This window comes from Ottowia sp. (genome assembly GCF_035444425.1).
Taxonomy (GTDB): Bacteria; Pseudomonadota; Gammaproteobacteria; order Burkholderiales; family Burkholderiaceae_C; genus Ottowia.
Genome location: NZ_DAOMOQ010000012.1, coordinates 1 through 81,104, shown reverse-complemented (window position 1 = coordinate 81,104; position 81,104 = coordinate 1). Strand labels below are relative to the sequence as shown.

83 protein-coding genes are annotated in these 81,104 nt (G+C 69.4%); 42 read left to right on the top strand and 41 right to left on the bottom strand.

The genetic code is table 11. From position 1 onward, the window contains the following. Window positions 1–1,159, bottom strand: a 1,159-nt coding sequence (locus tag PK606_RS07075) for a GNAT family N-acetyltransferase (protein ID WP_324562161.1), incomplete at its 3' end; no start/stop codon positions are given. A gap of 5 nt (window positions 1,160–1,164) precedes the next feature. Here PK606_RS07075 and PK606_RS07070 point away from each other — a divergent pair. Both PK606_RS07070 and PK606_RS07065 read left to right on the top strand, forming a co-directional pair. After that, the gene (locus tag PK606_RS07070; protein ID WP_324562159.1) at window positions 1,165–2,829 is read left to right on the top strand and encodes an NAD+ synthase; all 1,665 of its coding nucleotides are present in this window, start codon (window positions 1,165–1,167) and stop codon (window positions 2,827–2,829) included. 19 nt (window positions 2,830–2,848) lie between these two features. Then, on the top strand, window positions 2,849–3,187 hold the full coding sequence (locus PK606_RS07065; protein ID WP_324562157.1) for a P-II family nitrogen regulator: 339 nt from the start codon (window positions 2,849–2,851) through the stop codon (window positions 3,185–3,187). A 161-nt stretch (window positions 3,188–3,348) separates the two neighbouring features. On the opposite strand, the gene PK606_RS07060 is transcribed toward PK606_RS07065, so the two are convergent. From PK606_RS07060 to PK606_RS07045, 4 genes are all read right to left on the bottom strand, one after another. Then, complete coding sequence (locus tag PK606_RS07060) at window positions 3,349–4,350, bottom strand: glycerophosphodiester phosphodiesterase (protein ID WP_324562156.1); 1,002 nt, start codon at window positions 4,348–4,350, stop codon at window positions 3,349–3,351. Window positions 4,351–4,358: 8 nt separating this feature from the next. Beyond that, window positions 4,359–4,493, bottom strand: coding sequence for a DUF3149 domain-containing protein (locus PK606_RS07055; RefSeq protein ID WP_324562154.1), 135 nt, complete (start codon window positions 4,491–4,493; stop codon window positions 4,359–4,361). Window positions 4,494–4,616: 123 nt separating this feature from the next. Further along, window positions 4,617–5,327, bottom strand: coding sequence for a DUF502 domain-containing protein (locus PK606_RS07050; protein WP_324562152.1), 711 nt, complete (start codon window positions 5,325–5,327; stop codon window positions 4,617–4,619). A gap of 7 nt (window positions 5,328–5,334) precedes the next feature. Beyond that, window positions 5,335–5,973 (bottom strand): hypothetical protein, encoded by a 639-nt coding sequence (locus PK606_RS07045; protein ID WP_324562149.1) that lies wholly within the window; start codon window positions 5,971–5,973, stop codon window positions 5,335–5,337. 124 nt (window positions 5,974–6,097) lie between these two features. Between PK606_RS07045 and PK606_RS07040 the strand changes: the two genes are divergently transcribed. Together PK606_RS07040 and PK606_RS07035 are read left to right on the top strand one after the other, a co-directional pair. Continuing rightward, window positions 6,098–6,835, top strand: a complete 738-nt coding sequence (locus tag PK606_RS07040; RefSeq protein WP_324562147.1) for a 2OG-Fe dioxygenase family protein — start codon at window positions 6,098–6,100, stop codon at window positions 6,833–6,835. 111 nt (window positions 6,836–6,946) lie between these two features. Next, window positions 6,947–7,396, top strand: coding sequence for a universal stress protein (locus tag PK606_RS07035; protein WP_324562145.1), 450 nt, complete (start codon window positions 6,947–6,949; stop codon window positions 7,394–7,396). 23 nt (window positions 7,397–7,419) lie between these two features. Here PK606_RS07035 and PK606_RS07030 read toward each other — a convergent pair whose 3' ends face one another. After that, window positions 7,420–7,806 carry an ArsR/SmtB family transcription factor gene (locus tag PK606_RS07030; RefSeq protein WP_324562141.1) on the bottom strand — a complete coding sequence of 129 codons (387 nt, stop codon included), beginning with the start codon at window positions 7,804–7,806 and terminating at the stop codon, window positions 7,420–7,422. A gap of 108 nt (window positions 7,807–7,914) precedes the next feature. Between PK606_RS07030 and PK606_RS07025 the strand changes: the two genes are divergently transcribed. The 10 genes from PK606_RS07025 (at window position 7,915) to PK606_RS06980 (ending at window position 18,381) form a co-directional block, all read left to right on the top strand. Next, window positions 7,915–9,006 carry an efflux RND transporter periplasmic adaptor subunit gene (locus PK606_RS07025; RefSeq protein WP_324562139.1) on the top strand — a complete coding sequence of 364 codons (1,092 nt, stop codon included), beginning with the start codon at window positions 7,915–7,917 and terminating at the stop codon, window positions 9,004–9,006. 13 nt (window positions 9,007–9,019) lie between these two features. Beyond that, a complete protein-coding gene (locus tag PK606_RS07020; RefSeq protein ID WP_324562137.1) occupies window positions 9,020–12,316 on the top strand; it encodes an efflux RND transporter permease subunit in 3,297 nt (1,098 codons plus the stop codon). 15 nt (window positions 12,317–12,331) lie between these two features. Beyond that, complete coding sequence (locus tag PK606_RS07015; protein ID WP_324562134.1) at window positions 12,332–12,541, top strand: YgaP family membrane protein; 210 nt, start codon at window positions 12,332–12,334, stop codon at window positions 12,539–12,541. Window positions 12,542–12,685: 144 nt separating this feature from the next. Then, entirely contained in the window at window positions 12,686–13,042 is a 357-nt protein-coding gene (locus PK606_RS07010; RefSeq protein WP_324562132.1) for a carboxymuconolactone decarboxylase family protein, read from the top strand. Then, complete coding sequence (locus tag PK606_RS07005; protein WP_324562129.1) at window positions 13,039–14,493, top strand: TolC family protein; 1,455 nt, start codon at window positions 13,039–13,041, stop codon at window positions 14,491–14,493. Before PK606_RS07010 ends, PK606_RS07005 begins: the two co-directional genes overlap by 4 nt. After that, on the top strand, window positions 14,490–15,635 hold the full coding sequence (locus tag PK606_RS07000) for an NAD(P)/FAD-dependent oxidoreductase (RefSeq protein ID WP_324562128.1): 1,146 nt from the start codon (window positions 14,490–14,492) through the stop codon (window positions 15,633–15,635). The genes PK606_RS07005 and PK606_RS07000 overlap by 4 nt, the downstream gene beginning before the upstream one ends. Continuing rightward, a complete protein-coding gene (locus tag PK606_RS06995; protein WP_324562125.1) occupies window positions 15,632–16,396 on the top strand; it encodes a class I SAM-dependent methyltransferase in 765 nt (254 codons plus the stop codon). Before PK606_RS07000 ends, PK606_RS06995 begins: the two co-directional genes overlap by 4 nt. Next, window positions 16,393–17,748 (top strand): NAD(P)/FAD-dependent oxidoreductase, encoded by a 1,356-nt coding sequence (locus tag PK606_RS06990; protein WP_324562123.1) that lies wholly within the window; start codon window positions 16,393–16,395, stop codon window positions 17,746–17,748. The genes PK606_RS06995 and PK606_RS06990 overlap by 4 nt, the downstream gene beginning before the upstream one ends. A 31-nt stretch (window positions 17,749–17,779) precedes the next feature. Continuing rightward, window positions 17,780–18,127, top strand: a complete 348-nt coding sequence (locus PK606_RS06985) for a hypothetical protein (protein WP_324562120.1) — start codon at window positions 17,780–17,782, stop codon at window positions 18,125–18,127. Window positions 18,128–18,177: 50 nt separating this feature from the next. Beyond that, on the top strand, window positions 18,178–18,381 hold the full coding sequence (locus PK606_RS06980; protein WP_324562118.1) for a YgaP family membrane protein: 204 nt from the start codon (window positions 18,178–18,180) through the stop codon (window positions 18,379–18,381). 55 nt (window positions 18,382–18,436) lie between these two features. Here PK606_RS06980 and PK606_RS06975 read toward each other — a convergent pair whose 3' ends face one another. The 8 genes from PK606_RS06975 to bktB form a co-directional block, all read right to left on the bottom strand. Further along, window positions 18,437–19,921, bottom strand: coding sequence for an efflux transporter outer membrane subunit (locus tag PK606_RS06975; RefSeq protein WP_324562116.1), 1,485 nt, complete (start codon window positions 19,919–19,921; stop codon window positions 18,437–18,439). A 47-nt stretch (window positions 19,922–19,968) separates the two neighbouring features. Beyond that, on the bottom strand, window positions 19,969–20,826 hold the full coding sequence (locus PK606_RS06970) for an LOG family protein (RefSeq protein ID WP_324562113.1): 858 nt from the start codon (window positions 20,824–20,826) through the stop codon (window positions 19,969–19,971). Between the two features lie 112 nt (window positions 20,827–20,938). Then, complete coding sequence (locus PK606_RS06965; RefSeq protein WP_324562110.1) at window positions 20,939–21,649, bottom strand: ABC transporter ATP-binding protein; 711 nt, start codon at window positions 21,647–21,649, stop codon at window positions 20,939–20,941. Between the two features lies 1 nt (window position 21,650). Then, window positions 21,651–22,853, bottom strand: a complete 1,203-nt coding sequence (locus PK606_RS06960) for an ABC transporter permease (protein ID WP_324562108.1) — start codon at window positions 22,851–22,853, stop codon at window positions 21,651–21,653. Then, window positions 22,850–24,001, bottom strand: coding sequence for an efflux RND transporter periplasmic adaptor subunit (locus tag PK606_RS06955; protein WP_324562106.1), 1,152 nt, complete (start codon window positions 23,999–24,001; stop codon window positions 22,850–22,852). Before PK606_RS06955 ends, PK606_RS06960 begins: the two co-directional genes overlap by 4 nt. Then, a complete protein-coding gene (locus PK606_RS06950; protein WP_324562104.1) occupies window positions 23,998–24,606 on the bottom strand; it encodes a TetR/AcrR family transcriptional regulator in 609 nt (202 codons plus the stop codon). Before PK606_RS06950 ends, PK606_RS06955 begins: the two co-directional genes overlap by 4 nt. A gap of 225 nt (window positions 24,607–24,831) precedes the next feature. After that, window positions 24,832–25,794 (bottom strand): Bug family tripartite tricarboxylate transporter substrate binding protein, encoded by a 963-nt coding sequence (locus PK606_RS06945; RefSeq protein WP_324562102.1) that lies wholly within the window; start codon window positions 25,792–25,794, stop codon window positions 24,832–24,834. Between the two features lie 181 nt (window positions 25,795–25,975). Further along, on the bottom strand, window positions 25,976–27,160 hold the full coding sequence (bktB, locus tag PK606_RS06940) for a beta-ketothiolase BktB (protein ID WP_324562101.1): 1,185 nt from the start codon (window positions 27,158–27,160) through the stop codon (window positions 25,976–25,978). Between the two features lie 185 nt (window positions 27,161–27,345). Here bktB and ppk2 point away from each other — a divergent pair, with 185 nt between their 5' ends. Then, the gene (gene ppk2 / locus PK606_RS06935) at window positions 27,346–28,251 is read left to right on the top strand and encodes a polyphosphate kinase 2 (protein ID WP_324562099.1); all 906 of its coding nucleotides are present in this window, start codon (window positions 27,346–27,348) and stop codon (window positions 28,249–28,251) included. A 261-nt stretch (window positions 28,252–28,512) separates the two neighbouring features. Here the strand turns inward: ppk2 and PK606_RS06930 are convergent, their stop codons facing one another. The 7 genes from PK606_RS06930 to PK606_RS06900 form a co-directional block, all read right to left on the bottom strand. Beyond that, window positions 28,513–29,286 carry an SDR family NAD(P)-dependent oxidoreductase gene (locus PK606_RS06930; protein ID WP_324562097.1) on the bottom strand — a complete coding sequence of 258 codons (774 nt, stop codon included), beginning with the start codon at window positions 29,284–29,286 and terminating at the stop codon, window positions 28,513–28,515. Window positions 29,287–29,394: 108 nt separating this feature from the next. Beyond that, on the bottom strand, window positions 29,395–29,979 hold the full coding sequence (locus PK606_RS06925) for a BPSL1445 family SYLF domain-containing lipoprotein (protein ID WP_324562095.1): 585 nt from the start codon (window positions 29,977–29,979) through the stop codon (window positions 29,395–29,397). A gap of 147 nt (window positions 29,980–30,126) precedes the next feature. Beyond that, entirely contained in the window at window positions 30,127–30,786 is a 660-nt protein-coding gene (locus PK606_RS06920; RefSeq protein ID WP_502920797.1) for an RluA family pseudouridine synthase, read from the bottom strand. Between the two features lie 49 nt (window positions 30,787–30,835). After that, window positions 30,836–32,131, bottom strand: coding sequence for a c-type cytochrome (locus PK606_RS06915; protein WP_324562169.1), 1,296 nt, complete (start codon window positions 32,129–32,131; stop codon window positions 30,836–30,838). Window positions 32,132–32,133: 2 nt separating this feature from the next. Beyond that, window positions 32,134–32,877: a c-type cytochrome gene (locus PK606_RS06910; RefSeq protein WP_324562091.1), complete on the bottom strand. Its 744-nt coding sequence runs from the start codon at window positions 32,875–32,877 to the stop codon at window positions 32,134–32,136. Window positions 32,878–33,074: 197 nt separating this feature from the next. Beyond that, a complete protein-coding gene (locus PK606_RS15935; protein ID WP_502920796.1) occupies window positions 33,075–33,419 on the bottom strand; it encodes an OmpA family protein in 345 nt (114 codons plus the stop codon). A 236-nt stretch (window positions 33,420–33,655) separates the two neighbouring features. Next, window positions 33,656–34,174, bottom strand: a complete 519-nt coding sequence (locus PK606_RS06900; protein WP_324562087.1) for a FecR family protein — start codon at window positions 34,172–34,174, stop codon at window positions 33,656–33,658. Between the two features lie 192 nt (window positions 34,175–34,366). Between PK606_RS06900 and PK606_RS06895 the strand changes: the two genes are divergently transcribed. Both PK606_RS06895 and PK606_RS06890 read left to right on the top strand, forming a co-directional pair. Next, window positions 34,367–35,410, top strand: coding sequence for a tRNA-dihydrouridine synthase (locus PK606_RS06895; RefSeq protein WP_324562085.1), 1,044 nt, complete (start codon window positions 34,367–34,369; stop codon window positions 35,408–35,410). Window positions 35,411–35,447: 37 nt separating this feature from the next. Then, the gene (locus PK606_RS06890; RefSeq protein ID WP_324562167.1) at window positions 35,448–36,419 is read left to right on the top strand and encodes a DUF808 domain-containing protein; all 972 of its coding nucleotides are present in this window, start codon (window positions 35,448–35,450) and stop codon (window positions 36,417–36,419) included. A gap of 102 nt (window positions 36,420–36,521) precedes the next feature. Here the strand turns inward: PK606_RS06890 and PK606_RS06885 are convergent, their stop codons facing one another. Together PK606_RS06885 and PK606_RS06880 are read right to left on the bottom strand one after the other, a co-directional pair. After that, complete coding sequence (locus PK606_RS06885; RefSeq protein ID WP_324562083.1) at window positions 36,522–38,075, bottom strand: acyl-CoA synthetase; 1,554 nt, start codon at window positions 38,073–38,075, stop codon at window positions 36,522–36,524. Between the two features lie 30 nt (window positions 38,076–38,105). Then, complete coding sequence (locus PK606_RS06880) at window positions 38,106–38,996, bottom strand: NUDIX hydrolase (protein ID WP_324562081.1); 891 nt, start codon at window positions 38,994–38,996, stop codon at window positions 38,106–38,108. A 116-nt stretch (window positions 38,997–39,112) separates the two neighbouring features. On the opposite strand from PK606_RS06880, the gene PK606_RS06875 reads away from it, so the two are divergent. The 3 genes from PK606_RS06875 (at window position 39,113) to PK606_RS06865 (ending at window position 42,355) form a co-directional block, all read left to right on the top strand. Then, a complete protein-coding gene (locus PK606_RS06875; RefSeq protein ID WP_324562079.1) occupies window positions 39,113–40,024 on the top strand; it encodes an SDR family NAD(P)-dependent oxidoreductase in 912 nt (303 codons plus the stop codon). 103 nt (window positions 40,025–40,127) lie between these two features. Further along, window positions 40,128–41,690, top strand: coding sequence for a glutamate--cysteine ligase (gshA, locus tag PK606_RS06870; protein ID WP_324562078.1), 1,563 nt, complete (start codon window positions 40,128–40,130; stop codon window positions 41,688–41,690). Further along, complete coding sequence (locus PK606_RS06865; RefSeq protein WP_324562076.1) at window positions 41,687–42,355, top strand: GDSL-type esterase/lipase family protein; 669 nt, start codon at window positions 41,687–41,689, stop codon at window positions 42,353–42,355. Before gshA ends, PK606_RS06865 begins: the two co-directional genes overlap by 4 nt. A 25-nt stretch (window positions 42,356–42,380) precedes the next feature. Here PK606_RS06865 and PK606_RS06860 read toward each other — a convergent pair whose 3' ends face one another. Next, window positions 42,381–43,289 carry a LysR family transcriptional regulator gene (locus tag PK606_RS06860; protein ID WP_324562074.1) on the bottom strand — a complete coding sequence of 303 codons (909 nt, stop codon included), beginning with the start codon at window positions 43,287–43,289 and terminating at the stop codon, window positions 42,381–42,383. Window positions 43,290–43,421: 132 nt separating this feature from the next. Here PK606_RS06860 and gcl point away from each other — a divergent pair, with 132 nt between their 5' ends. The 5 genes from gcl to pyk all read left to right on the top strand — a co-directional run bounded on the left by gcl (window position 43,422) and on the right by pyk (window position 49,901). Continuing rightward, entirely contained in the window at window positions 43,422–45,218 is a 1,797-nt protein-coding gene (gcl, locus tag PK606_RS06855; protein WP_324562072.1) for a glyoxylate carboligase, read from the top strand. Window positions 45,219–45,252: 34 nt separating this feature from the next. Then, the gene (gene hyi / locus PK606_RS06850; RefSeq protein ID WP_324562070.1) at window positions 45,253–46,032 is read left to right on the top strand and encodes a hydroxypyruvate isomerase; all 780 of its coding nucleotides are present in this window, start codon (window positions 45,253–45,255) and stop codon (window positions 46,030–46,032) included. An 86-nt stretch (window positions 46,033–46,118) separates the two neighbouring features. Then, window positions 46,119–47,024: a 2-hydroxy-3-oxopropionate reductase gene (locus PK606_RS06845; RefSeq protein WP_324562068.1), complete on the top strand. Its 906-nt coding sequence runs from the start codon at window positions 46,119–46,121 to the stop codon at window positions 47,022–47,024. A 30-nt stretch (window positions 47,025–47,054) separates the two neighbouring features. Further along, window positions 47,055–48,359, top strand: a complete 1,305-nt coding sequence (locus PK606_RS06840) for a glycerate kinase type-2 family protein (RefSeq protein WP_324562066.1) — start codon at window positions 47,055–47,057, stop codon at window positions 48,357–48,359. Window positions 48,360–48,479: 120 nt separating this feature from the next. Further along, window positions 48,480–49,901, top strand: coding sequence for a pyruvate kinase (pyk, locus tag PK606_RS06835; protein WP_324562064.1), 1,422 nt, complete (start codon window positions 48,480–48,482; stop codon window positions 49,899–49,901). Window positions 49,902–49,945: 44 nt separating this feature from the next. Here pyk and PK606_RS06830 read toward each other — a convergent pair whose 3' ends face one another. Then, window positions 49,946–50,986 carry a serine/threonine protein kinase gene (locus PK606_RS06830; RefSeq protein ID WP_324562062.1) on the bottom strand — a complete coding sequence of 347 codons (1,041 nt, stop codon included), beginning with the start codon at window positions 50,984–50,986 and terminating at the stop codon, window positions 49,946–49,948. Between the two features lie 149 nt (window positions 50,987–51,135). On the opposite strand from PK606_RS06830, the gene rph reads away from it, so the two are divergent. From rph to PK606_RS06810, 4 genes are all read left to right on the top strand, one after another. Then, a complete protein-coding gene (gene rph / locus PK606_RS06825; protein WP_324562060.1) occupies window positions 51,136–51,873 on the top strand; it encodes a ribonuclease PH in 738 nt (245 codons plus the stop codon). A 23-nt stretch (window positions 51,874–51,896) separates the two neighbouring features. After that, window positions 51,897–52,535, top strand: a complete 639-nt coding sequence (rdgB, locus tag PK606_RS06820; protein ID WP_324562058.1) for an RdgB/HAM1 family non-canonical purine NTP pyrophosphatase — start codon at window positions 51,897–51,899, stop codon at window positions 52,533–52,535. Continuing rightward, window positions 52,532–53,731 carry a radical SAM family heme chaperone HemW gene (gene hemW, locus PK606_RS06815; RefSeq protein WP_324562056.1) on the top strand — a complete coding sequence of 400 codons (1,200 nt, stop codon included), beginning with the start codon at window positions 52,532–52,534 and terminating at the stop codon, window positions 53,729–53,731. Before rdgB ends, hemW begins: the two co-directional genes overlap by 4 nt. A gap of 170 nt (window positions 53,732–53,901) precedes the next feature. Continuing rightward, window positions 53,902–54,111, top strand: a complete 210-nt coding sequence (locus PK606_RS06810) for a CsbD family protein (protein WP_324562053.1) — start codon at window positions 53,902–53,904, stop codon at window positions 54,109–54,111. A gap of 82 nt (window positions 54,112–54,193) precedes the next feature. On the opposite strand, the gene PK606_RS06805 is transcribed toward PK606_RS06810, so the two are convergent. The 6 genes from PK606_RS06805 to PK606_RS06780 all read right to left on the bottom strand — a co-directional run bounded on the left by PK606_RS06805 (window position 54,194) and on the right by PK606_RS06780 (window position 57,574). Continuing rightward, window positions 54,194–54,796: an LOG family protein gene (locus tag PK606_RS06805; RefSeq protein WP_324562051.1), complete on the bottom strand. Its 603-nt coding sequence runs from the start codon at window positions 54,794–54,796 to the stop codon at window positions 54,194–54,196. Beyond that, on the bottom strand, window positions 54,793–55,200 hold the full coding sequence (locus PK606_RS06800) for a diacylglycerol kinase (protein WP_324562049.1): 408 nt from the start codon (window positions 55,198–55,200) through the stop codon (window positions 54,793–54,795). Before PK606_RS06800 ends, PK606_RS06805 begins: the two co-directional genes overlap by 4 nt. Window positions 55,201–55,256: 56 nt before the next feature. Beyond that, window positions 55,257–55,760: an RDD family protein gene (locus tag PK606_RS06795; protein ID WP_324562165.1), complete on the bottom strand. Its 504-nt coding sequence runs from the start codon at window positions 55,758–55,760 to the stop codon at window positions 55,257–55,259. A 126-nt stretch (window positions 55,761–55,886) separates the two neighbouring features. Next, window positions 55,887–56,519, bottom strand: a complete 633-nt coding sequence (locus tag PK606_RS06790) for a DUF3106 domain-containing protein (protein WP_324562047.1) — start codon at window positions 56,517–56,519, stop codon at window positions 55,887–55,889. A gap of 27 nt (window positions 56,520–56,546) precedes the next feature. After that, entirely contained in the window at window positions 56,547–57,011 is a 465-nt protein-coding gene (locus PK606_RS06785) for a DUF3619 family protein (RefSeq protein ID WP_324562044.1), read from the bottom strand. Continuing rightward, on the bottom strand, window positions 57,008–57,574 hold the full coding sequence (locus PK606_RS06780) for an RNA polymerase sigma factor (protein ID WP_324562042.1): 567 nt from the start codon (window positions 57,572–57,574) through the stop codon (window positions 57,008–57,010). Before PK606_RS06780 ends, PK606_RS06785 begins: the two co-directional genes overlap by 4 nt. A 296-nt stretch (window positions 57,575–57,870) precedes the next feature. Here PK606_RS06780 and PK606_RS06775 point away from each other — a divergent pair, with 296 nt between their 5' ends. From PK606_RS06775 to PK606_RS06750, 6 genes are all read left to right on the top strand, one after another. Further along, the gene (locus tag PK606_RS06775; RefSeq protein WP_324562040.1) at window positions 57,871–59,646 is read left to right on the top strand and encodes an acetolactate synthase 3 catalytic subunit; all 1,776 of its coding nucleotides are present in this window, start codon (window positions 57,871–57,873) and stop codon (window positions 59,644–59,646) included. Window positions 59,647–59,765: 119 nt separating this feature from the next. Beyond that, window positions 59,766–60,257, top strand: a complete 492-nt coding sequence (ilvN, locus tag PK606_RS06770; protein WP_324562038.1) for an acetolactate synthase small subunit — start codon at window positions 59,766–59,768, stop codon at window positions 60,255–60,257. A gap of 146 nt (window positions 60,258–60,403) precedes the next feature. Continuing rightward, a complete protein-coding gene (gene ilvC / locus PK606_RS06765) occupies window positions 60,404–61,420 on the top strand; it encodes a ketol-acid reductoisomerase (RefSeq protein WP_324562036.1) in 1,017 nt (338 codons plus the stop codon). A 176-nt stretch (window positions 61,421–61,596) separates the two neighbouring features. Then, window positions 61,597–62,457, top strand: coding sequence for a CDP-diacylglycerol--serine O-phosphatidyltransferase (gene pssA / locus PK606_RS06760; RefSeq protein WP_324562033.1), 861 nt, complete (start codon window positions 61,597–61,599; stop codon window positions 62,455–62,457). A gap of 238 nt (window positions 62,458–62,695) precedes the next feature. Further along, entirely contained in the window at window positions 62,696–64,234 is a 1,539-nt protein-coding gene (locus tag PK606_RS06755; protein ID WP_324562030.1) for a 2-isopropylmalate synthase, read from the top strand. Between the two features lie 157 nt (window positions 64,235–64,391). After that, window positions 64,392–65,603: a serine hydrolase gene (locus tag PK606_RS06750; protein WP_502920795.1), complete on the top strand. Its 1,212-nt coding sequence runs from the start codon at window positions 64,392–64,394 to the stop codon at window positions 65,601–65,603. 47 nt (window positions 65,604–65,650) lie between these two features. Here the strand turns inward: PK606_RS06750 and PK606_RS06745 are convergent, their stop codons facing one another. The 5 genes from PK606_RS06745 to PK606_RS06725 all read right to left on the bottom strand — a co-directional run bounded on the left by PK606_RS06745 (window position 65,651) and on the right by PK606_RS06725 (window position 70,070). Continuing rightward, window positions 65,651–66,490 (bottom strand): LytR/AlgR family response regulator transcription factor, encoded by an 840-nt coding sequence (locus PK606_RS06745; RefSeq protein WP_324562025.1) that lies wholly within the window; start codon window positions 66,488–66,490, stop codon window positions 65,651–65,653. A gap of 7 nt (window positions 66,491–66,497) precedes the next feature. Then, window positions 66,498–67,016: a retropepsin-like aspartic protease family protein gene (locus PK606_RS06740; protein WP_324562023.1), complete on the bottom strand. Its 519-nt coding sequence runs from the start codon at window positions 67,014–67,016 to the stop codon at window positions 66,498–66,500. A 59-nt stretch (window positions 67,017–67,075) separates the two neighbouring features. Next, a complete protein-coding gene (locus tag PK606_RS06735) occupies window positions 67,076–68,644 on the bottom strand; it encodes a phytoene desaturase family protein (RefSeq protein ID WP_324562021.1) in 1,569 nt (522 codons plus the stop codon). After that, entirely contained in the window at window positions 68,641–69,708 is a 1,068-nt protein-coding gene (locus PK606_RS06730) for a sensor histidine kinase (RefSeq protein ID WP_324562019.1), read from the bottom strand. The genes PK606_RS06735 and PK606_RS06730 overlap by 4 nt, the downstream gene beginning before the upstream one ends. A gap of 74 nt (window positions 69,709–69,782) precedes the next feature. Then, on the bottom strand, window positions 69,783–70,070 hold the full coding sequence (locus PK606_RS06725) for a 2TM domain-containing protein (RefSeq protein WP_324562017.1): 288 nt from the start codon (window positions 70,068–70,070) through the stop codon (window positions 69,783–69,785). Window positions 70,071–70,223: 153 nt separating this feature from the next. Here PK606_RS06725 and PK606_RS06720 point away from each other — a divergent pair, with 153 nt between their 5' ends. Next, complete coding sequence (locus PK606_RS06720) at window positions 70,224–70,958, top strand: ankyrin repeat domain-containing protein (protein ID WP_324562015.1); 735 nt, start codon at window positions 70,224–70,226, stop codon at window positions 70,956–70,958. A 104-nt stretch (window positions 70,959–71,062) separates the two neighbouring features. Here the strand turns inward: PK606_RS06720 and PK606_RS06715 are convergent, their stop codons facing one another. From PK606_RS06715 to PK606_RS06700, 4 genes are read right to left on the bottom strand one after another with little or no spacing between them, the layout of a single operon-like run. Further along, window positions 71,063–71,845 carry an IclR family transcriptional regulator gene (locus tag PK606_RS06715; RefSeq protein WP_324562014.1) on the bottom strand — a complete coding sequence of 261 codons (783 nt, stop codon included), beginning with the start codon at window positions 71,843–71,845 and terminating at the stop codon, window positions 71,063–71,065. 29 nt (window positions 71,846–71,874) lie between these two features. After that, a complete protein-coding gene (locus PK606_RS06710) occupies window positions 71,875–72,633 on the bottom strand; it encodes an arginyltransferase (RefSeq protein WP_324562012.1) in 759 nt (252 codons plus the stop codon). Next, a complete protein-coding gene (aat, locus tag PK606_RS06705) occupies window positions 72,630–73,391 on the bottom strand; it encodes a leucyl/phenylalanyl-tRNA--protein transferase (protein ID WP_324562009.1) in 762 nt (253 codons plus the stop codon). Before aat ends, PK606_RS06710 begins: the two co-directional genes overlap by 4 nt. 15 nt (window positions 73,392–73,406) lie before the next feature. Continuing rightward, window positions 73,407–73,955: an NUDIX hydrolase gene (locus PK606_RS06700; RefSeq protein WP_324562007.1), complete on the bottom strand. Its 549-nt coding sequence runs from the start codon at window positions 73,953–73,955 to the stop codon at window positions 73,407–73,409. Window positions 73,956–74,295: 340 nt separating this feature from the next. On the opposite strand from PK606_RS06700, the gene PK606_RS06695 reads away from it, so the two are divergent. Next, complete coding sequence (locus tag PK606_RS06695; protein ID WP_324562004.1) at window positions 74,296–74,952, top strand: YiaD family glycine zipper/OmpA-like lipoprotein; 657 nt, start codon at window positions 74,296–74,298, stop codon at window positions 74,950–74,952. Window positions 74,953–74,997: 45 nt separating this feature from the next. Here the strand turns inward: PK606_RS06695 and PK606_RS06690 are convergent, their stop codons facing one another. Then, window positions 74,998–75,303, bottom strand: a complete 306-nt coding sequence (locus PK606_RS06690; protein ID WP_324562002.1) for an antibiotic biosynthesis monooxygenase family protein — start codon at window positions 75,301–75,303, stop codon at window positions 74,998–75,000. Window positions 75,304–75,335: 32 nt separating this feature from the next. On the opposite strand from PK606_RS06690, the gene maiA reads away from it, so the two are divergent. The 5 genes from maiA to phbB all read left to right on the top strand — a co-directional run bounded on the left by maiA (window position 75,336) and on the right by phbB (window position 80,872). Beyond that, window positions 75,336–75,974 (top strand): maleylacetoacetate isomerase, encoded by a 639-nt coding sequence (gene maiA, locus PK606_RS06685; protein ID WP_324562000.1) that lies wholly within the window; start codon window positions 75,336–75,338, stop codon window positions 75,972–75,974. Then, window positions 75,974–76,753, top strand: coding sequence for a peptidoglycan editing factor PgeF (pgeF, locus tag PK606_RS06680; protein ID WP_324561998.1), 780 nt, complete (start codon window positions 75,974–75,976; stop codon window positions 76,751–76,753). The genes maiA and pgeF overlap by 1 nt, the downstream gene beginning before the upstream one ends. A gap of 245 nt (window positions 76,754–76,998) precedes the next feature. Beyond that, the gene (gene phaC / locus PK606_RS06675; protein ID WP_502920794.1) at window positions 76,999–78,684 is read left to right on the top strand and encodes a class I poly(R)-hydroxyalkanoic acid synthase; all 1,686 of its coding nucleotides are present in this window, start codon (window positions 76,999–77,001) and stop codon (window positions 78,682–78,684) included. Between the two features lie 105 nt (window positions 78,685–78,789). Beyond that, window positions 78,790–79,971, top strand: coding sequence for an acetyl-CoA C-acetyltransferase (locus PK606_RS06670; RefSeq protein WP_324561996.1), 1,182 nt, complete (start codon window positions 78,790–78,792; stop codon window positions 79,969–79,971). A gap of 163 nt (window positions 79,972–80,134) precedes the next feature. After that, complete coding sequence (gene phbB / locus PK606_RS06665) at window positions 80,135–80,872, top strand: acetoacetyl-CoA reductase (RefSeq protein WP_324561994.1); 738 nt, start codon at window positions 80,135–80,137, stop codon at window positions 80,870–80,872. Window positions 80,873–81,104 lie beyond the last annotated feature (232 nt).

Here is an 81,104-nt window from a genome sequence, read left to right as displayed (position 1 = left end):
CGATCGGCTGGTAGTAGCAGGCCTCGAAATGCAGGCTGTCGACGCGCGCCAGCGCGCCCCAGTAGCGGCCATAGGCGACTGCGCCTGAGCCGTCCGGCAGCGGCTCGCCGACGGCGATCAGGCTGGCGGCGACCGGCTGGCCTCCGTGCTCGGCGATGAACAGCACCCAGTCCTGCGCCATGTGTCGCGCCATGGCACCGAAAAACGGCGGCTTGAGGTAGGGTGCGTTGCCGTGCTCGAGGTAGGTGCGTTCGTAGCAGCGGTAGAAGAACGCCCAGTCCTCGGGCGCGATGTCGGCTCCGCGCGCCCAGCGGAAGCGCACGCCGGCATCGCGCACCTTGCGCCGCTCCTGGCGGATCTTCTTGCGCTTGTCCTGCGTCAGCGAGCTGAGGAAGTCGTCGAAGTCCGTGAACGCCGTGCTGCTGGTCGGGGGCGCGTCGCCCGCCGCCGGGCCGTCCCAAGGCGGGCGGGTCCCCTCGGGGGGCAGCGCACCACGCGCAGCGGGGGAGCGTGGGGGTGCATTGCCCGCCGCCGGGCCGTCCCAAGGCGGGCGGGCCCCCTCGGGGGGCAGCGCACCACGCGCAGCAGGGGAGCGTGGGGGCGCATGATTCTTCCAGTGGAACTGAACCTGGTGGCGCCGCATCAGGCCGGCCGCATCGCAGGTGGCGAGGTCGTCGTCGTCGCCGTACAGCACATGCAGCGAGGACAACCGCTGTTCGTCGCACCAGTCGATCACGCTGCGCAGAAGCGCCTGGCGTGCCGCCGCATCGCGCGCCAGCAGGCGCGCGCCCGGCACCGGCGTGAACGGCACCGCGAGCAGCGCCTTGGGGTAGTAGGCGAGGCCGTGCTCGGCGTAGGCGTTGGCCCAGGCCCAGTCGAACACGTATTCACCGTAGGAGTGGCTTTTCAGGTACAGCGGGCAGGCAGCGGCAAGTTCGTCGCCATCCCATAGCAGCTGGAAGCGCGGGCTCCAGCCGGTGGCCGGCACGGCGCTGCCGCTCTCATGCAGTGCCGCCAGGTACTCGTGCCGCATGAAGGGCGTCGGCGCGCGCTGGCGCGCCAGCAGTGCGTTCCAGGCCGCGGCCTCGACGGCCAACGGCGAATCAACGCATTGCGCGTGCAGGCGGTTACCATGCTTGCCGGTATCGCTCACCAACATGTCCAATGACTCTCAAGATCGCTGTCGCGCAGTTCAACTTCGTCGTCGGCGACATGCCGGGCAACGCGCGCAAGATCATCGGCGCCGCCCGCACCGCGTACGCCGGGGGCGCGCGCCTGCTGCTGACGCCCGAGCTGTCGATCTGCGCGTACATCTGTGAAGACCTGTTCCTGCGTCCGTCCTTCATCGCCGCCTGCGATGATGCCGTGAAAACCGTCGCCCATGAAACAGCGGGGTTGGCCGGCATGGCGATCGTGGTCGGGCACCCCGTGGGACGAGGCGAGCGTGGCCGGAGCGTGTCGGTGAGCCAGCGCACCAATTCGGCCAGCGTGATCCGTGACGGCCGCGTGATCGAGAACTACGCCAAGCGCCTGCTGCCCAACTACCAGGTGTTCGACGAGCGGCGCTATTTCACCCCGGGACAGGGCACCTGCGTGTTCCAGGTGGAGGGCGTCAGCGTCGGCCTGCTGATCTGCGAGGACGCCTGGTTCGAGGAGCCGGCGCAGCTGGCCAAGGACGCCGGCGCCGAACTGCTGGCGGTGATCAACGCGTCGCCGTTCCACGTCGGCAAGGGCTACGAGCGCGAGGCCATGATGATCGAGCGCGTCAAGGCGGTCGGGCTGCCGCTGGTCTACGCGCACCTGGTCGGTGGCCAGGACGAGGTGGTGTTCGAGGGCCAGTCGTTCGCCGTCGATGCCGACGCGAAATTGGCAGGGCGCGCGCCGAGCTTCGTCGAGCAGCTGTTCTTCGTCGAGGCCCGGCGTACCGGTGACGCCATCGCGCTGCATGCCGAGACTGCGCCAGCGCGCGACAACGACGCCGACCTATGGGATGCGCTGGTGCTGGGCCTGCGCGACTACGCCGGCAAGAATGGCTTCAAGACCGTGGCGCTGGGCCTGTCGGGCGGCATCGATTCGGCGCTGGTGCTGGCGCTGGCCGTCGACGCGCTCGGCGCCGACAAGGTGCACGCCGTGATGATGCCCAGCCCCTACACGGCCGGCATCAGCGTCGAGGACGCGCGCGAGATGGCGCGGCGCACGGGCGTGCACTACGACGAGATCACGATCCGGCCTGAGTTCGAGAGCTTCAAGGCGTCGCTGAAGCCGCTGTTCGCGGGCAAGCCCGAGGACAGCACCGAGGAGAACATCCAGGCGCGCATCCGCGGCATCATGCTGATGGCGCTGTCGAACAAGCACGGCCACCTGGTGCTGGCCTGCGGCAACAAGAGCGAGTACGCGGTCGGCTACAGCACGCTGTATGGCGACATGTGCGGCGGCTTCGCGCCGATCAAGGACGTGCTCAAGACCCGGGTGTTCGAACTGGCGCGCTGGCGCAACGCGCACGACCCCTATGGCACGGTGGCCAACCCGATTCCCGAGCGCATCATCACGCGCCCGCCGAGCGCCGAACTGCGCGCCGGCCAGACCGACCAGGACAGCCTGCCGCCCTACGCGGTGCTCGACGCCATCATCGAGCGCTACGTGGAAAATGACGCCGGCGTGGCTGATCTGGTGGCCGCGGGGTTCCGGCCCGAGGACGTGGAACTCGTCACGCGCCTGATCAAGATCAACGAGTACAAGCGCCGCCAGTCGGCCGAGGGCACGCGCGTCAGCCATCGCGGATTTGGCAAGGACTGGCGTTATCCTATGACCAACCGATTCCGGGCCTGAACACTCCGAGGAGCAATGCATGAAACAGATCACCGCCGTCATCAAACCCTTCAAGCTGGAGGAGGTGCGTGAGGGCCTGGCCGAGGTCGGCGTGACCGGCCTGACGGTGACCGAGGTCAAGGGCTTCGGCCGCCAGAAGGGTCACACCGAGCTGTACCGTGGTGCCGAGTACGTGGTCGACTTCCTGCCCAAGGTGAAGATCGAGGTGGTGGTGCCCGATGGTGACGTCGAGCGTTGCGTCGATGCCATCATCAAGTCGGCGCGCACCGGCAAGATCGGCGACGGCAAGATCTTCGTTTCGCCGGTCGAGCGCGTGGTGCGTATCCGCACCGGCGAGGAGGGCGACGCGGCGGTATAAGAAGGGCATCCCCCTGAGAGAAGGGCATCCCCCTGAGGCGCTGACGCGCCTTCCCCCTTCTCTCGCTGCGCTGTGCTTCGCGGGAAGGGGGACAACGCCAGCGGCCGGCGCAGGTCCGTCCGCGGCGTTCACTGGCCTGGCCTGCTCCGCGGCCTTTTGGTTTAGTGCCCCGACGCCTTGACCGGCGACGGTAGATCGATGCCGCTGGCCTGCATGACGGCGCGTGCACGGTCCGGGTAGTCGGTGATGAGCCCGTCGACGCGCCAGCCGATCAGCCGGCGCATGTCGGCCGCCTCGTTCACGGTCCAGGGAATCACGCGCAGGCCCAGTTGCTGCGCCTGCCGCACGGCGGCTTCGTCGAGGCTGGCGTGGTTGGGTGACCAGATGGCGCCGCCGGCAGCCTTCACCATGTGCGGCACCGAGGCGTGATCCTCGCGCTGCAGGCCGGCCGTCCATGCCGGAGCCGCGGTGTTGTCGGCGTTGCGTGACTTGATCGTCAGGTAGGCGGTCGGGATCGCGGGCGCCTGCTGCTGTGCCAGTTGCAGCGTGCGCCAGTCGAAGCTTTGGAGCGTCACGCGCCGCTCCATGCCGGCCTGGCGCACGACGGCCAGGATGGCGTTGATGAATTCCTGCGGCGCAGCCGTGTCCTGCGGCCGATCGGGGTTGAGCTTGGTCTCGATGTTGAAGCGCAGCTGCCCGGCGCCCAGCACCCGGACGCGCTCGAACAGCTGTGCCAGCGTCGGCAGGCGTTCGCCGTCGCGCGCCTGCTGCTGCGGGAAGCTGCGGGCCGTGGCGCTGCCGGCGCGGGCGCGCCCCAGGTCGTAGGCCTGCAACTCGGCCAGCGTGAGCCGGCGGATCAGCGGTGTCGGTGCCGCCAGCCATTCGCCGCTGGCGTCGCGCGTCATGTCGGGTGGCAGGAACGGGTCGTGCACGATCACCGGCACGCCGTCGGCGCTGAGGGCGATGTCGAGTTCCAGCGTGTCGACGCCGATCGCCAGCGCGCGTTCGAAGCCGGTCAGCGTGTTCTCCGGCGCCAGGCCGCGCGCGCCGCGGTGGCCTTGCAGATCGAACGCCGATGCCAGGCCCGCCCAGGTCAGCAGCAGGGCACCGAACATGCTGCGCACGGCTGGCGCCATGCTCATGGCGCCGCCGCGCCCGTGCATGCCGCCGCTTATTCCTGCGGCGGCTGCGCCGACTTGCGGATGAAGAAACTGACGAACCAGATCGCCATCAGGATCATGAAGATGATGCCGGCGATGCTCATCAGGCCGTAGTCGGTGCCGAACAGGTCTTGCCAGAGCTTCATGGTGCAGGTCCTTCCTGGTTAATGTCCATGCAAGCAGTATGGCTTAACTCGGAGGCAGTTTCTTGATCCGGCTCAAGAATGCCTTGCAGGGCCGCGATTGCCATGGAGCGGCCGTGGGGCGATTCAGACACTGCGCGGCGCGCTATCGGCCGGCTTGGCCTTGTCGCCCAGGTACTGGCCGGCGGTGACGCCCATCGAGACGTAGATGCTGGTCACGCCCTCGATGCCGACATCGGCCGGCACCACCCAGTGCGCCGGCACGAACAGCAGGCCGCCGCCCACCGGCACCGGTGCGGTCGGCAGCAGCACGCCGTGGAAGGCTTGGCCGCCCAGCAGCACCGGTTCGTGCGTGGTCAGCAGGCCCAGCACCACGGTGGTGGCGGCTTCAGCACCCTCAGCCGGCGGGCCGCCGAAATACAGCCACACCGGACTCATCGACTTCAGGCCGTCCTCGCGCGGCTTGCTGACCAGGCCGACCAGGCGCTGCATCACGTCGTACACGGTGCGCACCACCGGGATGCGCTGCATCAGCGCCTGCAGCGCGCGATCCAGCCCGCGCTGCAGGCCGGTTTCGACCAGCAGGCCGAAGCCGTACACCACGGCGACGATCACCAGCAGGCCCAGCAGGTAGCCGGTCAGCACCGATTCGGCCGCCACGCCCAGGCCGATGCCGGTCAGCAGGCTGCCCAGCATGCTGCTCGGGCCGAGCCAGCCGGCCGCCAGCTTCCAGGCCCAGGCCAGCAGCACGATGGTCGCCGCCAGCGGCAGCAGCGCCAGCAGGCCGGTCAGCAGGGGGCGCAGGGGCTGGAAGCGCTTCGGCTTCTTGGTGCTCATCTGGGGCTCATTGTGCCGCGTCGTGTGGCTGGCGGATGTAGATCCGGTCCGACCAGGTGGCCAGCCAGTGCGGCCGGAACGCCACGCAGATCGCTGCCATCATGCCGGTCAGCACGGCGTCGCCCCAGGCCATCAGCCAGCGTGCCACCATGGCCAGGTCCGGGTCGATCGCCGCCGCCAGGTTGTGCCCCAGCCGCTGCGCCAGCGCGCCGCTGATGAACATGCAGACCACGGTGCCGAGGAAGGCGCGGCCCAGGATGTAGACGAACAGGTGCTTCCAGACCCAGCGGCGCAGCGCCATGCCGAGCAGGAACGACAGCGTGACCGGCACCACGCCCAGCCACAGCGCCATGTCGGCCTGCTGCTGCCAGCCGACGGAGGCGATCAGCCCGGCCAGCACGGCGATCAGGCACAGCACCGGAATCGCCAGCGGCCAGCCCAGCGCCAGGCCGATCAGGCAGGCGCCCGACAGCTGCAGCTGCACCGGCATGCGGTGCAGCCAGGGCAGGGCCCAGAGCCAGGGTGTGATGACCAGCGCCGCCAGCAGGGGCGAGATCAGGCCGCTGTTGCCCAGCAGGCGCCAGGGCCGGAAGCTCAGCGCGACAGCGAGCGTGCCGGCGACGGTGACGGGGGCGAGCAGTTCCATGCGGTGCAGTGCGGGCGCGACGAGGCACCGACGGCGCGATTGTCGCCAACATCGATGCCGGCGTCGCCGGTGCGTGATCGGCGCCGCCGCTATGCTCGGATTTTCTACGCCGTTTTTCGCCACCATGTTCTCGCCGCCCCTGGCTCGCGCCGACCAGTTGCTGCCCCTGCTGCAAACCCAGGGCTTCGCCGTGCTGGATGCCGCCACGGTGCGCGCGCTGGCGGGTGTCGATGCCGCTGCGCTTGCCGAACTGGCGCGCGACTGGAACGACCTGCCACCGGACGGGTACCTGAAGGACGGCGGTCGCTACCGTTTCCGGCGCCACGCGTCCTTCATCGCCGAAGCCGGCGTGCTGCGTGCCGTGCCGCATCGGGCGCACTGGCAGCCGCTGGACTACAACGCGCTGCATGGCGGCATGGAGCGCTGGTTCGAGCCGGTGGCGCCAGCGACCACCACGCGGCCCGACTGGCTGGCGCTGCTGCGCTGGCTGGCCGGCGTGGCCGAGGCGCTGAAGAGCGAGCAGCCCTGGTACGGCGAGGCGCACCAGTTCCGCATCGACACCGCGGGCGGCATCGGGCGGCCGACGCCCGAGGGCGCGCACCGCGATGGCGTCGACCTGGTGGCGGTGTTCTTGGTCGGGCGCCATGCCATCAAGGGCGGCGAAACGCGGGTGTTCGAGATCGACGGCCCGCGGGGCCAGCGCTTCACGCTGCGCGAACCCTGGTCGGTGCTGCTGATGGACGACACGCGCGTGATCCATGAATCGACGCCGATCCAGCCCGCCGAGGTCGATGGCCACGGTCACCGCGACACCCTGGTGGTGACCCTGCGTGCCGGCGGTTTTCTCGATCCTGACGGCTGAGCCGGCGCGGATGCGCGTGCTGGATTCGGTCGGCTCCTGCGTGCTGCTGGCTGCGGCAGGTCGGCCAGTGCACAATCGACCGTGACAACCCGCAAGGAAGGAGCGCTACCCATGTTCAAGCACATTCTGGTTCCCGTCGATGGCTCGCCGACCTCGTTGGCGGCGATCGAGAAGGCGGCTGGCCTGGCCCGCGCCTTCGGCAGCAAGATCACGGCGATCTACGTGATCGACCCCTACCCGTTCACCGGCGTCGGCGCCGATTTCGCCTACGGGCAGGACCAGTACCTGGCGGCGGCCAAGGCCGAGGCCGCCGCGGCCATCGATGCCGCCAGCCAACGCCTGCACCACGAAGGCATCGAGTCGGAAACCCGCGTGGTCGAGTCGCACACGGTCTGGCGTGGGGTGCTGGAGGCTGCCGAGACGATCGGCGCCGACCTGATCGTGATCGGCTCGCACGGCCGCCGTGGGCTGGAAAAACTGGTGCTGGGCAGCGTGGCGCAAAGCGTGCTGTCGCACACCAAGATCACCACGCTGGTGGTGCGGGCCCCCGAAGCGGGCTGAAAGCCGGTCCGGCTCGCCCGCCCTTAGCGGCGGGCGCTGCTGCGCGCACCGCCTGAGCCGGCCGGCGCGCTGCCGCCGAAGGCGGCGCGCTCGTCGGCGATCTGCTCCAGTCGCTTGGCGATGCTGCCGCAGACCAGGTCGCACAATTCATTCACCGCCGGATCGGCAATCCGGTAGAGCGCGCTGTTGCCCTGGGTCGCGCGCGCCACCAGGCCGTGCCGCGCCATCTGCGCCAGGTGCCGCGAGACGTTGGCGACACTGGAATCGACCCGCTCGGCGATGTCGCCGACGCTCAACTCCCCGGTGCCCAGCACGTTCAGGATGCGCAACCGCGTCGGTTCCGACAAGGTGCGGAAATACTGCGCGACATGATCCAGCGCGGCAGGGGGCAGGTGGGTCAGCGAGTTCAAGAACGAACACTCCGGTACGGTGGGGCCTGCCGCCAGTCTAACGGGCATCGGCAAATTTGTTGTAGTTACGCTATTGCGTATTTGCATGATTGCGCAAATAATAGTGTAATGGATCAGGAAATCAAGTCCTTCGTGACGACTTCACATTCGGGCTGCGGTGTGCGCCGGTCCGTCGGCGCCGGTCTGGGCCTGCTGCTGGCGACGCTGGCCCTGAGCGCGCCCGTGCGAGTGGCGGAATTGCCGGTGATCGCGGTGCAGCCCGGCCAGGCTGCGCGCGTCGCCAGCTACGACGGCCAGGTCGAGGCCTTGCGCCAGGCCGTGATCGCGGCCCAGGTGCCGGGTGCGGTGCTGGAGCTCAACGTGCGCGCCGGCGACACGGTGCGCGCCGGCCAGGTGCTGCTGCGCATCGACGCCCGCGCCGCCGAGCAGAGCGCCGCCGCCAGCAGCGCGCAGGTGGCCGCGGCCCGCGCCGCGCTCGACGTCGCCGCCACCGAGCTGGCGCGCAAGCGCGCGCTGGCCCAGAAGAGCTACATCAGCCAGGGCGCGCTGGAGCAGGCCGAGAGCCAGTACCGCGCCGCCCAGGCGCAGCTCAATGCGCAGGCAGCGCAGGCCGGCGCGGCGCGCACGCAGACGGGCTTTCACGTCGTCAGGGCGCCGTTCGACGGCGTGGTGTCGCAGCTCACGGTGGAGCGCGGCGACATGGCGATGCCGGGCCGGCCGCTGCTGACCGTGTACGACCCGGCCGAGCTGCGCGTGGCCGCCCATGTGCCGGCCAGCGCGCTCAAAGGCGGCACCGGCGGCGCGCAGGTGCTGCTGTCGGGTGTGGCCGCAGCGATCACGCCGGCGCGGGTGCAGGTGCTGCCGACGGTGGATCCGCAGTCGCTGACGCAGCAGGTGCGCGCCGAGCTGCCGGCCGGCACCACGGCGGCGCCGGGCCAGTTCGCACGCCTGCAGCTGGTGGCGCCCACGGTCGACGCGGGGCAGGGCAGGCGCCTGTTCATTCCGGCGGCGGCGGTGGTGCGGCGTGCCGAGGTGACAGCCGCCTACGTGCTGGGCGCCGACCAGCGGCCGCAGCTGCGCCAGCTGCGCCTGGGGCCGGTGCAGGGCGAGCAGGTCGAGGTGCTGTCGGGGCTGGACGCGGGCGAGCAGCTGATCACCGATCCGCAGGCCGCCACGCGCGCCGTGGCGGGGAGCCATTGAGCCGATGCGGGACATGCAGGACCACAGCCTGAACCCGTCGCCGCGCATGGGTATCTCGGGCCGCATCGCGGCCTACTTCCAGGGCGCGCAGATCACGCCGCTGCTGGCGCTGGTGGCCTTCCTGCTCGGCCTGTTCGCCGTGCTGGTGACGCCGCGCGAGGAGGAGCCGCAGATCGACGTCACCATGGCCAACGTGATCGTGCCGTTCCCCGGCGCCAGCGCGAAGGACGTGGAGGCCATGGTAGCCACGCCGGCCGAGCAGGTGTTGTCGCAGATGACGGGCGTGGAACACGTGATGAGCGTGTCGCGTCCGGGCGTGGCGGTGGTCACGGTGCAGTTCAAAGTCGGCGTGCCGCGCCAGGCGGCGGTGGTGCGCCTGTACGACACCGTGGGCGCCAATGCCGACTGGCTGCCCCAGGGCCTGGGCGTGCTGCAGCCCATCATCAAGCCCAAGGGCGTGGACGACGTGCCCATCGTCGCGCTGACGCTGCACAGCACGCGCGAGGGCACCAGTGCGTTCGACCTCGAGCGCGTGGCGCGCAGCGTCGAGGCCGAGATCAAGCGCGTGCCCGGCACGCGCGAGGTGAAGACCGTGGGCGGCCCCGGCCGCGCGGTGATGGTCGAGGTCGATCCCACGCGCCTGGCCGCCGTCGGCCTGACGCTGCACGAAGTGCGCGGCGCGCTGCAGTCGGCCAACATGGGCCTGCCGGTGGGCGACGTGTTGCAGGGCAACCAGGCCATCGCCATCGAAACGGGTCCCTACCTGCACAGCGCGCAGGACGTGGCCGAGCTGGTGCTGGCCAGCCGCGGCGGCAAGCCGGTGTACCTGCGCGAAGTGGCCAGCGTGCGCGAAGGCGCGCCGCCGGCCGAGCGCTATGTGTGGCACGGCGAGGTGCAGCGCGATGAAGGCACAGCGCGCGTGACCGAGCACGCCGCCGTCACGCTGGCCGTCACCAAAAAGCCGGGCGAGAACGCCATCGACGTGGCCAACGCCGTGATGCAGCGCGTGGATGAGTTGCACAACACCGTGATCCCCGCCGACGTGCAGGTCAGTACCACGCGCAACTACGGCGAGACGGCCAACGACAAGGCCACCACGCTGATCAAGAAGCTGCTGTTCGCCACTTTCGCGGTGGTGGCGCTGGTGTTCTTCGCGCTGGGCCGGCGCGAGGCGGCCATCGTCGGCACGGCGGTGATCCTGACGCTGACGGTGACGCTGTTCGCGTCGTGGGCCTGGGGCTTCACGCTCAACCGCGTGTCGCTGTTCGCGCTGATCTTCTCCATCGGCATCCTGGTGGACGACGCCATCGTGGTGGTGGAGAACATCCACCGCCACCAGCAACTGTTCCCCGGCAAGACACTGCGCGAGATCATTCCAGGCGCTGTGGACGAAGTGGGCGGCCCCACCATCCTGGCCACCTTCACCGTCATCGCGGCGCTGTTGCCCATGGCTTTCGTCAGCGGGCTGATGGGGCCTTACATGAGCCCCATCCCCATCAACGCCAGCATGGGCATGCTGCTGTCGCTGGCAATCGCTTTCGTCGTCACGCCCTGGCTGGCGCGGCTGTGGATGAAGGCGACGCACCAGAATGACGATGGCAAGGCCGCCGGGCATGGACTGGCAGGCAAGCTGGCGCCACTGTTCGAGCGCATCTTCCGCCCGCTGCTCGACGAGGAGCGCGGTGGCCGCAACCGCGGCCTGCTGGGGCTGGTGGTGGCCGGGCTCATCGTGGTGTCCGTCGCGCTGCCCGTGGTTGGGTTGGTGGTGCTGAAGATGCTGCCGTTCGACAACAAGAGCGAGTTCCAGGTCATCGTGGACATGCCGGCGGGCACACCAGTGGAGAAGAATGCTGCGGTTCTGAGAGCGCTGGGCGCGCATCTGGCCACCGTGCCCGAGGTGCTGCACTACCAGGCCTACGCCGGCACCGCCTCGCCCATCAACTTCAACGGCCTGGTGCGGCAGTACGACCTGCGCGCCGGCGGCGAGGTGGGCGACATCCAGGTCAACCTGGTCGACAAGGCGCACCGCAAGGACCAGAGCCATCTGATCGCCATGCGCGTGCGCCCGGCGCTGCACGAGATCGGCCAGCGCTTCGGCGCCAACGTGAAGGTGGTCGAGGTGCCGCCCGGCCCGCCGGTGCTGGCACCCATCGTGGCTGAGGTCTACGGCCCGGACGAAGCCGGGCGGCGCCAGGTCGCCAAGGCCGTGCGTGCGGTGTTCGAGGCCACGCCGGGCGTGGTCGACGTCGACGATTCCACCATCACATCAGCGCCCAAGACGCTGCTGCTGGTCGACCGCAGCAAGGCCGCGCAACTCGGCGTGACGCAGCAGGCGATCGCCAGCACGCTGCGCATGGGTCTGTCGGGCGACGCCGCCACCTATCTGCACGACGCCAGCCGCTACGCCGTGCCGGCGCTGATCCAGCTGCCGGCCGAACTGCACGGCAGCGTCGATACGCTGCAGCAGCTCACGGTGCGCAGCAGCACAGGCGCGGCGGTGCCGATCCGCGAGCTGGTGACGGTGAGCGACACGCTGCGCGAGCAGCCGATCTACCGCAAGGATCTGCTGCCCGTGGTGTTCGTCGTCGGCGACATGGCCGGCACCAGGAAGGGCGACATGGACAGCCCGCTCTACGGCATGTTCCAGATGCGCAGCAAGCTGGCCGAGCTGAAGGGCCCCGATGGCGGCCCAATCGACGAGTACTTCATCACGCAGCCGTCCAACCCCTACGCCGGCTACGCGCTCAAGTGGGACGGCGAGTGGCAGATCACCTACGAGACCTTCCGCGACATGGGCGCGGCCTACGCCGTGGGCCTGATCCTGATCTACCTGCTGGTGGTGGCGCATTTCGGCTCGTACCTCACGCCGCTGATCATCATGGCGCCGATCCCGCTCACCGTGATCGGCGTCATGCCGGGGCACGCGCTGCTGGGCGCGCAGTTCACCGCCACCAGCATGATCGGCATGATCGCGCTGGCCGGCATCATCGTGCGCAACTCGATCCTGCTGGTCGACTTCATCCACCTGCAGGAGGCCGAGGGCGTGCCGTTCAAGCGCGCCATCGTGCAGAGCGCCATCACGCGCGCCCAGCCGATTGCGCTGACGGCGCTGGCGGCCATGATCGGCGCCCTGTTCATCCTCGACGACCCGATCTTCAACGGTCTGGCGATCGCGCTGATCTTCGGCATCCTGGTGTCCACCGTGCTGACGCTGGTGGTCATCCCCATCCTCTACTACATCGCATACCGCCGCGCGCATGAATCCCGTCAGGCGCCGGCGATCACCCCGGTTGCACAGGCAGCCACTTGAAAAGGAGCAATCAGCATGACCTCATGGCAAATCACCCGCATGATCGGCGGCACCTTCATCCTGCTGTCGCTGGCGCTCGGCGTGCCCGGCAGCCCGATCTTCCATTCGATGAACTGGCTCTGGTTCACCGCCTTCGTCGGCGCCAACTTCCTTCAGAGCGGCTTCAGCAAGTGGTGCCTGATGGAGAACATCATGCGCAAGCTGGGCTTCCGCGCCGGTAACTGAGCCACAGCGGTCGCGACCGGGCTTGGCTAGAAGCCCCAATCGACGGGCCTGGGCGCGATGCCCGGCGTCTGATGCGCTGGTGCGGCGAACGGGCCAGGCGTTCGTTTTCTTCCCGTGCGTTCGATCAAGAGAGAGAAAGACATCGTGAGCAAGAGCTACAAGAACATCATCGCCGACACCGGCAGCAACACTGCCAAGCTGCGCAAGGGCATTCCCGAGGTCATGCAGGGCTTCAATGCCATGGCGCAGGCGGCCGGCAAGGCCGGCGTGCTGGACGAGAAGACCAAGGAGCTGATCGCCATGGCGTTGTCGGTGGCGGCGCGCTGCGACCCCTGCATCGGCTACCACGCCAAGGCGCTGGTCAAGTTCGGCGCCACCCGTGCCGAGGTCGAGGAGATGCTCGGCATGTGCGTCTACATGGGCGGCGGCCCTTCGCTGATGTATGCCGCCGCGGCGATTGCCGCCTACGAGGAATTCGGCGGCGAGCAGGCACCGGCATGAGGCTGCGCAGTCTGGCCCTGGCCTGCGCCATTTCGGCGGCGCTGCTGCCGGCGGACGCTTGGGCGCAGGACCTGCTCGGCGTTTGGCGCGCGGCGTCGCAGCACGACCGCAAGCTGGCGGTGGCGCGCGCCGAGCACGGAGCCAGCCAGACGCTGCGCGAGCAGGCCGACGCGCTGTGGCGCCCGAACGTGGGGCTCAGCCTGGCGGCCGGCCTCGGCACCCAGGAAACCGCGATGCGCGGCGCCCGCTTCTCCGCGCCCGGCATGGGTGAGATCGACGAGGCGCGCTTTGCCACCTCGGTCAACGCCGGCCTGTCCACGCGCGTCGGCATCGTGGCGCAGCAGCCGTTGGTGAACGCCGCGCGCGATGCACAGCAGGCACAGCTGCGGCTGGGCGCCGACATGGGCGAGACCGCCTGGCGCGGCGCCCAGACCGAGTTGATGCTGCGCACCGCCGAGCGCTACTTCGCGCTGGCGCTGGCCGAGGAGCGGGTGCGCGTGATCGAGCGCCAGGCGCGCGCCGTCGGCAGCGCCCGCACCGAGGCGCACGATCGCTTCCAGCTCGGCGCCTCGCCCGTCACCGACACCCACGAGGCCGACGCCGCGCTGGCTGGCGTGCGGGCGCAGCAGTCCGCGGCCGAGCTGGATGCCGGTATCCAGCGCCAGGCGCTGGCCGACAGCAGCGGCCTGGCGCAACCCAGTGCGCAGCTGCCGGCGCGCCCGCTGGCGGCCGCCGACACGCTGCCGTCCTGGTTGCTGGCCGCCGAGGCCGACAACCCGCGCCTGCGCATGCTGGCGCAAGCCGTCGACGTGGCGCGGCAGAAGCTGCGCGAGCGCGGCGCCGCCGGCAGCGCCACCGTCGACCTGATCGCGCAGGCCGGGCACGAGCGCATCGCCGGCAGCGGCGACTTCGGCTCGGCGCGCAACCGCCAGCTCAACGGCATGGTCGGGGTGCAGGTAAACATCCCGCTCTACACCGGCGGCATGCGGCAGGCGCAGGAGCGCGAGGCTGCCGAGCGTCTGAACAAGGCGCAGGCCGAACTCGAGGCCGCGCGTGAGGAAGTTACGCAACAGGTGCGCGCCGCCTGGCAGGGGCTGGAGGCGGGCAGCGCCCGCATCGTGGCGCTGCAGCAAGGCCTGGTGGCGAGCGCGGCGCGGCTGGACGCCACACGGGTCGGCCGCGAGGTCGGCGACCGCACCACGCTCGACCTACTGAACGCCGAGAACGACCACGCGCAGGCGACGCTGGCGCTGGCCCAGGCGCGCAGTGACCAGGTGCTGACGCGGCTGCGTCTGGCGGCGCTGGCGGACCGGCTGGATGAGGACCTGCTGATGCAGGTCAACGCCACGCTGGCAGCGCCGGCGGCGCCGACCGTGTCTGCCGCGCAGGGCTCGCAAGCCGCGTCGGCGGCGCCAGGTGCGCCGCGCCAGCAGAAGGCGGATCGCCAATGAACACACCGGGCTCGTCCGCGCGGATCGTCGTGCTGGGCGCCGGCTTCGGCGCGCTGTCCAGCGTGCGCCTGCTGCGCCGGCACGGCTGCACCGCACCGATCACGCTGCTGGCGCCGCGCCCCGAACTGCACTACCTGCCGGGCACGATCTGGATTCCGAGCGGCCTGCGCTCGCGCGCCGACCTGGTGGTGCCGCTGGAGCCCTTCTTCGAGCGCATGAAGGTGCAGTTCCGTGCCGCCAGCGTGACCGGCCTGTCGGCCGACGGGCGCACCGTGCACTCCAGCGCTGGTGACATCGCCAACGATGCGCTGGTGATCGCCAGCGGCGGCCGCTTCATCAAGAAGCTGCCGGGCATCGAGCACGCCATCACGCCGTGCGAGGGCATCGACGCCGCCGAACGCATCCGCGACCGCCTGCGCGCCATCGAGAGCGGCACCATCGCGGTCGGCTTCGGCGCCAACCCCAACGAGCCTTCGGCCGTGCGCGGCGGACCGATGTTCGAGTTCCTGTTCGGCATCGACCGCCAGCTGCGGCGCGAAGGCCGGCGCGAGCGCTTCAAGCTGGTGTTCTTCAACGGCTCGCGCGAGCCCGGTGCACGCCTGGGCGCCAAGGCGGTGGCGCGCCTGCTCGAGCGCATGCGCCGGCAAGGCATCGAAACCCGGCTGGGCCACAAGCCGCTGCGTTTCGAGGCCAACAAGGTGGTCACCGAAGGCGGCGAGTTCGCGGTCGACCTGATCCTGTTCATGCCCGGGCTGACGGGACCCGCCTGGCTGGAGCAGTCCAGCCTGCCGCGCTCGCCGGGCGGCCTGATCCAGGCTGACGCGCAGTGCCGCGTGGCCGGGTTCGAGCGCGTCTACGTGGTCGGCGACAGCGGCAGCTTCCCCGGCCCCGACTGGATGCCCAAGCAGGCGCACATGGCGGACCTGCAGGCCGAGGCGGCGGCGCGCAACCTGCTGGCCGAGCTGGCCGGCGCGACGCCCGTGCACGGCTTCAAGGTCGAGCTGATGTGCATCATCGACGCGCTGGACGAGGGCACGCTGGTGTTCCGCAATCCGCAGCGGCAGCTGGTGCTGCCGCCCATGCGCGCCATGCACTGGACCAAGCGCGCCTTCGAGCAGCGCTACCTGAGGCAATACCGATGAGCGCGGCGACCGGCACTACCTCGACCCGGTTGCGAAGCCAGCGCGTCGAACGCGACGAACTCGTGATCCTGAACGAACTGGTGCCGCTGGGCCGCCAGCAGGTGATCGAACTCGGCTGCGGTGGCGCGCGGTTGCTGCGTGATCTGCTGCGGCGCTTTCCCGACGCGCAGGCGACCGGGCTCGAGGTCGATGCCGTGCAGCACGCCAAGAACCTGGCGGCACCGGCCGAGCGGCTGCGCTTCATTGCCGCCGGCGCCGAGGCGATCCCGCTGCCGGATGAAGCCTTCGACCTGGCGCTGATGCTGAAGTCGCTGCACCACGTCCCGATGGCGCGGATGGACCGCGCGCTGGCCGAGATCCGACGCGTGCTCAAGCCCGGCGCGCACCTGTACGTGTCGGAGCCGGTGTACGCCGGTGCGCTGAACGAGATCACGCGCCTGTTCAACGACGAGGGCGAGGTGCGCGCTGCGGCGCAGGCGGCGCTGGATCGCGCGCTCGCCGTCGACGGCTGGGAGCGCGTCGCCGAGCTGCACTTCGAGGTGCCGGTGCACTACGCCGACTTCGCCGATTTCGAGCGCCGCATGCTGGACGTGACGTACGCCGAGCGCCACCTCGGCGGCGATCTGCGCCAGCGCGTGCGCGTGCGTTTCGAAGCCCATGTGGGTCCCGGGGGCGCCCACTTCACCCGCCCCATGTTCGTCCGCCTGTTGCGCAGGTCGGGCGGTTCGCTTTCAACGTCAAGCCAAAGGAGAGAGACATGACCAATCGAACCGATCCGGCGCGGGCCACGCGCCCGTCACGCCGTGATCTGCTGCGCACGCTGGGCGCGGCGCCGCTGGCCGTCGGCGCGCTGCAGGCGGCGCCCGCCGCGCGTGCGCAAGGGCAGGCCGCGTCGTCCAGCAAGGCGCGCATCGTGATCGCCGGCAGCGGCCTCGGCGGCATCGCCGTGGCCAGCCGGCTGCGCGCGCTGCTGCCCGAGGCGAAGATCACCATCGTCGACGCCAAGCAGGAACACAACTACCAGCCCGGCTACACCCTGGTCGCCACCGGCGTGTGGCCGATCGAGAAGGTGCGCAACCGCAATGCCGAGTTCCAGCCAGCCGGCATCGAGTGGGTGCAGGAGATGGTGGCCTCGTTCGACCCCGCCGGCAACAGCGTGACGACCACCGGCGGCCAGAAGATCGACTACGACTACCTGGTCGTGGCCACCGGCCTGCAACTCGATTACGCCCAGATCGAGGGCATGGACGTGAAGGCGATCGGCCAGAACGGCCTGGGCAGCGTGTACTTCAGCCCCGAGGCGGCGCTGGCGACCTGGCAGGCCATGGACGCCTTCCGCGCCAAGGGCGGCCAGGCGGTGATGACGCTGCCGACCGGCGCGCTCAAGTGCGCCGGCGCGCCGCTGAAGATGACCTTCATGGTCGCCGACCGCCTGCGCCAGGCCGGCACCATGGGCCAATCGAAGGTGGATTTCTACACCGGCCTGCCGGCAGACACCGTGTTCGGCGTCAAGGTCGTCAACGACAACGTGCTGGCACGCTGGAAGGACCTGGGCATCAACACCCACTACCTGCAGAAGCTGGTGGCGGTCGACCTGGGCGCGCGCAAGGCCGTGTTCGCCTCGCCTGAGGGCGAGCGCACGACGGTGGATTACGACTTCCTGCACGTGGTGCCGCCGATGCGCGCGCCCGACGTGGTGAAGAACAGCGAGCTGTCGGCCAAGGAAGGCCCGATGGCCGGCGGCGGCTGGCTCGAGGTCGACAAGGACACGCTGCAGCACAAGCGCTTTGCGAACGTGTTCGGCGTCGGCGACATCAACGGCACGCCGCGCGGCAAAACCGCTGCCACGGTGAAGAAGAGCGCGCCGCTGGTGGCGCACAACCTGGCGCGCGTGGTCGCCGGCCAGACGCCTGACCAGAAGTTCGACGGCTACACCTCGTGCCCGCTGATCGTGCGCGAGGGCTCGGCGATGCTGATCGAGTTCGACTACGACGGCAAGCTGACACCCTCGCTGCCGATGATCGAGCCGCTGCAGGAGAGCTTCATGGCCTGGTTCATGAAGTACCGGCTGCTCAAGCCCGCCTATATCGGCGTGCTCAAGGGCCTGGTCTGATCAACGCGGCACTGGACAAGGAGACACCAACATGTATGAAATCTGGTTGATGCTGGTTATCGTGTACGAAATCGCGCTGTCGATCTGGCCCTGGCTGCTGGCGCTGGCGGTGCTGTGGCTGCTGCTGCTGATGCTGGCCCGCGGTGGGCGCGCCGGCGGCTGGAGCACCTGCCTGCCGAAGGCGATCACGCTTGGCGTGCTGGTCGGCGTGGTCATCTTCTTCGTCACGCCGATCTGGAATAAGTCCGGCCTGGGCGAGATGAAGTACTGGGTCGACTGGGCCAACCTGCTGGGCATCGCGGTCGCCTGGGCGGTGGCGGGCACGCTGTTCGCCTGGCCGCTGCTGACCTGGATCAGCAAATCGCGTCAGACTGCCTGAGCCGGACACCTGTTGTTCAATCTGCAACTCGCAACCCAAGGAGCCATGTCATGAAAATCAACGTTGGCGGCATCGACCGCATCCTGCGCATCGTGGTCGGCCTGGTGCTGATCGCCCTGGCCGCCACCGGCACCGTCGGCTGGTGGGGCTGGCTGGGCGTGATCCCGCTGGCCACCGGCCTGTTCCGCGTCTGCCCGGCCTATTCGCTGCTGGGCATGAACACCTGCCCGCTGCACGGCAAGAGCGAGTCCTGATCGAGGCGGCAACCGGCCGCCACCGCGCGGCCGGAGCCGTGGCCGGTACGCCGCGCTAGGACGATCGCGCCGCCGTGCCAGCCTGGCCGCCCCCGAGCGCCTGCAGCAGCGCGGCGCTGTCGGTGAGCCGCTGCGCGCGCGCGGCGATCAGTTCGCTGCGGTTGCTCTCGGCCTGCTGCCGGGCGACCAGCAGCTGCACGTAGCTGGCGGCGCCCAGCGCGTGCTGGCGCTGCACCGAGGCCAGCGAGGTCTGCGCTGCCGCGTCCGCCGTCGCCAGCGCGGCCAGCGCCTGTGCGTCGTGGTCGAGCGCACGCAGGCTGTCGGCCACCTCCTGCAGCGCACCGAGCACCACCACCTGGTAGTTGGCCGCTGCGGCATCGAAGGCGGCCAGCGCGGCGCGCTTTTCCGCCGGCAGGCCGGGGTTGAACAGCGGCTGCGTCAGCTGCCCGACCAGTGCCCACACCGCCGAACCCCCGCCGAACAAGGCCCCCGCGCTGAGCGCCTGCGATCCCAGGCTGGCGCTCAGCGTGAGCTGCGGGTACAGCCTGGCGACCGCCACTCCGTACTCCGCATTGGCCGCGTGCACCAGCGCCTCGGCGGCCAGGATGTCGGGGCGCTGGCGCACCAGTTCGGACGGCAGCGTGAGCGGCAGTTCGGTCGGCAGCCGGAACTTGTCGAGCGTGAAGGCTGGTGCGCGGGCCACGCCCGGTGGCTGGCCGGCCAGCACCGCCAGCAGGTGCTCGCTTTGCTCCATCTGCTTGCGCAGTGTGGGCAGGCGCGCGCGCGTCTGCTCCAGCTGCGCCTGCAGCGCCGGCACCTCGACCGGCGCGAGCTGACCCAGGCGCACGCGCTGCCGGGTCAGGGCGAGCTGCTCGTCCTGCGCCTTGACCAGCGATTCGACCGCCTCAATCTGGCCCGCCAGCCGAGCGCGCGTGATGGCGGCGCTGGTGATGCGGGCCGCCAGGCTCAGCTGCGCGCCGGCCAGTTCGTGCGCGCGGTACTCGGTGCGCGCCGCCAGGGTCTCCAGCGCGCGCCGGTTGGCGCCTGCCAGGTCGAGCCGGTAGCTGATGCCGATGCCGGCGTTGTAGAGGCTGTACTCGCGCGCATCGCCGGGTAGCCCCTGCGCGCTCGGCGTGACGCGCTGGCGCCCGGCGCCGGCGCTGGCTTCGATCTGCGAGTACAGAGTCGAGCCGGCGCGTGCCGAGTGCAGCTCCTCGGCCTGGCGCAGTGTGGCCCGCGCCGCCGCCAGGTTCGGGCTGGCGGCCAGGGCCTGGGCGATCCAGTCATCGAGTTCGGCCGAGCCGAGCGCACGCCACCACTGCCGATCGACCACAGCGCCGGGCTGGAAATGCTGCGCCTGACCCAGCAGGCCCTCGGCCGCCACGGTCTGCGCGGGCAGGGCGGTGCTGGTGTAGGCCGACACGTCCGGCGCTGCCGGGCGCCTGAAGTCGGGGCCCGCGGTGCAGGCCGCGAGCGAAGCGATGGCCAGCACCGACAGCAAGCCTCTGGCGCGGATGGCGGTGTGCCGGGTCTTGTTCATGATGGCTCCTTTGCCTGGGCGGGAAAGCCGCGATGCCCTGGTCATGCTCAGCGCGGCAGTTGCTCGGCCATGTGCGCCGCATGGAAGCGCTCGAGCGCCGCGATCACTTCCTCGGCCTCGTCGACGATGGAAAACAGGTCCAGGTCGGCGGGCGCGATGTAGCCCTCGTCGACCAGATGCTCGAAGTCGATCAGGCGGCGCCAGAACGCGCGCCCGACCAGCACCACCGGGATCGCCGGCATCTTGCCGGTCTGGATCAGGGTCAGCACCTCGAACAGCTCGTCCAGCGTGCCGTAGCCGCCCGGAAACGCCACCAGTCCGCGCGCGCGCCGCAGGAAGTGCATCTTGCGGATGGCGAAGTAGTGGAAGCGGAACGCCAGTTCGGGGCTGATGTAGGAGTTCGGCCCCTGTTCCTGTGGCAGCGTGATGTTGAGCCCGACCGAGCGCGCGCCGGCCTCGAAGGCACCCCGGTTGGCCGCTTCCATGATGCCGGGCCCGCCGCCGGTGACGACGACGAACTCGCGCCGCTGCTGCTGCTGGAAGCGCGCCGAGATCAGGTGTGCGAAGCGGCGTGCCTGTTCGTAGTGCTGTGCCTGCCGCACGCGGGCGCGTGCCAGGTGCGCGGCCTGGGCGGCGGCGGGCGTGTCGCCGGCATGCTGTTCCAGTGCGGTCAGCCGAGCGCGTGCGGTCTCGGTGTCGCTGACCCGGGCGCTGCCGAATACCACCACGGTCGAATGCACGCCTTCCTGGTCCAGCACGCGCTCGGGCTTGAGCAGTTCGAGCTGCAGGCGCAGCGGCCGCAGTCCGTCCTGGTTCAGCAACTCGGTGTCTTCATAGGCCAGGCGGTAGGCGGGCGATTCGTGGATGCGCCGCAGGCGTTCGGCCGGATCGGGAGACGGTCTCATGGTCTGCCTGCTCCTGGCTTGATCGGCGTGCGCCATGCGCGCAGGCTTTCCAAGCCGCGTGCTGTATCGGGGTTTCTGTGGGGACGCTTCGCCTGGCTCTCCATGTGCCGCCTCAGTCGAACGTGCGCCCTTCGCCGGCTTCCTCGTGCGTGACGCCGTCGCGGATGTGGTAGATGCGCTTGAAGGTCGGGATGATCTTCTCGTCGTGGGTGACGACGATGATGGCGGTCTCGAAGCGCCGCGCCATGTCGTTGAGAATGCGGATCACCGCCATGGCGCGCTCGGAATCGAGCGGGGCGGTGGGCTCGTCGGCCAGGATCACCGGCGGGCGGTTCACCAGGCCGCGCGCGATCGCCACGCGCTGCTGCTCGCCGCCCGAGAGCTGCGAGGGCATGGCCTTGGCGCGGTGCTGCACGTCGAGCGCGGTCAGCAGCTCGAGCGCGCGCTGGCGCGACTCGGCATTCGACGCCCCGGCCAGCATCGGCAGCAGCGCGACGTTGTCGGTGACGTCGAGGAACGGGATCAGGTAGGGTGCCTGGAACACGAAGCCGATCTTGTCGCGCCGCAGCGCACGCAGGTCGTGGACCTTCCAGCCGCCGTCGTAGATCACCGTGTCGCCCAGCACCATGCGGCCGCCGGACGGGTCGATCACCGCGCCCAGGCACTTGAGCAGGGTGCTCTTGCCCGAACCCGACGGCCCGATCAGCCCCACCACCTCGCCCGGCGCGACCTGCATGTTGACGTTCTTGAGCGCGTCGACCGCGGTGTCGCCGCTGCCGTAGCGCTTGCACAGGCCTTCGATGCGGATGCCTTTCTGGTCCATCTCAACCACCTATGGCTTCGGCCGGATCGACCTTCAGCGCCATGCGGATCGCCACCAGGCTGGCCAGCACGCAGATCGTCAGCACGGCAAAGAAGCCGATCACGGTGTCGCCCGGCACCAGCAGCACGTACTTGGGGAACACCGGTGCCGCGAAAGTGGCGCTGATCTTGCCGACCACGAAGCCGATCACGCCCAGCACCAGCGCCTGCTGCAGGATCATCCAGGCGATGGTGCGGTTGCGCGTGCCAATCAGCTTGAGCACCGCGATCTCGCGGATCTTGTCCATGGTCAGCGTGTAGATGATGAAGGCCACGATAGCGGCGCTGACCACCGACAGGATCGCTAGGAACATGCCGATCTGGCGTGCCGAGGTGGCGATCAGCTTGCCGACCAGGATCTCCTCCATCTGCGCGCGGTCGTACACCGTCATGCGCTTCCAGCGCCGGATCGGATCGGCCACCTCCTGCGGCGTGACGCCCGGCCGCAGTCGCACCAGCACCGCGTTGACCTGGCTGTTGCTGGTCTGCGAGGCGACCACGGCGTCGAGCAGGCCCGGCACGCCGGGGCGGTTGAAGGCCGGGTTGGTCTCGGTGCGGCGGCGCTGCATCAGGATGGCGTCGTTGTCCTTGAGGAACTGCGCTTCCTGCGCGTCCTTGAGCGGGATGAACACCATCGGGTCGCCGCTGGACGACACCATGCGGCGCGTCAGCCCGACCACGGTGTACTGGTTGCGCCGGATGCGCAGCACGTCGCCGAGCTGGAAGCCGCTGGCCAGATCCGCCACCGCCTCGTAGTGGCCGCGCGTGATCTGGCGTCCGCCGACCAGCTGCGGCGGCCAGCCGGGATCGCCGGGCTGGCCGGCCGTGATGCCGACCACCATGGCGCGCACGTCGCGCTGCCCGCGCCCGACCTGCATGGTCAGGTAGGTGACGTTGGCGGTCTGCGCCACGCCGGGCATGGTGCGGATGCTGCGCCACAGGTCGTCCGGCACGCCGGAAGATTCGGCGTAGGGGCCCAGCGTGCCCTGCTGCACCACCCACAGGTCGGCGCCGCTGTTGTCGAGCAGCACCTTGCCGTCCTCCACCATGCCGCGGTAGAGCCCGGCCATGGTCAGCGTGACGCCGATCAGCAGGCCGAGCCCGAAGCCGGTGAAGATGAACTTGCCCCAGGCGTGCAGGATGTCACGCCCGGCCAGGCTGATCATGGCGCCACCCCGGCGATGCGCTCGACCACCTGGATGCGGCTGCGTGCGCTGAGCGCCTTCTCGCTGTGGACCACGACGCGATCATCCGCCGCCAGGCCCTGCGTCACCTGCACGTTGCCGTCGAGGTCGGCGCGCCCGAGCTTGACGGGGGCGAAGGCGAGTTCGCCATCGGCCAGCTTCCAGACGCCGCGCTGGCCTTCGAAGGTGCGGATGGCGGCGTTCGGAATCGTCGGCGCGTCGGGCAGGGCCGGCAGCAGCACCGTCACCTCGGCCAGCTCGCCCACCGGCGGCAGCGGCGTCGGCGTGCTGTCGAACACGATCTTGGCCAGCATCTCCTCGGTCACGGCGTCGGCCAGCGGCTCGATGCGCAGCACCTGCGCCGGCAGCGCCTGGCCGCGGCGCGAGCGCATCAGCACCTGGGCCGGCAGGCCATTGGTCAGTCCTTCGGCGCTGATCTGGTCGAAACGGGTGTCGATCCACAGGCTGGCCGGGTCGATCACCTCCACCACCGCCTGACCGGCCACCACCGTGGTGCCGGGATCGGCGTGGCGCAGCACCACCAGGCCGGCCACCGGCGTGCGCAGACCGAGGTTGCTGCGCTGTGCGCGCAGTGCCTGCGACTCGGCGCGCAGGCGGCCGACGTCTTCGCGCGCCGCCGCCAGTGCGGCGTCGGCGACGGCCAGTTCCTGCTGCTTGGTCACCAGCGTCTCCTCGCTGCTGCCCTGCACCGCGAACAGCTGCTGGTAGCGCTGCGCCTGGGTGCGCGCATAGGCCTGCTTGGCCTCGGCCTGCCGCAGCGCCGCCTCGGCGCCCTTGATGCCGGCCTGCTGGGCGCGCAGGCGCTCGTCCAGGTCGACCGGATCCATCTCGCCCAGCAGCTGCCCGGCGGCGACGCTGTCGCCCACGCTCACGTCCAGGCGCTTGAGCCGGCCGGCGAAGGTCGGGCCGATCTTGTAGGTGAAGCGCGCCTGCACCGTGCCGATGCCCGACAGCGCCGGCGCCAGCGCGCGTGTCTGCACGGTGGTCGTCGTCACCGCCACCGGCGCCAGCGGACCGGAGCGCAGCACGGTGTAGACGAACAGCAGTGCCAGCGGAATGATGACGGCGATCAGCGCCAGGGTGCGGCCTTGCAGACGGGGCCGCTTCATCGCACGCTCCGGATGCCGCGCAGGTAGATCGCGAACACGGCGGCGGCGTCGCGCCGCAGGTGGCGCACGCTGCCGGCCAGCAGCGACTGCATGACCAGGCCCTGGACGGTGCCGACGAACAGCGTCGCGGCGGCCTGCGTGTCGAGTCCGGTATCCAGCTCGTCCAGCGCCTGACCGGCCGCGAGCAGGCGCTGCAGGCGCTCGCGGTAGTGCTCGACCAGGGTCTGCACCATGCGGCGGGGCAGGGTCTCGGTGGGGCGCTGCAGCTCGCTGAACAGCATGCGCGGCACGCCCGGGTGCTGGGCGATGAAATCGATGTGCGTCATGAACACCGCCTCCAGCGCGGCAACCGGCGAGGCGGCGTCGTGGATCGCGGCATCGATGCGCGCCAGCAGGCGCTCCGACGCCCAGGACATGACCGCCTGCAGGATCGCGTCCTTGCTCGGGAAGTGGCGGAACAGCGCGCCCTGCGTCAGGCCCATGCGCTGCGCGATGGCGGCGGTGGTGATGTCGCTCGGGTTCTGCTCGGCCGCCAAGGCGACCACCGCCTCGACGGTGGCGGCGCGCCGCTCCTCGGCGGGCAGGTGCTTGGGAAGCTGGTTCATCGGATGGGGTCGTGAGATAGTAATTGATTACTATCTTATCCGAGAGTCCGATGCCGGTGAAAAACCTTGCTGGAATCCGTGGTTATTTCCGGCCGGCCGGTCGGCTGCTCGATCGGCCGACAAGCCGCCGGGCAGGTCGGTGGCGGCCGCGGCGGCGGCGCGCGCCAGCCGTCGGCCGCACGCGCTCCGCAGAGGGGCCAGGCGCGTCAGCGCCTCAGGCGCGGATCACTCGATCCGGATGCCGGCGTCGCGCACGATCTTTTCCATGCCCTGGTAGTCGCGCTGCAGTTGCTTGGCAAAGGCTTCGGCGCTCATGGCCTGCGGTTCGGCGCCCTGGTCCTGGATGGCTTTCTGCAACTGGGGCGTGGCCAGCAGCTTGTTCACGGCGCCGTTCATCTGTGCCACGATCGGCGCCGGCGTGCCGGCCGGCATCAGCAGGCCGTACCAGGTGCTCATGTCGAAGCCCGGAAAGCCGCTTTCGGCCACCGTCGGCACCTCGGGCAGCGAGCTGCTGCGCTTGGCGGAGGTGACGGCCAGCGGACGCAGCTTGCCGGCCTTGACCTGGGCCATCGCCGAGGGCACCGAGGACACCAGCAGGTCGACGTTGCCGGCCAGCGCATCCATCAGCGCCGGGTTGGAGCCCTTGTAGGGTATGTGGCGCAGTTCGATGCCGGCGGCCTTCTCGAACTGGTCGCCCGCCAGGTGGATGGTGGTGCCGTTGCCGGGCGAGCCGTAGGTGATGGTGTCGGGGGCGGCCTTGGCGGCGGTCACCACGTCGGCCAGCGTCTGGTACTTGGAGTTGGCACTGGTGGCGATGATCACCGGCGACCAGGCCACGTGGGCCACGGCGACGAAGTCCTTGACCGGGTTCCAGGGCAGGCTCTTATACAGCCAGGGGCCGACCACCAGGTTGTCCTTCTGGCCCATCACCATGTCGTAGCCGTCGGGCTTGCCCTTGGCCGCCTCGGTGATGCCCAGGGTGCCGCCGGCGCCGGCCTTGTTCTCGGGCACGACGGTCCACTTGTTGGCCTCGGTGATTTCCTTGGCCACCAGTCGGCCCAGGATGTCGGTGCCGCCGCCGGGTGGGAACGGGATCACCATGCGGATCGGCTTGTCGGGGTAGGTCTGCGCCTGGGCGGCGCCGGCGATCAGGCCGATCGCCAGCAGGGGAGCGAGCTTGGAGAACATCGGGATCTGCTTCCTGTACGAAATCGTTGTTGGGGGCACGCATGGTAGCGCGCTGTTCGGAAACGGGGTGCGGACGTGAAACGGCCACACTGCGCGCGGAAAAATGAAAGCGCCCGCTTCCGCAAGGAAACAGGCGCTCTTGACTGCCGGAGGGCCGCGCGATGCGCAACCCGGGCCTGGCTTACATGCGCTCGAACACCGCCGCGATGCCCTGGCCGCCGCCGATGCACATGGTGACCAGCGCGTACTTGCCGCTGATGCGCTTGAGCTCGTACAGCGCTTTCACCGTGATCAGTGCGCCGGTGGCGCCGATCGGGTGGCCGAGCGAGATGCCCGAACCGTTCGGGTTGACCTTGGCCGGGTCGGCACCCAGGCCCTTGGTGACGGCGCAGGCCTGGGCGGCGAAGGCCTCGTTGGCCTCGATCACGTCCATCTGGTCGATCGTCATACCGAGCTTCTTCAGGAGCTGCTGCGTTGCCGGCACCGGGCCGATGCCCATGGTCTTGGGCTCGACGCCGGCGTGAGCGTAGCCGACCAGGCGCGCCAGCGGCTGGGCGCCGCGCGCCTTGGCGGCGCCGGCTTCCATCAGCAGCACGGCGGCAGCCGCGTCGTTGATACCCGATGCGTTGGCGGCGGTGACGGTGCCGTTCTCCTTCACGAACACCGGCTTCATCTTCTGGAAGTCCTCCAGCTTGGCGCCGGTGCGGAAGTGCTCGTCCTTGTCGAAGGTGACGTCGCCCTTGCGGCCCTTGCTCACCACCGGGACGATTTGCCCGTTGAAGCGGCCCTCGTTCCAGGCCACCTCGGCGCGGCGGTGGCTCTCCAGCGCCAGCGCGTCCTGCTCCTCACGCGTGATGCCGTGCTCGGCCGCCACGTTCTCGGCCGTCACGCCCATGTGGATGGTGTGGAAGGGATCGTGCAGCGCGCCGACCATCATGTCGACCATCTTGGTGTCGCCGATGCGGGCGCCCCAGCGCGTGGCCAGCGCGGCGTAGGGCGCGCGGCTCATGTTCTCGGCGCCGCCGCCGATGGCGACGTCGTAGTCGCCCAGCAGGATGCCCTGACTGGCGCTGACGATGGCCTGCAGGCCGGAGCCGCACAGGCGGTTGACGTTCATGGCCGGCGTTTCCTTGGGGCAGCCGCCGTTGATGGCCGCCATGCGGCTCAGGTACATGTCGCGCGGCTCGGTGTTGACGACGTGGCCGAAGACGACGTGGCCGACGTCCTTGCCCTCGACGCTGGCCCGCGCCAGCGCCTCCTTGACCACCAGGGCGGCCAGATCGACGGTGGGGGTGTCCTTCAGGCTGCCACCAAAGGTACCTACGGCGGTGCGCACACCGCTGACGACGACGACTTCGCGAGCCATGATTCGAGTCTCCTGCTTGTGGGAATGATCCGGGTTGAAAGCCGACAGTATGACGCCTTCCGCCGACACGCCGCTGACAGTGTCTTGCCGCGGCGCCCTCCGCAGTACCCTTGTATGACAGTCATCAAAGTGTCATACGGCATGCGTAAGGTGCGTGCCGGCGCCCGACCGCCTGGAGAACCCCCGTGAGTAAAGAAGAACTGATCAAGCGCCTGCGCAGCGACCTGCTGGACGGCTACGACGAAGAGCTGGAGATGGAGCTGGAAGACCGCAACATCGATGCGGTGTCCGGCCTGCTGACCGATTCGCCGCAGTACAAGTCGGCGCGGCAGCGCTACTTCCGCGAGCTGTTCCGGCTGCAGGGTGAACTGGTCAAGCTGCAGGACTGGGTTGCCACCACCAAGCGCAAGGTGGTGATCATCTTCGAGGGGCGCGACGCGGCCGGCAAGGGCGGTGTCATCAAGCGCATCACCCAGCGCCTGAACCCGCGCGTGTGCCGCGTGGTGGCGCTGCCGGCGCCCAACGACCGCGAGAAGACGCAGTGGTACTTCCAGCGCTACGTGCCGCATCTGCCGGCCGGCGGCGAGCTGGTGCTGTTCGACCGCAGCTGGTACAACCGCGCCGGCGTCGAGCGCGTGATGGGTTTCTGCACCGAGACCGAGCTGGAGGAGTTCTTCCGCACCGTGCCCGAGTTCGAGAAGATGCTGGTGCATTCGGGCATCGTGCTGATCAAGTACTGGTTCTCGATCTCAGACGAGGAGCAGAACTTGCGCTTCCTGGGTCGCATCCACGACCCGCTGAAGCAGTGGAAGCTCAGCCCCATGGACCTGGAGAGCCGCCGCCGCTGGGAGGACTACACCAAGGCCAAGGAAGAGATGCTGCAGCGCACCCACATCGCCGAGGCGCCCTGGTGGGTGGTACCTGCCGACGACAAGAAGAAGGCGCGCCTGAACTGCATCACCCACCTGCTGTCACAACTGCCCTACCAGGAGATCGAGCGCCCCGAGGTCGTTCTGCCGCCGCGCGTGCGCCATGAGGACTACGTGCGGCACCCGGTGCCGCAGAGCATGATCGTGCCGCAGGAATACTGACGGCGCATCCCCCTGAGCGGCTGGAGCCGCTTCCCCAGAATTCGGAACATCCCCCTGTGCCGCTGACGCGGCTTCCCCCTTCTTGCTGCGCGAAGGGGGACACAGCCAGTGCCCGGCGCAGGTCCGGGCACGGCTGTCGCTGGACTGGCCTGCTCTGCGGCCATTTGGTGGCACGCTGATGGGTCCGGTGAGTCTTAAGTCCGGTCTTGACGCGGCGACCGGAGACGTGCGCGGCAGGGCAGTGGCGGAATTCGCGGGCGATCAGGCGGCTTGCCGCACGTCGGCCACCGGCTCGGCGCCGAAGTCGGGGCGGGCCAGGAAGGCCAGCACGCGGCGCGCGGCATCTTCGGGTGAAGTCAGGTGACCGCCCTGCTTGAGCTGCTCGAAGTTGGCGCGGTCGGGGAACGCCTGGGCGTCGGCGCCGCGCAGTTGTACCTGCATGTCGGTGTCGATCACGCCGGGCGCCAGCGAGCACACGCGGGCGCCGTTGGCGAGCGGCGCCTCGTCCAGCGCGACGCAGCGGGTGAAATGGTCCATGCCGGCCTTGGCGGCGCAGTAGGCCGCCTGCGAGGCCATGGCGCGGCGGCCGAGGCCGGAGGAGATGTTCAGCACCTTGCGCGCGCCTGGCCAGTCGCGCGTGGCGCGCAGGAAGGCCGCGGTCAGCAGCATCGGCGCCTCCAGTCCGACGCGCAGCGCGTGCGCCAGATCGGCGGGGTCGGCGTCGCGCAATGGCACGATGGCCGGGATCACGCCGGCGTTGTTGATCAGCGTGGCGCTGGCGAACGCCTGCGCAGCATGACTGGCCAGCCAGCCGTGCAGGCGCTGGCTGGCGGCTGGTGCGTCGGCTAGGTCGATCGGCCATTGCTCGAGTACGACCTGGGCGCCGGCTGCCTGGCTGGCGAGGTCCGGATTCGCGCGGCGTGACAGGGTCAGCAGCACGTGGCCGGGTTGCAGCAGTTGCCGCGCCATGGCCAGGCCCATGCCGCGCGAGGCGCCGGTGAGGATGAACAGGTGGGGAGCAGGGTTGTTGGGCATGGACGCAATTTAGCCGAAGCATGAAAAAAAGCGCCGCGATGGCGGCGCTTGGCAGCATCCACCTGCCGATGCATGACGCGCCGGCAGGCGGGGTTGCTGGAGTGGAACTCAGATGCTGATGCGCGTGACCTTGGCCGCACCGACCGCGGCGCCAGCCTCGAGGCCGACGTTGGTCAGGATGAACGAGGCCACCGGCTGCTGCAGGGTCTGGGTATCGACCGAGCCGTTGGCGCCGACCTTGCCGACCGCCACGGTGGCGTCGGCGCCGGCGGTCCAGCCGTTCGATGCCTTGAACTTGTTCAGCGCGTCACGCGTGTTGAAGACGTAGATCACCGCCTTGGACTGGCCACCGGCCTGGAAGCCGATCGAGCCGCTGGTGGTGCTGTAGTAGCCGCTGGTGCGGCCGGCCTCGCGCAGCGCGCCCTTGCCATGGTCGACGCCGACCACGAAGCTGCCGCCGACCACCGCCGGGAACACCAGCACGCCGGCCGAACGCTGCACCATCTCGCGCGTGCCCGGTACGGTGGTGTACAGGCGCGCCAGCGTGGCGTCGACGTCGCGCTCCATGGCGGCGCGCGCGGTCGGGCCGGAGGCTTCCGAGCCCTGCGGCGTGGTGGTGCAGGCGACCATGCCGATGCTGCCGAGACCGATGGCGACCGCCAAGCCGATGCTGCGAAGATTGAACTTGTTCATGGATGCTCCTCTCGTCGGGTGAATCGATGGGTGATGCCGAGACTGTAGCCGTGGGTCCCGGGACGCCGCGTAGGACAGCAACCCGCCGGCTTGTCGAGCGGCCGGCACAGGCGCTGTGCGGCGTCCGGCTTCAGTGGCCGCAGTCCCTCAGAACGGCGCCGGGCTGGACAGCGCCAGCGTGCGTCCGTCGGCCGGATGCGCCAGCCGCAGCGCGCAGGCGTGCAGCATGAGGCGCGCGGTGCCGTCCGGCGGGCCGTACAGGGCGTCGCCGACGATCGGGTGGCCGATCGCCTGCAGGTGCACCCGCAGCTGGTGCGAACGGCCGGTGACGGGCTCCAGCTCGACGCGCGTGATGTCGCGCGCGGCGTCGTGGCCGAGTACGCGCCAGCGCGTCAGGCTGGGCTTGCCGCTGGCGTGGTCGACCTTGCTGCGCGGGCGGTTCGGCCAATCAACGATCAGCGGCAGTTCGATGTGGTGCCAGCCGTCGTCGCCAGCAGGCGCGCTCAGGCGCCCATGCACCAGCGCCTGGTAGCGCTTGTGCACGCGCCGCTCGCCGAAGGCGATGCTCAGCGCGCGCTGCATGGCGGCGCCACGCGCCAGCAGCATCAGGCCGCTGGTGGCCTGGTCGAGCCGGTGCACCACCAGGGCGTCGGGCCAGTGGCGCTGGGCGCGCGTGAGCAGGCAGTCGGCCTTGTCGGCGCCGCGCCCCGGCACCGCCAGCAGGCCGGCCGGCTTGACCAGGGCCAGCAGCTGTTCGTCGGCGTACAGGCAGTCGGTGGGGGCGAGGTGCGGATCGGTGTCTAGCACGCTTGCCAGCGGGACTTCAGCCACGATGACGCAGCGGCGGGGCTGCCACTCAGGACGGCAGCGCGACCGCCATGGCGGCGCGCATGGTGTGCACGTCCAGCGGCGACACTTCCGGCGCATGGTTGCCCCAGTTGGTGCGGATGTAGCTCAGCACAGCGGCGATTTCGGCGTCGCTCAGCAGCTGGGTGAAGGGCGGCATGCCATACGGCCTCGGATGACCGGCGGTGGCGGGGCCGAAGCCGCCGTACATCAGCATTTGCACCAGGTTCTCGGTGCGTGCCAGGGTCACCGCGCGGTTGCCGGCCAGCGCAGGGTAGGCATTGGGCTGGCCCTCGCCCTGGTCGCCGTGGCAGCTTGCGCAACGGTCCTGGTACAGCTGTTGGCCTGCCAGCACCAGGCGGCCAGCAGCGGCCGGCGCGGGCATCGCGGATTCGGCCGGCGGCGGCACCTGCTGTGGCAGCGATTGCAGGTAGCTGGCCATGGCGCGCAGGTCGGCGTCGCTGAAGTACTGCGTGCCGTGCAGCACCACCTCGGCCATCGGGCCGCTGGTGCTGCCGCGCTCGGCCTGGCCGGTCTTGAGCAGGCGCACGATGTCCTCGAGCGGCCAGTCGGCGACGCCGGCCTCGCGTGCGGAATGCAGCGAGGGTGCATACCAGCCCTGCGGCTTCATCAGGCCGCCGCCGAAGCTGTTCCAGTCGGCGCCGCCCCAGCGGTCGCGGCCGGCATGGCAGGCCGAGCAGTGCGCGACCGCGTGTACCAGGTAGGCGCCGCGGTTCCAGTCGGCGCCACGCGCCGGCTCGGGCTCGAAGTCGCCGGGCCGGAAGTACAGCGCGCGCCATCCGGCCAGCGACAGCTGCATGCTGTAGGGCCAGCGCAGCTGGTGTGCCGGCACCTCCTGGCGCGACGGCGGCAGGCTGTGGAAATAGCTGAACAAGGCATCGCTGTCCTCGCGCGTCAGCAAGGTGGTGTGGGTGTAGGGAAAGGCTGGGTAGAGCAGGCGGCCGTCGGCCGAGCGGCCGTGGTGCAGGGCGCGCCAGAAGGCGGTCGCGCTCCAGTGCCCGATGCCGTGCTCGGGATCGGGCGTCAGGTTGCTCGAGTACAGGGTACCGAAGCTGGTGGCGATCGGCAGCCCGCCGCCGCCGGCGTCGCCACCGCGCGCGGTGTGGCAGGCCAGGCAGTTGCCGGTGCGCGCCAGGTAGGCGCCGCGCGCGATCAGGGCGGTGCGGTCGCCAGCGGGCGCCGCCTGGTCGTGGATGTCGACGCCGTCGTTGTAGTTGAGATGCCAGAGCGCCGCAGCACCGGCCAGCAGCAGGGCCAGCAGCGCGAGCGCGCCGACTCGCAGCATCCTCACGGCCGCGTCCCGGGCAGTGGCGCGCTGCCGCACTTCAAGTCGGGCGCGTCCGGCGCCAGTGACGGCTTGTGCGCCGCGGGCCGCGCATCGGCGGGCACCGGCTGCGTGGCGAGCCAGCTGACGACGGCATGCACGTCGCGGTCCGACAGGCGCTGCACCACCTCGGCCATGCAGTCCGGCGCGTGGGCGCGGCGCTGTCCGGTGCGCCAGCCGCCGAGTTGCGCGATCAGGTAGTCGGACGGCATGCCTAGCAGGCCCGGCACCTCGGGCAGCGTGCCGGTCAGCTGCTCGCCATGGCACTGCACGCAGGCCGGCAGGCGCGTGCCCGGGTTGCCGTGCAGGATCAGCTCGCGACCGTGCGCCAGCAGCTCGGCGGACGGTGTGCCAGGCAGCGGCGCGGGCGGCGGGTAGGGCACCTCGAGCGCGGCGAAGTACTGCGCGATCTCCATCAGGTAGCGGTCGCTCAGCATGTCGACCATGCGCGTCATCAGGCCATAGTGGCGCCGTCCGTCGCGGAAATTGAGCAGCTGGTTGTAGAGGTAGCCGGCCGGCTTGCCGGCCAGGCGCGGGTAGTAGCCGTCGGGTCCGGCGCGGCCCTGTTCGCCGTGGCAGAAGGTGCAGGCCTTGGTGCGCTCGGCGATGCTGTCCTCGAACGCCGGCGCCGCGCTCGCCGCGGCGGCAAGCCAGGCGCAGGCCAGCAGCAGGATCTTCAGCAGGAATGGAAGACGGCGACGGGGCATGCAGGCCGGTACTGGGCGCGTTCGGTCCGCCGAACTCAGAAGGTGTGAATGAATCCGCCGTGTTCGAGCGGATCGTCAAAACGGCGCCAATCGAGGCGCAAAGCGCGGGCGTAGCTCGTGCTACGGCGAGCATTTGCAACGATGAGTGGTGCCGTTTTGGCGGTACGAGCGGGCATGGCGGGTTTGTTCACACCTTCTCAGTACACCACGATCTCGACGCGCCGGTTGCGCGGCTCGGCGACTTCGTCGGCAGTCGGCACCAGCGGGTCGCGTTCGCCGTGACCCGACGCAACCACGCGCGCCGCATCGAAGCCGCGCTGGATCAGCAACTCGCGGATCGCCTCGGCACGCTGCAGCGACAGGCTGTCGTTGGCCTCCAGCTTGCCGACCCGGTCGGTGTGGCCGATCACCGCGATCTCGCCGCCGGGCCGCGCCGTGGCGTCGTCCAGCACCTGGCTCAGCTGGCTCATCGACTTGTGCGTCAGCTGCGCGCCACCGGTCTCGAAGTGCAGCGTGAAGCGTTGCGCGGCGGGTGGTTGCACCGCCAGCAGCTCGCCGTAGCGACGCTTGACCTGGGCCGCGTCGAGTTGCTCGGTGCTGACACTGCCGGCACGTACCGCGGCCGCGTCGTAGGGCTTCGACAGCACCGCACTGGACGCTGCCGTGCTGACTTCCACCGAACCGGTATGGCCGCCCTGCTGCGGCAGCAGGACCACGCGCGTTGCCGGTGCGCAGCCGGCGACCAGCACTGCCCAGCCCAGCAGCCAGGCGGCCGGTTTCACGATCGCTGCTCCACGATGAAATCGGTGCCGCGCACGCCGATCACCGTGGTTGGTGTCGTGATCTTGACCTGCTCGGGCTTGAGCTTGGCGATCAGGCCGGTCACCACGCGCAGCGAGCCGCGCATCAGCGAGATCAGCACGCTGCCGTCGTGCGTCGTGCTGTCGAAACGGAATTCCGTCAGGTCGACGGCGCTGTCGGGCCCGATCGACAGCACGGTGCCGTCGCGCAGCGTGATGGCGGCGGCGCTGCCGGGGCCGGTGGTGACGCGGTCGGACGTGTGCAGCGCGGCACCGACGATGGCGGCGCTGCTGACCTTGCCCCGCATCACGGTGACGTCCCCCTGCACCGTCTTGAAGGTGCCCTCGCGCTGATCCGCCATGGTGGCGGATGGAGGCACGGTGCTGGCTGACGATGCGGACGGCACCGTGGCGGGTTCCTGCGCGAACGCCAGCGTGCAGCACAGCAGCGCGCCTGCGCCGGCAGCCTGGATCAGACGGACGAATCGGATCGACATCTCATGGTTCCTCTTTGGGCGCACCGCAGCATGCAGCATGCCGGCGGCCGCCATGGGATCGTACAACAGCGGCGGGGCAACGGCTGTAAGACACGGGCGTCCCATGGCTGTCGCCGCCGCCCGCCGCTGCGGCGACAATCGCCGGCACCGCGCCTGGCGCATTCCCACGCATTTCCGGCCACCCGCATCCCGATGTCGCTGCGCATTGTCCTGGCACCCATGGAAGGCCTGCTCGACCACGGCCTGCGCGCCATCCTGACGCGCGTCGGCGGCGTCGACCGCTGCGTGTCGGAATTCATCCGCATCACCGATCGCCTGCTGCCGGCGCGCAGCTTCATCCGCGTGGTGCCCGAGCTGCTGAGCGACAGCCGCACGGCGGCCGGCGTGCCGGTGCGGCCGCAGCTGCTGGGCAGCGACCCCGTGTGCCTGGCCGAGAACGCGGCCCGCCTGGCCGAGCTGCGGCCGGCCGGCATCGATCTCAACTTCGGCTGCCCGGCCAGGACCGTCAACCGGCACCGCGGCGGTGCCGTGCTGCTGGACGAACCGGAGCTGATCCATGCCATCGTCACCGCCGTGCGCCGCGCCGTGCCGGCGCACATCGCCGTGTCGGCGAAGATGCGGCTGGGTTATGACGACGACACCCGCATGCTCGACTGCGCCCGTGCCATCGCCGCGGCCGGCGCCAGCGAACTCGCGGTGCACGCGCGCACCAAGGCGCACGGCTACCGGCCGCCGGCCTACTGGGAGTCGATCGCCCTGATACGCCAGCAGTTGCCGCTACCGGTGATCGCCAATGGCGAGATCTGGAGCGTGCAGGACGCCGCGCGCTGCCGCGAAGTCACCGGCTGCGACGCGCTGATGCTGGGGCGCGGCATGGTGCGCCGACCGGGCCTGGCGCTGGCCATCGCCGATGCGGCCAGGGCCGCCGCCCAGGGACCGCACGAGCCGGTGGCGTCCTACAGCGACGCTGCCATCGCCGCCTTACCATGGCGGCGCGTCGTGCCGCTGCTGACGGATTTCTGGACCGATGTGACGGCCCGCGTGGAGCGGCGTCACCGCGCGGGGCGGCTCAAGCAATGGTTGAATTACCTGCGCGCGGCCTATCCGGAGGCGCAGCAGGCCTTCGATGTGCTGCGCGCCGTCAACGATCCGCAGGCGGTCGGCACTTGGGTGCAGCGCACCCAGGCGCAGTATGCGCGGCTCGATTTGCCGGTGACGGCGCGCGCTGCAGCCTGAATCCATCGCACCACAACATCCACCTGACAGGGAAATCATCTTGGCCTCCAGCCTGCTCCTGCTGCTCGACGACATCGCCACCGTGCTCGACGACATCTCGGTCATGAGCAAGGTGGCCGCGCGCAAGAGCGCGGCCATGGCGGACGACGTCGCCGTGCTGACCAAGGTGTCGGCGCAGAAGACCGCCGGCGTGCTCGGCGATGATCTGGCGCTGAACGCGCAGCAGGTCACCGGCGTCAGTGCCAACCGCGAGATCCCGGTGGTGCGGGCGGTCGCCAAGGGTTCGCTGGTCAACAAGGCGATCCTGGTGCCGGCAGCGCTGGCCATCAGCGCCTTTGCGCCCTGGGCGGTGACGCCGCTGCTGATGGTGGGGGGCGCGTTCCTGGCCTACGAAGGCTTCGAGAAGGTGGCGCACAAGTTCCTGCACCCGAAGGAGGCGGATACCCACGAGGCCGAGCTCGAGGTCGCGCTGGCCAACCCCCAGGTGGACCTGGCACAGATGGAGAAGGACAAGGTCAAGGGCGCGGTACGCACGGACTTCATCCTCTCGGCCGAGATCATCGCCATCACCCTGGGCACGGTGGCGGGGCAGGACTTCTGGACCCAGCTGGCGGTGCTGGTCGGTATCGCGCTGATCATGACCGTGGGCGTCTACGGCCTGGTGGGCGGCATCGTCAAGCTTGATGACCTGGGCCTGTGGCTGAGCCGCAAGGCCAGCGACGCCGCGCAGGCGATCGGCCGCGGCATCCTGTGGCTGGCGCCGTGGCTGATGAAGTTCCTGTCGGTGGCGGGCACGGCGGCCATGTTCCTGGTCGGCGGCGGCATCATCGCGCACGGCATCGGGCCGCTGCACCACCTGATCCAGGAGTGGAAGGCCGCAGCCGGCGGCATCGGCTGGCTGGTGGAAATGCTGGCCAATGGCGGCGTCGGCATCGTGGTCGGCGCCATCGTGGTGGCGGTGGTGGTTGCGATCGGCAAGCTGCGCGGTCAGCCGGCAGCGGCGCACTGAGCGGCTGGACGCGGCGCTGCTATGCAGGCTGGCCAGCGTGGTGCGTTAGGCGCGCATCGGCATCGGCGTAGGTAGCGCGCGCACCGGACCTGCCCGGCGAGTTCACTCCACCGCCACGGTCTTGCGCAGCTCGCGCTTGAGCAGCTTGCCGCTGGGATTCTTGGGCAGGCTGTCCAGGAACACCACCCGCTTCGGGCTCTTGAAGGCCGCCATGTGGGCGTTGCAGTGCGCGATGACCTGACCGGCCGTCAACTCCTGACCCTGCTTGACGACGATGACCGCCGTCACCGCCTCGACCCATTTCGGATCGGGCAGGCCGATCACGGCGACCTCGCTGACCTGCGGCAGGCGGTAGATCATCTCCTCGACCTCGCGGCTGGCGACGTTCTCGCCCCCAGACTTGATCATGTCCTTCTTGCGGTCGACCACGCTGATGTAGCCCTCCTCGTCGATGGTGCCCAGATCGCCCGAATGGAACCAGTCGCCCTCGAACGCGGCCTTCGTCCGGTCGTCGTCGTGGAAATAGCCCTGCATCAGGTGCGGCGAGCGGTGCACGATCTCGCCGACCTCGCCCACGGCGACGTCCTGCATCCGGTCATCGACCACGCGGGTCTCGACGTTGATGACCGCGCGGCCGGCCGAACCGGGCTTGCGCAGCTGGTCCTCGGGGCCCAGCAGGGTGGCTAGCGGCGCGATCTCGGTCTGGCCGTACAGGTTCCACAGCCGCACCCCGGGCAGGCGGCGGGCGATTTCCTTCAGTACCTCCACCGGCATGCTGGAAGCGCCGTAATAGCCCTTGGCGAGCTTCGACAGATCGGTCTGGTCGAACAGCGGCGAGCGCAGCAGCCCGATCCACACCGTCGGCGGCGCGAAGAAGCTGGTGATGCCATGCGCCTGCATCATCGCCAGCAGGTTTTCCGGCGTGGGCCTGGCCGTGATGTGGTTCTCGCTGCCGATGTAGATCGCCGGACCGAAGAACACGTCGAGCTGCGCGCAGTGATACAGCGGCAGCGCGTGCAGCGCGACGTCGGCTTCAGCGACTTCGGCGTTGATGCAGCAGCTGACGTACTGCCACAGCACGGCGTCGTGCGTCAGCATCGCGCCCTTGGGCGAGCTTTCGGTGCCGCTGGTGTAGACGATCTGCAGCAGGTCGGTGCTTTGCAGCGGGGTGTCGGGCAGCGCGTCGGTGCAGGCCGCCAGTTCGTGGAAGCTGGCCATGCCGTCCACCGGCTCGCTCGGGTCTTCGCTCGGCAGCCAGATTAAGTCCTGCACCTGCGTGTCCAGCGCCGCCGCGGCGCGCGCCAGTTCCGCCAGGCCGCTGTCGGTGGCCAGCGTCTTCGCGCCCGCGTGGCGCAGGATGTAGGCCACCTCGTCGGCTTTCAGCATGAAGTTGATCGGCACCAGCACGGCGCCGAGGCGCGCCAGCGCAAAGCGGATGGCGGCGAAGCCGTGCGAGTTGCGCGCCAGCACCGCCACCTTGTCGCCATGCCGTATGCCGCGCTGCGCCAGCCCGGCGGCAAGCCGTGAGACCAGCGCATCGAACTCGGCGTAGGTCCAGCGGGTGTCGCCGCAGTGCACGGCCAGCTTGTTCGGCAGGCGGGCGGCGGTGCGGCGCAGCAGATCGGCCAGGGTCTGGCGGCGAACGATGGGGTGCATGGTCACTCCTGGGGCGGCGCGGGCCGGCTGTCAGTCGAGAAAGGCGCCGAAGCCCTGCGGCGGCTCGAAGCGCTTGTTGCGCCAGACCACGCGCGTGGGCACCGGCTCGGGCAGCGCGCGCTCGCGCAGCGGGTGGTCGGCGTCGCCCGGATAGCACAGCACGCGCATGTCGCCGATCTCGAAGGTCTCGGGTTCGATCAGCGGCGGCCGCCGCCCGCGCGCGGCCTGCATGGCGCTGGCCACGCTGGCGTGCTGCAGCAGGTGCAGCAGGCTCACGATCTGCGGCGGCGCCATGTCGATCTCGTAGGCGCGGTACTGCGTGAGCGCCGCATGCGGGGTCAGCCAGCGTGCCTCGGTGACCTCGTAGTCGTCCTGGCGCACCTCCTGCAGCTTCGGCACGGCGGCGAGGAAGAAACGGGTGTCGAAGCGCTTGTTCATCACCGACGGCCGGCGTGGCGTGATCCAGCGCGACCAGGGTGCCAGCGCGTCGGTGTCGAGCCGGGCATCGTGCTCGGCCAGCAGCGCGGCAAAGGACTCGCCCGCACGCAGCCGGCTACAGGTGCGGCTGCTGTGCAGGGCGATCTCCTCGGCGCCGACCTGCAGGAACAGCACGCCCGACTCCTCGGCCGCCTCGCGTGCGGCGGCGACGTAGAAGGCCGCCGCCTGGCCGGGTGTCAGGCCGGGTTCGCCCAGCCGCGCGTGCAGCTCGGCCGCCGGGCGGTCGAGCCGGTCCAGCATGCCGGCATGGCCGTCGGCCGCATCCAGCTTGCCGCCCGGGAACACATAGGCGCCGCCCAGCTGGTCCGACTTGTTGTGGCGGCGCAGCAGCAGCACCTCGAGCCCCGCAGCGCCATCACGCAGCATGACCACGCTGGCGGAGTCGCGCGGCGGCGCGTCGACGATCACGTGATTGAGTTCCATGGGCACCGATTGTGCGGCCAGGCGCGCACGGCCTGCTGTCCGGTCGGCAACATCGCGTGCAGCCGGGCTGCTTTACAGTCCGGGCCGAGAACCGGACGCAAGGAGTGCCTGAACCCATGGAACGAATCGACTTCAGCGGCCGCGTGGCCATCGTCACCGGCGCCGGCGGCGGCCTCGGCCGCCTGCACGCGCTGGCGCTGGCCGAGCGTGGCGCCAAGGTGGTGGTCAACGACCTGGGCGGCGCAGTGGATGGCAGCGGCGGCTCGGCCAGTGCGGCGCAGCAGGTCGTCGAGGAAATCCGCGCTAGCGGCGGCGAGGCGATCGCCAATGGCGCCTCGGTGACCGATTTCGATGCCGTGCAGGCGATGGTGCGGCAGGCTGTCGATACCTGGGGCCGGGTCGATGTCGTGGTCAGCAACGCCGGCATCCTGCGTGACAAGAGCTTCGCCAAGATGGGGTTGGATGATTTCCGCCTGGTGCTCGACGTGCACCTGATGGGCGCGGTGCATCTGTGCAAGGCGGTGTGGCCGATCATGCAGGAGCAGAAATACGGCCGCATCGTGCTGACCACCTCGTCCAGCGGCCTGTACGGCAACTTCGGCCAGGCCAACTACGGCGTCGCCAAGATGGCGCTGGTGGGGCTGATGCAGACGCTCAGCATCGAGGGCGCCAAGCACGACATCCGCGTCAACTGCCTGGCACCCACCGCCGCCACGCGCATGACCGAGGGCCTGCTGCCGGCCGAGGTGCTGGCGGTGCTGCAGCCCGAGGCCGTGGTGCCGGCGATGCTGGTGATGGCCGCCGAACAGGCACCCAACCGCGCCATCCTGTGCGCCGGCGCCGGCACCTACGAGGCGGCGCACGTGACGCTCACGCGCGGCGCGCACCTAGGCCTGGGCGCCGACACGCCCGAGCGCCTGCTGGCGGCGCTGGCGCAGGTCAGCGACCGCAGCGGTGACACCGTGCCGATGAGCGGCGCCGAGCAGGGCAGCAACGAAGTCACCCAGGCCCTAGCGGCACGCCCTTGATCGAGGTCAGGAAGCGGGCGTGGGCGCGCAAGACCCACTCGGGAAGAAATCGCGCGCCTGTGATACCGTCGCCTTCCTGCTTGCGAAGAAAAACCGACACGACATGAATACGCTGAGGGACCGGCTCGCCGCACTGACGCCCCAGCGCCTGCGCGGGATCCGTCGCGGCATCGAGAAGGAAAGCCTGCGCGCCGAGCCCGACGGCCGGCTGGCGCTGACGCCGCATCCGGCGCGGCTTGGTTCACCGCTGGCGCATCCGCACATCACCACCGATTTCAGCGAGTCGCAGCTCGAACTGGTGACCGGCGCGCACGCCGGCGTCGATGCCGCGCTGACCGAGCTGACCGAGATCCACCAGGTCGTCTACCACGAGCTGGCGGCACTGGGCAGCGAGCTGCTGTGGGTGTCGAGCATGCCCTGCGGCCTGCCGACCGACGAGACCATCCCGATCGGGGTCTACGGCACCTCGAATGTCGGCCGCGCCAAGAGCATCTACCGCGTCGGCCTGAGCCACCGCTACGGCCGGCGCATGCAGACCATCTCGGGCATCCACTACAACTGGTCGTTGCCCGGGGTCAGCAACGACGAGTACTTCGCGCTGATCCGCAACTTCCGCCGCAACGCGGTGGTGCTGCTGTACCTGTTCGGCGCCTCGCCGGCGGTGTGTTCGAGCTTCGTCGACGGGCGCGAGCACGAACTACAGCCGCTCGGCGAGCACGGCATGCACCTGCCGCACGCGACCTCGCTGCGCATGGGCCGGCTGGGCTACCAGAGCGATGCGCAGGCCTCGCTGGCGGTGAGCTACAACAGCCTGGATTCCTACGCCGAGTCGCTGGAGCAGGCGCTGACCGTGCCGTATCCGGCCTACGAGGCGATCGGCGTGCGCAACCCCGGCGGCGAATACAACCAGCTCGCCACCACGCTGCTGCAGATCGAGAACGAGTTCTACGGCACCATCCGGCCCAAGCGCGTGATCCAGGCGGGCGAGCGCCCGCTGCACGCGCTGCGCGAGCGCGGCGTCGAGTACGTCGAGGTGCGGCTGGTCGATCTCGATCCCTTCGAGCCGGTTGGCATCGGCGCGGCGGCGGCGCGCTTCCTGGATCTGTTTCTGCTGCACTGCCTGCTGGCCGACAGCCCACCCGACACGCCGGACGAGATCGAGGCGATCAAGCTCAACCAGCACCTGACGGCAGCGCGCGGGCGCGAGCCCGGCTTGCTGCTCGAGCGCGCCGGCCAGCAGGTAGAGCTGGCCGAGTGGGCGGCCGACATCGTGGCGCAGCTGGCGCCGATCGCCGTCGCCATGGATGCGCTGGACGGCGGCCGGGCCTACGCGGACGCGCTGACGTCCGCGCGCGCGGCGCTGGCGGCGCCCGAATCGCTGCCCTCGGCGCGGGTGCTGCGGGCGGTGCGCGAGCAGCACGCGGACAGCTTCGTCGCCTTCGTGCGCGAGCGTGCCCTGGCGACGCGCGCGCAGCTGATGGCACTGCCGTACCCGCCGGCGCTGAAGGCGCGCTTCGAGGCGCTGGCGCGGGAGTCGGTCGCCAGGCAGAAGCAGATCGAGGCCAGCGACCAGGTACCGTTCGAGACCTACCGGCTTGAATACCTCTCGCCCGAACGCCTGGGCCTGGGCGAAAGCGCCGTGATGGTGAGCGCCGCCTCGGTGTGAGCCGGCTGGCGGCGACGCGCCGCGGCTGCCTGGCGCGGCTGGGCGCCGTGGCGCTGGCGGCGTCTGCGGCCACCATCCTCGCCGCTTGCGGGCGCGACAAGACCGCCGCCCAGCTTGTGCCGCCCGGCAGCATCGTGCTGGCGCTGGGCGATTCGCTCACCTACGGCACCGGCGCTGCGCCGGAGAGTGCGTATCCGGCTGTGCTGGCGGAGTTGACCGGCTGGAAGGTGGTGAATGCCGGTGTGCCGGGCGACAGCTCGGCGCAGGCGCTGGCGCGCTTGCCGGCACTGCTGGCCGAGCACCAGCCGCGGCTGGTCATCGTCAGCATCGGCGGCAATGACTTCCTGCGCCGGCTGCCGGAGAGTGACACGCGCGCCCATGTGCATGCGATCTGCCGGCAGTCGCTGGAGGCCGGCGCGCAGGTGCTGCTGGTGGCGGTGCCGCGCGCCACGGTGGCTGCCGCGCTGGGGCAGATGACCGACCACCGCCTCTACGCCGAGATCGCCGCCGATCTGAAGATCCCGCTGCAGCGCGAGGGCTGGGCCGAGGTGCTGGCCGACCCCGAGCTGCGCGCCGATGCCATCCACGCCAACGCGCGCGGCTATGCTCAGTTTGCGCGCAGCCTGCACGGCACCGCCGTGGCGGTGGGTCTGTCGAACCGCTGACGGCCCGCGTGCATAGCGCCGGCGTTCACAGCGCGCGCTCCCACCAGTCGCCGACCAACTGCTGCTGCAGCCAGGTGATGAAGGTCAGCACCTTGGCCGGCACCAGCTTGGGTGAGGGGAACACGGCGTGCATTTCCTGCGAGGGCAGGGCGTGGTCCTGCAACAGCGGCACCAGCCGGCCGGCGGCGACCGGCTCGCGCGCCACGTACCAGGGCAGCACCGCCAGGCCCATGCCGGCTTCGCAGGCGGCCGCCAGCGCCGACAGGTTGTTGCTGCGCAGCGGGCCGCTGACCGGCACCGATTCGTCCTCGCCGCCGGGGCCGTGCAGCAGCCAGCGCGCATCGCCCTGCACGCTGCTGTAGATCAGGCAGGCGTGGGTGGAGATGTCGGCCGGTGTCCGTGGTGCGCCATGCGCCGCGAGGTAGCCGGGCGCGGCCGTCAGCACCCAGGGGTTGATGCCCAGGTAGCGCGCGCCCAGGCTGGAATCGGCCAGCCGGCCGAGGCGGACCGCCAGATCGACACCGCGCTCGACCAGGTTGACGTAGTGGTCGTCGAAGCCGAGTTCGATCTGCAGCCGCGGGTGCTCGCTCATGTAGCGCAGCACCAGCGGTACCAGCACGCGGCGTCCGAATGCGACCGATGAGTTGATGCGCAGCAGGCCGGAGGCGCTTTGCTGCACCAGGGCGGCAAGGCTCTCAACCTCGTCGACGTCGTGCAGGATCGCCTTGCAGCGTTCGTGGTAGAGCTCACCCACCTCGGTCGGGGTGACACCGCGGGTCGAGCGGTGCAACAGGCGGGCGCCCAGGTGGCGCTCCGCCTCGGCGACCGCCTTCGACGCCGTCGGCTGCGTGATGCCGAGCTCCTGCGCCGCCTTGCTGAAGCTGCCGGTCTCGACCACGCGCACGAATACCTGCATGGCGGTGAAGCGGTCCATGCCGCCATGGTACACGAGGGGTTCGCTTTATTCCTCCTGGGAATAGATCATATGCAGCGCCGGCGGCTTCCTCCTGCGGCTGCTCGCGGGCACCATCCCTGCCAACGACAAGCAAATCAAAGGAGCACAAGCATGGCGAAGATGAAGGCCGCGATGGCCGCGGTACTGGTGATGGAAAAGGAAGGCGTGACCCAGGCCTTCGGGGTGCCGGGGGCAGCCATCAACCCCTTGTATGCGCAGCTGCAGGAGCGGCAGACCATTGCCCACGTGCTGGCGCGCCACGTCGAGGGTGCCTCGCACATGGCCGAGGGCTACACCCGTGCCAAGGCCGGCAACATCGGCATCTGCATCGGCACCTCGGGTCCGGCCGGCACCGACATGATCACCGGCATGTACTCGGCCAGCGCCGACTCGATCCCGATCCTGTGCATCACCGGCCAGGCGCCACGCGCCCGTCTGCACAAGGAGGACTTCCAGGCCGTGGACATCGCCTCCATCGCCAAGCCGGTGACCAAGTGGGCCACCACGGTGCTGGAGCCGGCGCAGGTGCCGTGCGTGTTCCAGCAGGCCTTCCACCTGATGCGCTCGGGCCGCCCCGGCCCGGTGCTGATCGACCTGCCGTTCGATGTGCAGATGGCCGAGATCGAGTTCGACATCGACACCTACGAGCCGCTGCCGGTGTACAAACCGGCGGCCTCGCGCAGGCAGATCGAGAAGGCGATCGAGATGCTCAACGCGGCCGAGAAGCCGCTGATCGTCTCGGGCGGCGGCGTCATCAACGCCGATGCCTCGGACCTGCTGCAGCAGTTCGCCGAGCTGGTCGACATCCCGGTGATCCCGACGCTGATGGGCTGGGGCACGATTCCCGACGACCACCGCCTGATGGCGGGCATGGTCGGGCTGCAGACCTCGCACCGTTACGGCAACGCGACCATGCTGGCGAGCGACTTCGTGCTCGGCATCGGCAACCGCTGGGCCAACCGCCACACCGGCAGCCCCGAGGTCTACTGCAAGGGCCGCAAGTTCGTCCACGTCGACATCGAGCCGACCCAGATCGGCCGTGTGTTCGCGCCTGACTACGGCATCGTCTCGGACGCCAAGGCCGCGCTCGAGCTGTTCATCGAGGTGGCCAGGGAATGGCAGGCGGCCGGCAAGCTGCGCGACCGCTCGGCCTGGGTGGCCGAGTGCCGCGCCCGCAAGGGCGACGTGCAGTACCTGCGCAAGACCAACTACGACAACGTGCCGATGAAGCCGCAGCGCGTCTACCAGTGCATGAACAACGCCTTCGGCAAGGACGTGACCTACGTCTCGACGATCGGCCTGTCGCAGATCTCGGCGGCACAGTTCCTGCACGTGTACGGTCCGCGCCGCTGGATCAACTGCGGCCAGGCCGGCCCGCTGGGCTGGACCGGCCCGGCGGCGCTGGGCGTCGCGGTGGCGAACCCGGGCACCAAGGTGGTGGCGTTGTCGGGCGACTTCGACTTCCAGTTCATGCTGGAGGAGATGGCGGTGGGGGCGCAGTTCAACATCCCCTACATTCACATCGTGGTCAACAACAGCTACCTCGGCCTGATCCGCCAGGCGCAGCGCGGCTTCAGCATGGACTACTGCGTGCAGCTGTCGTTCGACAACATCAACACGCCGTCGGCCGAGCCCTCGCGCGGCTATGGCGTCGACCACGTCAAGGTGGTCGAGGGCCTGGGCTGCAAGGCGATCCGCGTGCACAAGCAGGAAGACATCGCGCCGGCGATCCGCCAGGCCGAGGCCTGGATTGCCGAGCACCAGGTGCCGGTGATGATCGAGGTGATCCTCGAGCGCGTCACCAACATCGCGATGGGCACCGAGATCGACAACGTGACCGAGCACGAGGAGATGGCGCAGGGTCTGGGCGACGTGCCGACCTCGATCGCCGTGTCCATGCTCGACTGAAAGCCTGCGAGCCCGTCCACTGAAGGAAGAGAACATGCCTAAATTTGCCGCCAACCTGACCATACTCTACAACGAGGTGCCGTTCCTCGAGCGCTTCGAGCTTGCCGCCAAGGACGGCTTCGAAGCGGTGGAGTTCCTGTTCCCCTACGCGTTCGATGCCCGCGATATCCGCCGCCGGCTCGACGACAACGGCCTGAAGCTGGCGCTGCACAACCTGCCGGCTGGCGACTGGGATGCCGGCGAGCGCGGCATCGCGATCCTGCCCGAGCGTGTGGCCGAGTTCCGTGCCGGCGTCGCCAGGGGCATCGAGTACGCGCAGGCGCTCGGTGTCGGCCAGCTCAACTGCCTGGTCGGCAAGACGCCGGCCGGTGTGGAAGATGCCGTGCTGCGCCGCACGCTGGTCGACAACCTGCGCTACGCCGCGGGCGAGTTCAAGGCCGCCGGACTGAAGCTGCTGGTCGAACCGATCAACACCTACGACATCCCCGGCTTCTACCTGAGCCGAAGCGCGCAGACGCTGGACGTGCTGGACGAGGTCGGTGCCGACAACGCCTTCCTCCAGTACGACATCTACCACATGCAGCGCATGGAGGGCGAGCTGGCGGCGACGCTGCAAAAGCAGCTGGCGCGCATCGCCCACATCCAGCTGGCCGACAACCCGGGCCGCAACGAGCCCGGCAGCGGCGAGATCAACTACGCCTTCCTGTTCGCGCACCTGGACCGCATCGGCTACGACGGCTGGATCGGCTGCGAATACAAGCCGGCCGCCGATACCCGCGGCGGGCTGGGCTGGCGCCAGCGCCTGACGGCCTGAATCTTCATCGGGCAGCGACTGCGGCGCCCGCCGGTGGCGCCGGCTGCCGCACGCCCGCCTCATCACCTGTTTCGGAGACACCCATCATGAGCAACACATCCCTCAACATCGGTTTCATCGGCCTTGGCATCATGGGCACGCCCATGGCCGGCCACCTGATCAAGGGCGGCCACAAGCTGGCCGTCTACACGCTGGGCCCGGTACCCGAGCCGATCGCCGGCAGCAGCGCCAAGGTCTGCGCCAACGCCAAGGAAGTGGCGCAGCTGTCGGACATCATCATCACCATGGTGCCCGACACGCCGGACGTCGGCGCCGCGCTGTTCGGCGAGAACGGCGTTGCCGCCGGCCTGAGCCAGGGCAAGGTGGTGATCGACATGTCCTCGATCTCGCCGGTCGAGACCAAGGAGTACGCCCGCAAGATCGAGGCGCTGGGCTGCGATTACGTCGATGCGCCGGTTTCCGGCGGCGACGTCGGCGCCAAGAACGCCTCGCTGTCGATCATGTGCGGCGCCAAGCCCGAGGTGTTCGAGCGCGTCAAGCCGGTGTTCGAGCTGATGGGCAAGAACATCACGCTGGTCGGCGGCATCGGCGACGGCCAGACCTGCAAGGTGGCCAACCAGATCGTGGTCGCGCTGACCATCAACGCGGTCGCCGAAGGCCTGCTGTTCGCCTCGCGTGCTGGCGCCGATGCGGCCAAGGTGCGCCAGGCGCTGCTGGGTGGGCTGGCGACCTCGCGCATCCTCGAGATCCTGGGCGAGCGCATGATCAAGCGCACCTTCGATCCGGGCTTCCGCATCGCGCTGCACCAGAAGGACCTCAATCTCGCGCTCGGCGCTGCGCGCCAGCTCGGCCTGGCGCTGCCGGCCACGTCGACCGCGCAGCAGCTGTTCAGCGCCTGCGTGTCGCACGGCGGCGCGGCCTGGGACCACTCGGGCATGGTGCGCGCGCTGGAAAAGCTGTCCAACTTCGAGATCGGCCAGAAGGCGGTCTGATAGGCTCGCCGCCAGGCCCAGGAGAACGGCATGACGCGAGTGACCCCACTGAATCCTGCCGACTTGCTGCGGCGCATGTTCGATGCCGCCGTGGCGTCGGCGCAACCGGCGCTGTGCGTGCCGCGCTTCCTGCCCGAGCTGGCCGAGGTGCGCGGCCGCGTGATCGTGATCGGTGCCGGCAAGGCGTCGGCCGCGATGGCGCAGGCGGTGGAAGAGCACTGGCGCGGGCGTGGCCTGGAACGCGTCGAAGGCCTGGTCGTCACGCGCTACGGCTACGGCGCGCCGTGCGAGCGCATCGAGATCGTCGAAGCCGCGCATCCCGTGCCCGACGCTGCCGGTGAAGCCGCCGCGCGGCGACTGATGGCGCTGGTGAGCGGGTTGCAGCCCGATGACCTGGTGCTGTGCCTGATCTCCGGCGGCGGCTCGGCGCTGCTGCCGCTGCCCGGTGCCGGCCTCACGCTGGCGGACAAGCAGGCGGTGAACAAGGCCTTGCTGGCCAGCGGCGCCACCATCACGGAGATGAACTGCCTGCGCCGGCACCTGTCGGCGATCAAGGGCGGCCGGCTGGCGGCTGCCTGCCATCCGGCGCGCGTGCTCAGCCTGCTGATCTCCGATGTGCCAGGCGACCAGCCGATCGACATCGCCTCCGGCCCCACCGTGGCCGATCCGACCACCACCGGGGATGCGCTGGCGATCGTGCGCCGCTACGGCATCGAGCTGCCGTCGGCCGCGCGCCAGCTGCTGGAAAGCGGCGCCGGCGAATCAGTCAAGCCGGATGACCCGCGCCTGGCGCGCGCCGAGGCGCACATCGTCGCCGCGCCGCAGCTGGCGCTGGAAGCCGCCGCCCAGGTGGCGCTCGAGGCCGGCGTGACGGCGCACATCCTCGGCGATGCGCTGGAGGGCGAGGCGCGCGACGTCGGCAAGGTGCTGGCCGCGATTGCGCTGCAGGTGGCCAAGCACGGCCAGCCGTTCGAGCCGCCCTGCGTGCTGCTGTCGGGGGGCGAAACCACCGTCACGCTGCGCGGCCAGGGCCGCGGCGGGCGCAACGTCGAATGCCTGCTGTCGACCGCCATCGCGCTCGACGGCCAGGCGGACGTGCACGGCATCGCCTGCGACACCGACGGTGTCGACGGCGCCGAGGAGCTTGCCGGCGCGCTGATCGGCCCCGACACGCTGCGGCGCGCCTGGGCGCTCGGGCTGCGCCCCAGGGACGAGTTGGCCGACAACAACGGCCACGGCTTCTTCGAGGCGCTGGGCGACTCGGTGGTTACCGGGCCGACCCGCACCAACGTCAACGACTTTCGCGCGCTGCTGATCGAGGCGAGGCAGCCATGAGCGCGCAGCCGCCCGCGTGCCGCTGCCTGGCCCGCGTGTGGCGGCTGGTTTCCATTTCCGTTTCACCGTTCACGGCTGCCGAGGCCGGGCGCCCGTCTTCCCAATCAAGGAAACTCTTCCATGCGTAGAACCCGCAATGCCAAGATCGTCGCCACCCTCGGGCCGGCGAGTACCGATCCCGAAATCATCGAGCAGCTGTTCCTGGCGGGCGTCGACGTGTTCCGGCTCAACTTCAGCCACGGCAGCGCCGACGACCACCGTGCGCGCGCCGCGACACTGCGCGAAATCGAGCACAAGCACGGCCGGCCGATCGCCATCCTGGCCGACCTGCAAGGCCCCAAGCTGCGCGTCGGCACCTTCGAGGACGGCCCGGTGCAGCTTGTCGTCGGGCAGCCGTTCCGGCTGCAACTGGAGCCGATCGCCGGCACCGCGCAGGCGGTGACGCTGCCGCATCCCGAGATCTTCGCCGCCCTGGTGCCTGGCGCCGAGCTGCTGCTCGACGACGGCAAGCTGCGCCTGAAGGTCGAGCGCTGCGACGCCGGCAGCGCCGACACCACGGTGCTGGTCGGCGGCCGGCTGTCCGACCGCAAGGGCGTCAACGTGCCGGGCGTGGTGCTGCCGATCTCGGCGCTGACCGAGAAGGACCGGCGCGACCTGGAGGTGGCGCTGGAGATCGGCGCCGACTGGATCGCGCTGAGCTTCGTGCAGCGTCCCGAGGACATCTACGAGGCGCGCGGCCTCGTCGGCACGCGCGCCGGCCTGGTGGCCAAGCTGGAGAAGCCGGCCGCGATCGACCGGCTGGAGGAAGTGATCGAGGCCACCGACGCCGTGATGGTGGCGCGCGGCGACCTCGGCGTCGAGATGCCGGCCGAAACCGTGCCGCCGCTGCAAAAGCGCATCGTCCGCATCTGCCGCCAGCGCGGCCGACCGGTGATCGTCGCCACCCAGATGCTCGAATCCATGATCGAGAGCCCGGTACCGACCCGCGCCGAGGCCTCCGACGTCGCCACCGCGATCTACGACGGCGCCGACGCCGTCATGCTGTCGGCCGAATCGGCTGCCGGCAAGCACCCGGTCGGTGCGGTGCAGATCATGAACCGCATCATCGAGCGGGTCGAGGACGATCCTCTGTACCGCCAGTTCCTCGACACCTCGCACAGCGCCAACGTGCCCGGCCAGACCGACGTGGCCGACGCCGTCTGCTGCGCCATGCGGCGCGCGGTGGCGTTGATGCAGCCCAGCGCCATTGTCTGCGCCACGCATTCCGGCCACACCAGCCTACGCGCCGCGCGCGAGCGCGCCGACGCGCCGATCCTGAGCCTGACGCCGCTGCAGTCGACCGCGCGCAAGCTGGCGCTGGCCTGGGGCGTGCACTCGCTGCACGTGGGCGAGGTCAGCAACCTGGACGAGATCGCCGCGCTGGCCGCCAAACTGGTGCGCAGCGAGGGCTTTGCCGAGCCGGGCGATCCCTTCGTCGCCATCGCCGGCATGCCGTTCGGTACCTCCGGCACCACCAACCTGATGCACATCGGTTTCGCCTGATCCTTGCGCGGCACCTACTGGCGTGCGCCGGCGGGCCCGGGCCCTCAGGCCACCAGCGCCGGCTCGGCCATGGCCTCCAGCTGCTCGCGCAACGTGGCGATCTGCCCGCGCCAGTAGTCCGGCGTGCCGAAACCAGGGAAGGCGGCGGGGAACGCCGGGTCGTCCCAGCGGCGCGCGATCCAGGCGCTGTAGTGGATCAGGCGCAGCGTGCGCAGCGGCTCGATCAGCGCCAGCTCGCGGCGGTCGAACTCGCGCATCTGCTCGTAGCCGTCCAGCAGCGCGCCCAACTGGCGCTGGCGTTCGGCGCGCGTGCCGCTTTGCAGCATCCACAGGTCCTGCACCGCCGGCCCGCTGCGGCAGTCGTCCAGGTCGACGAAGTGCGGCCCGCCGCCGGGCAGTTCAGCCGGTGTCCACAGGATGTTGCCGATGTGGCAGTCGGCGTGCAGGCGCAGCCGGCGGATGCCGGTGGCCGCGTCATCACCTCCGGGTGCATCGAGTGCCGCCAGCGCATCGGCCACCGCATCCAGGGCCTGCTGGCTGACGCCGGCCCATTCGCGCTCCACCTCCAGCGGCAGCCCGGCGTGGGCCAGCAGCCAGGCGCGCGGCTCGGTGCCGTAGCTGGCCAGGTCGACCGCCGGCCGGTGCCTGAACGTCGCGCGCTCGCCGACCATGTGCAGGCGCGCCAGGAAGCGGCCGATCCAGGCCAGCGTGTCCTCGTCGTCCAGCTCGGGCGCCCGCCCGCCGCGCCGCGGACTGACCGAGAACGCCATGCCTTCATGCTGGTGCAGGGTGCGGCCGCCGATCGCCAGCGGTCCGACCACCGGTACTTCGGCCGCCATCAGCTCCTGCGCGAAGGCGTGCTCTTCCTCGATCTGCTCGGCGCTCCAGCGTCCAGGCCGGTAGAACTTCAGCACCAGCGCCGGGTGCTCGGCCGCCAGGGGCGTGCCCGGCTCCAGCTGCGCCAGATAGACCCGGTTCTCGAATGAGTTGAGTGCCATCAGCCGGCCATCCGGCATCAGGCCGAGCGCGGCCAGCGCGTCGAGGATGAAGGCCGGCGTGAGGGAAGCGAAGACGGGCGGGTTCATGTCGGGCCGCCATTCTGGCATTGCCGAACGCCTATGATCACGGCTTGCCGACAGCGCCTCCGGCCGCATCGCACCGGCGGCCTCCCCAAGGGCCCGTAAGACCCGACTACACCCGCGGCGATCGAACCGCCGTCCACCTGGAACCGAACATGACTTCAATCCACGCCCCGGCCGGCCGCGCCGGCCGCGCGCCCGACCAGTTGCGCCCGGTGCGCATCACGCGCCGCTACACCGCCTACGCCGAAGGCTCGGTGCTGATCGAATTCGGCCAGACTCGGGTGCTGTGCACCGCCTCGGTCGAGGAGAAGGTGCCGCCGCACAAGCGCGGCAGTGGCGAGGGCTGGGTCACGGCTGAATACGGCATGCTGCCGCGCGCCACCCACACGCGCGGCGATCGCGAGGCCGCGCGCGGCAAGCAGAGCGGCCGCACGCAGGAAATCCAGCGCCTGATCGGTCGCAGTCTGCGCGCCGTGTTCGACCTGGGCAGGCTGGGCGAACGCACCATCGCGCTCGATTGCGACGTGATCCAGGCTGATGGCGGCACGCGCACCGCCGCCATCACCGGCGCCTTCGTCGCCGCGCAGGACGCGGTGAGCTGGCTGCTCGAGCAGGGCAGGATCGAGCAGTCACCAATCCTGAATCCGGTGGCTGCGGTTTCGGTCGGCATCGTCGGCGGCGTGCCGGTGCTCGATCTCGACTACGCGGAGGATTCGTCCTGCGGCACCGACATGAATGTGGTGATGACCGGCGCCGGCCACTACGTCGAGGTGCAGGGCACGGCCGAAGGTGCGGCCTTCTCGCGCGCCGAGATGGACCAGCTGCTGCGACTGGCCGAGCAGGGCATCGGCGAGTTGATCGAGGCGCAGCGCGCGGCCCTGTCGGCGTGAAGGGGCCGGTGGATGGTTCAGCCATGAGGATCGTGCTCGCATCCAACAACCCCGGCAAGCTAGCCGAGCTGCAGGCCATGCTGGCGCCGCTCGGACTGGAGTTGGTGCGCCAGGCCGATCTGGGCATCGGCGAGGCCGAGGAGCCGTTTCGCACCTTTGTCGAGAACGCGCTGGCCAAGGCGCGCCACGCCGCGCGTGCCAGCGGGCTGCCGGCGATCGCTGACGACGCCGGCTTGTGCGTCGACGCCTTCGGCGGCCTGCCGGGTGTCGACACTGCCTTCTATGCCACCCGGTTCGGCTACCCGAAAAGCGACGACAACAACGTGCGCGCGCTGCTGGAGCAGATGGCGGATGTGGACAATCGCCGCGCGGCCATGGTCAGCACCCTGGTGGCGCTGCGCTCGGCCGACGACCCCGAGCCACTGATCGCCGTCGGCCGCGTGGTCGGCGAGATCGCACGCGCGCGGCGCGGCAGTGGCGGCTTCGGCTTCGATCCGGTGATGTTCATCCCCGAGTTCGGCCAGACCTTTGCCGAACTGCCCGCGGAAGTGAAGAACGCCAACAGCCACCGCGGCCGCGCCGCAGCGCAGATGGTGGAACTGATGCAGGAGCGTTGGCTCGACGCCGGCGGCGGCGCATCGCCTGCGCCCGGCCAGCCTTGACGGACGTCCAGCACCACCTGCGCCCCGGCAGCCTGCAGTTGCCGGCGCTGCCGCCGCTGTCGCTGTACCTGCACCTGCCCTGGTGTCTGAAGAAGTGTCCGTACTGCGACTTCAACTCGCACCAGGTGCCCGACGGCGCCGATGCGCAGGCGCAGCAGGCGCACTACGTCGACGCGCTGTTGGCCGACCTGCAGGCCAGCCTGCCGCTGGTCTGGGGGCGCTCGGTGGTCAGCGTGTTCATCGGCGGCGGCACGCCGAGCCTGTTCGCGCCCGAGCAGATCGATCGTCTGCTGGCCGGCGTGCGTGCGCTGCTGCCGATGGCGGTGCCCTGCGAGGTCACGCTGGAAGCCAACCCCGGCACTTTCGAGCGCGAGCGCTTCGCGGCCTTTCGCGCGGCCGGCGTGACGCGCCTGTCGGTCGGCGTGCAGAGCTTCAATGATGCACAGCTGCGGGCGCTCGGCCGCGTCCACGATGGTGCGCAGGCGCGCGCGGCGCTGGAGGAGGCGGCGCGCGCCTTCGACACCTTCAACCTCGACCTGATGTACGCGCTGCCGGGGCAGACGCTGGTGCAGCTCGAGCAGGATGTGCGCACCGCGCTGTCGTTCGCGCCGCCGCACCTGTCAATTTACCACCTGACGATCGAGCCGAACACGGTGTTCGCCAAGTTCCCGCCGCGGCTGCCGGACGAGGACACGGCCTGGGACATGCTCGACCGCATCACCGAACTGACGGTGCAAGCCGGTCTGGAACGCTACGAAGTCTCGGCCTATGCGCGCACCGACCACCGCTGCGCGCACAACCTGAACTACTGGCGGTTCGGCGACTATCTGGGCATCGGCGCCGGCGCGCACGGCAAGCTGAGCTTCCCGCAGCGCGTGGTGCGCCAGGTGCGGCACCGCCTGCCCGAGCTGTACATGGGCAAGGCGCTGGCCGGCGATGCCGTGGCGCAGCAGCACGAGGTGGCGCGGCGCGACCTGCCGTTCGAGTACATGCTGAATGCGCTGCGGCTGAAGGACGGCTTCACGCTGGCGCACTACACGGCGAGCACCGGCTTGGCGCCCGTCACCATCGAGGATGCCTTGCGCGAGGCGCGGCGGCGGGGCTGGCTGGAGCAGCAGGGCGACTGCTGGCGGCCGACCGCGCGCGGCTTCGATTTGCTCAGCGACCTGCAGCAGCTGTTCCTGCCCGGGGCCTGACAGGCTGTGTCAAATGACGTACCGCACGGTAGGTCTGCGCCGACGGCGTGCGGTCGCTCGCGCCTACTGCGCCGGCGCCGATCGCTGCCTACAGTGGACCCATCGCAGGCCGTTGGAACTTCGTGACACCCACGAAGGACGCTTGTGAAGACCACTGCAGGAGCATCGACATGAATGAAGACACTATCGCCGGCAACTGGAAGCAGTTCAAGGGCAAGGTCAAGGAAGCCTGGGGCAAGCTGACCGACGACGACATGGACGTGATCGCCGGCAAGCGCGACCAGATGGTCGGCAAGATCCAGGAGCGCTACGGCATCGCCAAGGACGAAGCCGAAAAGCAGGTCACCGACTGGGAAGCCCGCAACAGCTACCGCTGGTAGGCACGACGCCAGAAGCGCCCCGTCATGGGGCCGCACACCAAGCCGCGTGGATGCCATCCACGCGGCTTTCTTGTTGGCGGCGTCAGATCGCGTGCAACTGCACCGGTCCCGGGAATCCGGCTGCCGTCACCAGCTTTTCCAGCATGGCCTGCCAGTCGCTGCCGGCGTGCATCAGCTTCATCTGGCTGCCGTCCATGAAGCCGCTGGCGATGCTGTGGGCGATGAAGTCGAGCAGGCGCTGGTAGTAGCCGTCCTGGTTGAGCAGGCCGATCGGCTTGTCGTGGTAGCCGAGCTGGCGCCAGGTCCAGACCTCGAAGAACTCCTCAAAGGTGCCGATACCGCCCGGCAGCGCCAGGAAGGCGTTGGCGTGCTCGGCCATCAGGCGCTTGCGCTCGTGCATGGTGTCGACGATCAACAGCTCGTGGCAGCCGTGGTGCGCGTGCTCACGTTCCACCAGGGTTTGCGGAATCACGCCGACGACACGCCCGCCGGCGGCCAGCGTGGCGTCGGCCACCACGCCCATCAGGCCGCTGCGGCCACCGCCATAGACCAGCTGGCCGCCGCGGGCGCCGATCCAGTGGCCGACCTGGGCTGCGGTGGCGGCGAAGGCCGGATCGACGCCGGGGCGCGAGCCGCAGTAGACGCAGATGGAGAATGCAGGCAGATCGCCGTCCTTGAATCTCATGGGGCAAGAAAATGCATGTAAAGCGCCGCCAGCCAGATGCTGCCGGCCAGGGTCAGGCTGAGAAACACGGCCGCGGAACCCATGTCCTTGGCGCGTTTCGACAAATCGTGCCACTCGGGGCCGATGCGGTCGATGGCGGTCTCGATGCCGGTATTCAGCAGTTCGACGATCATCACGAACAGCACCGAGCCGGCCAGCAGCGCGGTTTCGGACCAGTCGCTGCCGAGCCAGAACGAGAGCGGCAGCAGGACGATGGCCGCCTTCGCCTCCTGACGGAAGGCGGCTTCACCCCAACCCGCCTTCAGGCCCTCGATCGAATAGCCGGTGGCGTGCCAGATGCGCGACAGACCGGTGCGTGATTTCTGCGGATTGACGGGATCCGGTGCTGGTGGCGGCGAAGTCATGGCCTGCTATTGTCGGATACGCGGGTCACGGCAGTTTGACATCGGCGCGGCCAGCATCAGCGTCGCTTGGCCGGATCGGGCTGCACGTCGATCAGCCGCGTGCCGGCCAGCACGTCGTGCCAGAACTGCTGCTCGCGCTGGAAGCGGCTGAGCAGCGCCCAGACCAGCACCCAGCCGGTCATCAGCACGCTGACCTCGCCGCCGCTCAGGGTGAACGGCGCCATCAGCGCCAGCGGCGGCAGGAACCACAGCCAGGCGAGCAGGTAGCGCAGCAGCGCGCGAAGGGGTTTCAGCGGTTGCCCGTCACGATCGACGACGCGGATGTGCCAGGTCTTCATGGCCAGCGTCTGGCCGCTCCTGCTCCAGAAGTACACGAAGTAGGCCGCCAGCACCGCGAACAGGAACAGCTGCAGGCCATGGCGGTTGTCGAGCCCATGGCGCGACTGCGTCACCACCGCGAACAGCAGGCCGGGCAGCATCACCATGCCGAACATCAGCACGCCCTCGTACAGCCAGCAGGCCATGCGGCGGCGCAGGGCAGGGGCCCGCAAGGACGTCATCGGGGCCGGCGGGGGCGAACCGGCGGAACTGGGGTTCATGAATAGGACCTGGAAACAAGAGGCCGCGCAAGAGCCGTCGGGAGCGGGCCGGCGCCGCGGCTGCGGCCACGTTCGCCGGCACGCCGGCTAGCGCGCAGGGGCGTTGGCCGAACCCGGCGCCTGGGGCAGCAGTGTATTGCGATCGACCGGCGGTGTCGGACGGGTGTTGCCGGGCTTGGCAACCGCGCCGACGCCCGTGCCCGGCGCGGGCGCGAGCGTCGGCGGGCGCAGGATCCGGCTGGGCGGCACCGGGCGCAGGGCCGGTGCGGCGCCCCGGGGCGGCCTGGGCTGTTCGGTCGCGAGGCGGTCGCGCTCCTCGGCCGGCAGCGCCTGGTATTCCTCCCACTTGGCGCGCTTCTCGTCGGCCGGCACCTTGCGCACCTCGCCGAAGTTCAGCCGTGCCTGCGACCGCTGGGCCGGGCTCAGCCGGGCCCATTCGGTCATGCGGCTTTGCAGCGTGGCCTGCTCGTCGGGGTCCATGCGGTTGAAGTTGTGGACCAGGGCCATCCACTTGCGCTGCTGGTCGGCCTGCAGCGATGGCCACAGCGTGGCCAGGGGGCGCAGCGCGGTCTTCTGCTCGGCGTTCAGTTCGGCCCAGTTGACGCCGCCGGCGACCGGTGCAGCCGCCGGCGCCCGCCCGCCGGCCTGCGCGAATGCCGGCGGCACCAGCAGCGCCGCCAGGGCGATGGCGATGGCGAAGGCCGGCAACGGTTGGTGCATCGGTCTGGCGTCGGGCCCGGGGCGTGCCTAGCGGCTGGTCGTGCCGGAGTCACTGCCGACCTTCAGATAGCGCAGGAAACCGGGATCGGCATAGGCCTCGGGCGGCAGGTCGTCGGTCAGCAGCGCCGAGTCGAGGTCGGCGATCTCCATCGCGCGGTCGTCGTCCTGCAGCACGTTGATGGTCACCAGGCCGATGGCCAGCGCCAGCACCAGGCCGATCGAGGCCAGCCGGCCCCAGAACCCCAGGCCCTCGTCGCCGAAGCTCAGGGTGGCGCTGGCGCCGCTGCCGGACACCTCGGTCGCGCTGCGCAGCCGCACCGTGGTGGCTGCCCGGCGGCGCTGCGACACCGCCTGCTCGCGCGCGGCGCGCAGGCGCTCGCTGATGTCGTGCGGCAGCTCGGCGGCGGCGCCAGCCAGGTGCGAGGCGATCCGCAGGCCGAAACGGTTTTGCAGCACTTCGGCGCGCAGCTGCTTGTAGGTGGTGGTGTTCATAGTGTGATTCCCTTGGCTCGCAGCGCCTTGGCCAACGCCTGGACTGCGCGCGAGCAATGCGTCTTGACACTGCCTTCCGAACACCCCATGGCGGCCGCCGTCTCCGCGACGTCCATTTCCTCCCAGTAACGCATCAAAAAGGCCTCTCGTTGACGGGGTGGCAGTGCCTGGATCTGCAACTCGATCTCGTGCAGGATCTGCGCGCGCCGGGTGGCATCCTCGGCGCTCTCGACCTGCTCCGAATCGGCCGCGCCGGCGAACGTCTCCAGCAGGTCGAAATCGCCGTCGCCATCGGGCGACTCGAAATCGCTCAGGTTCGAGAATACGGCATTGCGCGTCTTCTGGCGCCGGAACCAGTCCAGCGTGCTGTTCGACAGGATGCGCTGGAACAGCATCGGCAATTCGGCCAGCGGCTTGTCGCCGTAGTGCTGCGCCAGCTTCATCATGCTGTCCTGCACGATGTCCAGCGCCGCGTCCTCGTTGCGCACGTGATAGACGGTGCGCTTGAACGCCCGCTTCTCGACGCTCTTGAGGAAGTCGGAAAGTTCTAGTTCGGTGGCCAAGGAACGTCAGGAAGAAGCGCGGAGATGCCAGCTTGGAGCAAGGACCGCGGGCGGGGCGCCCGGCGTGCCGGGGCGATTATGGCATCGGGGTCTTTTTTCGGTGCCGGCTTACCACTGGCATGTTGCAGTGCGATAATGCGCGCTTGCAGTCAAGAAAGGCAAACGGGTCACCGTCGGGCGGATCGAGTCAATGGCCGTCCATGGCGCGTGGCCTCAAGTCCTGAAGCGGTCTCACGAGGGCTGGCAAGGGGCACCCAAGGTTTTTCGTTAGAGAAATTCTCGAAAGGTTGATCGAAATGGAAATCTCTAAAGCCGAAATCAAGTCGGCCGCCGCCGCATCCGACGGCGATCCTTCCGAACTCCGCGGCGCTGAAATCGTCATCAAGGCACTGCAGGCCGAGGGCGTGAAGTACGTCTGGGGCTATCCCGGCGGCGCAGTGTTGCACATTTACGACGCGTTCTACAAGCAGGACAGCATCCAGCACGTGCTGGTGCGCCATGAGCAGGCCGCCGTGCACGCCGCAGACGGCTACGCGCGCGCCACCGGCGATGTCGGCGTGGCGCTGGTCACCTCCGGGCCCGGCGTGACCAACGCGCTCACCGGCATTGCCACCGCCTACATGGATTCGATTCCGCTGGTGATCATCACCGGCCAGGTGCCGACGGCCGCCATCGGCCTCGACGCCTTCCAGGAGTGCGACACCGTGGGCATCACGCGCCCGGTGGTCAAGCATAACTTCCTGGTCAAGGACGTGCGCCAGCTCGCCGAGACGATCAAGAAGGCCTTTCACATCGCGCGCTCGGGCCGCCCGGGACCGGTGGTGGTCGACATCCCGAAGGACATCTCCTTCAACAAGACCACCTATACCGGCTATCCCGAGAGCATCGAGATGCGCTCGTACAACCCGGTCAGGAAGGGTCACGGCGGCCAGATCCGCAAGGCGCTGCAGCTGTTGATGAGTGCCAAGCGGCCCTACATCTACACCGGCGGCGGGGTGCTGCTGGCCAATGCGACCAGCGAACTGCGCGAGCTGGTCGATCTGCTGAACTACCCGGTCACCAACACCTTGATGGGCCTGGGCGCGTTCCCGGCCACCGATCGGCGCTTCCTCGGCATGCCCGGCATGCACGGCACGCTGGAAGCCAACAGCACGATGCAGAACTGCGACGTGCTGCTGGCCGTGGGCGCGCGCTTCGACGACCGCGTGATCGGCAACCCCAAACACTTCGCGCAGAACGAGCGCAAGATCATCCACATCGACATCGATCCGTCGAGCATTTCCAAGCGCGTCAAGGTCGACGTGCCGATCGTCGGCGACGTCAAAGACGTGCTGACCGACCTGATCGGCATGCTGAAGGAAAGCGGCGCCAAGCCCGACGAGGCGGCGCTGGCCGACTGGTGGAAGACCATCGAAGGCTGGCGCAGCCGCGATTGCCTGAAATACGACCGCGGCAACCAGGACGTGATCAAGCCGCAGTACGTGGTCGAGACCCTGTGGAACCTGACCAAGGACGTCGAGACCTACGTGACCGCCGACGTCGGCCAGCACCAGATGTGGGCGGCGCAGTTCTACAAGTTCAACGAGCCGCGGCGCTGGATCAACTCGGGCGGCCTGGGCACCATGGGCGTCGGCATTCCGTTCGCCATGGGCATCAAGCTGGCCAAGCCCGACGCCGAGGTGTACTGCGTCACCGGCGAGGGCTCGGTGCAGATGTGCATCCAGGAGCTGTCGACCTGTCTGCAGTACAACACGCCGATCAAGATCGTCTCGCTCAACAACCGCTACCTCGGCATGGTGCGCCAGTGGCAGGAGATCGAATACTCTGGCCGCTACAGCCACACCTACATGGACGCGCTGCCCAACTTCGTCAAGCTGGCCGAGGCCTACGGCCACGTCGGCATGCTGATCGAGCGACCGCAGGACGTCGAGCCGGCGCTGCGCGAGGCGCGCAAGCTCAAGGACCGCACCGTGTTCATGGACTTCCGCACCGACCCGACCGAGAACGTGTTCCCGATGGTCCAGGCCGGCAAGGGCCTGACCGAGATGCTGCTGGGGGCCGAAGACCTCTGAAGAGCCTGAGCGCCGGACGCGGAGCATTGGGCGCCCGGCACTTCAATCAAGACGAATCTATTGCCCGCCAAGCCCGCGCATTACCGTGCGCGGGGGAGGGCGGCGAAAAGAGGAATCACATGAAACACATCATCGCCGTACTGATCGAAAACGAGGCGGGCGCGCTATCCCGCGTGGTGGGCCTGTTCTCGGCCCGTGGCTACAACATCGAATCGCTGATCGTCGCGCCGACCGAAGATGAGAGCCTGTCGCGCATGACGATCCAGACGCGCGGCTCGGACGACACCATCGAGCAGATCACCAAGCACCTCAACCGCCTGATCGAGGTCGTCAAGGTGGTCGACCTGACCGAGGGCAGCTACATCGAGCGCGAGCACATGATGGTGAAGGTGCGCGCGGTCGGCAAGGAGCGCGAGGAGATCAAGCGCATGGCCGACATCTTCCGCGGACGCATCATCGACGTCACCGACAAGAGCTACACCATCGAGTTGACCGGCGACCAGGCCAAGCACGACGCCTTCCTGAACGCGATCGAGAAGTCGGCGATCCTGGAAACTGTGCGCACCGGTGCCAGCGGCATCGGACGCGGTGAGCGGCTGCTGCGGGTGTAGAGCGCCCGTTCCATCGATCAAGCGGGCTCGGCCGACCACCCGTTCGGGCCGAGCTTGTCGAAGCCCCGCGCCAAGCGGGCATGAGTGCGAGCCCTTCGACAGGCTCAGGGCGAACGGGTTATCGAATCAACTGAAGAGAGAAAAGCATGAAAGTGTTCTACGACAAGGACTGCGACCTGAGCCTGATCAAGGGCAAGACCGTCGCCATCATCGGCTATGGCTCGCAGGGCCATGCGCACGCGCAGAACCTCAACGACTCCGGCGTCAAGGTCGTGGTCGGCCTGCGCAAGGGCGGTGCCAGCTGGCCCAAGGTCGAGAAGGCCGGCCTGAAGGTGGCCGAGGTGGCCGAGGCGGTGAAATCGGCCGACGTGGTGATGATCCTGCTGCCCGACGAGCAGATCGCCAAGGTGTACCGCGACGACGTCGAGCCCAACATCAAGCAGGGCGCCTCGCTGGCGTTCGCGCACGGCTTCAACGTGCACTACGGCCAGGTCGTGCCGCGCGATGACCTCGACGTCTGGATGGTCGCGCCCAAGGCGCCCGGCCACACCGTGCGCAACACCTACACGCAGGGCGGCGGCGTGCCGCACCTGGTGGCGGTGCACCAGGACAAGAGCGGCAAGGCGCGCGACCTGGCGCTGTCGTATGCCATGGCCAACGGCGGCGGCAAGGCCGGCATCATCGAGACCAACTTCCGCGAGGAGACCGAGACCGACCTGTTCGGCGAGCAGGCCGTGCTGTGCGGCGGCACCGTCGAGCTGATCAAGGCCGGCTTCGAGACCCTGGTCGAGGCCGGCTACGCGCCCGAGATGGCCTACTTCGAGTGCCTGCACGAGCTCAAGCTGATCGTCGACCTGATCTACGAAGGCGGCATCGCCAACATGAACTACTCGATCAGCAACAACGCCGAGTACGGCGAGTACGTGACCGGCCCGCGCATCGTCACCGACGAAACCAGGAAGGCCATGCGCCAGGCGCTCAAGGACATCCAGACCGGCGAGTACGCCAAGAGCTTCATCGCCGAGAACCTGGCCGGCGCGCCGACGCTGCAGAGCCGCCGCCGCCTGAACGCCGAGAGCGAGATCGAGCTGGTGGGCGAGAAGCTGCGTGCCATGATGCCCTGGATCAAGGCCAACAAGCTGGTCGACAAGTCCAAGAACTGACCCAGCCCCGAGGCGCTGGCGCGCCTCCCCCTCGAGGGGGCGCACGCAGTGGCCTGGCCAAGCCAGTGTCACGCGTGCCCGCGAACACGCCCGCGCTGCGCGCCGGGCGTTTTTCTTTGGGCGCTCAGTGTCTTGCGCGCCATCGACGACACCCGCGCTGCAGTATCCTTGAAGCCATGGTCAACGATCCCGACGACGTCGTCATCCCGCGCAAGCGCCGCAAGGGCATCTACGTGCTGCCCAACCTGTTCACGCTGGCGGCGCTGTTCGGTGGTTTCTACGGCATCGTGATGGCGATGAACGGGCGCTTCGACCTGGCCACCACCGGCATCTTCGCCGCCATGGTGCTCGACAGCCTGGACGGCCGCGTGGCGCGCATGACCGGAACGCAAAGCGCGTTCGGTGAGCAGATGGATTCGCTCGCCGACATGGTCAGCTTCGGCGCCGCGCCGGCGCTGCTGGCCTACGAATGGGCGCTGCGCCCGCTCGGGCGCTGGGGCTGGATCGCCGCCTTCGTCTACTGCGCCTGTGCGGCATTGCGGCTCGCGCGCTTCAACGTCAACACCTCGGTGGTCGACAAGCGCTTCTTCCAGGGCCTGCCGTCGCCCGCCGCCGCGGCGCTGGTGGCAGGCTTCATCTGGCTGACCAGCGCCATGCTGGTCGCGCACCGCGAGGTGCCGCTGTTCAAGGCGCTGATCTCGGTGTTCGGCGGCGAGCCGATCGCGCGCGCCGACCTGTCCTGGATCATGTTCGCCATCACGCTGTTCGCCGGCCTGACCATGGTGACCAACACGCCGTACTACAGCTTCAAGGATTTCGGCGGCCGGCGCAGCGTGCCGTTCGTGGTGCTGGTGCTGCTGGCCCTGCTGCTGGCGGTGATCAGCATCGAGCCGGCCACCATGCTGTTCGTGCTGTTCTTCGGCTATGCGCTGTCGGGCTACGTGATCTACGCCTGGCGCCGCGCCAAGGGCGAACCGGTCAGCATTGTCAGCACATCGACCGACGAGCCGGACGAACGCGGCCTGCACCAGGATTGAGCCTGGCGGATGATGGCATCCGTGAAATCCCCAGTGCGCACGATAGCTTGCTCATGTGCTACATTCACCTTCTTATGAACAAGCCGCTGGCTCTACTACTGGCAACGCCGAACGGGCGGGGACAGTAGCGCGCGCGACTTTTTCCTGTAAAGGCCCGTTTGCACCCGCAGCGGGCCTTTTTCGTTGTTGAACGTTCTTGCCTGCGGGTTGCTGCCCCATTGTTTTCCTGGAGAGTTCCATGACCGACAAGCTCATCATTTTCGACACCACCTTGCGTGACGGCGAGCAGTCGCCCGGCGCCAGCATGACGCGCGACGAGAAGCTGCGTATCGCGCGCCAGCTCGAGCGCCTGCGGGTGAACGTGATCGAGGCCGGCTTCGCGGCCAGCTCCAACGGCGACTTCGAATGCGTGCAGGCGATCGCCAACACCATCAAGGAATCGACCGTGTGCTCGCTCTCGCGCGCGAACGACCGCGACATCGCGCGCGCGGCGGAGGCGCTGAAAGGCGCCGCGAGCGGGCGCATCCACACCTTCATCGCCACCAGCCCGCTGCACATGGAGAAGAAGCTGCGCATGACACCCGACGAGGTGTTCGAGCAGGCCAAGCTGGCGGTGCGCTTCGCGCGCAACCTCATGGGCGACATCGAGTTCAGCGCAGAGGACGGCTACCGCAGCGACATCGACTTCCTGGCGCGCATCTGCGAGGCGGTGATCAAGGAGGGCGCCACCACCATCAACATTCCCGACACCGTGGGCTACGCGATTCCCGAGCTGTACGGCGAGTTCATCCGCACGCTGCGCGAGAAGGTGCCGAACAGCGACCAGGCGATCTGGTCGGTGCACTGCCACAACGACCTCGGCATGGCGGTGGCCAACAGCCTGGCGGGCGTCAAGATCGGCGGCGCGCGCCAGGTCGAGTGCACCATCAACGGCCTCGGCGAGCGCGCCGGCAACTGCTCGCTGGAAGAGATCGTGATGGCGGTGAAGACCCGCAAGGACTACTTCGGCCTCGAGGTCGACATCGATACCACCCAGATCGTGCCGGCCAGCAAGATGGTCAGCCACACTACCGGCTTCGTGGTGCAGCCCAACAAGGCAGTGGTCGGCGCCAATGCTTTCGCGCACGCCAGCGGCATCCACCAGGACGGCGTGCTGAAGGCGCGCGACACCTACGAGATCATGCGCGCTGAGGACGTCGGCTGGAGCGCCAACAAGATCGTGCTTGGCAAGCTCTCCGGCCGCAATGCCTTCAAGCAACGCCTGCAGGAGCTTGGCGTGATGCTCGAATCCGAAGGCGAGATCATGGCCGCGTTTGCCCGCTTCAAGGACCTGGCCGACCGCAAGAGCGAGATCTTCGACGAGGACATCCTGGCGCTGGTTAGCGACGAGAGCGTCACCGCCGAGAAGGAGCAGTACGGCTTCATCTCGCTGGCCCAGCACAGCGAAACCGGCGAGATGCCGCATGCGAAGATCGTGCTCACCGTCGACGGGCAGGAGGTGCATGGCGAATCGGACGGCAACGGGCCGGTCGATGCCTCGCTGAAGGCGATCGAGTCGCAGGTCAACAGCGGCGCCGAGATGATCCTGTATTCGGTCAACGCCATCAGCGGCTCGACCGAGAGCCAGGGCGAGGTTACGGTGCGCCTGCAGAACTCGGGCCGGGTGGTCAATGGCGTCGGCGCCGATCCCGATATCGTGGTTGCATCCGCCAAGGCATATATCAATGCCCTCAACAAGTTACACGATAAATCTGATCGGGTTGCCGCACAATTCTAGGGTTTACCCTGATGTATCTTTAAACAGTTGAAGAAAGAGACGCAAGTCGATGATATTGCGTCTCTTTTTCCATTTCAGTACACTCCCGCTTCATTCGCAGTAGGTTTGGGGAACGATGATGGCAACTGGGGCATTCGGCAAGCGGTTTTCGGGCTGGATGAAGGCACTGGGCATCCTGTCGGCTGGCATCGTGTTCGGTTTGTCGACGCTGTCGCCGGCCTTGGCTGCGCCGGCCAAGAAGAAACCTGCGGCGACCAAGGCGGCCGCCAAGCAGGCGCCCAAGGCCAGCCAGAAGGCGGCAGCCAAGGCACCTGCGGCGAAGAACGGCCGGACCGCCAGGACGTCGGCGCGCCCGGCGCCGGCCAAGGCGGGCGCCACCAAGGCACAGCGCACCGCCGTGGCCCGCAATGCCAAAGGCAGCGCCCGACAGGCGGCCGCCAAACGGGGGTCGCGGGCCAGCGCCACGGTCGCCCAGCGCAGCGGCCGCGTGGCCGCGCGCGAGACGCGCCTGTCGCTGCAGCAGGCAACACCGGAAGCGCGCCCGGCGCGCCTGTCGTTCGGCCAGATGGCCGGCCTGCACGCGGTCAATGACCCGCTGGACCTGAAGTCGAGCGTGGCGCTGGTGGTCGATCAGGACACGCACGAGGTGCTGCTGAGCAAGAACGACCATGCGGTGCTGCCGATCGCCTCGCTGACCAAGCTGATGACCGGCCTGATCGTGTCGGACGCGCGCCTGCCGCTGGACGAGATGATCACCATCACCGAGGCCGACATCGACACCGAGAAGGGCAGCCGCTCGCGCCTCAGCGTCGGCACCACGCTGTCGCGCGGCGAGTTGATGCACCTGGCGCTGATGTCGAGCGAGAACCGTGCCGCGCACGCGCTCGGCCGTACCTATCCCGGCGGCATGGACCGCTTCGTCGCCCTGATGAACGCGCGTGCCGCCCGGCTGGGCATGAAGGACACGCGCTACGTGGAGCCGACTGGCCTGTCGAGCGGCAACCGTTCCAGCGCGCACGACCTGGCCACGCTGGTGGCCGCGGCGGCGGACGACCGGCTGCTGCGCCAGCTGACCACCTCGCACGGTTACGAAGTGGCGCTGGGCGAGCGCATGCTGCAGTACAACAACACCAACCGCCTGGTGCACAACCCCGAGTGGCAGATCGGCCTGCAGAAGACCGGGTACATCTCCGAGGCCGGCCAGTGCCTGGTGATGCAGGCGCGGGTGGCGGGCCGCAAGCTGATCATGGTGTTCCTCGACTCCAGCGGTCGCGGCAGCCGACTGGGCGATGCCGAGCGCGTGCGCCGCTGGGTGGAAACGCAGCGCCCGGCCGAGGTCATGGCCGCGACCGGCGCATTCGCCAGCTGATCCCCTCGGCAACGCCGTTTGGGCGTCTTTGCCTTTCCCTGGTCGGGCTACTGCGCCTTGAACCCGTGCGCGTAGAGCCGGCTTACCGGCAGACGGTCTGGGTGTCCGCGCAGGGTCAGATGCAGCTTGCCGGATTCGTCGCGCCGTACCGCCTCGATGGCGTCGGCGCGCACCACGGTGGAGCGGTGGACCTGCCAGAACTCGCTCGGCTCCAGGCGCGGCAGCAGGTCCTTCAGCGGCGTGCGCAAGAGGTGTTCGCCTTGCGCGGTGACCACGCGCACGTACTTGTCGGCGGCCTGCAGGTACAGCACATCAGCCAGCGGCACCATGCGCACCAGGCTGCCGTCGGTGCCGGGCACGCCGACCTGCAGCTGGCGCAGCGGCGCCGGCCTGGGTGCGGGGCCGGGCTGCAGCGTCGCGAAGAGCTGACGCAAGCGGTCGGCGGTGGCCTGCAGATCGTGCTGGTCTGCCGCCATCGGCCGGGCGCTGCTCGGCACGCGCTGCTCGAGCGCCGTGTGCAGCTTCTGCACCGTCTTCCGCAGGCGCGCGGGCTGCACGGGTTTCAGCACGTAGTCGAGCGCCTGGGTCTCGAAGGCCTGCACCGCGTACTGGTCGTAGGCGGTGACGAACACCAGCGCCGGGAACGGCTCGGTGCCCGCGCTGTCCCAGGCGTCGGCCAGTTCGGCGGCGGCGTCCAGCCCGCCCATGCCCGGCATGCGGATGTCGAAGAACAGCACGTCGGGCTTGAGCCGCAGCGCCTGCCCGACCGCACTGGCGCCGTCGCCCACGGTGGCGACGATGACCAGCTCGGGCCAGGCACGCGCGAGCTCGGCCTGCAGCGCGGCCGCCAGCAGCGGCTCGTCCTCGGCGATCAGCGCGGTGGGCATGGCGACATCAGCGCGGCCGCAGCACCATGCGGTCGCTCAGGATCTGCACGTCGAAATGGCGCAGAAAGGACTGGCCCAGCAGCGCGCCGTCGTCTGTGCCGATGTCGATCCCGATGGTGACGGTGGTGTCGTTGTGCACCAGCGGCCCGGCCTTCACCGGGACACCATGCACCAGGCGTGCCGCGCGCGGACCGTTGGCGGTGCTGACGGTGATGCGGCGGCCTTCGGGCAGCTGCGCGGCGCGTGCCAGCGCCGCGCTGATGGCGACGGCGCTGGCGCCGGTGTCGACCAGGAAGCGGACCGGCTGGTGGTTGATCTCGCCGCGCAGGTAGAAGTGGCCGTCGCGCTGGCGCGGGATCACCACCTCGCCGCCTGCTTGCGTGTACGGCTCAAGCGCGGAGCGCTGGCGCTGCTCATACCAGTTGAAGCCCGCGTACAGCGCGCCGGCCAGCAGCAGCCAGAATGCCACCAGCGCCGCGGTGCTGCGGCGCAGGGTGCTGGCGGGGCTGCGGGTCTCGGGTGCCATCGAAGCCGAGTATGCCCGGCTGGTCGATGGCCGCAGGGCGGCGCAGCGTGGCGGCCGCCTCACGACTGCATCAGCTTCCACAGCACAGGTTTCAGCGTGGCGGCCGCCATCAGTCCGCTCATGGCTGCGCCCTCGATGCCGAGCGAGGCCACGTCCTGCCCTGCCAGCAGCAGGCCGGGCACCGGTGTCTTCACGTGCAGGGCCGGATCCAGCAGGCGCCCGGGCGTGGTCGCCAGACCGTACATCGCGCCTTCGGGGGCCAGCGCGTAGGCGGCCTGCGACAGCGGTGTCGACAGCTCGTGGTAGGCGATGCGGTGCGCCAGTGCCGGGAACAGGCGCTTGAACTGGCTCAGCAGCCGATCCTCGATCCAGCCCTTGGTGGCCTCGTAGGCGTCCGGCCGGCGACCGCGGCGCGAATCCTGCCAGGCGGCGAAGATATCCCAGTCGCACAGCGCCAGCACTTCTGCGGTGGGGGCGTGCGCGTGCGCGGGGTCGTTCAGGCCGCTGAACGAGACGTACAGCGCGCCGGCGTCGGTGTCGGTGGGGTTGCGCCAGATCAGCGCCTCCGGATCGGGTGCGCCGTGGATGGCGCGGCCATCGTAGATCCAGTGGTTGGCGCCATCGAAGCCGAGCGCCCGCAGGGCGTCGGCCGCGGCGTCGAAACCCAGGTACAGCGTCATGTAGGAAGTGCTGGGCGGGTACCGCTGGATGCTGTGCTGCCAGTCGGGCAGGGTGCCGTCCGGCAGCGCCTGCAGGGTGTTGAGCGCGCCCATGGCGGAGATGATCTGGTCGGCACGTTGCTCGCCGCCATCGGCCAGCCGCACGCCGACGGCGCGGCCGTCTTCGAGCAGGATGCGTGTCACCCGCGCGCCGGTGCGCAGCTCGCCGCCAGCCGCCCGGACCCGCGCCGCCAGGCTTTCAGCCAGCCGCGCTGGACCGCCGATGGGGTAGCCGGCGCCGCCTTCCGCGTAGCTGCCCATCACCAGTGCGTGCAGCACCAGCGGCGCCTGCGAGGGTGGCAGGCCGTAGTCGCCGCCGCGCGCGCCGAGGAGGGTGCGCAGCGCCGGATCGCGCACCGCGGCCAGCGCCTCGGCCAGCGTCAGCTCGGCGCGGCGGCGCAGCCGTGCGCCCAGCAGCCAGCGCATCAGCGTGGCCGCGGGCCGGGGCACGCCGTGCATGGCCATCATGGTGAGGATGCTGCGGCGCGCCTGTTCGTAGCGACCGGCGTAGGTGTCGATGGCGGTGGCTTCCTGTGGAAACATCGCCTTCAGCCGCGCCCAGTTGTCGCCGTCGGGCGCGCCGTAGGCAAAGCGCGTCTCGCTGCCGTCCGTGTCAATCAGCCGCACCAGGTCGAACTGTCGAGGCAGCGGCTGAAAGCGCAGCGTGCCGTCGCCGATGGTGTTCAGCAGCCGGGCGAAGCGACCGCGTCCGCCGTCCAGCGCCGTCACGCCGGTCAGGTAGTGCAGGCCGGTGCCGAACGAGTAGCCCTGGCGCGTGAAGGTCTGCGTCATGCCGCCCAGGATGTCGTGCTGCTCCAGCACCAGCACGCGCAGGCCGGCATGCGCCAGCGCGGCCGCCGCGCTCAGGCCGCCGATGCCGGAGCCAATGACGACGGTGTCCCAGCTCATGGGGGATCTCCTGGAAAGGGCAGGGTGATGCGCACGGTGGTGCCGGCCCCCGGTTGCGATTGCACATCGACGTGGCCGCGCCCACCGTAGGCCGACAACACGCGTTCGGTGACCTGCGCCAGCCCGAAGTGGCCGTCGCGTGCCGTCGGTTCGCCGGCCTCGAAACCACCGCCGGTGTCGCATACCGTCAGCCGCAGCACGCCGCCTTCGCGCGCCGCGTGCACGTCGATGCGGCCACCGTGCAGCTGCGGCTCCAGCCCGTGCCGGATGGCGTTCTCGACCAGCGGCTGCAGCAGCAGCGGCGGCACCGGCAGCTCACGCAGCGCCTCGGGCAGCTCGAGCCGGTATTGCAGGCGCGGGCCCATGCGGATCGCCATCAGCTCCAGGTAGTCGTGCAGGCGTTCGAACTCGGCCGACAGCGGGTGCGTGCTGGCACGGCTGGCGCTCAGCGTGGCGCGCAGGTAGCCATCGAGCCGGTCCAGCATCTGCTGGGCGGCGGCCGCATCGACGCCGATCAGCGCGCGCAGGTTGGCCAGCGTGTTGAACAGCATGTGCGGCTCGAGTTGGCTTTGCAGCAGTTTCAGCCGCGCCTGGCTGGCGTCGCGTTCGGCGGCGGCGATCGCGGCCTGCAGCGCCGCCTGCCGGCCGCGCACATGGAAATAGAAGCTGGCCACGACACCGGCCGCCATCGTGATCAGCAGGGTCAGCAGCAGGTCGCGCCGCGGGTGGCTGGCCGTCTGGCCGAGCAGCAGTGCTGCCAGCCGGGTGCCGCCGAAGAAACCCACCGCGATGCCGAGCGCCGTCAGCACCACGCCGCGCCAGCCTTTCGGCCAGCCGTCGCGGCTGCTGTCGGCATCACCAGCGCCATCGCCTGCCGGCAGCAGGAAACGCCCGAACTCGATCACCGCCCAGGTGGGCATGCCGATCGCGACCGAGTACACCAGCTGCCTGGCGTAGCCGGTGTCCGGCCAGATCATGGTCGTGAACACCGCGATCACGCAGCAAAATGCCAGCACCTGCAGGGCGCGGCGTAGGGTGTCGTGGGTTGGCATCGTGGTGGGCATGCCGTCGGTTCGGGAGCATATCGTGTCGGGCAGCGCGTCATGGAGGGTGCGCAGCCCAGGCGCTGCCGCCGGCATCAGCGGCGCTGCCTCAGACGCTCGCGCTCGGCCTGCAGTAGGCACTCGTACACGCCGGTGCCACCGGTGCCCAGCCACACCGCCAGGCCGTGGATCGCCAGGCCCAGGCCCCAGCCGGCCAGGGGGTAGAGGTGCCAGTCGCGCCCGCTGCGCCAGGCCAGCCAGGCGAGCCCGGCATTGACGCAGGCGTAGACCAGCGCATGCATCAGCCAACCCAGCTTGGCGCCGGCGCGCTTGCGGGCCAGGCGCTCGAGCTGCTGGTCGTTCATGGCGGGAAGCGGGGTCACTGAGTGCTCCTTCGTGGCAATCGGTCGGAGCGCATTCTCGGCGCGCGGTCGCGGCGGCGCCAGCGGTTGGCGACGAAACGCCATGGCGGCGGCGCGGAATGCAGCCAGCGGGCGCAGCCTGCAGGGCGAGCCCGCGGCTTTCATAATCGCGCCATGTCGTTCGATGAAGTCCAGAGCCAGCGACAAGCGGTCCGCGTACCCGGTGCGCTGCCGCGCCGGCGTCTGCTGCGTGCGCTGGCCTGGGTCGGCGTGGCCGTACCGGCGTTGCGCGTGGCCGCCCAGACCGGGCCGGATCCGCGCGCCGGCACGCTGCTGCACGCGGCGCGCGATGGTGATCTGGACGCGGTGCGGCGCGCACTGGATGCCGGCGTGCCGATCGAGTCGCGCGATGCCGACGACCGCACGCCGCTGCTGCTGGCGACCGATCGCGCGCAGCTGCCGGTGGTGCTGTTGCTGATCGAGCGCGGCGCCGACGTCAACGCCAGGGATCGGCAGCAGGACAGTGCCTTCCTGCTGGCCAGCGCGCGCGGCTACACCGAGATCGTGCGCGCGACGCTGCGGACCGGCGCCGACCTGGCCAGCACCAACCGCTACGGCGGCACGGCGCTGATCCCGGCCTGCCACCACGGTCACCTCGAAACGGTGCGGCTGCTGCTGGCCACCCGGATCAACGTCGACCACGTCAATCGCCTCGGCTGGACCGCGCTGCTGGAGGCCGTGATCCTAGGCGATGGCGGGCCGACGCACCAGCAGATCGTGCGCCTGCTGCTGGGCCGCAAGGCGCAGCCCGACCTCGCCGACAGCAACGGGGTCACGCCGCTGCAGCACGCCGAGCGGCGCGGCTACGACGAGATCGCCCAATTGCTGCGCGCCGCCGGCGCGCGTTGATCCGGCCGCGGCGGTGCCCGCAACGGCGTGGGCGGTGCGATCACCGGCGGATGCCATCGAAGACGCTGCGTGCGCCGCGTGTCCGCGGTGTGCCGCCGCGCGCTTCAGCCGTCGGCGTGGTGGCCCAGCGCGGACGAGATCTGCTGCGCGGTCTGCTGCAGCTTGGGCAGCCAGCCGTCGTCCAGGCGGTCGGCCGGCGAGGAGATCGACAGCCCCGCCACCAGCTTGCCCTGGTCGTCGTAGATGCCGGCGGCCATGCAGCGCACGCCCAGTTCCAGCTCTTCGTTGTCGTAGGCGATGCCCGACTGGCGTGCGTGCACCAGTTCGCGCTCAAGCATCGGCAGCTGCGTGATGCTGTTGCGGGTCTGGCCGGCCAGGCCGGTGCGGGTGGCGTAGGCGCGCACGCGCGGCAGGTCGTCGTTGGCCAGGAACAGCTTGCCGATCGAGGTCAGGTGCAGCGGCGCACGGCCGCCGATGGCGCGCACCACCTGCATGCCGGAGCGCTCGCTGTAGCTGCGCTCGATGTAGACGATCTCGTCGCCCTGGCGCACGCTCAGGTTGACCGGCTGCTGGATCAGCCGGTGCAGCTCGCGCATCGGCTCCAGCGCGGCGTCGCGCACGCTCAGGCGCCCCTTGACCAGATTGCCCAGCTCCAGCAGGCGCATGCCCAGGCGGTAGCTGCCGGCCTCGGGCCGGTCGACGAAGCGGCCCACCGCCAGGTCGTTCAGGATGCGGTGCGTGGTGGACGGGTGCAGGCCGGTCAGCTGGCTGATGTCCTTGAGCGACATCGGCTCGTCGCGCGAGGCCAGCACGTCGATCAGCGCGAACATGCGCTCGATCACCTGGATCGTCGGTGTCTGGTGGGTGTCCCGCAGGGGTTTGCGCATGACTGATGAAGACAGGGCGGGCCGCGCGGTCAGGCGGCGCCGAGCGGGGGTGCATCGGCGGCCTGCCAGCGGCCGCCGATCAGGCGCTCGGAGGGTTTGAAGCGCGCCTTGTAGGCCATCTTGGCGCTGCCCTCGATCCAGTAGCCGAGGTACAGGTAGGGCAGGCCCAGCTTGGCGGCCTGCTCGATCTGCCATAGCACGCTGTAGGTGCCGTAGCTGGCCTGCGGCTCGGGGTCGAAGAAGGTGTAGACCGCCGACAGGCCGTCGTTCAGCAGGTCGACGATCGAGACGATGCGCAGCGTCCCCAGCTGGCCTTCCGGCGCCGGATCGCGGAACTCGATCAGGCGCGAGTTGACATGGCTTTGCAGCAGGAACTGCGTGTACTGGTCGACGCTGTCCTGGTCCATGCCGCCGCCGGTGTGGCGGCCGGTCTGGTAGCGCAGGTAGAGCTGGTAGTGCTCGGGCACGTAGCGCAGCTTGAGCACGCGCGCCACCAGGTCGCCATGGCGCTTGCGGGCGCGCCGCTGGCTGCGGTCGGGCCGGAACTGCCATGTCTGCACGCGCACCGGCACGCAGGCGTTGCAGCCGTCGCAGTACGGCCGGTAGGTGAACATGCCGCTGCGGCGGAAGCCGTTCAGCACCAGGTTCGAATAGGCGTCGCCATCGATCAGGTGGCTTGGCGTGGCGACCTGGGAGCGCGCCTGGCGGCCCGGCAGGTAGCTGCACGGGTACGGCGCCGTGGCATAGAACTGCAGGGTCTGGGGCGGAAGATCCTTGAGGTGCGTCACCGGTCGGTCGGATGGGGAGTCAGGACTTCGTCCCAGTATACGGGCTCGAACTGCCAGCGTGGCGCCGGCTGCGGCACCAGCTCGGCGACCTCGGCGGCGAACGCGTCGCGTGCCATTTCCTGCGCACCCATGAAGGCCAGGTGCGCGGTGACCTGCTGGCAGTCGATCAGCGGCAGTGCGTGGTGCCGGCTGAAGCCGACCAGTGCGGCGAGCGCGATCTTGGAGCCGTCGCTGACCTCGGTGAACATCGATTCGCCGAACACCGCGCGGCCGATCGACACGCAGTACAGGCCGGCGACCAGACGCCCGTCAACCCAGGTCTCGACGCTGTGCGCATGGCCGGCGCGGTGCAGCGCCCGGTAGGCGGCCTGCATCTCGGGGCCGATCCAGGTGCCCGTCTGCCCGCTGCGGCGCACCTGGGCGCAGGCCGCGATGACCTGGTCGAACGCCGAGTCGATGCGGATCTCGCAGGCGCTCGAGGCGCGAAAGCGCTGGATCTGCCGGCGCAGCGAGCGGTGCAGGCGAAAGCGCCTGACGTCGAGCACCATGCGTGGATCGGGGCTCCACCACAGCAGTGGCTCGCCTTCACTGAACCAGGGAAAGATGGTGGCCGAGTAGGCGGCCACCAGCGTCGGCACGTCGAGCACGCCGCCGACCGCGAGCAGACCCGGCGCCGGCGAGCGCTGCGGCCAGGCCTGCGACAGCGGCGGAAACGCGTCGCCCGGTTGCAGCAGTGCCAGCGCCGGTCGGCGGTTCATCCAGGGCCCGTCGATTCAGCGGCGGATGTCGACGTCGTGCACGCCGTAGGCGCCGCGCCGCTGGTCGTCGAAGAAGCGGCGCAGCGTTTCGCGCACCGCCGTGAAGGCCAGTTCCTCCCAGGGCACCTCGGCTTCGGTAAACAGCCGGGCCTCGGCGGTTTCCACGCCGGGGTCGAAGCGCTCGCTGAGCAGGCGCGCGAGAAAGAACACGTGCACCTGGCCGATGCTGGGGATGCTCATGAAACTGAAGAACGGACCCATCTCGATCTGCGCGCCGGCTTCCTCGTCAGTTTCGCGCGCCGCGCCCTCGGACACGGTCTCGCCCATTTCCATGAAACCGGCCGGCAGCGTCCACTTGCCCCAGCGCGGCTCGATCGCGCGCTTGCACAGCAGCACCTTGTCGTCCAGGTAGGGCACCGTGCCCACCACCAGCAGCGGGTTGAGGTAGTGGATGGTGCCGCAGGCCGGGCAGATGGCGCGCTCGCGCGTGTCGCCGTCGTCGGGCACCCGGTGCTCGACGGCGACGCCGCAGTTGCGGCAATGCTTGACGCTTCGGGGGACCATGCAGCGCAGTGTAGCGGCGACGCCGGTGCCCTCACCATGGCTGTGCGCGGGCGTCTGCGGGCAACTGCCGGGCGGACCCGGATACGGGCCCGCGCCGGGCCAGCGCCCCGCGCGTCCAGCGAATGCCGGTAACGCTTTGTACCGGCAGTGGAATTGGTCACGGATCGTCCCGTTCTGACGCCCCCTGACCGCGCCATGCGCCCTCGTCCTACACTGCCACGGACGGGCACGGCTTCCAATTGCTGGGGCTTCAGGCCATGGCGCATGGGTGCGCCGCGGGCCATCGATCCGGATCCGAAGCAGGTTCGGGCATCAGATTCACAGATAGAAAGGACCTTCCATGAAGCGCATCATTTCTCCCACCCGCGGCCTGGTGCTGGCCACGGCCGCCGCCGCCATGATCATGACCGGCTGCGCCAACATGACCGAGACCCAGCGCAACACCGCCATCGGTGCCGGCGTCGGCGCGGCGGCGGGCGGCCTGATCGGCGACGGCAAGGGTGCCGCCATCGGTGCCGGCGTGGGCGCGCTGGGCGGCTATGTCTGGTCCAAGTACATGGACAACAAGCGCACCCAGATGCAGCAGGCCACCGCGGGCACCGGCGTCGAGGTGACGCAGACCCAGGACAACCGGCTCAAGCTGAACATTCCGGAGGGCGTGTCCTTCGATACCGGGCGCTCCGACATCAAGCCCAACCTGCGCCCGATCCTGGATCAGTTCGCGCAGGGCCTGGGCCAGCAGCCCAACACCGAGGTGTTCATCGTCGGCCACACCGATTCGACCGGCACCGACGCCATCAACAACCCGCTGTCGGTGGCGCGCGCCAACAGCGTGCGCGACTACCTGGCCACGCGCGGCGCCGACACGCGCATGATCCGCACCGAGGGCCGCGGTTCGCGTGAGCCGATTGCCAGCAACGCCACGGCGGATGGCCGCGCCGCCAACCGCCGCGTCGAGATCTTCCTGGCCGAGCGCGCGGTGCAGGCCGCGCGCTGATTTCCGTGCGTGATCACTGAGAAAGGGCCCCGACGGGGCCCTTTCTCATGCGATCGCCAGTGGTGGTGACCTGAAATGCTCGACCTGGGGCGCGCCGGCGAAGAACGCGCCGATCAGCCCGCGCCACTCGGTGAACAGCGGCGAGCCGCGAAAACCCTCGGTATGGTCTTCCAGCGTGGCCCACTGCACCTGCAGCACGTAGCGCTCGGGCGACTCGATGCCGTGGTACAGCGTCGCGCCCCGAAAGCCATGGGCGTGCGACAGCACCTCGGCCATGCCCTTCCTGATGGCGATTTCAAATGCGTCCTGCTGACCAGGCAGGATGCGGAAGTCGGCGATTTCCAGAATCATGGTGAACCCTCTCGGCGTGTATTCTTCAGACCATGAAACTCTACAACTACTTCCGTTCCTCGGCCTCGTTCCGGGTTCGTATCGCGCTCGAGCTGAAGGGTCTGGCCTACGAGTACCGCGCCGTCCACCTGGCCAAGGGGGAGCAGAAGCAGCCGGAATTCACCGCGCTGACGGCCGAAGGGCTGGTGCCGCTGCTGGAACTCGACGACGGCCGCCGCCTGACCCAGTCGATGGCGATCATCGAGTACCTGGATGAAACCCATCCGCAGCCTGCGCTGCTGCTGGCCGATGCAGCGGGTCGCGCGCGCGTGCGGGCGCTGGCGCAGATCGTGGCCTGCGAGATCCACCCGCTCAACAACCTGCGGGTGCTCAAGTACCTGGTGCACGAGCTGAAAGTCGGCGACGAGGCCAAGAACGCCTGGTACAGGCACTGGGTGCGCCTGGGCCTGGAGTCCTACGAAGCGCAACTGGCGGCGCAACCCGCCACATACAGCCATGGCGATGCGCCGACGCTGGCCGACTGCTGCCTGGTGCCGCAGATCTTCAACGCCCAGCGCTTCGACTGCGACCTGAGCGGCCTGCCGCGCACCATGGCGGTGTTCGAGGCCTGCATGAAGCTGCCCGCGTTCCAGCGCGCGCAGCCGTCGGCCTGCCCCGATTTCGAGGCCTGATGGGGTTCGTCGAGCACGGCTTTCGGCCTGACTGGCCGGCACCGCCGAACGTGCACGCCTGGTTCACCACGCGTGGCCGCAGCGCCGCCGACGGCGCGTCGTCGGCGCCGTATGAATTCTTCAACCTCGGCGGCCATGTCGGCGACGCGCCGCAGGCGGTTGGCGCCAACCGGGTGCGCCTGCAGGCCGGCATCGGCGCGCGCCCGGTGTTCCTGGACCAGGTGCATGGCGTGCAGGTCGCCGAACTGCAGGCGGCGACACCCGATGGCGTCACCGCCGATGCCGCGCTGAGCACGCGGGCCGGTCTGGCCTGCACCGTGCTGGTGGCCGACTGCCTGCCGGTTCTGCTCGCCGATGCGGCCGGCACCGTGGTGGCTGCCGCGCATGCCGGCTGGCGCGGCCTCGCCGGCGGCGTGCTGGAGCAGACCGTGGCGCGGCTGCGCGAACTGGCGCCGGGCGCCGAATGGCTGGCCTGGCTGGGCCCGTGCATCGGTCCCGACGCCTTCGAGGTCGGACCCGAAGTGCGAGAAGCCTTCGTGCGCCACGACGCCGGTGCGCACGGGTGCTTCCGGCCGCATCACGCGGGCAAGTACCTGGCCGACCTGCCGGCGCTGGCACGACGCCGGCTCGGTGCGCTGGGGCTGCACGAGTTGCATGGCAACGACGGTGGCCCCGACTGGTGCACGGTCGGGCGGGCCGGGCGCTACTACTCGCATCGGCGCGACCACGCCGTGCTCGGCGGCACCGGCCGCATGGCGGCCTGCATCTGGCTGGCCTGAGCGCGCGGCGCGCAGTACCCTGCCGCCTGCATGGCGTAAGCGCGCCGCGGGCGGCAGGCGGCGCTACTCGGCGTATATTGACTGACGTTCTGTGTCAGCGCGATGTCACTTGAATCGCGCATACTGTGACGGTGCATGACGAACTGGCGTTGACCAGCACAATGAAGCAAGGAGATGACGTGACCCCTGAGCAGACTTCGAACCTGTGGCAGCAGATGGTGGCCACCATGCCCAACGCGATCACCATGCCGCTGGAGAAGGGTTTCTCCGAAACTTGGATGAAGGCGTTCCAGCAGTTCCAGAACATGGACATCGGTGCCAGCGGCCTGCAGGCGCCGCCGATTGACACGCCGCCGCTGCGTTTTTCGCCCGAGGCGCTGCTGAGGCTGCAGCAGGACTACGTCAGGGACGCCACCGAGCTGTGGAACCAGAGCCTGCAGGCCAACCCGACGCTGAAGGACCGGCGCTTCCGCGGTTCGGCCTGGGCGCAGAACCCGCTGGCCTCGTTCACCGCCGCCGTGTACCTGCTGAATGCGCGCACCCTGATGGCCATGGCGGAGGCCGCCGAGGGCGATGCCAAGACCAAGAACCGCATACGCTTCGCGGTCGAGCAGTGGATGGCGGCGGCGGCGCCGAGCAACTTCCTCGCCTTCAACGCCGAGGCGCAGAAAAAGGCCATCGACACCCACGGCGCCAGCCTGGCCAAGGGCGTGGCCAACATGCTGCAGGACGCCAAGCAGGGCCACATGTCGATGACCGACGAATCGGTGTTCGAGGTCGGCAAGAACGTGGCCACCACCGAGGGTGCGGTGGTGTTCGAGAACGCTTTTTTCCAGCTCATCGAATACAAGCCGCTGACCGCCAAGGTGCATGAGAAGCCGTTCCTGCTGGTGCCGCCGTGCATCAACAAGTTCTACATCCTCGACCTGCAGCCGGCCAACTCCTTCATCCGCTACGCCGTCAGCCAGGGCCACCGCACCTTCGTCGTCAGCTGGCGCAACCCCGACGCCTCGCTCGAGAAGGCCACTTGGGACGACTACATCGAGCACGCCGCCATCGAGGCCGTCAAGCGTGTGCAGGACATCACCGGCGCCAAGCAGATCAACGCGCTGGGCTTTTGCGTCGGCGGCACCATCCTGACCACCGCGCTGGCGGTGCTGGCGGCGCGCGGCGAGAAGCCGGTCTCGGCGCTGACGCTGCTGACCACGCTGGTCGACTTCACCGACACCGGCATCCTCGACGTCTTCATCGACGAGCAGATGGTGCGCTACCGCGAGATGCAGATGGGCTCCGGCGGCATGCTGAAGGGGCAGGACCTGGCCAGCACCTTCAGCTTCCTGCGCCCGAACGACCTGGTCTGGAACTACGTGGTCGGCAACTACCTCAAGGGCGAGACCCCGCCGCCGTTCGACCTGCTGTACTGGAACAGCGACTCGACCAACCTGCCGGGTCCGTTCTACGCCTGGTACCTGCGCAACACCTACCTCGAGAACAACCTGATTAAACCGGGCAAGCTCACTGTCTGCGGCGAGAAGATCGACCTGCGCAAGCTCGACATCCCGGTCTACATCTACGGCTCGCGCGAGGACCACATCGTGCCGATCGGCGGCGCCTACGCCAGTACCCAGGTGCTGCCGGGCAAGAAGCGCTTCATGATGGGTGCGTCGGGCCACATCGCCGGCGTCATCAACCCGCCGGCTGCAGGCAAGCGCAGCCACTGGGTCGGCGACGACACCGAGTTCCCAGAGAACGTCGACGACTGGATCGCCGGCGCCACCGAGACGCCCGGCAGCTGGTGGGAAGACTGGGCCAGCTGGCTCAAGAGCCATGCCGGCAAGGAAGTCGCTGCGCCGAAGAGCTACGGCAAGGGCGCGCAATACAAGGCCATCGAGCCGGCGCCCGGGCGCTACGTCAAGGCCAAGGCGGGATGAGGTTCGCGACCGGGTGCTCGGCGTGAAATAAAGTAGGGCCCGACGCGGAGCACCGGAACGCTTTCCGCGCGACCTTCAGGATTCGATTCAAACAGGAGCAAGCAAATGGAAGACATCGTCATCGTTTCCGCCGCCCGCACCGCGGTCGGCAAGTTCGGCGGCTCGCTGGCCAAGGTGCCGGCGACCGAATTGGGCAGCATCGCCATCAAGGCTGCGCTGGAGCGCGCCAAGGTCGGTCTCGACCAGGTGGGCGAAGTCATCATGGGCCAGGTGCTGGCTGCTGGCGTGGGCCAGAACCCGGCACGCCAGGCCATGATGAAGGCCGGCATCGCCAAGGAAACGCCGGCCATGACCATCAATGCCGTCTGCGGCTCCGGCCTGAAGGCCGTGATGCTGGCGGCGCAGGCCGTGGCGACCGGCGACAGCGAGATCGTGGTCGCCGGCGGCCAGGAGAACATGAGCGCCAGCCCGCACGTGCTGCAGGGCAGCCGCGACGGCCAGCGCATGGGCGACTGGAAGATGGTCGACTCGATGATCGTCGACGGCCTGTGGGACGTGTACAACCAGTACCACATGGGCATCACGGCCGAGAACGTGGCGGCGCAGGAAGGCATCACGCGCGAGCAGCAGGACGAACTGGCCATTAACAGCCAGAAGAAGGCCGCCGCCGCGCAGGCCGCCGGCAAGTTCAAGGACGAGATCACGCCGGTCAGCATCCCGCAGCGCAAGGGCGATCCGGTCGTCTTCGACAGCGACGAGTACATCAACACCAAGACCACGCTGGACGCGTTGGGCGGCCTGCGCCCGGCCTTCAAGAAGGACGGCAGCGTGACCGCCGGCAACGCCAGCGGCATCAACGACGGTGCCGCCGCCGTGGTCGTCATGTCGGCCAAGAAGGCCGCCGAGTTGGGCCTCAAGCCGCTGGCGCGCATCGCCGGCTACGCCACCGCCGGCCTCGATCCGGCCACCATGGGCCTGGGTCCGGTGCCGGCGACGCAGAAGGCGCTCAAGCGCGCCGGCTGGGCCGTGGGCGACGTCGACCTGTTCGAGCTCAACGAAGCCTTCGCGGCCCAGGCCTGCGCGGTCAACAAGCTGCTGGGCATCGACGCGGCCAAGGTCAACGTCAACGGCGGCGCGATCGCCATCGGCCACCCGATCGGCGCCTCCGGCTGCCGCATCCTGGTCAGCCTGCTGCACGAAATGCAGCGCAGCGGCGCCAAGAAGGGCCTGGCCGCGCTGTGCATCGGCGGCGGCATGGGCGTGGCCATGGCGCTGGAGCGCGTCTGAACGCGCTGATCCGGACGAAGCACATTCCCGTCCGGCCGGCATGCGCGCAAACCCTCGCATGCCGGCCTGCCGAAGCGCAGCGATTTAATGTAGATTCAAGTTCTGTCGCCGCCGAACATGCGTTGACAGCTATCTATTTCATAGTCCAGAGAGGAGACAGCACATGAGTCAGAAAGTAGCGTACGTCACCGGCGGCATGGGTGGCATCGGCACCGCGATCTGCCAGCGCCTGCACCAGGCGGGCTTCAAGGTCATCGCCGGTTGCGGTCCGACCCGCGATTTCCAGAAATGGCTCGATGAGCAGAAGGCGCTGGGCTATACCTTCTACGCCAGCGTCGGCAACGTGAGCGACTGGCAGTCAACCACCGACGCCTTCGCCAAGGCCAAGGCCGAGCACGGCCCGATCGACGTGCTGGTCAACAACGCCGGCATCACGCGCGACCGCATGTTCGTCAAGATGACGCGCGAGGACTGGGACGCGGTGATCGACACCAACCTCAACAGCATGTTCAACGTCACCAAGCAGGTGGTGCCGGACATGGTCGACCGCGGCTGGGGCCGCATCATCCAGATCAGCTCGGTCAACGGCGAGAAGGGCCAGGCCGGGCAGACCAACTATTCGGCTGCCAAGGCCGGCATGCACGGTTTCAGCATGGCGCTGGCGCAGGAACTGGCGACCAAGGGCGTGACGGTGAACACCGTGAGCCCGGGCTACATCGGCACCGACATGGTCAAGGCGATCCGCCCCGATGTGCTGGAGAAGATCGTCGCCACCATCCCGATCAAGCGCCTCGGCACGCCGGAGGAAATCGGCTCCATCGTGACCTGGCTGGCGGGCGATGACTCCGGCTTCACCACCGGGGCCAACTTCTCCTGCAACGGCGGCCTGTACATGAGCTGACCGGCGCTGCACGCTGACCACCACACCCCGCTTCGGCGGGGTTTTTCGTGGCTCGCGGCCAAGCCAGTGCAAGCCGTTGCCGGCCCCACGGGGATCGGCGTGGTTGATTCCCTACCGCCGCGTCATGCACCTGCAGTGTCCGGGCCGGGCTCGGCAATACCTGCAAAGCCTGACGCTGTTCACAGCTTTTCCGTTTCGCCGGCCTTGGGCTGCCAGGTCATCAGGCGCTTCT

Excerpts from the sequence above, each read along its gene's own strand:
- PK606_RS06670 (WP_324561996.1), top strand. The coding sequence starts at position 78,790 with ATGGAAGACATCGTCATCGTTTCCGCCGCCCGCACCGCGGTCGGCAAG.
- gcl (WP_324562072.1), top strand. The coding sequence starts at position 43,422 with ATGGCGAAGATGAAGGCCGCGATGGCCGCGGTACTGGTGATGGAAAAG.
- PK606_RS06810 (WP_324562053.1), top strand. The coding sequence starts at position 53,902 with ATGAATGAAGACACTATCGCCGGCAACTGGAAGCAGTTCAAGGGCAAG.
- PK606_RS06730 (WP_324562019.1), bottom strand. The coding sequence starts at position 69,708 with ATGCCCACCACGATGCCAACCCACGACACCCTACGCCGCGCCCTGCAG.
- PK606_RS06950 (WP_324562104.1), bottom strand. The coding sequence starts at position 24,606 with ATGAACCAGCTTCCCAAGCACCTGCCCGCCGAGGAGCGGCGCGCCGCC.
- PK606_RS06755 (WP_324562030.1), top strand. The coding sequence starts at position 62,696 with ATGACCGACAAGCTCATCATTTTCGACACCACCTTGCGTGACGGCGAG.
- PK606_RS06925 (WP_324562095.1), bottom strand. The coding sequence starts at position 29,979 with ATGAACAAGTTCAATCTTCGCAGCATCGGCTTGGCGGTCGCCATCGGT.
- PK606_RS06995 (WP_324562125.1), top strand. The coding sequence starts at position 15,632 with ATGAGCGCGGCGACCGGCACTACCTCGACCCGGTTGCGAAGCCAGCGC.
- rph (WP_324562060.1), top strand. The coding sequence starts at position 51,136 with ATGACTTCAATCCACGCCCCGGCCGGCCGCGCCGGCCGCGCGCCCGAC.
- PK606_RS06750 (WP_502920795.1), top strand. The coding sequence starts at position 64,392 with ATGAAGGCACTGGGCATCCTGTCGGCTGGCATCGTGTTCGGTTTGTCG.
- PK606_RS07065 (WP_324562157.1), top strand. The coding sequence starts at position 2,849 with ATGAAACAGATCACCGCCGTCATCAAACCCTTCAAGCTGGAGGAGGTG.
- PK606_RS06775 (WP_324562040.1), top strand. The coding sequence starts at position 57,871 with ATGGAAATCTCTAAAGCCGAAATCAAGTCGGCCGCCGCCGCATCCGAC.
- PK606_RS07045 (WP_324562149.1), bottom strand. The coding sequence starts at position 5,973 with ATGGAACTGCTCGCCCCCGTCACCGTCGCCGGCACGCTCGCTGTCGCG.
- PK606_RS07020 (WP_324562137.1), top strand. The coding sequence starts at position 9,020 with ATGCAGGACCACAGCCTGAACCCGTCGCCGCGCATGGGTATCTCGGGC.
- PK606_RS06830 (WP_324562062.1), bottom strand. The coding sequence starts at position 50,986 with ATGAACCCGCCCGTCTTCGCTTCCCTCACGCCGGCCTTCATCCTCGAC.
- PK606_RS06960 (WP_324562108.1), bottom strand. The coding sequence starts at position 22,853 with ATGATCAGCCTGGCCGGGCGTGACATCCTGCACGCCTGGGGCAAGTTC.
- PK606_RS07015 (WP_324562134.1), top strand. The coding sequence starts at position 12,332 with ATGACCTCATGGCAAATCACCCGCATGATCGGCGGCACCTTCATCCTG.
- PK606_RS06885 (WP_324562083.1), bottom strand. The coding sequence starts at position 38,075 with ATGCACCCCATCGTTCGCCGCCAGACCCTGGCCGATCTGCTGCGCCGC.
- PK606_RS06795 (WP_324562165.1), bottom strand. The coding sequence starts at position 55,760 with ATGACGTCCTTGCGGGCCCCTGCCCTGCGCCGCCGCATGGCCTGCTGG.
- PK606_RS06930 (WP_324562097.1), bottom strand. The coding sequence starts at position 29,286 with ATGCCCAACAACCCTGCTCCCCACCTGTTCATCCTCACCGGCGCCTCG.
- PK606_RS06720 (WP_324562015.1), top strand. The coding sequence starts at position 70,224 with ATGTCGTTCGATGAAGTCCAGAGCCAGCGACAAGCGGTCCGCGTACCC.
- PK606_RS06975 (WP_324562116.1), bottom strand. The coding sequence starts at position 19,921 with ATGAACAAGACCCGGCACACCGCCATCCGCGCCAGAGGCTTGCTGTCG.
- PK606_RS06955 (WP_324562106.1), bottom strand. The coding sequence starts at position 24,001 with ATGAAGCGGCCCCGTCTGCAAGGCCGCACCCTGGCGCTGATCGCCGTC.
- PK606_RS06915 (WP_324562169.1), bottom strand. The coding sequence starts at position 32,131 with ATGCTGCGAGTCGGCGCGCTCGCGCTGCTGGCCCTGCTGCTGGCCGGT.
- PK606_RS06785 (WP_324562044.1), bottom strand. The coding sequence starts at position 57,011 with ATGAACACCACCACCTACAAGCAGCTGCGCGCCGAAGTGCTGCAAAAC.
- PK606_RS06860 (WP_324562074.1), bottom strand. The coding sequence starts at position 43,289 with ATGGACCGCTTCACCGCCATGCAGGTATTCGTGCGCGTGGTCGAGACC.
- rdgB (WP_324562058.1), top strand. The coding sequence starts at position 51,897 with ATGAGGATCGTGCTCGCATCCAACAACCCCGGCAAGCTAGCCGAGCTG.
- PK606_RS06800 (WP_324562049.1), bottom strand. The coding sequence starts at position 55,200 with ATGACTTCGCCGCCACCAGCACCGGATCCCGTCAATCCGCAGAAATCA.
- pssA (WP_324562033.1), top strand. The coding sequence starts at position 61,597 with ATGGTCAACGATCCCGACGACGTCGTCATCCCGCGCAAGCGCCGCAAG.
- PK606_RS07050 (WP_324562152.1), bottom strand. The coding sequence starts at position 5,327 with ATGAGCACCAAGAAGCCGAAGCGCTTCCAGCCCCTGCGCCCCCTGCTG.
- PK606_RS06740 (WP_324562023.1), bottom strand. The coding sequence starts at position 67,016 with ATGGCACCCGAGACCCGCAGCCCCGCCAGCACCCTGCGCCGCAGCACC.
- hyi (WP_324562070.1), top strand. The coding sequence starts at position 45,253 with ATGCCTAAATTTGCCGCCAACCTGACCATACTCTACAACGAGGTGCCG.
- PK606_RS06745 (WP_324562025.1), bottom strand. The coding sequence starts at position 66,490 with ATGCCCACCGCGCTGATCGCCGAGGACGAGCCGCTGCTGGCGGCCGCG.
- PK606_RS06910 (WP_324562091.1), bottom strand. The coding sequence starts at position 32,877 with ATGCCCCGTCGCCGTCTTCCATTCCTGCTGAAGATCCTGCTGCTGGCC.
- PK606_RS06700 (WP_324562007.1), bottom strand. The coding sequence starts at position 73,955 with ATGGTCCCCCGAAGCGTCAAGCATTGCCGCAACTGCGGCGTCGCCGTC.
- PK606_RS06845 (WP_324562068.1), top strand. The coding sequence starts at position 46,119 with ATGAGCAACACATCCCTCAACATCGGTTTCATCGGCCTTGGCATCATG.
- PK606_RS06990 (WP_324562123.1), top strand. The coding sequence starts at position 16,393 with ATGACCAATCGAACCGATCCGGCGCGGGCCACGCGCCCGTCACGCCGT.
- PK606_RS06790 (WP_324562047.1), bottom strand. The coding sequence starts at position 56,519 with ATGCACCAACCGTTGCCGGCCTTCGCCATCGCCATCGCCCTGGCGGCG.
- PK606_RS06970 (WP_324562113.1), bottom strand. The coding sequence starts at position 20,826 with ATGAGACCGTCTCCCGATCCGGCCGAACGCCTGCGGCGCATCCACGAA.
- PK606_RS07055 (WP_324562154.1), bottom strand. The coding sequence starts at position 4,493 with ATGAAGCTCTGGCAAGACCTGTTCGGCACCGACTACGGCCTGATGAGC.
- phaC (WP_502920794.1), top strand. The coding sequence starts at position 76,999 with ATGCCGCTGGAGAAGGGTTTCTCCGAAACTTGGATGAAGGCGTTCCAG.
- PK606_RS06980 (WP_324562118.1), top strand. The coding sequence starts at position 18,178 with ATGAAAATCAACGTTGGCGGCATCGACCGCATCCTGCGCATCGTGGTC.
- PK606_RS07005 (WP_324562129.1), top strand. The coding sequence starts at position 13,039 with ATGAGGCTGCGCAGTCTGGCCCTGGCCTGCGCCATTTCGGCGGCGCTG.
- pgeF (WP_324561998.1), top strand. The coding sequence starts at position 75,974 with ATGGGGTTCGTCGAGCACGGCTTTCGGCCTGACTGGCCGGCACCGCCG.
- ilvN (WP_324562038.1), top strand. The coding sequence starts at position 59,766 with ATGAAACACATCATCGCCGTACTGATCGAAAACGAGGCGGGCGCGCTA.
- PK606_RS06985 (WP_324562120.1), top strand. The coding sequence starts at position 17,780 with ATGTATGAAATCTGGTTGATGCTGGTTATCGTGTACGAAATCGCGCTG.
- PK606_RS07035 (WP_324562145.1), top strand. The coding sequence starts at position 6,947 with ATGTTCAAGCACATTCTGGTTCCCGTCGATGGCTCGCCGACCTCGTTG.
- PK606_RS07060 (WP_324562156.1), bottom strand. The coding sequence starts at position 4,350 with ATGCACGGGCGCGGCGGCGCCATGAGCATGGCGCCAGCCGTGCGCAGC.
- aat (WP_324562009.1), bottom strand. The coding sequence starts at position 73,391 with ATGAACCGCCGACCGGCGCTGGCACTGCTGCAACCGGGCGACGCGTTT.
- pyk (WP_324562064.1), top strand. The coding sequence starts at position 48,480 with ATGCGTAGAACCCGCAATGCCAAGATCGTCGCCACCCTCGGGCCGGCG.
- PK606_RS07070 (WP_324562159.1), top strand. The coding sequence starts at position 1,165 with ATGACTCTCAAGATCGCTGTCGCGCAGTTCAACTTCGTCGTCGGCGAC.
- PK606_RS06945 (WP_324562102.1), bottom strand. The coding sequence starts at position 25,794 with ATGTTCTCCAAGCTCGCTCCCCTGCTGGCGATCGGCCTGATCGCCGGC.
- PK606_RS06840 (WP_324562066.1), top strand. The coding sequence starts at position 47,055 with ATGACGCGAGTGACCCCACTGAATCCTGCCGACTTGCTGCGGCGCATG.
- PK606_RS06695 (WP_324562004.1), top strand. The coding sequence starts at position 74,296 with ATGAAGCGCATCATTTCTCCCACCCGCGGCCTGGTGCTGGCCACGGCC.
- ilvC (WP_324562036.1), top strand. The coding sequence starts at position 60,404 with ATGAAAGTGTTCTACGACAAGGACTGCGACCTGAGCCTGATCAAGGGC.
- bktB (WP_324562101.1), bottom strand. The coding sequence starts at position 27,160 with ATGGCTCGCGAAGTCGTCGTCGTCAGCGGTGTGCGCACCGCCGTAGGT.
- PK606_RS06875 (WP_324562079.1), top strand. The coding sequence starts at position 39,113 with ATGGAACGAATCGACTTCAGCGGCCGCGTGGCCATCGTCACCGGCGCC.
- PK606_RS07025 (WP_324562139.1), top strand. The coding sequence starts at position 7,915 with ATGGATCAGGAAATCAAGTCCTTCGTGACGACTTCACATTCGGGCTGC.
- PK606_RS06965 (WP_324562110.1), bottom strand. The coding sequence starts at position 21,649 with ATGGACCAGAAAGGCATCCGCATCGAAGGCCTGTGCAAGCGCTACGGC.
- PK606_RS06735 (WP_324562021.1), bottom strand. The coding sequence starts at position 68,644 with ATGAGCTGGGACACCGTCGTCATTGGCTCCGGCATCGGCGGCCTGAGC.
- PK606_RS06715 (WP_324562014.1), bottom strand. The coding sequence starts at position 71,845 with ATGCGCAAACCCCTGCGGGACACCCACCAGACACCGACGATCCAGGTG.
- maiA (WP_324562000.1), top strand. The coding sequence starts at position 75,336 with ATGAAACTCTACAACTACTTCCGTTCCTCGGCCTCGTTCCGGGTTCGT.
- PK606_RS07000 (WP_324562128.1), top strand. The coding sequence starts at position 14,490 with ATGAACACACCGGGCTCGTCCGCGCGGATCGTCGTGCTGGGCGCCGGC.
- PK606_RS06895 (WP_324562085.1), top strand. The coding sequence starts at position 34,367 with ATGTCGCTGCGCATTGTCCTGGCACCCATGGAAGGCCTGCTCGACCAC.
- PK606_RS07040 (WP_324562147.1), top strand. The coding sequence starts at position 6,098 with ATGTTCTCGCCGCCCCTGGCTCGCGCCGACCAGTTGCTGCCCCTGCTG.
- phbB (WP_324561994.1), top strand. The coding sequence starts at position 80,135 with ATGAGTCAGAAAGTAGCGTACGTCACCGGCGGCATGGGTGGCATCGGC.
- gshA (WP_324562078.1), top strand. The coding sequence starts at position 40,128 with ATGAATACGCTGAGGGACCGGCTCGCCGCACTGACGCCCCAGCGCCTG.
- PK606_RS06880 (WP_324562081.1), bottom strand. The coding sequence starts at position 38,996 with ATGGAACTCAATCACGTGATCGTCGACGCGCCGCCGCGCGACTCCGCC.
- PK606_RS06690 (WP_324562002.1), bottom strand. The coding sequence starts at position 75,303 with ATGATTCTGGAAATCGCCGACTTCCGCATCCTGCCTGGTCAGCAGGAC.
- PK606_RS06805 (WP_324562051.1), bottom strand. The coding sequence starts at position 54,796 with ATGAGATTCAAGGACGGCGATCTGCCTGCATTCTCCATCTGCGTCTAC.
- PK606_RS06900 (WP_324562087.1), bottom strand. The coding sequence starts at position 34,174 with ATGTCGATCCGATTCGTCCGTCTGATCCAGGCTGCCGGCGCAGGCGCG.